This window comes from Mannheimia sp. E30BD (assembly GCF_041807785.1).
GTDB lineage: Bacteria > Pseudomonadota > Gammaproteobacteria > Enterobacterales > Pasteurellaceae > Mannheimia.
On the sequence record NZ_JBGTYX010000006.1, the window covers coordinates 1 to 113,907 of the forward strand.

Here is a 113,907-nt window from a genome sequence, read left to right on the forward strand (position 1 = left end):
TTCTAGCGGTCACTTCAGCAACAAAAAATTCAAGAAGCTTTTTCTGCAAAGATTTCTTTAATTTACAATGGGTTATCTTCATTTTTGTAGTATAGCAGTGATGCTAATCTACTACAGCCCCTAAGATTTTTTCAGGTAGGGCGGTCATATCGCCTAGATTTGGCACATCGGGGAAACGGTGAGCTAATACCGCACAGGGGAATGGCTCAATTTCAGAGAACCACAAAGGCTTCCCTAAACCGTGCCACGCTACACTTGCGGCTTCGATACCGCTACAAATTGAACCGTAGGTGAATTGCATTTTTTCTCCAAAAAATAACCGCTTGCGGAACAAGCGGTTGGGTTAATTAGCGTTGAGCTGTACAAATTTTGCCATCGCAATCATTGCCTAACTCTAAGTAGTCGGCAGCAACTGCAAAGGCGGTTAAAAAGAGTATGATTTTTGCGTATTTCATCGGCTAATCCTTGAATTTTGGGTGCAGGAAACCGCCGCTTGATGTTTTACAAGCGGTCGGGTTTTGTGAATGTTTTACCAATTAGAATTTAGCTATACGCACTGATTTTGTCGGTTTAGCAAAATGGCTTTCGAGTTCACGCATTGGTCTGGGGTTATGCCCGAAGTCTGCTTCAGCGGTTAAGCGATAAACCAATTTACCGATGTCGTGTAAGTGTCTGCCGTATTCGTAAGCGATGGAATGAGCTTTTGGAGCGTATGAACTGCCTAGAGCTTCTAATGCTGGCGTAATCTCTTTAATGAAACCAGCCATATGATTAGCCTCGAACCATAACCACGCTAAATCGACTGCTTCGTGGTTGATGATGTTGTGGTTGAAGATTTTCTCGACTGGTTTTGGTGGTGCAAGCGGTCGAATTTCGGTGTTCTTTTGTAAATTTTCCAACTGGTTAAGGAACGCTCGCAATACCACTAAATGAAACTGTGGACTGATCCACGCTGTGTAAGCTATCACGATTTCTTTGCAGGCGTATGTGCTTGGATTTTTACCGCCTCGAACCGTTTTTACAGCCAAAGTAGAAATTCCTACTTTGCTTTCCTGTTCTATTTCTGCAATAAGATCTTTGGTTTGCTGATTAGATAAGAATAAAACGGGTTTGTGTTTTGCCTCTCCGCCACTAGCTTTATGTAGATCCGTTAAAGAATATAGATTTTCAAAAGTGCGGATTGAATTTGAGAAGATTTGTAGATTTGACATTTTGTGTACCTATTAGATTTAGTAAATAATCCGAAAACCTTAGTAGGGTGATCGGGCTTCAACTACCGCTAATAGTCGGCGGAACTTATTTCCGTGAAGGTGTTGTATTAGGTTCTCTCGACCCGATCTTTGAAATCTGCATATATGCAGATTTAGGATTTTTGTAAATTTTAGGTACAAAAAAACCGCTTGCTGTCGGGTGCGGATAACCGCTATTAGTTAGTAGTGCGGTTATCTTATCGAAAGAGCGGTTGGAATGTCAATTAATTTTTCAATTCGTATGTTTTTAACACTAATTCTTTGTAGGCTTGGATAAGCGGTTCAAATGGCTGTTCATCTTCCAAATTTGTTGGAAATGCAAAATTTTCTGTTACATCTTGGAAAACAAAATTAATCAATGTATCGCTGATGTAGTAAGCAGTAATGACAAGACTTGTAAGTGTTTTAGGATAGCTGTTTTCGTTTTCTTCCAGAGCCAGGGCTAGTTTGAAGGTTATATTTGGTTCACCCTGCGCATTAAATTGAGCTTTAAGTTGGAAAAACTCGATAGGTTCATTATTCTCATCAAGTAATCTGACATATGGTTCTGTCGGCTCTTGATTGAATTGTTTGCGGTAAAGCTTTTCGAGCAAACCGAGATCGGTGGCAAGTGCAATTTGAAGTTGGCGAATTTGTTCCCGTAGTAGTGCTCTGCGTTGAGAAAGTTTATTTGTGTATTGGGAATATTGTTTACATAAATCTTGATAGGTAAGCGTTGTCATTTTGTTCTCCTGTTTGAATTTTAGGTACAAAAAAAGCCGTTGAGGAACGGCTTGGAATCAGTGTTATCTTAATCCGAAGTTTGGCGGTTGTCAATAATGCGGTTTATTTAACCACGACCGCAAACGTGGTATACTTGTTTTGCAAGCACAAGTAATAGGGCGTTATGAAACGTGTTCTTTTACTTAATAAGAGGTATTACTTATGTTTAATTCTTTTTGGCTTTGGTTTAAAGCAAATCACAATAAAATCATTACCTCTCTAAAAGGCTTTCTAGGTATTTTTTGTGTCTGTGTTTTTATCTTGGTGATAATTTCTTCCAATATGGATATTCCTGAGAATTCAATAAAAAATTGGTTATCCTTATTGAGTATTTATGCAGGTGTTATTAGCGGTTCAACTTTAATTTTATTACTCATTTCTTATCTTTCTCCTGATGAAATAAAAGGGGATCATACTGTTATTTCTGGGAAGTCTATTCTTGATAATATGGAAAAAGAGATGACAGAAGAAGAAAAATTGCAAGAATACACTGAATTTAAAACTCAGGGAACAAGGTCTCGTATTTATTCTGCTATTCAGCAACAAGAAAAGAAGTCAGTTATTAATCTAGTACTTGGTATTATTTTTAGCATAACCGGTGCATTGGCATTATTATACTTAGTCCATAATATCAGCTTTACACCTAAGGATACTTTAGACTTTATTTCTAATTTTCTACCGAGGTTATCCTTAGTATTATTAATTGAAACCTTTGCTTATTTCTTTTTGCGATTATATAAAGATAATTTAAAAGAAATTAAATATTGGCATAACGAATTAACTGCTATCTAACATCGTATTTTAGCTTTTAACCTTGCTCTAAAACGAGGAGATATAGAACTACTAAATACTATTTCTACTCACTTTGGACAATTTGATAAAAGTTCTTCACTAGATAGCAGTCAAAACTTCACGTTCTTTGCTGATTTTTTAGAAAAAATCATTAAGTCTTAAAAAAATAATTATTGACTAAATAGGTACATTAAAATGAAACAAGATATTAATGTACCTATACCCACTTCAATCATAATGTAACTCCTTCTTAATTTTCTACACTTCTTTTACCAGTCAAAAACTCCAACACCTCAACAGCCTCCTCTTTGGTCTCAAACTCCAAATCCAGCCGCCAAACAGAATTTTTATTAAGATGTGATTCGGGGTAAATACTATCGGTTAGAGGCTTCGGCAATGCTTTAACTGCGGTAGACACATTAGGGTTATAAAGTCCGCCACCTAACATTGCATAACCGGCAATGTCTTGATAATTGTCTTGATGATTTGCTCCGTTATTTAAAATTCGGGCAATTTTGAATAACATCATCTCAACGGCGATTTGCTGTTGCCAAGTAAGCTTTTCTGCGTGTGAGTCGCTGACTTTGCGTAAACCACCATAAATCTTGGCGAAACTGTTGTAGTTGCCGTGTTGTTGTTCACGTTCATCTAAAATATGTTGGGTTGTTTTCATTGTATTTTTCCTTTATAGTTCGCCTACCTTTCTGGTGATCCAAATAATTGCTTGGACATTCGGGATTCTGAATCCGTCATTACGTGGTTATATGGATTGGTTGGGGGTGGGTTTATCTCTACCAACGTTGAACCGCTCAATTTTGCGATTAATCAGCATAATGGCGTTTTGTCGGCTGTATTGTGGGTAGGTTGTGTGCTGTAATTTGCCGTCATAAAAAAACTTGGCGATAAATCGTTTATCTACCCCAACAATCTCAACACTGGCATCAATTTTTCGTGCCATATTTCCCTCCGCAGTATTGGTTGCCGTTGCTTTCCACTTGCCAAACACCTTGATTTCGTTCACATTTGTAACGTTGCATTTTTATGTGGTCGTCATAATCCATTCGCCCGACAATGCCTAATAGCAAAATTAGCAAGGCAAATGGGGCAAATTGTTTCATTTTGTTCATAGGATTGTCCTTTGGGTGAAAAAAGCCCACGTTTTACGGTGGGCAAATGGAGCAACTTGCGTCTAGTTGTGGGTATTCCGAAACACACTTGGTGAAATATGCTTTGGAATAAGTGCCTTTCTTTATACTTGTAAGGCTCAAGTCCTCTTGTGTGCGGCCACATCGAGGAGTAAAATGTTTTCTGCGACCAAAATTTAATCAAGGAGAACATTATGAAAAAATCAAGTGCAGATACCCTTGCTTTACTTTTCGCAAGAGATATTGCTCGTACACCTAGCTCATCAAATAATTCATCTGCTAATGAATTAAACCGATACTCAGCAGAAGCTATTGCTGATTTCGTTGAAGTTCTTTCAAAGAGATTTGAAGCATTGGATGAAACAGTAAATTTACCTATGGTATTTAATGCTTATAAGAGTCAATCAGACAGATAGCTTTACAAGTTAATTTCGCTAATTCGTCTGGTGGATAATCAGTATTTCTTGCCACACTTTCTAAAATAGCCTGTTTGATTCGATTTTTATCGCTACCAGACAGGCTTTCCTCTTTAAAACTCACTTCCAAATTTTTAATACTCCCCATTTGTTCATTCAAAAGGGCTAATTTGGCGATTTCAAAATTTTTGTTTTTCATAATTACCTCGTTTTTAAATTATTCCAAAACCCATTCATAATAGGCTTTGGAATAAATGCGTGTCTGCCCACGCCGTCGCCCGCCCGGCTTTCGCCATTCCGTCAGGTGCTGCTTGTATCCGTACTTACTCAAACTTGAGATAAGCGTGATTGCTTAGGACTAATACCAGTGTTGCCTTTTCAGCTCTCCACACTTTGCAAGTGTGTTGCCTAAACCTTGCCACCTCTTTTTGGCAAGTCGTTCAAATTTGTATGTCAGGGTCTAACCAACCTTGCCGAGTGATAAAGCATTACTTTACAACTGCTCGAGGTTGTTAATATCGTCCGCACAAGCACTAAATTTTTAAAGAGCATTGAGCCGTAGCTCGTTTGATGGAAGCTTATTAAGAAAACTTAAATTTTAAGCCAATATAAATTTAAGTTTATTTAATAAAAATTTTAAGACTTCTTAAAAAATCAATTGGTTACGAGTTTTCACCTGATTGTTTTTTAAACTAAAAAAATCTGATTATTGAGATTGTGATATTGCTCACAGACTAGAAAATCAGTTTTTGGGAGAATAGGGATATTGATTATGGAGGTTGTATGAAAAAACTACTGATAACTTTATGTTGTTTACCTGCTTTTTCTTTTGCCAATGAAACTGGGGAAAGTTGTTCTAAGGTTGAAGATAGTTCAAAACGCTTGGAATGTTACGATAGTGTCTTTATAAAAAAAGATGCCGGCAAAGATGAGGCTACCGTTGAAAAATCTAAGTGGGAATATGAACAAGAGAAAGATGAATTGCGTAATGCTACAACTTATCTTGCGAGAATAAGATCGACTAATACAATAGATTTTGGTTTTCCGTATGATTCATCCGGACTGAATTTAATGCTACGCAAAGATCCTAAATATGGAAATGATGTCATTTTCAGCATTCATGGACAGTTTAATGGCTGTATGATTGATAGTTGTAAAATTACGGTGAAGTTTGATGATGGTAAATTGGAAAGTTATCGAATGGTTGGAGCGGATGGCGGCAGCAATGATACGCTTTTCATCGAAAATGCAAAAGCAATGAAAACTTTTGTAGATAAGCTGAAAAAGTCGAAAAAATTAATTGTAGAGGCGAGCTTTTACAATTATGGCAAAGGACAATTTACTTTTGATACACAAGACCTAGAATGGAAACATTTTTAATTAAAAGCCACACTCAAATGTGGCTTTATATAAGGTTGTAAATCTTGTCGATACGTTGATACTTGGCTTGGAATGATCGATAGATAATCCCAACACATTTTAAATATGCTTGATCCATATTTGCAAATTGTTCAGCGTTATTCTCTGGCTTTTGCTTATTGACCTGTTCTACATCTAAAGTGCCGTATAGATATAGATCCGAAAAAGGGAGATCAATATTGGATTTTAGAATTGATCTATCATTTTTTAAAGTGTGAATAATAAAACTTGCAATACTTATTTTTGATGAAATATTAGCAACATATATATGAGAATTTGGTCGTTCTTGCCTGTTATCTAAAAAAAAATGAGATGCTTGTTCTTGCATATCTCTTAATACTGCAAGTAATTCATCAACCAACATTTTATCTTCATTGCGGAGAGCAAATATTTGAGCAATTTTGTAACTTAGCCATAGACCATAAACACTAATAACCAAAGCTATAAAGGCGATAGTATCCGTCACTGCTAACTCCTTCTTTGTAATCTATCTTGCTCTTCTTCATCTAAAAATTTCTTAATTTGAATTTCATAAAATGGAAAGCTACTAATGATACGTAGTTTATTCAGTACTTCCGATAGTGTCATATTTTCAAACCTAATCAAACCGCCAAAAGCTTCATGTAAAAAAGACGAACCAGGCGGTGCAATACCGTTGAAATCAATATGTACTTCATCCTCTGTCTCAAAAGCTGGTTTTAATTTTTGAATACGAAATCTCTTTCCATTAAATGGACCATCTTCATCTGTTCGCCCATAAGGTGTCCTTGAAAAATCATCAGCAATTTTAATCAACATTCATTCATCCTCTAAAAGAGTTAAGGTCCACACAACTAGAGTCCCGTTTATTGGAGCCAATACTTGGCTTGTTACACATCTATCGGAAGCAATTCCATCATTATATTGAAATAGATATATTAAGTTATCAGTATAGACCGTAAGTCTTTCAGTTTCAACATTCTGGCTAATTACTTGCTTAATATTTTCTGAACCTTTCCCTCGTTTTCTATTGTTATAACGGGTATATCCTTCTGTCATAGCCTCTCTCAAACACTCAGTATCAGTAAGATTCTCTTTAGAGTAACTTCCTAATATACCACAGCCCATATCATAAACTAAAAAGACAAAGGTCCTTTTACTACGTTGATACCAACTACATTGCCACCACCGACCTTTACCAATCTTATTACATAATGATTGTTTAGTAATATAAGCATGATTTTTTACATTCAGGATAGCCTCACTTACACCTTGATGTAACAAAAATTGTTGTTCAATACTTATTTCTTCTCGAAGAATCATTTCCCAATTACTTAATACCATATCATCAAAACGGTCCGAATTTCCGGATTGGTAGAAATTATTTCTGGTTGTAAGAGCTATAATATCTTCTTCACTAGAAGCCTCTAAAGCACTATGTAATCCTGTAGAGATAAAAAGAGCGTAACCATTTGGATTACTATCCTGAGTAGGGTAAATAATCTGAATGTGATTTTGCTTCTTCTTAGTGCGATTGCGACAACGCATAGAATGTATTTGAGCAAATAGAACAAGGGTTGTTTCAGCATAAGCATCTATAGTATTAGATAAATCTATAGTTATATCTACTCCCTTTAAAAAGTGAGTTTCCAAACTATTGATAAATTCAATGCTCCTTTCTCTATCTACTTTATCTGTCTCTGAAAATGTAAAAATAGTTGGGCTATATAAAGTAATGGAGGTCATTAAATTATCTCTTTCTACGATAAATACGATGCTCTAACATTGTGCCGATAATTCGGATTTCTTGTTTTAGTGTTGATAATTTATGGTAATCAGGATTAAGGGCGATCAGCTCGAAATGTTGTCTTCCGTGTTCGTCTAAGTCTTCTAACGGACGGTATTTTTTGAAAGTAGCCTCATAATCACCATTAATCGCTGCCACAAACTCACCGGCGTGAGGTTGTTCTGTTGGGTCAATAATAACAACATCACCTTCAATAAAATCAGGGTTCATTGAATCGCCTTTAATTTCTAAAGCAAAGGCATTTTCAGACACATCAAGATCAGTAAGGATATATTCATAATCCCCACAGGTTTCACGAAAATCGTCAATTCCCGTCCATTGTCCGGCTTGAATATAGCTAATTAATGGGACTTTAGTCATACCGAGGCTAGCAGGTAGAACATTAGACTCTCCATTACCACGCAAGAGCCAACTAATATCGCATTGCAATACTGTAGATAAATCCAAAATATTCTCTGAATTTGGCTTAGTCGTACTACTTTCCCATTGAGATACTGCAACGTGTGAGACCCCTTTTAACGCAGTAGCAAGATCTTTCTGTGTCAATTTTAATTCTTTTCTACGGCTTTTAATTCTATCGCCCAAGGTCTGAGTATTCATAGTATCCCCTTAAAGGTAAAAATAAAGTTGCTGTTAAGTTATCTTAACATTTATTGACTTAAGTTTCCTTTAATTATATATTTAAGAGATCTTAAATAAAATTTAAGAAAGGAATTAAGAAAATATGAAAAAAGATGATGTACTCGAACATTTCGGAACTCTAGAAAAAGTGGCGGCAACTTTAGGGATTAGTGTGTCAGCTGTTTCTCAATGGGGCGAGATTATGCCTTATTCCCTCTATTGAATAAGTCGCACAAGTTTACTTGTTAGGGTCTAACCAACCTTGCCGAACTATCAACTATTAGCTGACAGTTGCTCGAGGTTGTTAATATCGTTCGCACAAGCACCAAATTGTTAAAGAGCATTGAGCCGTAGCTCGTTTTGATGGGGTTGTTATCACAAATTGAAATCAATATTTAAACACAAAATGAAATCAAAACAGCAAAAATAAATTTCATTTTGTTATTAATTAATTGATCTTAAAGAGAAATTATTTTAGAAAGGTTGTTTGATTGATCAATTAATAAGCAGATCAAGGCTGCAAGCGGTCGTTTTTAGTAAGAATTTTGCAGATGAATTATGTTTTATTTATAAATTGTGAATTATAGTTCACATTTATATGTGAAAGTATTATAATGGGAGCAGTGGAGGAGAGATGATTCAGATTAAATCAACAACAGTTTTTAAACAGTGGCTTGATGATTTAAAAGATTTACGAGCAAGGGCAAAAATTCAAACTCGTATTAAGCGTTTGCAGCTGGGCAACTTTGGCGATGTAAAAGCTGTTGGCGAGGGAATATCAGAACTACGCATTACAGAGGGCAAAGGGTATCGGGTATATCTGAAAAATCAGAATGGCATTATTGTTATTTTATTATGTGGTGGCGATAAATCGACACAAGAGAATGATATTAAAAAGGCAAAAGCCTTAGCAAAAGAATTAGGAGTGTAATATGGTCGAATTACAAGATTTTGATATGGCGGAACATTTAAGAAGTGAAGAGGAAATCCAGTGCTACTTAAATGAAGTATTGAAAGAAGATGATGTTGATTTAATTCTTTCTGCTTTAGGCGATATAGCGAAAGCCCGTAATATGAGCCAGTTGGCGAGAGAAGTTGGGGTAAGCCGTGAGGGATTATATAAAGCCTTTTCGGGTAAGGGAAATCCTACTTTTTCAACCGTTCTTAAAGTAATGAAAGCCCTTAATCTTACTTTCGAAGTAAAGCAATCTGCACACGCATAATAAAGCCCTCTTCGGAGGGTTTTATTGTTCTTGGTTTATACAATGAAGACCGCTATCAGTGCTGCGGATATGCTGAATGATAAAGTTTTGCAAACGCCACTTTACTGTAAGTATCAATAAACGTTTGTTGATAAATACGCCCCACTCCTTTGAGGTTGCCCACATAGAAAGTATCTTGTGAGCCAAGATAGCCAGGGTGTGCCGTTTCAATTTCACCACAGGCAATCTCATCTTCTTTCTTACGCTCTAAGGCTTGTACCTGTGCTTCACTGAGTATAATACCTTGTTCTGCAACCAGTTTTTCCAGGGCGATTAATCTTTGCTTAAAATTGGCAAGATGATGACGTAACCAAATCGAACGTACACCTCCTGCTGAAACAAAGATGCCTTGTTTACGGAGTTCGTTACTCACTCTTACCTGCCCAAATACCGGGTTATCAAGAGCAAACTTCACAACAGCTTGCTCTATTGCCTCATCAACACGATTTTTTAAGTTGGGAACGCGTCTATTTTGATTCAGCAATGCATCAACACCACCTTGCTCAACCGCTTGTTGATAACGATAGAATGTATCTCGGCTCATTCCCATTACTTTGCAGGCTTGAGAAATATTACCCAGTTCTTCTGCTAAATTTAATAAACCGGTCTTGTGTTTAATGAGAGGGTTGTTAGAATAAAACATGAGAGTTTCCTTTTTGTTTAGATTGATTTTTGACACTCATATTCTAAACGGGAAACTCTCACTTTTTAGAGTGAATTGTCAGATCAAGTCTGATCTTCTACACTTAATTCAAGGGCTGAGTTCTGTATTCCACAGGGCTGAGTCCTTTTAGTTTCACTTGAATACACTCATTATTGTAGTAATGAATGTACTCGTGAATCGTTTGTTTAAGTTCGGCAAAGGTTTCAAACCGCTTACCAAAGTAACATTCCGTTTTGAGCCGCCCGAAAAAACTTTCCATCGCACTGTTATCCAAGCAATTTCCTTTTCTTGACATACTTTGTGTCATACCATTCTGCTTCAACAGCGTTTGGTACGCCTTCATTTGATACTGCCAACCTTCGTCGGAATGTAATATCGGTTTTGTGCCGTTAAGCCTTGCCATAGCTTGATTCATCATTCGAGTAATCTACTCAAAGTTCGGGTGTTCTACCAAGCCATAGTCGATAATTTCGCCATTAAATAAATCCTTAATCGGTGATAAATAAAGTTTACCTTCCGCAAATTTGAATTCAGTAATGTCTGTGCCCCATTTCTCATCGGGTTTTGTAGCATTAAAATCTTGGTGTAACCAATGCACAATCGCAGCATTTTTATCCACTTTAATCTGCAAGATAGTAAAAGAAGGTGTTGCGTTTTAAGCCGATAAGGCGTAGCAGGATTTCAAGCGGAAATTGCTCTCGTAATGTCTTTACGACATTGGCTTTTTCTGCATTTTGGCTTGGTTGAGTTCCTGCAACTTTTTTAAAATCGCATTCTCTGCTTCAAGCTCCAAAATACGGTAATGCAAGCGCTCAGGGGAGGGCATTTTGGGTATTTCGGTTTCATTGACAGACTCCGTTTTGGTTTAGGTAATAAGCCGTTTACACCTTGTTTATCAAAGGCTTGCAACCATTGGCTAATAATCCCCGAATTAGCAATCCCAAAATAAAGGCAAGCATATTCTGCAGAAAATTGCCCATTTTTAACCGCTTGTACAACAGATAATTTAAGTTAGGGGCAAGTAGATTTGCTTTTTATCTAAAACAGCTAACCTATTGATACTATTATGATTATATTGCTGAACCCAGCGTTGTAATGTTTTAGCCGTAAGCTGAAAATGCTGACGAGTAAGTGACCTATTTTTCCTATTTTGAAAATAAAATTCTATCGCTTATTGTTTGAAAGATTGGTTGTATTTAGTCATAAAAAATCTGCACCTTAATCAGTTAGTTTTTAGTCCAACTTTGGGGTGCAGATCAATTCACTAAATGGCTTTTATTTATCTTAAATTATGCTGCAAACGGATCGCGTAAAATCATTGTTTCTATACGATCTGGGCCGGTTGAGAGAATATCTACTGGTACACCAACTAACTCTTCAATACGTTTGATATAGTCTAATGCGGCTTGTGGTAACTCTTCACGTTTGGCTACACGGAAGGTGTTTTCAGACCAACCCGGCATTGTTTCATAAATTGGTTCCACACCTTCCCAGTCTTTTGCGGCAAGTGGTGCATATTCGACTACTCTGCCGTCTGGCATTTTGTATGCTGTACAGATTTTTAGCTCTTTAAACCCATCTAAAACGTCTAGTTTGGTCATACAGAAACCAGAGATTGAGTTGATTTGTACTGCACGGCGAACTGCTACGGCATCAAACCAACCACAACGACGTGGGCGACCTGTTACAGCCCCAAACTCGTTACCCTTGCGAGCAATTTCAGCACCTACTTCATCAAATAATTCTGTGGTGAATGGACCACTACCTACACGAGTACAATACGCTTTGATAATACCTAATACATAGTCTAGGTTACGAGGGCCGTAGCCAGAACCTGTTGCAACTCCACCTGCAGTGGTATTTGAGCTAGTCACGAATGGATAAGTACCGTGATCGATATCTAACATCGTGCCTTGTGCACCTTCAAATAAGATGTTATCGCCATTTTCACGAGCTTCGTGTAATAACGTGGTTACATCTGCTACCATTCCTTTGATGACATCAGCAACAGCGAATACATCATCTAAGGTTTTTTGATAATCTACCGCTTCTACTTTGTAATAATTTACTAATTGGAAGTTGTAGTAATCTAAAATATCTTTTAGTTTAGCCGCAAAATGTTCTTTGTCGAACAAATCACTTACACGCAAACCACGACGAGCTACTTTATCTTCATAAGCAGGGCCGATTCCACGACCAGTCGTGCCAATTTTATTTTTACCCAGTGCTGCTTCACGAGCGTGATCCATCGCAACGTGGTAAGGTAAAATTAATGGGCAAGCCTCAGAGATTTTTAAACGCTCACGCACATTAATACCACGCTCTTCTAATTCGCCCATTTCTTTCATTAAGGCTTCTGGCGAAAGCACTACACCATTACCGATTAAGCAAGTTACATTATCACGCAAAATACCTGATGGAATAAGGCGAAGAACGGTTTTCTCACCATTAATGATTAATGTATGACCTGCATTATGACCACCTTGATAACGCACTACATACTTCACACGATCTGTTAATAAATCAACAATTTTGCCTTTACCCTCATCGCCCCACTGAGCCCCGAGAATCGCAACACTTTTACCCATAGAAAAATCCCCTTAATCAGAATGAATACATTAACCTATTATAATATTGCAAGCGGTCAATTTGTAGGAGCGAATTGCAATTCGCCCCCATATTGCAAAATTTTTATAAAAACCAACCGCTTGTAATCATTGAAATAGGTAAAAAAATCAAAACCCGATACAAGATCGGGTTTTATAGATACAACTATTTTGTAGGAGCTTGCATAAAGCGTAAAAACTCACTATTTGGCTTCAATAACATCATATTATTTTGCCCTTCCGCAAAGCTGTCTTCATACGCTTTTAGGCTTCGAATAAAGCTATAAAATTCTGGCTCATTACTAAATGCTTCTGAATAAAGTTTTGCCGCTTGTGCATCACCCTCGCCTCGTAATGTTTGAGCTGTTTTATTCGCATTTGCCAAAATTAAAGTTACTTTTTTATCTACTTCAGCACGAATAATTTCTGCTTTCTCGTTACCTTGTGAGCGATGTTCACGAGCAACCGCATCACGCTCTGCACGCATACGTTGGTAAATTGAAGATGAAACTTCATTCGGTAAGTTGATCTGTTTTACACGCACATCAACCACTTCTATACCTAAACGCTCTGTACCATCTTCACCAGCATTTAATGCTTTTTGAGCTCCAGCCATTAACTCGCCACGAGAACCAGATACAATGTCTTTAATGGTACGAGAACCAATTTCAGAACGCAGACGGTCACTAACTTTACGGCGTAAAAGATCAGCTGCTTTTTGATAGTCGCTACCTGTTGAGGTATAGAATTGACCAAAATCACTGATTCGCCATTTTACATAGGAATCGACCAAGAGGTCTTTTTTCTCTACCGTTACAAAGCGATCTTCTTGCCCATCTAAGGTTTGAATTCGGGCATCTAGCACTTTCAAACTATCAATAAATGGCATTTTGAAGTGAATACCCGGTTGGTAAACCACGACTTTTTGATCGCTATCACGATGAACTTTGTTAAAACGTAACATAATGCCACGTTCACCTTCATTTACAATAGTTACTGCTTGTAGAACAATAAATGCCACCACAGCCAGTACAGGTAATAATAATTTACGCATTATTAAAATCTCCCTTTACGAGTTTGTTCTGCCGGCTGTTCTACCTGTTGTGGTTGAACCTGTGTTTTAGGTTGAACAATTTGCGGTGTTACAATTTGTGCTGGAACAGCAGGTTGCTCTACCTTAGTTGCTGATGGGTTATTCATTAATTTATCAAAAGGCAATACATTGAGGTTATTACCTGATGAATCCATTACGACTTTAGGTGTATTTTTCATCACTTTTTCCATCGTTTGGATATATAAACGCTCACGAGTAAGCTCTGGCGAAGCCTTGTATTGTGGTAATAATTGGCTTAAACGCTCCACTTCCCCTTTTGCATTTAACACAACTGCCTCTTTATAGGCTTCCGCTTGTTCAATCGTACGTTGAGCTTGACCACGTGCAATTGGCTCTTCCCCTCTTGCATAGGCTTCCGCTTCACGGATTAAACGTTGTTCATCTTCTTGTGCTTTAATTGCATCATCAAAGGCAGCTTTTACATCTTCAGGCGGACGAGCGTATTGGAAGTTTACATCTGTTACCAGCAAGCCCATATCATAGGTTTTAATGATTTCACGCAAGGTAGCCCACGTTCTTTCACGCACCGTTGCTCGACCTGTGGTTAGAATTTCGTCCATTGTCATATGACCGATTACATAACGTAACGCACTATCTGTCGCTTGTTTTAAACTTTCATCAGGGTTGCTCACACTAAATAGATATTTAGCAGGATCTTCCACACGATACTGAACCGTCATTTCAACTTGAACCATATTTTCGTCTTGAGTAAGCATTGAGCCGTTTGTATTTAACTCAGAAACTCGCTCTACATTTACTCGCGTTACAGCATCAATAAATGTTGGTTTCCAGTTTAAACCCGGCATCACGATATTATCAAGTTTACCTAAACGGGTAACAACACCTCGTTCTGCCTCTTGTACCGTATAAAATCCTGAACCTGCCCACACCACAGCGGCAAGCCCTAAAATAACAGGCAGAAGTTTGCCAAAGCCAGCACCGTTTGGGTTACGAGAGCCATTATTAGGAGACTTGCCACCACCTATTTTTTTCAATAGGCTGCTGAAAACTTCTTCTAAATCAGGCGGTTGTTGTTCATTTCGTTGATTATTAGTTGGTCCTTGTTGTGAACCTTGAGCAGGACCTTGCTCTTGATCTTGTTCTTGCTGTTCAGGCTTTGGTTCAGCTCTTCTCTGCCCCGGCTTCCCCCAAGGGTCTTGCTGATTACCTGATTCATTCCACGACATAAATATCTCCAAAAATAAAATCGAATCGCACTTTAAAATTTAAAACGCAAGTTAAAGATTGTACCTATTTAGTTCTCATTTGACTAGGCTTATCTGATAAAACAAGCGGTCTTTTTTTGTTATTTTCTTGCAGTTTTACCCTTTACAGGCAATATTTGAATCACAAAAAAATAGGGCGATAAATTCGCCCTATTTTTGCTTTCATTTAATTATAACGCTTGTTTAATAAATTCAGCCATTTGTGCGTGTGGAAGAGCGCCAACTTGTTGAGCAACAACCTCGCCATTTTTGAATAAAAGTAAAAAAGGAATGCTACGCACGCCAAATTGTGCAGCTACATTCGGATTTTCATCTACATTCATTTTGGCAATTTTTACTTTTCCTTCAAATTGCGGATCAACTGATAACTCATCAAGTACAGGCCCGATCATACGGCAAGGACCACACCACGGCGCCCAGAAATCTAATAATACAGGTACATCTGATTTTAAAACATCTTGTTCAAATGTTGCGTCTGTTGTGTGAATAACATTACTCATAAATTTGTCCTTAAATATCTAACTAAAATAAAAAGAAACGCTCTAACTCTGATTACGAGTTAAGACGTCCAACTTTTAATAAGATAGTGACTAATCCAGAAAATTTCAAGTAAGATTTACCGATTACATCAATCACTATTCGTTTTCTGATGTTTTATTTTCATCTTTTGGTAGAATTAAATTCAAAATTAATGCAAATAATGAACCTACGGTAATACCTGAACTAAATACTTCTTTTACAAAAGAAGGAAGTTTATCCAATAATTCAGGGCGTGTAGTCACCGCTAACCCACAACCGATTGAAATCGCAATAATGAGACCATTACGTTTTGAACGTTCTACCTTATCTAACATTTGAATACCTGCAGCAATAATCATTGCAAACATCATCAAGCCCGCACCACCTAAAACTGGAGTTGGAATAGACACAATCAAGGCTCCAAACCACGGGAAGATACCAGCTAATACCAATAAGCAGCCCATCACAGTTACAACATAGCGACTAGCCACTCCTGTTAAAGAAATCACTCCGATATTTTGGGCGAATGATGAAAATGGCGTAGTGGACATAATTGCTGCAAATGCGGAGCCTAATCCATCACATAACACGCCGCCACGTAAATGTTTACCTGTAATTTCGGTTTGTGTCGCATTTCCTAACGCTAAAAAGTTACCGCTTGATTCGACAATGGTTACTAAATAAGCGATACTCATTCCAATAATACCTGAAATCGGGAAAGCAAGACCAAAATGCAATGGCTGTGGAATAGCTATCACATCGGCTGATTTTACATTCTCAAAGTTGATCCAACCTAATGCTAACGCTACCAAATAGCCTACCATCATACCAATCACAATCGCTGCGGCAGAGAAAATCCCTTTACCCCATTGCACTAAAATCACAACCAATACTAATACGAAAGTTGCCATTGCAAGATTAGCAGGATCAGCATAATGAGCATCACCTCTTTGACCGCCTGCAAACCAGTCCACCGCTACAGGAATTAAGCTCAACCCGATCATCATTACCACAACGCCAGTTACCACAGGTGGGAAAAGTTTACGCACATAAGGCATAAAAAAGCTACCAATTATCATCACCAATGAACCCACTAATGATGCTCCCATAATGCCTGCTACACCGTGTTCACTAAAACCGATAGCAAGTGCTGCAGCTACGAAGGTGAAGCTCGTTCCCATCACACTTGGTAAACGTAAGCCGATAGGTCCAATGCCCTGACATTGAATAATAGTTACAATGCCCGAAACCAGTAACGCTGCATTAACCAACACGATAATATCCGTTGCAGGTAAATTGAGTACATTACCAATCACAAGTGGTACCGCAATAATACCGCCTAACGCTGCCAGCAAATGTTGAGCGGCAAGAAGTAGCGTTAAACCAAATGGCGGTTTGGAATCAACAGGATAAAGAATTTTTTGCATAAATACCCTAAACTAAGATCTAAGAAATAAAAATTGGGGCGAATTATACGGATTTAAAAATAAATAAGCAAACGATTACGCAAGCGTTTGCTTATTTTTTATTTCAGTTTGAATAGTGATTACAAGTGACCGTTTTTAGTAAAAAATTTCTAAAAAATGACCGTTTGTAAGTTTAACTATTTCTCAAAGTATCAAAAATCACTTCCGCTAAGGCTTTAGAGATGCCCGGTACGCTTTGAATTTCTTCGACTGTGGCGTTTTTCACACCTTGCATTCCGCCTAAATATTTCAATAAGGCTTGACGGCGTTTGGCCCCAACACCTTCTATGCTTTCTAAGCCACTTTCAGTAAAGGCTTTTTGGCGTTTTTTTCGGTGTGCATTGATAGCGTAATTATGTGCTTCGTCTCGAATATGCTGAATTAAATGTAGAGCAGGGCTATCGGGCGGTAAATTTATCTCTTTATCCCATTTGCTAATAATCAAGGTTTCTAGCCCTGCTTTTCGTTCCACCCCTTTTGCAACACCAATTAGGAGCGGTTTAGATGTATCCCACTCCACCTTCAGCCTAGCAAAAGTGTCTAACGCTCGGTTGAGCTGTCCTTTGCCTCCGTCAATAAAAATAATATCTGGAATTTTTTCCGCTGGAAGTGGTCGGTCATAACGCTTCAGAAGAGCCTGCTCCATTGCGGCATAATCATCACCAGGCGTAATACCTTCAATATTAAAACGGCGGTAATCCGATTTCAAAATGCCGTTTTCATCGAACACTACACAAGAAGCGACTGTTTGATTACCCATTGTGTGGCTGATGTCAAAACACTCCATTCTTGCAATTTTTTCGAGATTTAACACCGCTTGTAAAGCCTCGTAGCGAGTGTGAATACGTTCGTCTTGTTTTAATTGAACATTCAGAGCTGCAATTGCATTGGTTTGGGCGAGAGCGAGGTAGCGGCTCTTTTCCCCTCGCACTTTATTTAAAATAGTCACTTTATGCACTGCTTGTTCAGAGAGTACTGTTTCTAAGGCTTCTTTTTCACTCACTGTTTGATCGATAATAATCTGATTTGGAATGGTACGATGTTGATTCATCTGCAAGTAAAACTGCCCGATAAAGGTATCGCTAAGTTCGGCAAGATCGGTATGATTCGGTACTTTTGGAAAATAGCTTCGATTGCCCAATACCTTGCCTTGACGCACAAACAAAATATGCACGCAGGCAATGCCATATTGGTAAGCAATCGAAATAAAGTCCAGATCGTCCCAGCGATCAGTTGAGATCGACTGTTTTTCCATTACTTCCCGCACGAGTTGGATTTGATCTCGATAACGTGCCGCTGTTTCAAATTCCAGATTTTCAGCCGCACTTTCCATCTTACCAATCAAATATTCAACCACTTGGTGATCTTTACCTTGTAAAAACAGTCGGACTAATTTGACTTGATTATCATATTCTTCTTGCGTGCAATAACCCTCCACACAAGGAGCGAGACAACGTCCTATTTGATATTGCAAACAAGGGCGAGAGCGGTTTTTATAATAGCTGTCTTCACATTGACGGACAGGGAAAATCTTTTGCAGTAAGTAGAGTGTTTCCCTCACTGCGGTAGCATTAGGATAAGGTCCAAAATATTCGCCATTGATTTTCTTACTGCCTCGAAAGCTACCAACACGAGGGTGTTGATGTTTAGTGAGTAAAATATAAGGATAGGCTTTATCATCACGCAGAAGCACATTATATTTAGGTTGGTTTTCTTTAATATAGTTGTGTTCTAATAGCAGGGCTTCTGTTTCAGAATGGGTAAGTGTTGTCTCAATATGAGCAATATTCGACACCAATGCTTCGGTTTTACGATTGGGCAAATTTGCACGGAAATAGCTTGATAAACGCTTCTTTAAATCTTTCGCTTTGCCAACATAGATAATCTTCCCTTTGTCATCGTACATACGATAAACACCAGGTTGATGAGGTACATCAGCAAGGAAAGATTTTGAATCAAATTCGGACATTATGTGTGATGAAATTCAGAATATGCAATTGCAAACTAGTTCCCAATTGCAAAAAAATAATAAAAATAGACCGCTTACGACTTCAACAAACTACCTTTTGAAGCATTCAAATATTGCAACATCGACCAAATAGTTAAGCCTGCCGCAATATAAAGTAAAATAAAGGCTAAAATTTCTATTGTTTCACTTTGTCGCCAAATCATTCCGCCTAAAGCTAGCATTTGAGCGGTTGTTTTGACTTTCCCCCAAATGGAAACGGCAACGCTTGCTCTCTCACCAAGCTCAGCCATCCATTCACGTAATGCAGAAATAATAATCTCTCTAGCAATCATAATGCAGATTGGAATCGTCACCCACCAAGTATGGTAATGCTCCGCTACACAGACAAAAGCAACTGCAACCAGGACTTTATCGGCAACAGGGTCTAAAAATGCACCGAGTCTCGTAGTTTGATTCCATTTTCGAGCTAAATAGCCATCAAATGCATCAGTAATAGAAGCAATAAAAAAGATCAAGGTAGCAATTTCAGGGGCATATTTCGTCGGCAGATAAAATGCCACAATAAAAAGTGGAATCATTCCGACACGAAATAAGGTCAAATAAGTTGGGAAATTAAGCTTCATAACAAACTAAAGGAACAAGCAGTAGAATTGTGTTAAGTGTAACATAACTAAATTATTTTTTTTACTCCTCTGTTACAAAATCGCATTGACTTTACAATAAATTACCGCTAATTTAAGACTTGATTTATGGAAATTTATCCATACATATCAATCCGTCGGTTTTTCCGATTTAAAAACAAAAACAGAAGGAATTTTTATGGAAAATCGTTTAGCTCATAGCTACTCAACAAATGAATCACTTATTAGCATCCACAAAGTGCTACGCAATACCTATATGTTATTGGCAATGACACTGACTTTCTCAGCCGTTGTTGCTTTTGTTGCAATGCAAATGAACGCACCGGCAATGCCTTGGTGGGGATTATTAATCGGATTTTATGGCTTACTTTTCTTAACCAATGCCACTTCAAATAGCAGTGCGGGTATCTTAAGCGTATTTGCTTTAACAGGCTTCTTAGGTTATACCTTAGGTCCTATTTTAAACCGCTACATCGGTGCTGGTTTAGGCGATATTGTTGCCCTTGCATTCGGTGCAACAGCATTAGTTTTCTTCGCTTGTTCAGCTTATGTTTTAACAACTAAAAAAGATATGAGCTTTTTAAGCGGAATGATGATGGCTCTTTTCGTTGTATTATTAGTTGGTATTATTGCAAACATTTTCTTATCAATCCCAGCTTTAGCATTAGCGTTAAGTAGCTTATTTGTTATCTTCTCAAGCGGTGCAATTTTACTTGCAACCAGCAATATTATTCACGGTGGCGAAACGAATTATATTCGTGCCACTGTTGATTTATATGTTTCTATCTACAACCTATTTGTAAGTTTCTTACAAATCTTCGGTGTATTAGGCACTGATGATTAATATTAAAATCTAAGAGGAATGCCACTTTATGTGGCATTTTTATTTTATGTCTATTGAACTAAATAATATCCACTACCCAACTGACGACTCAGGCTACTTAAAAAATTTAGCTGACTGGTCTGAACAACTCGCTGAAAAAATCGCTGAAAAAGAGCAAATCACTTTAACCGCTGAACATTGGGAGATCATCTATCTAGTGCGTGATTTTTACCAAGAATATAAAACCTCTCCAGCGATTAGAATGCTAGTAAAAGCAATGGCACAAAAATTTGGCGAAGAAAAAGGCAATAGTCGTTATTTGCAACGTTTATTCCCTGATGGCCCAGCAAAACAAGCCACAAAAATTGCAGGATTACCAAAACCTGCGAAATGTTTATAAAAAATGTCGGGCATAAATGCCCGACCTACTTGCTTTTGTTTTGCCATCTCGTAATTTCTCCTTGAAATTTCCCTCATTTTTCTATAGAGTTTTCCAGTTATTTTTAAATTACATATAGGTCAAATAATGAACCAATTAGATTTAATCAAATCTTCTATCAAATCCATTCCTGATTACCCTAAAGCAGGCATTATTTTCCGTGATATTACTTCTCTTTTAGAAGTGCCTGAAGCATTCCAAGCTTCTGTTGATGCCATTGTGGCTGAATTTAAAAACAAAGGCATTACTAAAATTGTCGGCACAGAATCTCGTGGTTTTATTTTCGGCGCTCCTGTTGCCTTAGCACTTGGCGTGCCTTTTGTACTGGTTCGTAAACCTAAAAAATTACCGCGTGAAGTCATTTCACAATCTTACACACTTGAATACGGCGAAGATACACTAGAAATTCACAAAGATGCAATCAATTCTGACGACAATGTGTTAATGATCGATGACTTATTAGCAACAGGTGGCACGATTGACGCAACAGCTAAATTAATCCGCCGTTTAGGAGGCAAAGTAGAACACGCCGCATTCGTGATCTGGCTTCCTGATTTAGGTGGTAAAGAGCGTTTAGAACAAGAAGGAATAAAATCCTTCAGCTTAGTGAGTTTTGAAGGTCACTAATTACAAGCGGTTGTATTTTCTCAATTTTTTGCAACCAGTAGAGGCTAATTGCAATTAGCCTCTACAAAATGGATAAAAAACAAATATGAGTTATCAGGTTCTAGCCCGTAAATGGAGACCTCAACGCTTTTCAGAAGTGGTTGGTCAGCAGCACGTTTTATCTGCTCTTGAAAATAGTTTAAGAGAAGATAGGCTTCATCACGCCTATCTGTTTTCAGGCACTCGTGGTGTGGGTAAAACCTCCATTGCTCGCCTTTTTGCCAAAGGGCTAAACTGTGAAAATGGCATTACCGCCGAGCCTTGTGGCGAATGTGCTAACTGTAAGGCTATTGAAGAAGGACATTTTATCGATCTGATTGAGATCGATGCAGCTTCTCGCACCAAAGTAGAAGACACTAGAGAACTACTTGATAACGTACAATACAAACCCACAGTTGGACGTTTTAAGGTTTATCTGATTGACGAAGTGCATATGCTCTCTCGCCACAGTTTCAATGCGTTACTTAAAACCCTTGAAGAACCGCCTGAATACGTTAAATTCCTGTTAGCGACAACCGATCCGCAAAAACTGCCGATCACCATTCTTTCTCGCTGTATGCAATTTCATTTGCGTGCATTAGAACAATCGCAAATTGCGAAACATTTAGAGTTTATTCTTAACGCAGAAAGCATTCCCTACGAAACCATTGCTATCGAAAAACTAGCGAAAGCGGCACACGGCAGTATTCGTGATTCGCTTAGCTTAACCGATCAAGCTATCGCAATGAGTAATGCGAATATTACGCTAGACGTAGTAAGCCAAATGCTTGGGTTGATTGATGACAATCAACCACTTGAGTTAGTACAAGCAATCGCCCAAGCTGATGGCGAAAAAGCGATGGCGATGATTGAGCAAATAGCCTCTAAAGGAGTGGATTGGCAGCAACTACTAAGTGATATTGCCGAAACATTGCACAAAATTGCGATGTTGCAATTAATCAAAACGACCAATACTGAAGAAACACTTATCCATTTTCTGGCAAAACAAATGCCGCCTGAAGATGTGCAGTTTTTCTATCAACTTATCCTGAACAGCAAAAAAGAGCTGCCTTTTGCCCCTGAGCAACGTGCTGGCGTAGAAATGGCAATTCTGCGAGCTTTAGCTTTCCACCCAAAACAGGCGGAAAGAATAGCAACTGTCGTAATGCCAACTGTAGCTGCTCCGCAAACTCACAACGCTGTTGCTAATATTCAGCAGAAGCCACAAAATCAGATTTCTCAGCTAAGAGAGACTTTTGAGAGAAATCAGCAAAAATCGGCAGTAGCTTCACAAACGACACAAGCACCAGCTACAGCTCCTGTAACGCCTAAAGAAGAAAGTACAACTACCCTTTCTCCTGCAATGGCGGCTCTGGAGGCTCGTAAAAAATTACAGCAACAGCAAGCTGATTTAGCTCAAACCGAAAAAAAAAAGCCTGAGTTAAAAACTCCTCAATTTATTGCAAAAAAATCGGAAAATTCGACCGCTTCATTACAAGAGCGGTTTATCCAATTTGCAGAAAATCAGCAGCACACAACGCAACAATCCACTTCAAAAGCAGAAAAAACACCTAAAAGTGTAGATGACGAAGATTACCGTTGGACGTGGCTCAATCCTGAATTAGAAAATCAAGCAGACAGTGCCAAACCGTCCGATATCAAACAAGCTATTTTGCAGGAACGCACCCCTGAATTAGTGAAAAAAACCATTAATCTATCTTGCCAACAAGATAGATGGTGTGAGATTGCTAATTCACTTAATTTAGGTGGTTTTTCACGCCAAATTGCCTTAAATAGCTACTTAGATAAACACGCTGACAACCATCTTTTATTGGTATTAAAGCCCAATATGGCACATTTAGATAATGTGGAATCCCGTAAAAATTTAGAAATTGCATTGGCTGAAAAAGGCTATAGCCATGATTTATCCATTGGCGACAATCCAGATAAACAAACGCCGCTCGAAATTCGCCGAGCAATTTTCAAACAATTGACCGAAGCGGCAAAATCGGCTTTGCTGAATGATGAAAAATTAATGTTACTTCGCAACGCGTTCGATGCACAAATTGATGAATCCACCATTCGAGCCGTTGCACAGAGTGAGTAAATAGATGAAAGCATTAGAATTAATTGACCTTGTAAAAACCTATCCGACCGGCGTAAAAGCGGTAAAAGGAATCAACCTTGTGGTGGAACAAGGGGATTTTTACGCCCTACTCGGGCATAATGGTGCAGGGAAATCCACCACCATTGGTATTATTAGTTCCCTTGTGAATAAAACAAGCGGTAGAGTGAAAGTATTTGGCTACGATTTAGATACACAAAAAGTAGAATTAAAACACCAAATCGGTCTAGTGCCACAAGAGTTTAACTTCAATCAGTTTGAAAAAGTGATTGATGTGCTGGTGCAACAAGCCGGTTTTTACGGTATTCCACGCAAAGAAGCCCTTATCCGTGCCGAAAAGTGGCTAAAACTCCTCGATTTGTGGGAAAAACGTACTCATCTTACCCGTGAACTTTCAGGCGGAATGAAACGCCGTGTGATGATCGCCAGAGCCTTAATGCACAATCCGAAACTGCTGATTTTAGATGAACCTACCGCAGGGGTAGATATTGAACTTCGCCGCTCATTGTGGGATTTCTTGCGAGATCTGAACAATCAAGGCACAACCATTATTCTGACTACGCACTATTTAGAAGAAGCCGAAATGCTATGCCGCCATATCGGCATTATTCAAAATGGCAAGTTAATTGAAAACACCTCAATGAAAGCCTTACTGGCGAAATTAGAAAGTGAGGTATTTGTGTTAGATTTGCAAAATTCTGTTCAAAATCAACCGCTTGTTATCCAAGATTATCCGCATAAATGGATCGATGAAAACACCCTTGAAGTGAATGTGAAACGCCAACAAGGGCTAACCAATCTCTTTTCACAAATTGCGGCTCAAGGGGCAGAAGTATTAAGTATGCGAAATAAATCCAACCGCTTGGAAGAACTCTTTATTAATATGGCTCAATAAAATGAATTTTATCGGATTTTATACTTTAGCGTGCAAAGAGTGTCGTCGTATTCTAAGAATTTGGCGACAAACCCTTGTGCCACCTGTGATTACTACCACTCTCTATTTCTTGATTTTCGGCAAATTAATTGGCGGACGCATCGGCGAAATGAATGGCGTGGGCTATATGGAATTTATTGCTCCTGGTTTGATTATGATGACGGCAATTACTGCCTCTTATGTGAATACCGCATCGTCTTTCTTTCTCAGCAAATTTACCCGTGATTTTGAAGAGTTACTGATTTCTCCCCTTTCCACCCATAACATTATTTGGGGCTATGTGTTAGGCAGTATTTTACGGGCTGGCTTAGCGGCTCTCTTAGTAATGTTGGTTGCAATGGTTTTTGTGAGCTTTGATATTCACTCTGTTGCGATCATTGCTTTAACGCTATTTTTAACCATTGTCGCCTTTGCGTTAGGTGGACTAATTAATGCCGTTTTTGCAAAATCATTTGATGATGTAGGATTAATACCGACTTTTGTACTTACACCGCTCACTTATTTAGGTGGGGTGTTTTATTCTATTTCGTTACTCCCTGAATTTTGGCAAACGGTGTCAAAATTTAACCCTATCGTATATATGATTAACGGATTGAGATATGGTTTTCTTGGCATTAGCGATGTACCGCTCGTTTACACCTTTGGTGTGTTGATTTCGTTATGTATCGGGCTATATATTGTCACTTATTCGTTAATTCAACGTGGGATTGGGTTGCGTTCGTAGCTTGTAGGGGCGGGTCCTGTGCCCGCCCGTAAATTAATATTGTTTTCGGACAGGCATAGGACCTGTCCCTACGAGTCCAAATTGAATTGCTTTTTTGCTACCTCTGAGAATAACATTATGAAAGCGTTAAAAGAATTATCGATTGTAAGTCTATTCACTTTTGGTATTAATGTGGCTTATGCAGAAGATCTTACCATCTTCGCCGCTGCCTCAATGAATAATATTCTGCAAGAAATTGGGCAAGATTTTGAACAAAAATACCCTGAAGATAAAATTACATTTTCATTTGCGTCTTCCTCTGCGTTAGCAAAACAAATTGAGCAAGATGCTCCAGCAGATCTGTTTATTTCTGCCGACCAACAATGGCTAGACTACCTTGCAGAAAAACAGCCTGATAAAATCAAGCAACGAACTAATCTAGTTAAAAATGAGTTGGTTTTAATTGCTCCGAACGAGAGCCAACTCCAAGCAGAGAACATACAAGCGGTCGATTTTGCCAAAGAATTAGCAAATAGTTATTTATCTGTTGGCGATCCTGCTCACGTTCCCGCTGGAAGATACGCCCAAAAAGCCTTAACCTACTATAACCTGTGGGAAATAGTTGAGCCTAAATTAGCCCGAGCTAAAAATGTGCGAGATGCTCTTTCTTTTGTTGAGCGGGGAGAATCGCCACTAGGCATTGTGTATGCAACAGATGCAAAAGTATCTGATAAAGTCAAAGTGATTGCGAAATTCCCTGCTGAAAGTTACGATGAAATTGTTTACCCTGCTGCCGTGGTAAGTGGAAAACCATCTGCTGCCAAATTTTTAGATTTTCTACACACACCAGAAGCAAAAGCTAGATTTGAGGCTGCTGGGTTTTATCCTATAAATTAAATTTACTCTCTCCCCTTGTGGGAGAGGGCAAATTTATAACCAAATAGTTAGATTATGTTTGATTTTACCCCACAAGAACTAAATGCGATTGTTCTCAGCCTAAAAGTTGCCTCCATTGCAGTGGTGCTTGCTTTGCCGCTTGCCGTGTGGGTGGCTTGGTTGCTTTCTCGCAAACAATTTTGGGGTAAAAATTTGCTTAATGGTATTGTCCATCTTCCCTTAGTTTTACCCCCTGTGGTGATTGGTTATTTATTACTTATCTCAATGGCAAAACGAGGTGTCATCGGACAATATTTGTGGGAGTGGTTTAATTTTAGTTTTAGTTTTTCGTGGAAAGGGGCTGTACTTGCTTCGATGGTAATGGCATTTCCGCTAATGGTACGTTCTATTCGCTTGGCATTTGATTCCGTTGATCCTAAACTTGAACAAGCCGCCCGCACATTAGGGGCAAGCCCATTAAAAGTCTTTTTTACCCTAAATTTACCCCTCGCATTTTCAGGCATTATTGCAGGCAGCGTTCTCGGTTTTGCCCGTTCATTAGGCGAGTTTGGAGCAACTATTACATTTGTTTCCAATATACCAAACCAAACCCAAACTATTCCAGCCGCTCTTTTTACTTTTATTGAAACCCCAAATGGCGAAATGGCTGCCGCCCGATTATGCTTGGTAGCTATTGTAATTTCATTAATCGCCCTATTCTGTTCAGAATGGTTGGCTGAAAGGCAGAAACGCTATGCTAAAACTTAACCTTATTCAGCAACTCGGCAATCTTGATTTGAATGTCAATTTAGCAATTCCAGCTCAAGGCATTACCGCTATTTTCGGGCGTTCGGGGGCAGGTAAATCTAGCCTGATTAATTTAATTGCAGGGCTTTCTACCGCTCAATCTGGGCGGATTGAATTAAACGGACGAGTGCTGTTTGATAGCGAAAAAGGTATTAATCTACCGCCTGAAAAACGCAATATTGGCTATGTATTCCAAGAACATCGGCTTTTTCCGCATTATTCAGTAGAAAAAAATCTGAAATATGGCTACAAGCGGTCAGATTCTTCCGATTTTTTGCAAATTGTGGAACTTTTAGGCATTGTTCATTTATTGGATCGCTACCCTGCTAGTCTTTCTGGTGGAGAGAAACAACGAGTTGCGATTGGACGTGCTTTATTAAGTTCCCCCGATATTTTATTGATGGACGAACCTTTATCTGCCCTTGATTTACCACGCAAACAAGAGCTACTCGATTATTTAGATAAATTAGCCTCTCAGCTCAATATTCCAATTCTCTATGTTAGCCATAGCTTAGAAGAAATTGTTCGCCTTGCCGATCAACTCGTTTTGCTCAATAACGGCAAAGTGATGGCGTTTGATAGCGTTGCAAATGTGTGGCACAGCCCTGCTTTTGCCGATTGGCAGCCGAATAATCAACGCATTAGTTTGCTTGAGTTACCGATAAAAGAGCAGCAATCAAGCTACAATATGCTTGGATTAGGACTAAATGAGCAACGTTTGTGGATTAACCAGCTTCCTCGTCATCAAATGGGTGAAAATTTGCGTGTTACTATTGCGAGTAAAGATGTCTCCATCAGCTTGCAAAAGCCAATCCAAAGTTCAATCCGTAATGTATTGAAAGGTTATATTCAGAAGATTGAAACCCATTTAGACAGGGTTGATCTCGCTGTTCTTGTTGAAGATCAAACCATTTGGAGTACGATCAGCCTGTGGTCTTTTGAGGAGCTTTCGCCCAAAGAAGGACAAGCTGTTTATATTCAAGTCAAAAGCGTTTCTTTATAGCCTTGCAAATTTCTTGTAAAATATGACCGCTTGTTAATTCAAAAAAGAGATATTATGCCAACCGTTAGTCAATCCGCCCTTGTGCCTTATAGTGCTGAACAGATGTATCAGCTTGTAAATAATTATGAGAAATATCCTGAGTTTTTATCAGGCTGTGTGAGTGCAAAAACCTTAAGTATAGGGGAAAATGAATTAACCGCAGAGCTTCATATTCAAAAGTTGGGAATTAGCCAAACCTTTAGTACCCATAATAAAATGACTCCGCCCTATAAAATCGAAATGAATTTAGTGCAAGGCCCTTTCCGTCATTTACACGGCTTTTGGACATTCACGCCATTTGATGAGCAAAGCTGTAAAATCTCACTGGAGCTGAATTTTGAATTTTCAAGCCCGATTGTGGCATTAGTTTTCGGTAAAGTATTTAATGAACTGACGTTAAAAATGGTCAATGCTTTCAAACAACGAGCAAAAGAGGTGTATGATGTCTGAACAACTTCAAACAGAACAGGAAATGCAATTAATTAATGTAGAAGTGCTTTACGCCTATCCAGATAAATATTTCCTCAAAAAACTGCAAGTGCCGCACAACACCACGATTCAAAATATTATTTTGCTCTCTGGCGTATTAGAAAAATATACCGAAATCGACTTGCGAGAAAATAAAGTCGGTATTTTTAGCCGCCCTGCTAAGCTCAATGAAACGGTGGAAGATGGCGGCAGAATTGAGATCTACCGTCCATTAATTGCTGACCCGAAAGAAATTAGACGCAAAAGAGCCGCTGAACAGGCGGAGAAGAAATAATTTTTCTCCATTTACCTAATGTAGGGGCGAATAATTATTCGCCCTCCTATCAACAATCATTTCCATTTAGGGCGAAAGATGTTTCGCCCCTACAATTTAAATTCCCTATTCCCTTCTAACGGATTTATCCATTATGAAAATCTTTCATAAATTTTATGTAAATTTTGCGTTTGATTACTTTTTTGTAAATCCATATAGTTCAAGGTATAAAAATAGATTATGCTTGGAGAACAACTTATGGATATTCGCAATCAAATTGCTCAAAACAAAATGACACCATTTCAATGGTTTGTTGTTGGTCTTACTGTTTTACTGAACTTGCTTGATGGCTTTGATTTAATGGCTCTTGCGTTTACAGCTAAAAGCATTCGAGAAGAGTTAAATTTAGATGGGGCAACTATCGGCACATTAATGAGTGCTGGTTTATTTGGTATGGCAATCGGCTCATTATTACTTTCCCCTCTTGCAGATAAATTTGGTCGCCGTCCGTTACTTTTAATCGGCACAGGCTTAGCCACATTAGGTATGTTATTAACCTATTTTGCTTCATCTGCTTTTGAGATTGGTTTATACCGTGTCATCACAGGATTAGGCATTGCCTCCATTCTAACGGGTACAAACGTATTAGTCAGCGAGTATGCTAGCCAAAAATGGCGTGGTTTAGCTATCGCCATTTATGCTTCGGGCTTTGGTATTGGGGCAATGTTAGGTGGTATGTCAGCCGTATTATTACAAGATGTCTATGGCTGGCGAGCAGTATTTTTAGTGGGTGCAGTTTTAACAGGTTCAGTATTTACACTGCTTCTTTTTGTATTGCCTGAATCGGTGGAATTCTTAATTTCAAAAAGACCTGCAAACGCCAAAGAACGCTTGAATAAAATTGCAGTTAAACTTGGCTTAGGCACAGGTTGGGAATTGCCTGAAGTAGAAACAAAAGGCAAAAATAAAGTCGCCATTACTCGCTTATTCGAGCCTGAATATCGCCGTAATACCTTATTAATTTGGGTAGCTTTCATTGCTATTTCAGCTTCATTCTACTTTATCAGCTCGTGGACGCCAGCTCTTTTAGAAGAAGCAGGAATGCCAAAAACCCAAAGCCAAACGGTAGGTATGGCAATTTCAGTGGGTGGAACAATCGGCTCATTAATTTTCGGTTTCTTAGTTAGCCGTTGGGCAGCGAAAAATATTTTACAGCTATTCAGCATTCTTTCTGCCACTGTCGTTGTTGCCTTCGTATTCTCTGGCACTTTAGGCTTAGCTATTGCCTTAGCAATTCTGGTTGGTGGATTAATCAATGGTTGCATTACAGGCTTATACACTATCAACCCAACACTTTATGCTCCAGACTTCCGTAGTACAGGTGTTGGCACAGCCATCGGCGTAGGGCGTTTAGGCTCAATTATTTCGCCAACACTTGCCGGTGTTTTATTAGATGCAGGCTGGAAAAAGAATGAACTCTATTTAGGTGCAGCCGTAGTGTTATTAATTGCAGCTTGTACTGTGCATTTTCTTAAGCAGAAGAAATAAATTCTAACTATGCAAAAAAATAAAGCCTCAATTCAATATTGAGGCTTTATTACTTTTCACAGTATTATTATTTTAAGAGCGAAACATCACGCACCGCACCTTTATCCGCTGAAGTTGCAAAATGTCCGAATACTTTTAGTGCAAATGACACTTCACGTTTGCGATTAACAGGTTGCCACGCTTTATCGCCACGAGCTTCCATCTCTTTATGGCGTTCAGCCAATTCTTCGTCTGAAATCATTAAATTGATTGAGCGGTTTGGAATATCAATTGAAACTGTATCGCCATCGTTAATTAAGGCAATTGCACCGCCTGAAGCGGCTTCCGGTGAAGCGTGTCCGATAGATAAACCTGATGTACCGCCAGAGAAACGTCCGTCTGTTAATAACGCACATTTTTTGCCTAAGCCCATTGATTTTAAGTAGCTGGTTGGATAAAGCATTTCTTGCATACCCGGCCCACCTTTCGGTCCTTCGTAACGAATAATCACGATATGCCCTTCTTTTACTTTTCCACCTAAAATGCCTGCAACTGCATCTTCTTGGCTTTCAAACACAATGGCAGTACCTGTAAACTTCCAAATAGATTCATCAACACCCGCAGTTTTTACAATGCAGCCATCTTCCGCAATGTTACCGAATAATACCGCTAAACCGCCTTCTTTAGTTACCGCATTTTCTACGTTGCGGATACAGCCGTTTTCACGGTTATCATCAACGGTATCCCAACGGCAATCTTGTGAGAAGGCTTTGGTAGTACGAATACCTGCAGGGCCAGCACGGAAGAATTTGTGTAACTCTTCGTCTTTGTTACGGATAATGTCATATTGGTTAAGTTGCTCTTCAATCGTCAATCCTAACACAGTTTTAACGTGGCGATGAATTAAACCGGCACGGTCTAACTCGCCCAATAACCCCATAATACCACCTGCACGGTGCACATCTTCCATATGGTATTTGTTGGTGTTCGGGGCAATTTTACTTAAGCACGGCACAACACGAGAAAGACGGTCAATGTCTGCCATTTTGAAATCCACACCGGCTTCTTGTGCTGCTGCTAATAAGTGAAGCACCGTATTACTTGAACCGCCCATTGCAATATCTAAGCTCATTGCGTTTTCAAAGGCATCAAAACTTGCAATAGAACGAGGTAACACGCTTTCATCATCTTCTTGGTAATATTTACGGCAAAGTTCGACAATTTCACGCCCTGCTTTTAAGAATAATTCTTTACGATCTGCGTGTGTTGCAAGCATTGAACCATTACCCGGCAAACTTAACCCTAAGGCTTCGGTTAAGCAGTTCATTGAGTTTGCAGTAAACATACCCGAACAAGAACCGCACGTCGGACAAGCGTGTTTTTCAATGGCATCAATACGCTCATCAGAGATATTTGGATCTGCACTTTCGATCATTGCATCAACTAAATCTAAACGAATTAACTGGTCAGAAAGTTTGGTTTTCCCTGCTTCCATTGGACCACCTGAAACGAAAATAGTCGGAATATTTAAACGCATTGCCGCCATTAACATTCCCGGAGTGATTTTATCGCAGTTAGAAATACAAACCATTGCATCAGCACAGTGAGCGTTTACCATATATTCCACGCTATCGGCAATTAAATCACGGCTTGGTAATGAATAAAGCATACCGCCGTGCCCCATTGCGATACCATCGTCCACCGCAATGGTGTTAAATTCTTTTGCCACACCGCCTGCTTTTTCAATTTCAGCAGCAACTAATTGCCCCATATCTTTTAAGTGAACGTGCCCGGGAACAAATTGGGTGAATGAGTTTACCACCGCAATAATCGGTTTACCGAAGTCATTTTCTTTCATTCCAGTAGCACGCCATAAAGCTCTTGCACCCGCCATATTACGACCTTGTGTAGAGGTCGCAGAACGTAAAATAGGCATAATCTTCTCCAAATATTATGTTGTGTTTGTTAAATGGATTAATTCTACTTGAATTTTTTGGGAAGCGGTAATCTTTTTACAAGCGGTTGTTTTTCTGTAAAATTTTGCAAAAATTTAACCGCTTGTGCTTGTAAAATAAAAAAGAGTGTTAATGGTTAGATTAACACTCTTTTTTCTAGCTAAGTATCAAAGGAAATTAGAATTTCACACCGAAACCAGCAAATAATACCACTGGGTCAAGTTTCACTTTTACTTCGTGATCTAACCCTAACGCTTTAAATTTAGCCGTTGTTTTAATGCGTGTGTACCACGCTGCTGCGTTGAAGTAGATGTTATCAGTTAATTTTACATCTACCCCTAAGTTAGCCACAGGTGCAAAAGAGTGTTTTTTTACCTCTAAATTAGTAACTGCTGGGTGAACTGATTTAGCGTGGTAGAAACGAGTATAGTTAATACCTGCACCAACGTAAGGTTTTACTTTTGCAGTAGGCTCAAAGAAATAGTATTGAGCATAAAGACTTGGCGGTAACTGTTTTAAACTTACTACTCTGCCTAAGTCTAAGTTTAACGCAGGCACTTTACCGTTAATTTTGTGAGAGAACGGCGTTGCACCTAATAATTCGATACCCACATTATCCGCCAACATATAAGTTGCGGTTAAACCAAGCTGAGTGTTGTTTTTCACTTTTAAATCAACCTTAACTGGTGTAACTGTATTCGATTCTGAATTTGCTTGCACATTCACCGCACCAAAGCGGAACATTGTATCACCTGCTTGGTGTGCCATTGCTGAGCCAGCTAATAAAATCCCACCTAAAAGAATTGCTAATGCTGTTTTTTTCATTTTTATATCCTCTTAAAAATTAAATTATACCCATAAGTAGGTAAATGTAAATGAAGTGAAAGAGAAGTAAATTGATATTTATCAAACTTTTAACATTAAACTACCTATAGAGAGTTATTTTATTTATTTTTGTGATCTTTTTCACATTTTTACTTGAAAAGTGCTTGACAAACACCATTTATAGTTTCGTTAAAGATGAAGCTAAACAATATTAGCTTATTTCGATGAACTCTTAAGTATGGGAGAGAAAAGATGAATTTTGAAAAGATGACCACAAAACTGCAAGAAGCATTGGCAGAGTCCCAATCACTTGCGGTTGGCAAAGATAACCCTTATATCGAACCAGCTCATTTACTGTATGCGTTAGTGAAACAAGATGGTGGCTCTGTTGCTCCACTCTTTACGGCATTAAATATCAATGTACAAACTTTGATTAGCGAATTGCAAGCCACTTTAGACCGCTTGCCACAGGTTCAAGGTGGAAACACGCAGGTTTCACAGCAATTAGTGAGATTATTAAATCAATCTGACAAACTCGCACAGCAATTTGGCGATAGTTTTATTTCCTCTGAATTGTTTGTGTTGGCAAGCATTGAGGATAATAGCGATTTAGGAAAATTATGGAAAAAATTTGGCTTAAGCAAAGAAAAACTGACACAAGCAATTAGCCAAATTCGTGGAGGAGAAAACGTGAATAATCAAAATGCGGAAGAAACCCGTCAAGCATTGAAAAAATATACGATTGATTTAACCGAACGTGCAAAAGCGGGCAAATTAGACCCTGTTATCGGGCGTGATGAAGAAATCCGCCGTGCCGTGCAAGTGCTACAACGCCGTACCAAAAACAACCCTGTGCTAATTGGCGAACCGGGTGTGGGTAAAACTGCGATTGTGGAAGGTTTAGCCCAACGCATTGTAAACGGTGAAGTGCCTGAAGGCTTGAAAAACAAGCGTGTACTTTCTCTTGATATGGGAGCGTTAATTGCAGGGGCGAAATATCGTGGCGAATTTGAAGAGCGTTTAAAAGCGGTTTTAAACGAGCTTGCGAAAGAAGAAGGGCAAGTTATCCTCTTTATTGATGAAATTCACACAATGGTCGGGGCAGGCAAAACAGACGGCGCAATGGATGCAGGAAACTTATTAAAACCAAGCCTTGCACGAGGCGAATTGCACTGTGTTGGGGCAACTACTCTTGATGAATATCGCCAATACATTGAAAAAGATGCGGCACTTGAACGCCGTTTCCAAAAAGTATTGGTTGATGAGCCAACGGTGGAAGATACCATTGCGATTTTGCGTGGTTTGAAAGAGCGTTATGAAATCCATCATCACGTTCAAATTACCGACCCAGCCATCGTGGCAGCAGCAACGCTTTCGCACCGTTATGTATCTGACCGCCAATTACCAGATAAAGCGATTGATTTGATTGATGAAGCGGCTTCAAGTCTGCGTATGGAGATTGACTCTAAACCTGAGCCATTGGATAAATTAGAGCGCCGTATTATCCAGCTTAAATTGGAACGCCAAGCGTTACAAAAAGAGGAAGATGAAGCGAGCCGTCAGCGTTTAGCCAAATTAGACGAAGAGATGGCAGCGAAAGAGCGTGAATATTCCGAGCTGGAAGAAATCTGGAAAGCAGAAAAATCTGCATTGCTTGGCACTCAGCATATTAAAGAAGAGCTTGAAAACGCTCGCATTGCAATGGATCAAGCCCGCCGTGAAAACAACTTCGAGAAAATGTCTGAGTTGCAATATGGTGTGATTCCAAACTTAGAAAAGCAGTTACAAGCGGTCGAAAATGGCGAAAAAAATGCAGAAGCACAGCTACTTCGCACCAAAGTAACCGAAGAAGAAATTGCGGAAGTGCTTTCAAAAGCAACTGGCATTCCTGTTGCTAAGATGATGGAAGGCGAGAAAGAAAAACTTCTTCGTATGGAAGAGGTATTGCACGCTCGTGTTATCGGGCAAAATGAAGCGGTAGATGCGGTGGCAAATGCAATCCGCCGTAGCCGTGCAGGGCTTTCTGATCCGAATAAACCAATTGGCTCGTTCTTATTCTTAGGCCCAACAGGGGTAGGTAAAACAGAATTGAGCAAAACATTGGCTAACTTCTTGTTTGATGACCCTGATGCAATGGTGCGTATTGATATGTCTGAGTTTATGGAAAAACATAGCGTTTCTCGCTTAGTGGGTGCACCTCCAGGCTATGTGGGCTATGAAGAAGGGGGCTATTTAACTGAAGCGGTTCGCCGCCGTCCATATTCTGTAGTGCTACTCGATGAAGTGGAGAAAGCTCACCCTGATGTATTTAACATTTTACTGCAAGTGTTAGATGACGGTCGTTTAACCGACGGGCAAGGCAGAACCGTAGATTTCCGTAATACCGTTGTGATTATGACCTCAAACTTAGGCTCGCACCTCATTCAAGAGAATGCACATAAGGGCTATGATGTGGTGAAAGAGATGGTAATGGAAGTTGTTGGACACCACTTCCGTCCTGAGTTTATCAACCGTATTGATGAAACGGTAATATTCCACTCGTTAGGACAAGACCATATCCGCTCGATTGCGAACATTCAGCTACAACGCTTAATTACTCGCTTGGCAGAACGTGGTTATAGCCTAACCGTAACCGATGCGGCTTTAGATCATATCGGCAATGCAGGCTTTGACCCATTATTCGGTGCAAGACCACTTAAACGTGCAATTCAGCAAGAGCTTGAGAATCCACTCGCTCAACAGATTTTAAGCGGTAAATTAGTACCAAATAAACCTGTAACGGTGGATTATCAAGACGGACGAATTGTGGCAACACAATAATATTTTTACCCTCTCTACCAATAGTGCGAGCGTCTTCGTTCGTACCTTACAAGCGGTTAATTTTGCAAGAAAATTTGCAAACATATTAAATAGCACTAGCGTGGACGCTAGCGCTATCAAGAAGGCTGAGATTTGCAAAAAATTGTCAAAATATAACCGCTTGTATAGTAAAAATTTTCATACTGCCCTTCATTAATTTTCATAAGCTAATGAAGGGCTTTTTATTACTATTTTTGTTATGATTAACAACGTTTATAACCAACAATTACAAGGAGTGATTTATGAGCAAATTATTTCCAGATGCAACCATTCGTACTCAAGCCCCTTATCGCAATGATATTGTGGGAAGTTTTTTACGTACTGATGCGTTAAAACAAGCGAGAGAAGATTTCAATCAGCAAAAAATCAGCCAAGAGGAACTCAGAGAAGTAACTCGTCAAGAAGTGAAAAAGCTCGTTGAATTGCAAAAACAGCACGGTGTGAAAGCAGTTTCTGATGGTGAATTTAGCCGTACTTGGTGGCATTTAGATTTCTTAGCTGAACTTGACGGTATGGACTGGCAAGAAACAGAGGTCTTTAATGTAAATTTCACTGGGCATAAACCGAAAGGTCAAACCGTGAAAATCGTAGGTGATATTGATTTCTCTGACAATCACTCATTTATCGATGCTTACCAAATTTTAAAAGAAGCAGCAGGTGATTATCCAACTAAGTTCACTATTCCAGCACCAACAATGCTACACCTTGTTTGCTGTATTCGCGATGAAAATTACCAACCTCTTCCGCAATATCAAGATGAACAAAAACTCTACGATGATATTGCGAATGCGTATATCAAAGCAATGCACAAATTCTATGAAATGGGTTTACGCAACTTACAGCTAGATGATACAAGCTGGGGGCAACTCTGTGCAGAAAACAAACGTAAAGAGTTTGAAGAAAGAGGTATTAATTTAACTCAACTTGCTGAAAACTATGTCGCATTATTAAACCGTATTGTGGATGCAAAACCGGCGGATATGTCTATTACAATGCACATTTGTCGTGGCAACTTCCGTTCTTCTTGGTTCTCAGAAGGCGGTTATGGTCCTGTTGCTGAAACGCTATTCGGCAAATGCCGTATTGATGGTTTCTTCTTAGAATATGATACCGAACGTGCAGGCACATTCGAGCCGTTACGCCATATTAAAGATCAGCAGGTAGTTCTTGGTTTAATTACCTCGAAATTTGGCGATTTAGAAGATAAAAATGCAATCATTGAACGCATTAAAGAAGCGGCTCAAATTGTGCCGATTAACCAATTATGCTTATCGCCACAATGTGGTTTTGCTTCAACCGAAGAAGGTAACATCTTAACTGAAGCAGCACAGTGGGCAAAATTAAACTTAATTAAAGAAATTGCGGAAGAAGTTTGGGGTAAGTAATTCCCTTTTTATAAAAAAATAGCCAAGTAATCACTTGGCTATTTTCATTTACAACCAGAACCAGTAACCAATTCCGGCAATCACTAATATACAAAGCAAGTCGATTTTATAAGACTTGAGCATATCTTTTTGTCTAACCAAACCTGTTCTGTAAACAATGGCATTAGGTGGTGTTCCTACAGGCAACATAAAGGCACAAGATGCCCCAAGTCCGATTATCAGAGCAAAACCTAACGGATTAATATTCAATGCTTCTGCAATAGAAATAAATATCGGTACAAGTAGGGCTGCACTAGCAGTATTTGAAGTAAACTCCGTTAAGCAGATAATAAAGGCAGCAATAATTAAGCACACAATAAAATAATGTTTGCCTTCAATTAAAGAAATAATGCCTTCCGCCATAATTCGGCTCGCCCCTGTATGACTAAGTACGACACTTAAGTGTTAGTCCTCCACCAAAGAGAAATAGTATTCCCCCATTCTGTATTTTCTTGAATTTGTTGCCAACTTACCACTTTTGTGACACAGAGTAACAAGGAAGCAACGAGTGCGATAATACTATCAAAGTTGCCAATATTAGCTTTTAAGCCTAAAAAACTTGAGATAAGAGGATTAATTACACTACTTAGCATCCAGCAGCACGCAATGAAAATAAAAATACCCAGCGTAATAATGCGTTGTCTATTAAAGTTAATTTGTTCAAACCCAAACTCAAAATCTTGGTTAAATCTAGGCTTGAAAGTGAGATATAAAATAAAAATTACCAAGGGTAAAATAATCAACATAACCGGTAAGCCATACATCATCCAATCAGAAAATGTAAGGTGTAACTGAGAGGCAGCAATCGCATTTGGTGGGTTCCCGACTAACGTCCCCATTCCGCCGATACTTGCACTATACGCAATCCCAAGTAAGACGAAAGTATAAGTATTACGTTCCGATTCTCTGTCCATTTTACTAAGAATACCTAATGCAAGGGGTAACATCATTGCTGCAGTTGCAGTATTACTCATCCACATTGATAAATAAGCAGTCACGGCAAATAAATAGAGTACCGCAATAAATAGTTTCCCCTTTGCCAGCGCCATAATTTTATTCGCAATCATTTTATCAATTTTTTGGATATGCAATGCTGCAGCCAATGCAAAACCACCAAAGAATAAAAAAATGGTTGGATCAGCAAAGGCACTTAATGCTTCTTTTGAAGTAACTACCCCTAATGCAATTGCTAACACAGGCACAAAAAGAGCAGTAATAGTAACGTGAACTGCTTCCGTGAGCCATAAAATAGCCACGAAAGCTAAAATAGCTAATCCTTTAGTTGGCTCAGGCTCAAAAGGCAGGACCTTGAGTAAGGTAAAGAACAAAACAACATCCGCTAAAAAAATTGCTATATCTCGGCAATTTTTTTCTTTTGTTCTAAAATAAGTGCATTATTCTCCATTGAATGTCCTTAAAAACTCTAGTAATACCTAAATGGTTGTATCTTAACTAAATTAGAATGCTCTGCGATAAAAAGCGAATAAAAATATGAGTTAAGTCAAAAAGATTGAGAATAAAAAAGCGAGTATTTCTGCCCGCTTTCGAAAGTGTCATTATAATTGCAAAATTTTCTCAAAATCAGACCGCTTACAATGGAACATATTCAACATCTAAGTCTAATAAGGATTTCGCTAGGGCTTTTGTCATCGCTCTACTACTCAATGCTCCTTCTGCTTCGGCTAATACCATTCGCTCAATAGGCACATCGGCTAATCCTAAAAATAGCCGATAATTCAACGCACTTTGTAATGGTAAAAAAGTTGGATTGAACGCCGCATTTTCGGCATATTTTCCAAAAATAATACGCTCGCCCACTTGCAATGCGATTCCGCTAAAGGCTTTGCTATAAGGGGCGTAAGAGGTATTTGCGGCGACAATAGCGGCTTGTTGTAATTTATCGCCTGTAACCTCAAATTGCTGCGGCTGGTTGTCAAACAAGACTTTTTCAATGCCTAAATCTTTTGGTCCGAAACTATCTGGCAAGTAGTTATGTAATAAATTGTCTTGGCTATGTGGTAAATGGACTTTTAGATTTTCTGCTCCATTAAGTTCATTCATAAATTGACGGCAATGTCCGCAAGGGGTGTAATTAACCACTACATCAGTAATTAAGGTTTCGCCTGCAAGCCAAGCGTGAGAAATCGCACTCTGCTCAGCGTGAACCGATTGTTGCATACTTTCTCCAGAAAACTCTTGGTTCGCTCCGAAGTAGAAATCCCCTCGTTTTCCAATTGCAACCGCCCCTACATTAAAATGAGAAACGGGCGTAACTGCATAGCAAGCGGCAATTGAAATGCAAAATAGAGCTAATTCAATGCGAGAACGTTTGAATTGTCCGCACAGTTCATCAACAACCTCATAAGATAACTGCCCGTGAAAATCTTGCTTGATAAGTTGTTCAATCACGGTTTTTGTGATTTCACACTTTTTCTCCGCCATTAATTGTTCAAAACGTTCTGAAATTTCTGTACGAAACATATTACAACCTCCGGTTAATGTTTTTTATAGCTACAAATCAGTATGCCTGCCGTAATCAGTACAGCACTAATAATATGGTAAGTATGCACCACTTCATTTAATAAAGTAATGCTAAAAATAGCGGCAAATAGTGGCGTAAAGTTTGTCATTACTGTCCCTTTGGCTGAACCAACTATCGCAATGCCAAAATTCCAAAAAGCATAAGAGAGAATAGACGGCCCGATAACTAAATAACCTATACCATTCCATTGTAAAGCGGTCAAATTTGCTAAATTTTTTGCAGATTCTGTTACATACTCATAAATAAAGAAAGGCGTTAGAGTAATAACCGCTAAACCAACCAACACGGTAAGAAACACCGTATTACTTATGCCTTGAGGACGTAATCGAATTACACAGCAATAAACCGCCCAACTTACCGTAGAAGCTATTGCCCATAAATCGCCTTTATTAATTGAAAGGCTAAATAAGCGAGAAAGCTCCCCTTGCATTAAAAGCCAAGCTACGCCGAACAAGCTAATGATTGCCCCCGTTAAAATAATTGGGCTGATTTTCTCTTTGAAAGCAAGTCGATTTAAAAACAGTACCAACACGGGCGAAATGGCTAAATAGAGGCTGGCATTAAGTGCGGTTGTAGTTTTTAAGCCTTCGTATAAAGTAGCCGGAAATAAAATAACGCCAAGTAACCCTAACACCCACATCACACCTAAACGAGATTTTAATAAAGGTATCGCCCCTAGTGTTGGACGAAAAAAGATCAACGCTAAAATTAAAAATGCAGGAAGCCAGCGTAAATAAGTTAAAGTGATGGGCTGAATTGAGCCACTTAACACTTTGCCTAATACAAAATTTCCACCCCAGAAAAGGGTTGCGATAATTAAACTGAGATAGCCAAATTTCAGTGATGATGAAGTCATTGCTGACCTCGTTCCACAATCACGCCCACACTACTTGCTTGAGCTACCGCCTTTGGTTTATGTAGTTCAATGCGAATCCAAGCAAGTTGGTACTCTTTTTGTAATAATTCCGCTAGTTGATGAGCAACGGTTTCCACTAATTTGAAAGGTTGCGACTCAACAAAATGAATTACTTTTTCCGACACTTCCGCATAATTGAGGCAATATTGCACATCGTCAGTTTCAGCAGCTTTGGCGAAATCCCACTCCATATCAATATTAAATACCAAACGTTGTTTGATGGTATGCTCCCAATCGTAAGCCCCGATAGAAGCGAAAGTGGTCAGCTCTCGAATAAAAACTTTATCGCTCATTGTTTCGTCCTGTTTTATTTTGCGAATTTCTGTAAAATATAGCACAAGATAAATTTAATCAGGAAAATTTATGACTTTAATTCCCTATTTATTGATCTTGATTGCCTATTTGCTAGGCTCAATTTCAAGTGCGGTGATTTTCTGCAAACTTGCCGGCTTGCCAGACCCACGAGAAGTTGGCTCACACAACGCTGGGGCAACCAATGTGCTACGCATTGGCGGAAAAAGTGCTGCATTGGGGGTGTTGCTATTCGATATTTTAAAAGGCACATTGCCTGTTGCGATGGGAATTTATTTTGGCTTATCGCCTTCCGAATTAGGCTTTATCGCATTAGCGGTGTGTTTGGGGCATATCTTCCCTGTTTTCTTTCAATTTAAAGGTGGAAAAGGTGTTGCTACCGCATTTGGGGCAATTTCTGCATTAAGTTTTGTGGTAGCCGGCGGGGCGATTGGCACTTGGCTTTTGGTGTTTTTGATTTCGGGCTATTCGTCTTTAAGTGCCGTACTGACTGCTCTAATAGTGCCGTTTTATATTTGGTGGTTTGAGCCACAATTTACTTTCCCGGTTGCCTTAGTTTGCTGTTTATTGGTTTACCGCCATCACGACAACATTCAGCGTTTATGGCGAGGGCAAGAAGATAAAGTGTGGGATAAATTGAAGAAAAAGAAAGCATAAAAAGAAACAGGCATCATTTAATGGTGCCTGTTTTGTTTTATTCGTAGGGGCAGGTCCTGTACCTGTCCGTAAATATTCTCGGGCGGGCACAGGACCTGCCCCTACATTTATTTTGCAAATTATTACAAAAATCCAACCGCTTATTACACTGCTAAATCCGCTTCATCGCCTCGATTTTGCAACCATTGCTTGCGATCTTCCGCTCGTTTTTTACCGAGTAGCATATCCATAATTTCAAAGGTGCTAATTTCGCCTTCTTCCACATCAACGCTTTCATCAAAGGTTAATTGCACTAAACGGCGAGTGCTTGGATCCATCGTGGTTTCACGCAACTGGCTTGGGTTCATTTCGCCTAAGCCTTTAAAACGTTGTACATTCGGCTTGCCTTTTTTCTTTGCAAGGCGAGCCAAAATCGCCTCTTTTTCTGCCTCATCTAAGGCATAATGCACTTCATCTTTACCGATATCGATACGATAAAGCGGCGGCATTGCCACATAAACGTGTCCGTTTTTTACTAATTGCGGGAAATGGCGAAGGAACAAGGCACAAAGTAATGTCGCGATGTGTAAACCGTCTGAATCCGCATCGGCAAGAATACAGACCTTACCGTAACGTAACTCTTCTAAATTATCACTATCAGGATCAATACCTAATGCAATCGCAATATCGTGAACTTCTTGCGAAGCCAATACTTGGTCTGATGAAACCTCCCAAGTATTTAAAATCTTACCACGCAGAGGAAGAATAGCTTGATACTCTTTATCACGAGCCTGTTTTGCTGAACCGCCAGCAGAATCCCCTTCCACTAAAAACAGCTCAGTACGGCTTAAATCTTGAGCGGTACAATCTGCTAATTTACCTGGTAAGGCTGGTCCGCTGACTAATTTTTTACGCACCACTTTTTTCGCCGCACGCATACGACTTTGAGCAGAACTAATCGCCATTTCCGCAATCAGTTTACCCGTTTGCACGTTTTGGTTTAACCATAAACTAAAGGCATCTTTTAATGTATTATCTACATAGCTTGAGGCTTGGCGAGAAGATAAACGCTCTTTCGTCTGCCCAGCAAATTGTGGCTCTTGAATTTTGAGCGAAAGCACATAAGCACAGCGATTCCAGACATCATCAGCAGTTAATTTAATGCCTTTCGGCAATAAATTATGAATTTCGCAGAACTCTACCATCGCTTTTAATAAACCGTTACGCAAGCCATTAACGTGCGTACCACCTTGTGCGGTTGGGATTAAGTTTACATAGCTTTCCGCTACTAACTCGCCGCCTTCAGGCAACCACGTTAAAGCCCAACTTACCGCTTCCGTTTCAGCGGTTACATCACCAATAAATGGTGGATTTGGCACGGTTTCATAGCCATTTAAGGCTTCGGTTAAATAATCAGATAAACCATCTTCGTAGTACCAAGTTTCTTCGGTATTGTTGATTTTATCAATGAAGTTGATAGTTAATTTCGGGCAAAGTACCGCTTTTGCACGCAATAAGTGGCGTAAACGGCTGACTGAAAAACGTGGGCTATCAAAATATTTCGGATTTGGATAAAAACGAACAGTTGTGCCTGTCTGTTTTTTCGGGCAAGTGCCGATAACCGTTAGCTCTTCGACTTTTACACCATTAGCAAAAGCAATAGAATAAATCTCGCCTCCACGTTTAATCTGAATTTCAACACGCTCAGAGAGAGCATTTACCACTGAAATCCCTACCCCGTGCAAACCGCCCGAGAACGTATAGTTTTTATTCGAGAATTTACCGCCAGCGTGCAGTTTTGTTAAGATAAGTTCAACGCCTGAAATTTTCTCTGTTGAGTGAATATCCACAGGCATTCCTCGCCCGTTATCCACCACTTCTAATGAATTATCGGTGTGAAGAATAACATCAATTTTATCTGCATAGCCCGACAACGCCTCGTCCACACTATTATCAATTACCTCCTGCCCTAAATGGTTTGGGCGTGTGGTATCAGTGTACATTCCCGGACGAAGCTGCACAGGTTCAAGATCTTTCAGAACGGTAATTTCATCCGCCCCATAGCGTTTTTCTGACATTATTCTTTCTCTTAGGCTACAAAATAAAATAAGGCTGAATTTTAAGAAAATTTAGCCTATTTTGCAAAAATTTGTGGAAAAATGACCGCTTGTTACATTACTCATATCTCCCACTATCCGCCAATTTTTGCAGAAATTTCATCATAGGCTGCATTTTATTGGTGTCGTAAAAGCGTGTCATTTTACTGTCGTAACTACGTTTTAATCGTGCTGGAATACTTACTACAGGCAAACCGTGACTTAAAAGAAAACCATTCATCATTAATTGAGCTGTGCGTTTATTACCATCGTAAAAAAATTGATGTTTAGCACATTGTAAAAATAGCCAAAATGCTTTGGTGTGAACATCAGCCTCTAGTTGCTGAAATTCTTTCATCATTTGCTCAAAAACAGTATCTAATTCTTCTGCTTTAGGGGGGATATATTTTTCAACACCTGCAATATAAACTTGCCCCGTTCTAAAACAGCCAACAATTAATGCCTCATTTTCAGCTACAATTTGATTAAAATGGATAAAATTCGCTTTAGTTAGCGTAAAAGTACCTTGTTTAATTTGTGAACGGAGCTCTTCCCAAGCCTTTGAAACTCGTAATACTTGTTCTTGATCAGATAATTTCCTTCCGCCAACAGTAATACCATCTAAGAGAGTTTTAACCTCACTATAAGTGTAAGGATTTCCCTCTAATTTAGTCATATTGTAAACCAATTCAGAGTGCATTCTGGTGGAAGAAAATAAGGCTTTTTTTTGGTTATTTGTCATAATTTTTACCTATAGACTAAAGTCATTCTATTTTACTGCATTTTTAGCTTAATGATCCCTCAACCCATTCAAAATTGAACACTCAGGGCTGTTGTTGCCACAGCAAGTGCGGCTCCAGCTTCTGAGTAATTTAAGCATTTCGTTTAAGTCATTTATTTTTTGTTCCAGCTCTGCAATATGTTGCTCGGTAAGCTTTTTTACCTCTCTACTGGTGCGGTTTGGGTTGTCGTTTAGTTTCAATAATTCGGCAATTTGCACAAGTGAAAAGCCGACTTTTCTTGCATTACCAATAAAAAACAATCGATCTAAATCCGCTTCATTATAAAAACGATAACCCGATTGTGTGCGAGCTGGAACCGGGAGCAGTCCTGCTTTCTCATAGTCTCGAATTTGTTTGGTAGATAGCCCTGTTTTTTCGGCGGCTTGGCTAATGTTCATATTCCCTCTTGACTTTAACCTAAGGTTAAACCTTATTATATCCTCGAATAACCACTCAACATAGGAGAAAATAATGGCAATCAAATTACAATTAGACGGATTACATTGTGGTAACTGCGTGAAAAGTGTCGAAAAGGCTTTAAATGACGTTTCGGGAGTAACGCAAGCTATCGTAACCTTAGAAAATCAAACAGCGGTAGTTGAAGGCGAAGTTTTGGCTGAAGATTTAATTGCAACAGTTGAAGATATTGGTTTTGGAGCGAAATTAGCATAATGACCGAACAACAGCTTTTAATTGATGGAATGCACTGTGCTGCTTGTGTTCGCCGAGTTGAGAAAGCATTGCTTAAAGTAGAAAACGTCAGTTTTGCCTCTGTTAATCTTGCTGATCAAACCGCTTTTGTGCAAGGAAATGCTAATTCAGAAGCATTAATTGCCGCTGTTACTAAAATTGGTTTTGTGGCAGAGATATTAGAAAGCGAGGAAGAGCGTAGAGCCAAGCTGCAAGCTCAAACTAAACGTGTGCTAAGCCATAAGCGTACACAATTTATCGTGGCTCTTGTTGCAGGCTTTGCGTTGATGGTGTTTGGCTTTTATAAGGGTATGCAGATTACCGAAAACAATCGCTCGCTTTGGCTTGTTTGGTCTCTCATCACGCTTGCTACAATGTATTTTTCGGGCAGAGAATTTTTTTCGGGGGCTTATAACGCCCTTAAAAATAAATCTGCCAATATGGACGTGTTAGTCGCCATAAGCACAGGCACGGCTTGGCTTTATTCATTTTGGCTTACGCTGTTTCCACAGCCAAATGCTCACGTCTATTTTGAAGCGAGTGTGATGATTATCGGCTTTATCAATTTAGGCAAATACCTTGAACTTAAAGCCAAGCAACGCTCTTCCCTTGCATTGGAAAAACTGCTCGATCTCGCCCCGAAACAAGCGGTCATTTTTGAAGAAAATATTGCAAAAACTATTCCAGCCAAAGGCATTAAACCTGAAATGCGAGTGCAAGCCTTAACGGGTGATCGCCTAGCGGTTGATGGCATTTTAGAAAATGGCTCAATTTGGGTTGATGAATCAATGCTGACAGGCGAAGCCTTGCCGATTGAGAAAAAAATAGGCGATAAAGTCCGAGCTGGCACGCTGGTGCAAGATGGTTCAGGGGTTTATATTGCCGAGCAAGTTGGTTCTCAAACTGCTTTAGCTCGTGTGATTCATGCCGTTCGCCATGCCCAAAGTAGCAAACCACCACTTGCTCAATTTGTTGATAAAGTCGCCGCTGTATTTGTGCCTGTAGTTATTTCTATTGCATTATTTGCTGCTTTAATTTGGCTTCTTGTCGGGAAAGATTTCGCCTTTGCACTTTCCATTTTTACCACCGTGCTGATTATTGCTTGCCCTTGTGCCTTAGGGTTAGCCATTCCACTTTCAACCATTGCAGGGGTAGCTCGTGCGGCTGAATTCGGTGTATTAGTGAGAAATATTCAAGCCTTACAAGCAGGGAGTGAAATTGATACTCTAGTTTTCGATAAAACAGGCACGCTCACCACAGGGCAAATGGAGGTTACGGAAGTTATTACCTTCAATAATTTTGATAGAAATGATTTGATTACTCTTGCCAAAAGTTTAGAGCAGCACGCCTCTCACCCCATTGCGAAAGCGATTGTAAAATTTGCGGAAAATTATCCCTCTCTTGATGTCAATGAAATTCAAGTGGAGAAAGGATTGGGCATTCGAAGCAAGGTGGGAGAAGATAGAGTTAAAATCGGCAATGCCTCATTTGTAAATTTTTCGGAAAAAACAACCGCTTGTACTGCCACACTTATCTATATTGCAGTTAATGATGAAATAATTGGCAGAATTTCGGTGCAAGACCAACTTCGCCCTGAAGCGAAAGAAACAATTCAACGGTTCCAAGCTGAAGGTTATCAATGCCTAATGCTTACAGGCGATCGCCAAGAAACCGCTGATTATTTTGCCAAAGAGCTGGGCTTAAATGGCGTGATTGCTGAAGTCTTACCCGAACAAAAAGCGGAGAAAATTCGAGCGTTGCAAGCAGAAGGAAAAAAAGTGGCGATGATTGGCGATGGCATTAATGATGCCCCAGCCCTTGCTCAAGCGAATGTGGGAATTGCAATGCATAATGGATCAGATATTGCGGTGGAAACTGCCGATCTTTCTCTGATGAAAAGCGGATTAGCACCTGTAAGCCAAATTTTACCCTTCTCAAAACGAGTGCTAAAAAATATGAAACAGAGCCTGCTAGGTGCATTCATCTACAATGTGGTTGCGATTCCTGTGGCAGCAGGAATGCTTTATCCGTTTACTGGTTGGCTGCTCAACCCAGTGATTGCTGCGGTTGCGATGACATTATCTTCTATTACGGTAGTGCTGAATAGCCAAAGACTGTTGAAATAATTCAAGCGGTTGGATTTGCAAAAAAATTTACAAATTCAACCGCTTGTCTTAATTAATCCGCTAAAAACAACGGCCCTAACGCCGTTTTCGGAATACCAAAATGTTCTGGATAATGCACTTCGACTAAATACAAGCCTTCTGCTTTCGCTGTAGGCGCTGCGATTTCTCGATTGCGTTGTTCTAACACCCACTTTGCCCATTCTACAGGCTGTCTGCCTTGCCCGATTTCAAGCAAAGTGCCAACAATATTTCTTACCATATGATGCACAAACGCATTCGCTTGGATATCCACAATCACATAATTGCCTTGTCGAGAAACATTTAAATGGTGGATATTCCGCCACGGTGTGTTTGATTGGCATTTTGCCGCACGGAAAGAGGAGAAATCATTCTCGCCAAGCAAATATTGCCCAGCTTGGTGCATTTTCTGTTCATCAAGTGGGAAATGAAAATGGGTAACGCCTTTTGGCAAAATGGCTGAACGCAGTTTGCTGTTAAAAATAATATAACGATAGCGGCGAGCTGTTGCACTAAAGCGAGCATGAAAATCCTCACTCACTTCCACCGCCCATTTCACCGCAATATCCTCGGGCAAATGAGCGTTAGTGCCGAAGCACCAGCTTTGCAGAGGTCGATTAGCATTCGTTTCAAAATGTACCACTTGTCCTGTGCCGTGCACGCCAGCATCGGTTCTACCAGCACAGAACACTTCCACAGGCGAATTGGCAACAACAGAAAGGGCTTGTTCTAATTTTTGCTGTACGCTTTCAACTGATTCTTGCTTCTGCCAGCCAAAATAGCGGCTGCCGTCATACTCAATGCCTAATGCGATTTTCATTTTTAATCCTAAAAAAGAGGGCGAAAGATTTTTCGCCCTAGCAATTACTGATTTAATAAGCCTAAAAACTCTTTGCGGGTTTCTCTATCTTCTAAGAATACACCACCAAAGGCTGAGGTAACCGTATAGCTGTTGGTATCTTTTACCCCACGACATTTCACGCAAAAGTGCGTTGCTTTTACATAAACGGCAACATCATCGGTTTCTAAAATCGTTTGAAACGCCGTTAGAATTTGTTCAGTAAAACGCTCTTGCACCTGTGGTCGTTGTGCAAAAAACTGTACAACACGATTAATTTTTGAGAGCCCAATCACCCATTTTTTTGGGTAATATGCCACTGCCACTTTACCATCAATGGTTACAAAATGATGTTCACACGTTGAAGTAAGGGTAATATCATCAACTAACACCATTTCGCTAACTTTCATTCGGTTTTCAATATTGGTAATTTTCGGGAAAGTCGCATAATCTAAGCCGCTAAAAATCTCGTCCACATACATTTTAGCTAAGCGATGCGGTGTTTCTTCTAAGCTGTCATCGGTTAAATCTAAGCCGAGCAACTCCATTATGGCTTGCATATGCTGTTGAATTTTCGCACGGCGGCTGTCTTTATCTTTTTTGTGTGCGACTGTTGGCGTTTCAATGCCTTTTGCCAATAAGGCTTGGCGAACTTTTTGAGCTTCAGGCGAAAGTTGATTTTCTACACTATTTAATTCGGGCGAGATCGTTGTCATTGGTTTTCCTCTCAAATACAAGCGAAAGATTCTAACAAATTGACATCAAAAAAAATAGCTCTAAAATGGACTATTTCAGCCATCACTATTCTTTAAACTATGCGAAATATTCAGTATCTTTTTAATGCCGATCTCATTCCTGAAGAGCAGGCAGAATTTGTGCAATCTTTACTAAATTGCAAAACATTTGAAAATTCTGACCGCTTGCTAGGCTTCTCTAAAGGGAGAGGTACAACGTGGTTTTTAAATACAGTGCCAGAACTCGGCATTAATGTGGTGCTACGCCATTATTATCGAGGTGGTTTGTTTGGCAAATTCGTTAAAGATAGCTATGTTTTTACCCGTTTTGAAAACACAAGAGCCTATAAAGAATTTTTCTTGTTACAGCAAATGTTGGCGTGGGGACTACCTGTGCCTCGTCCTGTTGCGATTAAAGTAGAAAAATCGTTGTGTTGCTATCGTGCTGATATTTTGCTGGAAAAATTAGAGAATACGCAGGATTTAAGCAAGATTTTGCAAACCCAATCTTTATCAAATGAGCAATATGAACAAATCGGAGCATTAATTCGCCGTTTGCATAATCATCAAGTTCATCATTCTGATTTGAATATTCACAATATTTTATTAGACAATGACGGCACATTTTGGCTGATTGATTTTGACAAATGCGGCATTGAACAAGGCGAAAGCTGGAAACAAAGTAATTTAGATAGGCTGCTACGTTCGTTTAAAAAAGAACAAAGTCGGTTGAATATCCTGTTTAATGAGGAAAATTGGCAGGCGGTTTTGAGGGGATATTCTCGCTAAAATAACCAAATGATAGCGTAAGCGTCCACGCTTGTGCTTTTAGAGTTAAGTTAATGGCACAAGCGTGGACGCTTGCGCCATCAAATCCCAAATAAAAAGATGATTAATTACTTCACTTCACGGATCATAATTTCAGATGGAATTACACTTCCTTGCCAGTAAAGCTCAGCAGCCACTTTTTCGGCTAAGGCTAAATAGGCTTGGCTGATTTCGTGTTCTGGGGCTGCGACAACCGTCGGCACGCCGCTGTCTAAATCTTCACGCAGGCGAATATGTAGTGGCAGTTGTGCTAATACTTGCGTGCCATATTTTTGTGCGATTTTATCTGCCCCACCTGTACCGAAAATTGCCTCGTGATGTCCGCAGTTTGAGCAAATGTGCATTGACATATTTTCAATCACCCCCAACACTGGCACAGACACTTTCTCAAACATTGAAATGCCTTTAATTGCATCTAATAATGCAATATCTTGTGGTGTGGTAACCACTACTGCCCCTGTTACAGGAATTTGTTGTGAAAGGGTAAGTTGTATATCGCCTGTACCCGGTGGCATATCAATAACCAAGTAATCCAATTCATTCCACCAGGTTTCATTTAGCAGTTGGCTTAATGCACTACTTGCCATCGGCCCACGCCAAATGGTCGCATTGTCTTCGTCCATTAAATAACCAATAGAATTTGATTGCAAACCGTGAGCGGTAATTGGCGTGATATGTTTGTTATCAGGCGAGGTTGGGCGTTGGTCTTTTGCCCCAAGCATATGTGGAATAGACGGGCCGTAAATATCCGCATCTAAAATCCCGACTTTTGCCCCTTGTGCTTGTAATGCAAGCGCTAAGTTTACTGAAGTGGTTGATTTACCTACCCCACCTTTACCTGAGGTTACGGCAATAATATTTTTTACCCCATTTACTGCTGGGTGCTTGTTTGCACGTTTTAAGGTAGCAATTTGGTAATTTAATACCCATTTTACACCACTTGCAGCTGTTGCTTGCTTCAGTTTTTCTTCCGTTTCTGCTTTTAATGCAGCAAAAGCCGTGTTCCACGCAAATGGCATTGTAATTTCAATGCGTAAAATGCCACCACCTAGTTCTGCTTTTTTGAAAGCATTAAGGGCAATCAGATCTTTTTGCAATGTTGGGTGAGCAAATTGTTGTAAAATACTTTTAATTTCAACAAGTTGCTGTTCGTTTAGTTGGTTCATTGATTAATCCTTTTGTTCCGAAATACGTTTTAAATCCTTGCTATAAATTACTTCGCTATCGTTGCTTAAATCAATACCCAAAAGGGAGGAAACTATGCCCACTCGGTGTTGATACTGAAATAATGGCAATACCGCAACATCACTATAAAGCTGCTCGTTAATCTCTGTAATCAAGAGTGAGCGTTGTTCTTGGGTTAGCGTTTCTGTTTGTAATTGATTTAACTTTTCATCAACAAGCTCATTTTTATAGCCAGAGTGATTATCCGGGCTTGATGAATGAAATTTCTGCAAAAAGATAAGCGGCTCAGGGTAATCTGCACACCAGCCAGAGCGGATTAGTTGATAATCTTTCTGCTTACGTAATTGATTAGCCGTCTGCCAATCCACCACTTTCGGTGTAATATGAAATAGATCTGATTGCGATAAGGTACGATTAATCTGGTTTGCAATATCGCTATTCATCTCACTATCATCGTACAGCAAGGTAAGTTTTAAAGGCTCGTGTAAACTCACGCCTGCTTTCATTAACAGTTGCTCGACAATAATTGGCTGCCACTGTTTTTCCCTATCTTTTACTAAATTATGTGGAATAACTGACTGGCTCGGAATACCGTAATCTACCCCAATATTTGCCGAAGCCACCATCGCTCTTAATGCCTCACGAACTTCTTTCTTACCAAGCTGTTCATCGTTAAAGTTAAATTCATAATAATATGAGCATAAACGTGGAAACTTGGTGATATTCGTTTTCTGACTTAGCAGTGGGTTTTCTACAATATCAAACGGCGAATAATTTTGAATTGTGGTAATTAGATTGTACTCGACGGTTTGAAACGGCACATTTTCAGAACGTGCTTGCAGCACCAATCTTTTCTCTGCTATTTGTTTGATTTGGTAAGCCGCATTACTGATAAAGCCAACAGCATTAGGATCTTCGCCTTGATAAGTCGGTAGCAATGCAACGTGTGCCAACATTTCAGGTAGTTGACGATTTGGCTGGCTAAGGCGAATTTCTAGCGTATGATCATTTAATGCAGCAACACCCAATTCCGAAGCTGGTTTTTGGTGTTCTGCAATCGCTTTAGCATTTTCAACCCCCATATAGATGAGATATTTTGCCAATGGCGAATGATTTACAGGATCAATTAAACGTTGCCAGCTTGCCACAAAATCTTGTGCAGTAACCGCTTTACCATTCGACCAAGTGGCTTTATCGTCTAAAATAAATAACCACGATTTTTCATCTTCTGTAAACCAATTTTGTGCAATGGCCGGCACAACATCGCCCTTTGCGTTGTATGCCATTAAACCTACTAATAAATCGCGTAGCGGCGCGGCATCAGCCGATACTTTTACTTTATGCGGATCAAGCTGGAAAACCGCAGAATAAATAGCCCGCTTGAGTTTGGTGCTACTTGTCTGGCTTTCAACAGACGGTTGAGAAATCGGTTTCGGGCTATTTAATTTATCACAAGAGGTAATTAGCAAAACACAAGCGGTCATTTTTACAAATTTTTTTGCAATTTTAACCGCTTGTAATAATTTCAACATAAGCATACTCAACAATGTTATTTAACAAAAAGTGCAGGGAACAATGTTATTTAACAAAAAGTGCAGGGAACAATGTTGTTAAACCTGCCACAATAATTTCAATACCGAGAGCCATTAGAATTAACCCCATAATACGGGTAACCACATTTGATCCTGTCTTGCCTAATTTTTTCACTAACGGAGCGGAATAACGGAATAAAATATAACATATTAACGCAAAAATAATGATGGCAATGCTAAAGCCGAGGTAGTCTTCCCAAGTATGATAGCGTGTTCCCCACACAATAGTTGAGCCTATTGCTCCCGGTCCTGCCATAATTGGCATTGCAAGTGGCACAACACCGATATTTTCATATTCGGTAACATCTTCGTTTTTCTCTTCTTTATTTTGCTTGTGTTCGCCGAGCTTACCACTAATCATCGTCATTGCTATGCTGACAATCAAAATACCACCTGCCACTCTAAAAGAACTTAATGAAATACTAAAGGCATTTAAAATTAGGTTTCCAAAGTAAAGGCTGACTAATAAAATCACACCAATAGAAACAGCGGTAATAAGACTAGTTCGGTTTCGCTCCCCTTCGTATTGATGGGCTGTCATACTGAAGAAAATAGGTAAAGAACCAAATGGATTAACAATAGCAAACAACCCAATGAAGAATTGGAGGTAGATGGCGAAATTAACAACGATATCCACAGAACTTTCTCAAAAACAATATTTCTGCGTTATTATATCGGTTAATTAGGGCTGATACAAACCAAAAGCACCCACTGTGAAAACGGGTGCTTTTGCTTGATTATTTAATTAGTGTGATGAACCTGACGAAAAGTTATCTTCATTCACGTCAATAGAGGCTTTTGCTCGAAGAGCTTTCAATAACTCATTACGCAGCATTAATCGGTTAGCTTGCTCAAATTGTGGGGCAATAGCTTTAAATTGTTCAGTGTCCCCCTCTACAATTTTATCTAATGCTACAATCACAACATCACCTTTTTGGTTACGGGCAATTTGGTAAGCCGGTTTATTTTGCTCTTTCTTCATTGCAAATACGGTTTGAGCTAAGGTAGGATTTTCCACTTCTGACTGCATATAAACTAATGTTTGTGGAGCATTAAATTTCACATCGGCTGTTTTACCTTCATTTAATGCTTTTACGCTCTCTTCTGCTTTAGATAATAACGCCTTCTCCGCTTTCTCTGCTTTCACAAAGTTTTCAACCGCTGCTTTTGCTTCTTCTAACGTTTGCGGGCGTTCTGCTTCGTACTCACTAACACGCACAAATAGTGTTTGTGGAGCGGTTTCTGTGCCGATATCTAACGCATCAGAGTTTTGTTTATTTTGGCGTAACTCGCCTTCAAATAACGCTTTTAATACTTTCTCATTCTGTAATGCAGCAGGCACATTTGCACGAGTAAATTGCTCGGTTTTTTGCACCTTAACATTACCTGCTTTTGCCACTTCTTCCAGTGAAGAATTATTTTCAAACGCTCTGTTTGCCATTTCACGAGCAATAGTTGAATATTCGGTTAATACTAATTCTTGACGAATAGTTTGAGCAATATTGTCTTTCACTTGAGCCAACTCAATTGCTTGTTCCGGCTTACGTTCTAATACTTTGATAATGTGGTAGGCATTATCTACTTTAACAGGATTACTTACTTGCTCGGCTTCTAAATTGACTACTGCATCTTCAAATGCTTTCGGGAAAGTACCTGCTTTTGCCCAACCTAAATCACCGCCATTATTCGCTGATAGTGTATCTGCTGATTTTGCTTTTGCAACAGCGGCAAAATCTGCCCCACTTTTCAGCTCTTGCTCAACGGCTTGAGCTTCTGCTTCCGTTGCAACTTGAATATGTGCTAAATGAGCTTCGCCTTTAGTCACATAATCGCCTTTATTACGATCATAATAGGTTTGAATTTGCTCATCAGTAATCTCTACTTGGCTTTCGACATCTTTTGGCGAAAGGGTTACATATTCAACCGTTAATTTCTCAGGAGCTAATAACTTAGCTTTATTCGCATCATAATATGCTTGTAATTCTTCTTGTGAAGCGGTCTGATTTTCCATTTCTTTTGCAATTGAAAACTCAGCCAAACGCATTTCACGTTGCTGTAACAATAATTTAGCTAATGTTTCTTGCTGTGCCGGCACCGTAAAATCACTACTTACAATCCCTTCTTGAATTTGAGATTGCAACATACCTTCGTTTACGATTGCCGCATAAGCATCAGGGCTTAAATTATTGTGGCGTAAGGTTTGTTGATATAATTCGTTACTAAATTTGCCGTCTTGCTGGAACATTTGGCTATTTACAATTTCAGATTTGATCTGTTCCGCACTTATTCCTAATTTTAGATCTTTCGCATATTGACGTAACAATTCTTCATCAATCAAGCTATCAAGTACCGATTGATGAAATTGTTTTGCATATTCAGGGTTATCCATTAAATCCCAAAAACGGCTACCCATCTCGGTATTTAAAATATTTTGTTGGCGATTAACTGCATTATTAAAAAGCTGTTGGCTAATTTCTTCGCCATTTACTTTCGCAACAGAATGATCTGCCATCATAAAGCCTGTACCCACTCCACCAATAACAAATGAAAGTGTGATTAATGCAAAAACAATTTTAAACACCGGTCCTTTTGACCGCTCGTGCATCGATTCAATCATTTAAAAATTCCTAACAACTAAAAAATTGCCGTAGATTATACTCTTTCTAACATTAGAAATAAATTGCAAATTTTTATTGAAATTTGACCGCTTTCTCTTTAAAATCCGCAGTTCATGTCATAGCTGAGTTAGAGATCGGCTATTGATGTATTATCAACCCTTAACAAAAAGGAAATTAAAATGTCTCTAAGCGTAGAAGCAAAAGCAAAAATAGTTGCTGAATTTGGTCGTGATGCAAAAGATACAGGTTCTTCTGAAGTTCAAATTGCATTATTAACTGCACAAATCAACCACTTACAAGCACACTTTGCTGAGCATAAAAAAGATCACCACGGTCGTCGTGGTTTATTACGTATGGTTTCACGCCGTCGTAAATTATTAGACTACTTAAAACGTACTGATCTTGCTAAATATTCAGAAACTATCGCACGTTTAGGTTTACGTCGCTAATTTCAAATATTAGATATGAGAGCCGAGCTGAAAAGTTCGGCTTTTTTATAAATTTTATTCGAGGAAAAATTATGGCTTTTGCGTCATTATTTACTTTATTAGATGATATTGCTGCCGTGCTTGATGATGTGTCTATTATGACTAAAATGGCAGCGAAGAAGACCGCCGGTGTCATTGGCGATGATCTCGCCTTAAACGCCAATCAAGTAAGCGGAAAAAATGTACTTCCGGAGCGTGAGCTGCCAATTGTTTGGCAAGTAGCGAAAGGGTCATTTATTAACAAAGTGATCTTAATTCCATTGGCATTACTCTTATCATTTTTTCTGCCACAATTAATTATTCCATTATTAATGATTGGTGGAGCTTATTTGTGCTTTGAGGGGGTGGAGAAATTACTTCATCACTTCTTCCATAAAGGTGAAGACAATCCTAAAGAAGAACTGTCCGAAAAAGATAAAATCAGAGGGGCTATTCGTACCGATTTTATTTTATCCGCCGAAATTATCATCATTGCTTTAGGCGTATTACAAGAATCTTCCACATTAACTAAGATTTTATCGCTTTCTGTCATCGGTATTGGCATTACCGTATTTGTGTATGGTTTAGTGGCATTAATCGTAAAATTAGATGATATCGGTTTATGGCTGATTCAAAAGAAAAGTGCATTCTTACAAGCGGTCGGAAAAGGCTTATTATTTACAATGCCTTGGTTTATGAAAGGGCTTTCTGTTATTGGTACTATCGCAATGTTTTTAGTTGGTGGCGGTATTTTTACCCATAATTTGCCAGTGATTCATCATTTTGTTGAAACATTGAATATTAACCCAAACCTTTCATTTTTGGTTGATTTAGTGGTTGGTATCATTGTAGGTGCTATTGCTTGTGTAATTATCTTACCCCTTATAAAAGTATTTTCTAAAAAGAAAGTACACTAAAACATAAAAGCGTTGGTTTCTCAAAACCAACGCTTTATTTTTAAATTGCTTTTGCAAAATATAAATCAATTTTACTCAATTCTACCATTTTATTAACGTAATCTAACACTTTTGGCGGGAATTGAATGCCTTTCACACAGGTTAAATTTCTAAGCATTGGGAAGACGATAATATCTTCGAGAGATAATTCGCCATTCAATGCTTTTTCTGATTTAATCAGATCGGATAACTCATTAATTAATGACTGAACAGCAGCAAGGTATTTGTCCGTTTCTGCTAAATTTTGTGCAAAATCACCTATACTTTCTGTTTTTTTCTTCACAAAATAATCAATTGCACTTTGTTTTTCAAATTCAGCTAAGTCTAATTTCACGAAACGAGGGAGCAATAAATGATTGTAAACTTTTGATAATTTACTTACCCACTCTTCAATTTCAGAGCGAATGCTCTCTTCAATAATCGGATTTCCGTAATGTGTATCAACATAACGTACGATATCTAAACTTTCAGGCATTGCAGTATCATCTTCTTTCACTAAAATTGGCACAACTTTTTTGCCTACTAAGCTAACAGGCGTGGCTTCGTCATCATTTGCCACCATTATTAGCTCTACGGGTAAATCTTTTAATCCAAACACCATTCTAGCCCTTACACAATATGGGCAGTGATCGTAAACGTATAATTTCATAACAACTCCTTTGAAGTGAAAATACAAAAATAGCAGGAAAAACCTGCTATTTCTTTACATTATAACGGTTTCACATTATCTACATTTTCAGGCAATGCGAGAACTTCATCTGGTTTAGGTAGAACGTCCATATTGACTTGCTTGAGGTTCTCTTCACGAATACGGTTTGCAAGTATATGGTCATTGGTTTGCTCTGCAACGTGTAATGCCATAATGCGGTCATCAGGCTGGCATTCATCGTGGGCTAATAATAACTCAAACTGCATTTTAGCTTTTGCATATTCACTATTACGAGTGTAAATATAGCCTAAAGCTCTTGCATAATCATCGGTATATTTAACATCGGCTTTATCTGCACGTTTAGTTAATACTTTCACTAACTTGCTATCAGAAGCCACTTGCAGACGAGTTAATTGTAGGAATAATCCGTGTAATTGCTCATTTTCAAATTTTTTCAAGGTTTCTAACGCAATGTCTTCTGCAGATTGATGATCATCGCTATCAATTAAGCGTTTAATCACACCAACACGGCTATAAACAGATTTACGGCGGCGGTTTGGCTGATTTTCCCACCAAGTGAGTAAGCCTTCTTGACCTTCCTCTTGTAAGCGTTCATCTTGTAAACCATCATCAACAAACTGTTCTAATTCCGCATACTCTACAGGCGTTAAGAAATTACGTTGCCCTACTTCTGATAATAATCTATCTAACGCAATATAAGCTCTCGACTCTCTATAGATTTGAATGGCTAAGCGCAATACTTCATCATTGTGCGGAGCTAGCTCTAATAAGCTATCAATCGCTGTTCGAGCAGCAGGTAATTTACCTTGCTGTAATAAGATTTTGGTGCGAGCTAGCTCAACCGCAACATTATTTGGCCCTGCAATTTCAGTCGCTTTAATTAAGTATTTATTTGCTGCTAAATCATCACCATTTTGTTGAGCCGCTTCAGCCGCTTTAATCAGATTCAGTACAGGTTCATCGGCGTGTTTTGCATTTTTACTAAATAATTTTTCTGCTTTAGAGTAGTTACCCTCACTCATACGCATTAAGCCTTCAAGGGTTTCTTGTTGAGCTTTTTTATGCTTGCGTGTTGAGAACCAGTCATAAGCACCGCTACTCATACGACAAATTTTAGTGAAAATCCATTCAAGTAGATACACTACCGCCATCGCAACAACAAAGAACACCACAAGCATTACAATACTCATCTCGATAACTGTAGTTGCCGTTTCAATTCTGACGTAACCTTGATTACCTGAAATATAAGGCCCTGCAATTAAGCCTGCCAATAATAAAAGCATTAAAAAGAGCGTTCTAAACATAATTTAATTCTCCTTTTAGTTATTATTGTGCAGAAGGAGTAGGCTGTTCAGACACTGCTTCTGGTTTAGCCTCTTCTGTTTCTGCCGGTTTCACAGGAGCTGTCTGCTCTTGCTTCACAGGTTCTGCTTCTTCCGTTTTTACAGGTTCTGTTTGCTCCAATTCTTTCTCAGCTTGAATTTCGACTTTCTCAATCTGCTGAGGTGCTTTATTAATTTGCTGAGATAGCACTTTCAAACTTTGTAATGAATCCGGAGCATCAACATAGATTGTTTGTTCTGCTAAATCATCAACTTCTTTTAAGAAATTTTGTACATTTTCGTTTGAAGTATCGAAATAACTTCTTACCCAAGACCCCACTGTTTGCAGTGATTTTTTATAGAATTCACTTTGCTGGCGAGGAATTGCTAAAATTGCAACTTGTAAGCGTAAACGGATATTCTCACGCAAGTAAATCTCTTGGTTAGGTGCAACAAAGGCTTTTTCATCAGCAACGTTACGTTTAGATACACGAATAAAATGATCTAAGAACGAACTTGCACTTTTCTCTAGGTTTTTCTCCCAATCTGCAATTGAATCACTTACTTGACCCTCTGCAATTGCAGCTTGCGATTGTTCGCTTTCTAAAATCGGTAAATCATCTAATCGGTTAGTTAAATTCGCTACACGCTGCATTAGCGCATTTTGATCAATGTTGTTGATACTATTTAACGTATTTAAATCAGCCTTAATTGCTTCACGCACATTTGTTGCACTTGGTACTTCAGCTAAAACTTGATCAGCTTCTAACAACAGATTTTTTGCTGTATTAATATCATTATCCAATACCACTTTACGAGCAGCATTGTTTAACAAAAAATCAGCTTCTGATAATAACCAAAAGGTATTATCCGAATCTGATGTATTATTTAATTTTTGCAGTTGTAACTGTAAACCATTAATTTGCTGAGTGTAACTGCTTTGTGCGTTTTCAAGCTCTTTAATGCGGTCTAATGCTTTTTGATAATTAGTTGAAAGTTCTGCAATTTGTGCCTTTTCATTATCAAAGTTTGGCATTTCAAGAGCGATTTGATCAGGTGCTTGCTGATTTGCTTTAGCAGATAAAGCTTGAATTTGAGCTTCCACCTCATTAAATTTTTTATTCGCCATAAAATGACCAGCACCGCCCACTGCAAGTGCTACTAACAAGGCTAATAATGCTAAGCCTTTTCCGCCTGACTTCTGAACAATCACTTTTTCTTCAGTCACAACTTTTTCCTCTGTCGGGATTTTCTCTCTTAGCGGTACTTCTTTCTCAATAATTGGTTTTTCTTCAATAATAGGCTCGTTCAAAATATCTTCCTCAATCTCATTTTTTGCAAAAGATTGTGTAGAATCGACCGCTTGTTGGTTTTCTACTACAACCTCCTCGGTTGTATTTTCTACTTTTTCAGGTACTTTTCTTGACTTTGACATACTCGCCCACCTTAGTTAGATTTGTCAATTTTAAATAATAATGTATTAATCAACGTTATATTATCGGCTTTATCCGATATAAAAATTTTATCTGATTGCCACCCCATCTGCTTGGCAATTTTGCTAATACGCCAGCTTACTACCACAAGATTACACTCAAATAGCCATTCTCGGCAATTTTCAGCTGTTTGTTCATAAAGGCTTTTTAAAATTTCACTACTGGTAATTATAATAGTATCTACGCCTAAACGCTTACAAACGCTGATTTTTTCTGGAATATCCACCGTAACAGGCTCTCTACGGTAGCACTCCAAATATTGAATGCTTGCCCCACGCAACATTGCCGTTTCAGCCAACAACTCACGCCCAGAATTTGCCCGCAAAATTAAAATCGTTTTATTGGTTAAATCTTGCATATCAGGCAACGCTAACACGCCTTCACTATTTTCTGATTCTAGCGGATAAATCACCGCTTGTTCAGCTTTTTCAGTAAAATATTTCGCCGTTCGTTGTCCTACCGCAAAATATTTTAAATCCGAACGAAAGTGAAATCCTGTATCTGTTAATGTTTTCACCGCATAATCTACCGCATTTGGCGAAACTACAAAAACATAATCGCCTGATTTAAGGAGAGATAACACAGAAGGCAATAATGGCAATTCGCTCCCTGCCTCAATCGTAAATAACGGCTGATGTACGGCAAAAATTTGTCGCTCATTGAGCATATCGACTAATTCTTGGCCCCGATTATCGGGGCGTGTTACAAGTACATTCATTTTATTTGATAGGATTTTCGCTATAAACTTCCGCTAAGATTTTATCTGCACCTTGTACAAGTAGCTGTTCTGCAACTGAAATACCTAGCTGCTCGGCATCATCTTTATGCCCTTTTGCAGAGGCACGAATAATCTGAGAGCCATCTAATGCGCCCACTAACGCATTTAGGGTAATTTCATCACCATCTAAGGTCGCATAACCACCAATCGGCACTTGGCAACCACCTTGTAATCGGGCATTCATTGCACGCTCTGCTATTACACAACAAGCGGTCGAATTATGATTTAATTTTGCAACATAATTAATCACACGCTCATCATTAACTCGAGTTTCAACCCCAACCGCACCTTGACCTGCTGCTGGTAACGATTGTTCAACTGAAATATAGCTACGAATTCTCTCTTGCAATCCTAAACGAATTAACCCTGCAGAAGCTAAAATAATCGCATCGTATTCGCCGTTGTCTAATTTACTTAAACGTGTTCCCACGTTCCCGCGCAGTGATTTCACCTCTAAATGTGGATATTTTGCCATTAACTGACACTGACGGCGTAAACTTGATGTGCCGATAATTGCCCCTTCGGGTAAATCATCTAAGCTATCATATTGGTTGGAAACAAAAGCATCACGCGGATCTTCACGCTCGCAAATAACAGTCAAGCCTAACCCTTCAGGAAAGCTCATCGGTACATCTTTCATTGAATGCACGGCAATATCAGCTCTGTTTTCCAATAAAGCTAATTCTAACTCTTTAACAAATAAGCCTTTTCCGCCGATTTTTGCCAGCGGTGTATCTAAAATCACATCGCCTTTTGTTACCATCGTAACCAGTTCGACAGATAATTGAGGGAAATGTTTTTCTAACTCATCTTTTACAAAATTAGCTTGCCATAAAGCGAGTGGGCTTTGGCGAGTTGCAATGCGTAAAATATCTTTCATAAATTCTAAAACTAAAACAGCATAATAAATGATTTATCCTACCACTTTTTGGCTTAACTGCCAAAAATAATCGCTGTTTTCTGTTTGAGTTTAATCAAAAAGCCAGCTTTTTCTTCAAAATTTCTTACATTCCAATTTTTATATTTTTATAGCATATATATCACTTTTTAAAAGTTTGACACAAATCAAATTAAAGGTAAAACATTGCGAATTTTTAACGACAAAATAACTCTTTTGGGTAATAATTTCATCAGTTAAAAAAATTATCAAATTTTAAATTTATGAGGAAACACACTATGGCAAAAAGCACTCAACCATTTGATGCCCAAGCAGAAGTTAATTCACTTGTCGAAAAAGGCTTAAAAGCACTTGATGAGTTTAGAAAGCTCAATCAAGAGCAGGTCGATTTTATTGTTGCCAAAGCCTCTGTTGCTGCCCTTGATAAGCACGGTATTTTAGCAATGCACGCTTATGAAGAAACAGGACGTGGAGTCTTTGAAGACAAAGCAACTAAAAACCTATTCGCCTGTGAGTATGTTGTCAATAATATGCGACATTTAAAAACAGCGGGGATAATCAGTGAAGATGATGTAACAGGCATTACTGAAATAGCCGACCCTGTCGGTGTTGTCTGCGGTATTACCCCCACCACTAACCCAACCTCCACTACTATTTTTAAAGCCTTAATCGCCCTCAAAACTCGTAATCCAATCGTTTTTGCTTTCCACCCATCAGCTCAACAATGCTCTGCTCACGCTGCTCAAATTGTGCGTGATGCTGCCGTTGCCGCAGGTGCTCCAGAACATTGCGTACAATGGATTACTCAACCTTCAATGGAAGGCACATCTGCTTTAATGAAACATTCAGGCATTGCAACCATCTTAGCAACAGGCGGGAATGCAATGGTTGAAGCAGCTTATTCTTGCGCTAAACCAGCGTTAGGCGTAGGGGCTGGTAACGTACCAGCTTATGTGGAAAAAACCGCAAAATTAAAACAAGCGGTGTATGACATTGTAATGTCTAAATCTTTCGACAACGGTATGATCTGTGCCTCTGAACAGGCAGCCATTGTAGATAAAGAAATCTACGCTGATTTCGTGAAAGAAATGCAATCTTACGGTGTTTATTTAGTAAATAAAAAAGAAAAAGCCTTACTTGAAAAATATATCTTCGGTGTGGATAAAGCTAAAGATGAAAACTGCTCAGGTGCCAAACTCAACTCTGCGGTTGTAGGTAAACCTGCAGCGTGGATTGCCGAACAAGCAGGCTTTAACGTGCCAGAAAAAACCAATATTCTATTAGCAGAATGTGCTTTTGTCGGCGAAGGTGAACCACTTACCCGTGAAAAACTTTCTCCAGTATTAGCACTGCTCAAATCAAACTCAACAGAACACGGCTTAGAGCTTTCTGAAGCAATGGTGAACTTTCACGGTTTAGGACACAGTGCGGCTATCCATACCGAAAATAAACAACTTGCCAAAACATTTGGCGAACGTGTGAAAGCAATTCGTGTTATTTGGAATTCGCCCTCAACCTTTGGTGGTATTGGCGATGTATATAATTCCTTCCTCCCATCTCTGACATTAGGTTGTGGATCTTACGGTAAAAACTCGGTGGGCAACAACGTCAGTGCAGTAAACTTAATCAACATCAAACGTGTGGGCAGACGGAGAAATAATATGCAGTGGTTTAAAGTGCCATCAAAAATCTACTTTGAGCGTGATTCCATTCAATATTTAAAATCAATGCACGATGTACATAAAGTGATGATCGTAACAGACCGTTCAATGGTCGATCTCGGCTTTGTGGATAGAATTACTGAACAACTCCGCCAACGCCGTAATCAAGTAATGATCCAACTCTTTACTGATGTTGAACCAAACCCAAGCCTACAAACAGTACAACGTGGTACAGAATTAATGCGTAGCTTCCAACCAGATACTATTATCGCATTAGGTGGTGGTTCACCGATGGACGCTGCGAAAATTATGTGGCTCTTCTATGAACAACCTGAAGTAGATTTCCGTGATTTAGTACAAAAATTTATGGATATTCGCAAACGTGCATTCAAATTCCCACAATTAGGCAGAAAAGCGAAATTTGTTGGTATTCCAACTACTTCTGGCACAGGCTCTGAAGTAACGCCATTTGCGGTAATTACTGATGGCGATATTAAATATCCGTTAGCCGACTACTCTTTAACACCAACGATTGCGATTGTTGATCCAGCACTCGTGATGTCTGTACCATCGCACGTTGCCGCAGACACCGGCTTAGACGTTTTAACTCACGCCACAGAAGCCTACACTTCCATTTTAGCCAACGATTACACAGACGGATTAGCGTTACAAGCCATCAAATTAGTGTTTGAAAACTTAGAGAAATCCGTCAAAGAGTTTGACGAAACCGCCCGTGAAAAAATGCACAATGCTTCAACAATGGCTGGTATGGCATTTGCTAACGCATTCTTGGGTATTTGCCACTCAATGGCACATAAAATTGGTGGTAAATTCCACACTATTCACGGCAGAACCAATGCGATTTTACTACCACACGTTATTCGTTATAACGGCACACGCCCAACTAAAGTGGCAACTTGGCCGAAATATACTAATTACGTTGCGGATATTCGTTTCCAAGATATCGCAAGAATGCTTGGCTTACCAGCCGAAACACCAGAACAAGCGGTGGAATCTTACGCTAAAGCGGTTCACGATTTAGCCGTACATTGTGGTGTGAAAATGTCATTGCGTGAGCAAGGGGTTGATGAGCAAGCCTTCTTAAATGCTCGCCGTGAGCTTGCCTTACACGCATTTGAAGATCAATGCACACCAGCAAACCCACGCTTAGCAATGATTGAAGATATGGAAGAGATTATGACTAAAGCATTTTATGGAGAGAAATATATTTAAAATCAATTAGTTGCACTAACAAAGATAAAAACAAAAATAAAAATTGGCGATAAAGTGGCGATTTATATTTTGTGATTTATAAGAAATGCCTCCGCAATGGAGGCATTTTATTCTTTTTTTGTAAAATTTCCGGTGATATATCATTACGTAAAATTACCGAAAGCCTTATTCCTCAATGGTTCTATAGCATTCAATAAATTTTTAAGATCTCTATAACGTGAAAAACACTGAAAAATTCCGCAAATTTTACAGTTAAGATCACAATCACGCTATATAACTTTATCCTTTATCTGCTAAAGGTTTATCAGATCTATATAACGTGTAATTTAACTGAAAAAACGACAAAATTTTTTATAAATTCCGCAGGTGGGTGAGTGCGGTTTACGTGGCGTTTACGCGTACGTGTTGGATTTACGTGGATGAAATTTATATCCAAGTAGCTAGAGTGAATACTAAGAACATCAGCAAATTTCTCAAAAAGAAAAGCCACACGTTAATAATGTGGCTTTGAATTACTCAATGATTGGTGTTAGCTTGATTTTAGCCTTTGTAGCTAGTTGCCCATATTGGGATATTTCGGATGAATTACTAGGTCGTGGTCCTCCATTATGGTTATGTGAACTCACTGCAATTGATAAGTCAGCAACAATCTGACATAAGTCTTCAAGTATCCGAAAAATATTTTGTCCCTCACTGCCGACATAGCTAATCGGGGCGACAAGTTTATTTTTCTCATCTGATATTCTTTCCGCAATACCTTGTATTTTTTCATTTAGTTTACCAGCTACACCTATATCTTTATTGCTTGCAGTCACTTCCTCAATATTGCCCACCACGTGGGTTTTCTTATTACCACCGACCGTTTCATTATTATTTGCATCAATTTCCTTAGTTGCTTCGCCAAGCTGCTTATATTCGCTATCGGTCTCGATTTTTCTTTGGAAACTTTTTTCGTTAATGGTTTGGTCTGTTTCCTTATACATATTTCCGGCTTGGTCTGTTCTTTCAAACACTTCTGGGCGTTGCTGTCTTAGCATTTCACCCGGAGCAACTGCCGGCATTGTTTTTCCTTCTGCAGAAAATGAACGAACAAAAGGTTGGTCACTTCGTCCATTGTGGAAACCTAGCTCTACGATAGTGCCTATTTCCGGAAAGCAAAAATCACCACCTTGACTAGACGGACTAGTAATCGGCAATGGAACGGCAGAATACACAGGTACACTTGTATCATCATTTCCATTTTCGTCTAATAGTTGCACCTCTACTGCATATTTCGGGCGAAACGGATTATTTAAATCCCCGGCATTACTTGGATCGGCAATCGCAACTACTCTTCCCCTTTTAGGCAGATGATACCCACCAGCCAATTCAGGAAACTCTTTTTCAATTTGTCGGCGGTCTGCATTTTTTTGAATTGACTTGCCACTTTCGTCTAACTCTTCCCATTCTAAAAAATAGCTATCGCCATTCAACTCTACCTTTTTTATACGCTTACCATTAACCAATGCCCCCGGTCTAATAGATGCAGTAATAGGAATTGTCATTCGATTACCGCTGCGACCAAGTGTGCTATCATTATCCAATTCAAGCGGCTCATTCACCCATCTACTATCGTGCCAGTCGCCTAAAAACACACTACCATCTGCCGCTTGTTGCCAAATAAAATGCGGAATTTGAAATTGTCTGCCAATATTATGTAAAAGCTGGTAGCCGCTTCCTGTATGGGCAAACTGCGGAATAGGATTAGTTGCATAATCTTTATCAGGCACTTTAAATACAATACCGGTTTGTGCTGTCATCCAATCAGCTAAATCTTTTAGTGTGATGTGCCGATGTGAACAATTTAACGGGCGTTCAAATTTTGCAATATTTTCACGGATAAAGAGCTTTTTGAATCCGTTTTCTGCCTGTTGCTCACTTTCGACAAACCCATCAAACCATTTGAAATAATCATCAAATTCCCCTAATTCAAAAATAACACTCTTGCCCGTACAATCCTTTTCTGTTTCAACGGTAATGTAACCTCTACCGGTATTATTAAGTTCAAGAATAATTTGCTCTCGGGCTAAATCCACTTCCTGCCCGTCAATGAGGACGGTTTTTATAATTCTCATCTAAAATCCCCATTTTTCTAATTGTTTATCAAATTCGGTTCTTTTATTTTGTTCCTCCGCTACTGGGGTTTTCGGGGAAGATTTCGTTATTTTTTCTACCTTAGATTGTTCGTTATTATTCCCTTTACTTGCTATTGCCTTTTCCCCTTGCACTTTTGCTTTCGGCTTTTTCTTTTTCGCTTGTTTTGATTTTTTCTCACTGACTGAATTTACTTCTCGTAGTGTAAAATTGACCTGCCAGCCCAATACATAATCTTCACTAGCGGAAATCTCGCCACTGAAAACACCTTCACGCATATTAATTGCTTCTGCGGTTACATTCGCGATACGGTATTTCACCTGCTCGCCTTTACCTGTTATTGCTTCAGCTAACTTAAATAAATTTTGCAACCATTCTTTTTGGCGATAGGGAATTAATCCAGTTACAGTCAGTTCTTTTGCTTTTACACCTTTATCACTTTTCTTGGTAGAGCTATCTTGACCGCTCATATCTTCTTCTTGGCGAGTTACTTTTGCGGTTGCTTGAAAGTCATATAAATAAACGGCTTGTCCGTTTAAAGCCAGCTGAACAGAAGGATTGCGATGTACTGTTTTTTTATTTGATAATGTACCGCTTAATGGTGTGCTGGTAGGCTGTTTTTGTGTATAAATATCATAACTCATAGATCATTCCTTTTAAATTTGATAAGTCCTTACCAATAAACATTACACAAGCGGTAAAGATATTTCCTGCATCGGGTAAATTACGTTTTAAATTCATTGCGACCTCAGCTAATTCACCACGGTCAATAAAAGCATAAGCTTGGGCAGTTGCGGATAACAAGCGTTCTGTTTTTTGTTGATTTTCACGTTCACGCTCGGCTTTTTTCTGCTTTAAGGCATTAATCACATCATTGATATTGTTTGCTACCGATGTGGTTGCAATTGCCGCAGCATTACGTAAAACGCTTTGTAAAGTGCGGGCAGATTGAGGGGTAATATCCGCCTCTTTAGCAAATGCCGGAGAAGCCATAGCCGGCGTTTTTATCATTTTTGTTTGCTCAATAGTCGCTGATGCTTTGGCATAATCTAATGCTTGCTTAAAGGTCGGCTCTGGCAATAAAGTAGCTATATTTTCAATTTTTGCAATAAATTCATCTGAATGACTAGCCGTAATCATTAACCCAATAACATCTTGCTCGCCTTGAGGTCGATTGCTATCGTTATAATCTAAGAATTTTAATACATAGGCGTTCATTGCATTTTCAGGCGATAAATATTTGCCTGATTTTTCTTGCAAACCGTGCGACCAATTATGTACACCAATTTTTACCCCAGAGATACTAAAATTAAGGGGCGTTGCACGCCCCTGTTGATTTTCTTTTAATACATCTGTTACTGAAGGCGGTAATACAATTTTCTTTAATTTCCACACTTTCATTTGTTTTCCTTTATAAAATTTCAGTAAAACCCGATGGATATTGCTTTCTTTTTACCTCGCTTTCATAAGCAGTCTTACAATGGTTCTTGTCAAAAAACAAGCCATTGACAAATGCATACCAAAAACGCCAACGCTTTTTCGGGTTTGGTTTTGAAGCTCCGCGATAACAACGACTAGAGAAAGTTTCATCCGCTGCTCCGCCTGTGAGAGCATTGAAGAGTTGGTCGATGGCGATTAAGTTATGGTAAAAGTAACTTTTAATTTTGCTCACTTAAAAAGTCCTCATAGGTTTTCGTCCACCCCGCCGAATAGTCATATTCAAGCGGATTTTCAGCTTGCTCTAAAGCAGCCTTGTGTTGGCGTGCTACGGTGTGATTATGGTTTTCAGCTTGCAGAATAGCGGCAATTACTGCCGTTAAATGAGCTTTGCCGAAACCCTCAAAATCGGTATTATCGGCACAAGTCCAATCAACAGTCATTTCTGTGCCGATTAAATCCATTGTGGCTTTTAAGCCTAATAGTTTCTTCTGTGCTTTGTCGTCCGAATCAAACCATTTACCTAACTTCTCCACATACACGCCACCTGCCGATTTGCTATCACGCAAAGCATTAATTCGCTCTCGCACCATTGCAATTTCTTCGGCTTTTTTGACCGCTTGTAACTCGGCTGATAACACCCATTTTTTACCGTTCCATTCGTGATAAGGGCTAGGCTTCTGTTCGGTTAAAATCAGCTTGCCGGCTTGCTCCATAATCTGTTTACCCTGTGCTTGACCTTCCAGTAGAGCAATATATAATTCCTCGCTGATTTCTACCGATTGCTCCGGCACAAATCCTCCGAAATCGTCATTATAAAATCCTCCGTCTTTATAAAAAATCGCCATTATTTCCACCTCCCGATTGATAAAAATTGTATACGACATAAGCCTTGGTTTAGTGAAGTATGTTCGTAGTAATGGTAATACACTTTTGCATTATTACTGCTACTTAAAATGTTAATTCCGCAGTCGTGTGAGCCTTTATGTGAGGTGGTTATTTTACTAAATACTAAAGGTGTTTCCGTAAAAGCTACTGCCCAACTAAACTCTTTCTGTGTCCAAACATATAAATCATTCTCTTCGTACTGAAAAGTCTGAATCATCGTACCATCCGGATATTTACGCACCTCAAAGTTACCGATTTTTTGGTAACTGAAATCCTCAATTAGTGCCATTTCACCGTTTTTCTTCGGCACATAAATCACCGCCTCATTCGCACCTGTTGCATTGCGATAAATGAATGATGCAAAGTTAGATGCGTGGTCAGGGTTGGTTTCAAGTCGTAGGTATTTACCTGCTAGGTTGTATAAATTCAACCCGGACCAATCACCTGAACGAATACTCAAATCACCTCTCATTTCATCGCCTGATTTACTGACTTTATTTGATAATCCTGCAAAGATTTCATCAAACTGTACCCTTAGCGGCTTCGGCACAAGTGTCTCATCATAAGCGTGGAGCATTGGAATATGCCAACGATATTCTCTTGATGCACCGTGATAATCACTTCGGCTGATTTCTACCCGCACATCCGGCTCGCAATAAAGACGGTATTTCGCACCACCTCGCAGATAAACATACTCTTTACTTTCTTGAGGAAGTTGTCCTAAATTCAGCAAAGGCGATTGATTGCAATGAATGTATTCAAAGTGTTTGATGAGCCTTAACCCACTGGTATGCCACATCCCCCAAGAAGAAGGCATTACCTCCCATTCACATCGCACGCCAAAGCCTCCTACGTGCAATCCCCAACTTGGACGGCTTTCCTCATAGAGTGCGTGATAGAGAGCGAAGCGATAGAGCTTTCTTGCCGAAGGCATTTGCATTAAAACGGGATACCATCGGTTTTGGTCAAGGCTTGTCAAGTCAAGGTTATGTTCAACCAACGCATCTTCTTTGTTTAAACCGTCAATACGTTTCCAAGGTTGCCAATGGTTGTCTATTTTACCTCGCACATACTTTTGATTTGCGTGGTAGGTAGTATATTCCTGCTGCACACCGTAAGCCGATGGCGTAACCAATAATGTGCCTGCTTCTTGAATAGGGTAATTTCGGTCAAGCGTTGCACCTGCACTTGCTCTTTGTCCGTACAGACCGGGCTTTGTAATGTGATTTAAATCTGCGTCCAGAACATCTGCCACATCAAAATCCCAAAAGCCATAATGATTAACGCTACTAGGACGACCTCTCACGTCTACCCAATCTGCACCGTCTAACCGTTTCCACGGCTTCGAATAATCCTCACCGTAACCCCCTTTCGCCCAAACTTGAGAACCTGCGTGCGAGATATAAAGTAATGCTTTACCGCCGGCTGTAGACATCGAAACGCCGGCTCCCCACTTGTATGCTGTAGGAGGCAAATCAAGTAAATTTCCGTCAGTTGTGCTAAAAACGGTATTTTCCTGCATTAATGCGGCAGCATTTCCGGCATAGCCAACTGACTTATTGACTTTATAAGCCACGCTGTCTAAATTATCGACAGCAGTTTTAGCCTCAACGCCTTTGTCATAGGCTGTTTTAGCCGCGAAACTCGTCGCTACCGTATCCGCACTGTTGCTATCAACTGCATTCGACTTTTTGCTGTTGGGGATGTAGTTGTTTAGATTGCGTGTAATGGCATCAATTAAGCCTTTGAGGATTTTAATCGCCTTTGGCGTAGCTGCCATATCTTCAGCGTCGGAATCTAAGCCGGAAAAAAGTTGGGTTATGCCTTTTTTGAGCAAGGAAGCTAACGGTAATTTATGGGTATGCCCTGTTTTATCTGCTCTATTTTCCGTTGTATCATCCAAATCTTTAGGGTTAATGCCTAATAACGGTGATAATAACCGACGGTCTGTAATGTTGCCGTTTTGGTCAATATCTGCCAATATTTGTACATAGTGTTGATTACCTGCAGTATCAATATAATCACTTTTAGCCGTTTTTAAGAATTTCACCTCGGTTTGATATGCACCGGTTACGGTGCAATGATGTACTACATCAACATATACCGAACAAGGCAATGCCAAAGTAATATTCTCATCTGCAGTAATATTGGCTCGTACACCTTCTATATAAGCTGTACCTGCAGTAATTGTAAAATTATTACCGGATTTACGCTTAAGTAAGAAACCTTCATCAAAAAAGATTGCTCGCCCATATAAATCACGGTTAGTTAAGCGAATTTTTTCATCTAATCCTTTTAGACGTAGCGTAAAATCAATTTGCCACGTTTCGGCAGGAATCGTAATATTTGTATGTTGCGGAGCATTGGAAAACTCAAGTAAAATTGAACGTGTCAAACTATTGCCTTGAATGCCATTTTTATCTCTCAATTTTTTTACTGTATCGGTATAGACTGCAACGCCTAATAAACCGCTTGATTTATTACATAGACCGATAAAGTTAAAATCAAAATCGCCAATATCAGAACCGATAGTCACTGAATACACCACCGCATTTTGATTTACAACACCGGTTTGTGATATAGCCTGTCTATGCACAATATGCGATGCACTAGGGATAGCCAGATGATGCTGTAGGTTATCGGCGGTTAAATTTGGGATATTGGCAAAAATAAACTCATCAAATACAACGGTTTGACCGTTAACAATTTGCTGTGAGATATATTGCTCAAGTTGAGGGGTTGCTAATGTTGTCATTGTTCTTCCTATTATTATTTTTATTGGAATTAACGGGTTAAATAGCCAATGTTACTGCGTGTGTTTGGTAATCGTGGTTAAATTCACCGTGGTAAATATGCACTTTATGATTAATCAATACTTCAAAGGTGTATCGGCGACAGGTTCGTCCATATTGCCGGATAATCAAATTGAGTAAATCCGGATTTTTTGCCAATTGGGAATCGTTTAAGCGAATTTTGATTACATCCCAATTTTCATCATCAAATCGTTCTTCTAATTCAACATAACCGATGCCTAACCGTTCAAATATACGAATAAAACCGGCTTTACTACCAGCCTCTTTCGCATTGATAAAAGCATATTTCACCCGTTTTCTAAATAACTCCAGCGGCTCATTTGCAAATCTCGTGACATCACGTTGATAAGCAATTAAATTTAAAATTTCCTCACTACATTTTTCTTCATCTTGGGTTATGAATGTAGCCAAAAACAGATTCAGCGTTTTTTGCCACCATTTTTCAAAAAGCGAAGCGATTTTGCTTAGCTCCCCTTTATCCATCCAGAACGGGAGTTTTATTTTTATCATTTATACCTCACTCACGGTTAATTGTCGGATACGTGGTATATCTAGATCGCTTATCACATCATTTTGCCCCCAAATAATTGATCTAATACTCGGGATTTGCTTATGTATTTCTTCACCTAATCTTGACCACGAAAAGCGGCTAAACGGGTAGGTTTTGTGTACGTCAAAATTATTATTCTCACGCCACGCACAACGAATCATTTGTTCAACCTGTTTTAGTATGAGTTGCTTTTGTGTATCTTGAATACCTTGATTTGGCTCAAAATAGATTTTACAAGTCAGATTGTGATGGGTTTCTGGCATTGCAAAACAAACTAAATCGTCGCCGTGTCCGTGATGGCCAAGATTGGTAATGTAATTATTCACTGTATCAATAAAGGGCTGACTAATAATACCAGTATCTAATAACAAATACGCATTTGCTGAACCTGGGCCACGTGGTGCATTATGTTTAAAGTAAATACGGTCAACAGACAAACCAGCCACACTAGCAATCATACTTTTATATACACTATCAATATGATGTTGCCCAACACTATTGAATTGTACTTTATAACGCTGTCTTAGTTCTTCATCGCTTTCTTTGTTTGCTCCAGGAGTAGTCAGCCAATCATTTTTATTCACTACATTTGCAATACCTTGCACTGATTCTGGCAATATGCGGTAATATCCACCAGCCAAATTATAATTACTGCCTGCTAGCTCTGCTTCAACTGGCACTAAAGCCGAAACTATACCTTGTGGAATAAAAGTATCTTCTGTTACGAGCACTCTAAAAATGGTGTCATTGATCCGTTCTGTTTGAATAATTGTACCTTTTTTAATCGTAATAGGCGTAACTGCTGATTGTTTAGTAAATTCAATCACACCTTGTGCTTTAGTTGCCTGTTTAAAATCTAACCCAACCGACCAAGCGTGAATTTGTAGCCATTTCCCGCTTGCGGTTTTGACAAAGAGGTTAGGTAACACACCATAAATCAACATATCGGTTAGCCATTTAACCGGCGTAACTGCAATAGCGGTAATTAATCGCCAAAATGGTGACATTTTACTGGTATTAGTGATTAAGCCTTGCTCTTCGGTTAATGTTTCAAAATGCTGCTTAATTTCGCTTTCTTCAGTAGGCAATCCCTGCTCAATTAATAATGTTTTAAATACTTCACTCATTACCTAACCCTTTAATACGCAATTTCCAATGCATCAATCGGACCAAAATCCACAGTATCGGCATTCAGCATTAATCGCCCTAATGCTTGCTCTGTGATATGAATAGTTCCCGGCACCAGCCGTTCATCTTCTTCTACCAGCAATACCATCTGTAAGAAAATATCACTACGTAAAACCGGGGAGCGTTCAGCAATGAGCGAGGTGACTAAACCGCTTTCTAATAAAGCGTGTTTAATATCTTGTGCGATTGATATTCGATTATTACAAACTACAGGGATATGACCTGAATCTAGGGTCAAATCTTCATCTGTAATTAATAAATCAAGGTAAAGTTTCTCGCTCATTATGACCTTAAATTATTCGTATCTTGTTGCTTTTGCATTATTGCTTCTGCAACTTTATCCGGATCAGCTGCTTGCTGAATTACAAAACTATTGTGGTATGTTGTGTTGGATTTGCTGGAATTAGTTACATAAGAGGATGCAACCCCCTTATTCACTATTCCGCCGTTTGGTTGAGCATTTGCCGGAATTTGTGCAACACTATTGCCGGCAGATGATGTTTGGATAGACTGTACAGCTTGAGTCGTTGCCATTACCGCACTTACCGTGTTTTTAGCCACGTTTATTTTGCTCAACTGACTATCATTGACTGTAATCGGGATTTCCAGCCCTAAACCCAATGTGCTTGAAATCTTATTCCAAATACCTAAAATAGCATTAACTGTACTGTTCCAAACATTTTTAATCGCATTTACCACAACATCCCACGCATCACTAACAACATTAAATGCTGTACATAGCAACATCCACCAGTCGCCATTCTTCCAAGCTGTAACTAAATTATCCCAATGCTTAAGAATAACCTCCGCTACACCGCTAAATACCTCAGCTACAAAGTTAAACCCAATTGCAATAGCTTCAATACAAAAGATTACCAACTCTAAAGCACCACCTAATAGCACGCCGATAATTTCACCTACTTGTGCAAATGCTTCTGTGGCATTGGCTGCTTCTGTAGATACACCTGTTATTCCAGCAAAAGTATTAATAATCTTACTAATAGCATTTTTGACTAAATCAAAGGCACGGTATAATGGGCTTAAATATTCGCCAACTGAACCAAAACCACGTTTAATACCTGCGAATAGATCGGCAAAATTAGCTCGGTAACGATAAATAAAAATACCGACGCCGGCTAATAATGCGATAAAAATAGCCATCGGGCTAAAAATAGCACTAAAACCGGCAAGCAAGACTTTAAACAAACCTGCTGCCATTACTTTAAGGGTAACTAACGGACCTGCTGCAAAGGCTAATCGCAACATAGCTGCAATTTTGCCAAACGCCCCAAATAACGCCCCCAATGGAGCCGTTAAAGAGCTGAATAAGGCAAGTAATTTACCAAACACGCCACCTATTGCTACTGAAAACATTTTCATTAAGACAAAAGGGCGAGTAAAGATAAAGGATAATGCTGTTGCTGCTTTAGCTATAATTGCCAGCGGATAAGCAAAGGCTGCAAATAATGCCGCACCTATTGCTTTAAAAGGCAACAATAATGCCAACACTCCGACTTTTAATAAACCAAACAAACCTGATAACAAGGTAATGCTTGCTGCTAATGCCCCAAAACCAGTAACACCGATAGCAATATAACCAATTAACCGTGCTACGTATTTATTCACTGTTAACCACTCGCTAACAGTAGCACCAAAATCGGCAATTTGATGAATAATCGGGTTTAGCCGTTCAAGCACGGCAGTACCAATTGCAATTTTGACATTCTCGATCACCTTTGCCAGTCGTTGCCACGGGTCTGTAACCATTTTTGCAATTTTGGCTACATCATCTAAATTTTTAATATCGCCTATTTCGGCAATATTGTCCTTGAGTTGGTCTATTTTGGGTAACAGATAACTGATTACGCTTACCGCCTCATCGGTACCAAAGGCTTTTCTTAACTGGTTTGACTCTGCCTCATCAATGACATCACCATATTTTTGCTTAATTTGATCTAAGATTTCAGTAATCGGTCTCATACGTTTATGAGCGTCAAGGAAGTTTAACCCTAATGCATTTTTTCCAAATTGAGCACTGCCGATTCCTTTTAAGAAAGCCGCATATTTGGTACCCGATTGCCCACCGGGCATTACGCTTTGCAAATTACCTAACACAGCAAATTGTTCTGCAAGTGCCACGCCTTTAGATTGACCGGTTGCCATTAAATTAGTAAAGGCATCAGAAAGTGATTTGCCGGAGGACTTAAACATATTCGCCGTTAAAGTCGCCTGCCCTGCCATCATTTCAATCCAATCTGCTTTGCCCATTTTGTCGGCTTCTTGTTGGAAAATACCATACATAGTAGAAAGGTATGACCCCATTTCAGCCACATCAGAACCGGTTGCTTTGGCAAGCAAATTTGAACCTTTACTGAAACCGATTAATTCATCCTCGGTTAGCCCATCAATTGCCCGTGCAATTTCATTGGTAGAATCGACCACATCAGCGGCTGCAATCCCATAAGCAGCCGAAAACTCCAATGCAAAGGATTTTACTTTTTTTAGCCCCAAATCAGACACGCCGGCAGCAGCGACATTTGCCATCGCATTATTGAATTCGATAGCCGGTTCAAGGGCAGATTTTACTGCTATTCCGGCACCAATCAATCCGGCTACACCAAACCCGATTTGCTCCATAGAAGCACGACCACGCTCACCTAACCTATCAAAATCTTTCATCACCCCTTTTAGCGGTGATGAAATTTGGTCGGTTAAAGTAATAATGTAATTTAAGACATTTTGTGCCATATTGTTATTCAGCGTTAAAGGCTTGGGCTATTCCATTGGTAGTCGCATTTGTGAGCGATTCAAAATAATTTTTATGTAACCATAACGCTCTGGCGAGGTTATGGTCACTATTGTCGGCAAAGGGTAGATAATGCATTCTTAAGGTTATCATTTTCGATAAGCCGTTTTGTTCAATGTTTTCTACCCTTTCGGCTATTTTTTTAGCTTGATTTCCACCGCCGGGGCAAAGGCTTCATTAACTGCTTTTAAGATGTTTAGCACCACTTCGCTATACGGTAATAATTCGGAAAATTGCTCACGTTGCGATGGTTCAATAATGGCAAGTAAATAATCTTTTGCCGGTGTTAACTTATTATCTTCGCCAAAGTCGGTTACAAACGAATCGTATGCCGATAAATCACGACGGAAGGTAAATTCAACATCGCCAAGGGTTACGGTTGCTTCCTGCTTGGTTAAGCCTAATTTTGCTAAAATTGATGTTGCTACATTTGTGTCTTTCATTTTGTTTTCCTTTAAGATTAAGTGAGAGTATTAGCCAAGATTTTGCAAAAAATCAGCAAAATTTGACCGCTTGTTATTTATGCTTAGTGTTTTCTTCAATGCGGTTTAATCGGTCTTTCAAGTCTGAAATCATTTCACGAATTTCAATCCGCATTTGTTTTAAATCGTCTTTTTGCACATAGCTTTTTGCAATATTGTTTTCCAGCTTCGCAATTTTTTCGGTGCTTTCGGTTTCCAGTTTTGCGATTTTCTCGCTATTTTCAGTAATGGATTTACTAAACGAAAAAGCAACCGGAATTAATACGCCTGAAATAGCGATGCTAATTAGTTGGGTAAGCTCTAGCATTTGATTTCCCTTGCACAAGCATTGCTTGCTTTTCCGCACTACCACGACTTGAACCCAACCAATAAGCAAAGGCTTGGGTAAAGGCAGTTGTTACTGAGCCGATTAAAAGATAAACTACTTCTTGATTAGCTTCCGGCACTTGGAAATTCATTAAGCCAAAAATCGTGCCGGCAATCGTTAAAAATAGAATTAACGTCAGCAAAGGTGGCATAAAATGTCCCTTGTGCGTACTTCTGGCTTGCTGTAAATCAGCCAGCCTTGCCTTTTCCATTTCTGCATCAATATTTAATTGCTGTAGGCGACTTTGCTCAAAAAACTCTGCGTGTTTCAACTGCATTTCCTGCAGTTTTAATGCCGCTTGCGGGTCTGTTTTTAAGGCTTTTACTATTGCTTCAGGGTTGTTATCCGTCCCCAATGCTTCAGCAATTAAACTCCCTACGCTAAATGCAATGCCAACAGGTCCGGTTAATAAGGGTGCTATGCCTGCAGCAACTTTACCCACGGATTTAGAGACTTCTTTCCAATTCATAACCCCCCCTATACCTTTGCATCTAATAAAAAATGCAAACGCTCTTTTTTACGGCGATTTAATAAGCCCGGGTACTCTTTGCCGCCGGAAAACTTCCAGCGTAAAAACTGATCTGCCACTTTATAGATAGACTCTTGGTCATCTTGTCTCATCGTATATAAATACTTGGCTAAGGTAGATTTAGCCAAAGCACGTAAACCAATATTAAACGCAAGACTGACTAAGGCATCAAATTGACATTGTGTAACCTGCACGCCTAATTCATTCAGTAAGACATTTACCCCCTCTTCAAAATGTTTGATGTCCGCCTTTAAAAATTCATCAGCTTGAGCTTGGGTAATTGTCATCCCCATTTTTACACCGAAAGTATGACCATAGCCGATAGTGGCTACTCCTTTTACATCGCGATATGCGGTTAATTTGCACCCCTCAAAAGATTTGATTAAATCCAATCCTGTGCTAGATAAACTTAACGCTGTCACTTTTTTCATTGTTATTCCTTCTTATTGTTGTTTTTATTGGAACGATAAACGCCCCTGTTGCCTCTGTCGGGCTGTTTTTTCTTCGGGGCAAAAAGGTTATCCGATTAAATCACGGGTATCTTCTCTGCTTAAGTAAGGCACACCGTCAATTTTTACGAAATCCGGACTTGTTACAAAATACTTCACTTTCTTTGTCGTTTTTGAACCACCTTTGGGGTCAATATTGATGAGGTCTGTTACAACCAACTTACAATCAAAGGCTTCTACTTTAGTGCGAACACCTCCACGACTTGCAAAGAAGGTTAAATCGACAAGGGGAATATCACGATATGAGCCGGCAGCCGTTGCGGCTAAACTAATTTTTTTAAAGTTTTTTTCATCCAGCTCAATTTCACCCTCTGCACTCACATCACCAGAGACATAGCCGTCGGGAATGCCCCTTGTTTGGGCTACTGCGGTATTATCCGTAATGCTTAAATTGACACTTTCTGCATGCACCGGAATTAAGCCCAAGTAAAAATCAAAGCTCATTCCGCTGATTCGTTCTCTACTCATCACCACCTCCTAAGGTCGTTAAGTCTAAGAAAATACTCACTGTAATAGATTTAGGGCATTCCAATGGACGAACTTTAACGTAGATAGTAACTGCGTTTTTATTGGTCCACACAATATCAACATCACCGTCTTTAGGTGGATAGCATTCGCCGGGGAAATCTACATTGCCGATAGCGGCAGATTTTGACATCTCACGTAATACCGCAGTGAAGAAGGTTTTATGAGCTTCAATGCTGCCTAAACTTGCGTTTAGAGAACGGTCGCCAATTTTTGAGATGGCTTGTAAGCGAATTCGTCTTGCTGCCTTATCCACAACACGCACATTTTCAATGACTTGGTAATCTCCCCCTTCTACATCCAAGGTTCGACCATCCGCCCAATAATAACCTTCATAGTCCGGATACCACATTACTGTTGAATAACGTGCTAAATCTAAGGCTTTTAGGGTAGCAATATCTAATTCTGCACCGTCTTTATCTTTCGGTTTTTCAGCGTTTAAGCCCACTACCGCACCGGTTTTTACACGACAGGGACTATCGGCAACTGTAACGGCTCGGTTGGCTAATCGTCCTGCTAAAGCCCCCGTATCTGTACCAAATAAATTAGGCACTAACATAACGTGATCTGCAGCAATAGTTTTTGTTAATGTCGTGAGTTTTTGTACATATTGCCCCCACGTTTCTCCACCGTCACTTTCATTATTGATACTTGCAATACTTTGAATAAAGAATGTTCGTCTGCCTAATACTGCTAATAATTCGCTATGGCACTCTTGTAGCTTATTAACTGCTGCTTTATCAATGCCAAAGGTATTGGTATTGATACAATATTCAAAACTTGCAACATTATTGGCATTTTTAACCGCTTGTACGAAGTCGTAGCCTTCTTCAGCTGTTTGGTAAACATAGGCAAACCAATTTTGACCGGCATTTAACATTGCTGTTTTGACCTGTTTTTTTAGTTCGGTTTCAGCTGAACCGAATAACTGATTTAAATCAGTATCTGCAGTAACCGCAGTGAGCTGATTTAGATTTTTTGAACCAACACCCACAAATAATGCCGTGCGTTCGATTTCTTTTGTCGTGCCGCTAAGCTGATTGAGTGCGTTAATTTGAACACCTGGGAAAGCCATTTATGTTTCCTTCTTGTTATCTGTTGGCTTAACTGCCTATTTAAATTTAATGCCGTATTCATTCAGCACTCGCTCAATGCAAACCAGCATTATTTTTCCGTTTCGTTGCTCGTTAGTATCTAAAAATGGACGTTCTGGCATTCTCATTTTGATACCTCTTGCTTTAATGGTATGGCCCGATTCTTTTTTGATTTTTTCTTTTAATTTACGAATGGTAATACCTGCTTTACCACGACTCGGTAATCGCTTTTTTATTTCATTTACCGTAGCCAGTTTCTCTTTACCTGTCTTGGTTTTAATGGTGTAACCTAACGCAATAAGGCGAGTAATCTGTTCTTTTGTGATTTGATGTTTGTTCTCACCTTCATTTTTCTGCCTTAGGTACTGTTTCTCTTGTTTAGTTAGCTTTCGGTTTTGAGTGATTAAATCTTCTAAACCGTACTGGTGAATAGCCGATATTTCGCCCGTACGCCGATATTTGTAATACAACATCCCTGTTTTAGGATTGTCGATTTTGGTATTTAAGTAACTAGCCCGATGCCGTAACATTTTGCCGGTACCCACTTTTCGCTTTTGCCATTTTCGCCCGTCCGGTGTTTGTTGATTACGCACATTTTTAAGTGCATTATTTTTAATTGCTTGGGCTGTTCGTTTAATGATTAAATGAGTTACTTTCGGCGGTAATGTAAGTAAACTTAAATCTTGTTTCAGTGCCTGTAAATTTTTTAAAGGAGCTTGAATATTAATCATCTACCACATTAACCACTTCTGAAACCTGTTCAGCTACCGCAATATCTATTTGTGCTAAGCGATATTTTTTATTACCAAACTCAAGATTGCCGTTTACGTCTTCTATGGCTTCGATGGGTTCATAAAACTCAATATCGAAAGCGATAATTGCGGTAGCATCATCTAAAATCTCAATTTCCATTTTAGGATTACTCAACTCTAAATCGCTTCGATTTAGGTCATTTTCGAGTAGCCAAATCTGAATCCACGCCATTAAATCAGCAGTGGATATTTCCCGGTAAGGAAATTCATCAAAATAAAAGACGGCAGAATAAGGAAAGTGAAATAATTCAATACCTTTTTCAGTTACATTACGACCATTATTAACTATTTCGCCTTGTGTAATATTGGAGGTTAATTTTGCTTGATACGCTAAAGGTAATTTAGTTAATAAAAAATCAGTAAGTTGCTGATAAAGCAGTTTTTTCATTTCTTATCCTTAAATAATCCATACCGAACCACGTCTTTTATTTTTCAACGTGCGAATAGCGTGCACCGATTCGGTTAATAGCTGTTTTTGCTCTTCTACAATATCTCGCTTTTCGTGCAAATCACGTGCCGACATTGTGGCGAATTCGGGCAGTAAATCGTGTTTGGCTCGGGCAAAAAGGGCTTTTTTATATAATGCTTGAGCTGCTGTTTCGCCATTAATCACTGTGCCTTTTATTTCACTTGCATAATGAATGCCACCTGTTCGGTACTGTGAAACTAACTCTGCCAAATCTATTTCAAGACTTTGCATTGCTCCAATTAAAGCGGTTTTAATCAATTCAAGCGGTATTTGCAGCGGAATTGCCCGTTGCTTTTGAAATTCGGAGATGGAGATATTCCCCCAAAAGCCATCACTGACGATTACTTCTTCACTGTATTCTGTTTTTCTTCCGTTTAGCATTTTATGTTTATGCCAATGTTGCTTGTTTGGCTAAGACTTCGTCCAAAGAAAGCGGCGGAGCAAGCAATAACTCCAATACTCGCTCAATATTAATTGGCAATTTTGGGTTAATGATGCCCGCCTTTGGTGGTGTCTTATGTAATTCGAGATTTACACCTAATTGATGCAATCTTTTTAATCGCATTTCACAACGTTCAATCAATGACATCACTTGCACCTTATGATTAAGAGTGTAAGCGTGTTTTAATAGGTCAAGTGCCAGCATTAGTCTTTCCGGATCATCAAATTTAGCGGCGTGGGCTTTGCCATCGCTTAAAATTAAAAGTTGAGCAGCCAATTTAAACCATTTAGCACTAATAATTTCCATTAATTGCCACTCTGTCGCCACGTTTTGAAATATTTGATTAAAAAACGGTTGAACGCTGTTTCCCGTGCGGATTTTATGTTCCGTCCAGTCAAATATTTGGTCGGCAACGAAGGCTGGGATTGTTCGCTTAACGTGTTGAGGGAGTTTCTGTCCATCAGCAATCGCTTTAAGTGCAAGATTAATGCCCTGCGTAAGATCGCCCACATCAAACAAATAAATAACACAGTAACCAACAACATTATTTTGGTACTTTACTCCTTTATTAAAATAGTCTTCTGCATAAGGTAGCCATTTAGGCAAAAAGATATCTCTTTTGTATTCTGCTCGTAACTCAAGGGACGGTAGAGAGCGGATTTTATTAATTTCATTTTGTAGTGAAATTTCTAAAATAGTTTGAGTATGATCACCCACCGGCAAGCATCCATCAGTCGTGCCACGTACTGTTTGTTCCTCAACCAGTTTATTTTCAGCTTTCATTCTGTTTTGCTGCTCTACCAATCCCATAAAATTAACCTTTATTCGTCTTCACCGAATTCAACGTTATCTGCTTTGATTGCCGTCATTAAGCCGTAATCTTCTACAACATAACCTTCATTACGGTAATAGCTGTTTACATAACCTTTTTTATCTTCATCATTGCGTAAAGAACGTCTTACGCTTGTTTTTTGGTAGTAAATACTGAGGTTTTCCAAAGTCGTTACTACCGCACCTTTTGCCGGGAAGTTTGGTGGCGTTAAACCTTCCATACCACCAAATGACCCCAGTAAGGTTTTTGAACCTAATGCAGCTCGCTCTGTCGGTTTTAATCCGTGTTGCTTGCTGATAATTTTAGATTCTTTAGCAGCCAATTCACGCCCTACCAAGAACACCAAATCATTACGGTTTTGATGACGGGGGTCTAAACCTTGACGTAAATCTAAGGCTAATTCATCTAAGCAAGAAAATTCGGCGTCTGCACCGTAGATTTTGATTTTTTCTTGACCGCTTGAGCCTTTGCCTTTATAAACATTCGCTGGGCGTTTTGTTTCAAGTAATTTCAGCCAACCAATATTGACATCTTTTAACTCTTTATCTGATGTAGTCGGAGAGACTCTTTCACCAAACCAGCCGATTTGGCACATATCTAACGCTGTTTGTTGGTTTACAAATTGAGCAATGCCAGCCATTAAACGGTCCACACCTAAGCCTGCTAAATTGTCGAAATATTCCCACGGTATTAATACTCCTGTGTCGGTTTCGTGTAATTCGTAAGTGTTTTCAGAGGCTTCAATACTTGCCAAATGGCGCCCATTTTGTTTACGTCCTGTAATAGCTTTTTCGGTTGCTCCGAAAATCTTACGACCTTTTACATTCACTACACCGATAACGTTAATTTTGCTTAAAAAGTCCGATTGTTGCTGGATATTACCTGCTAACTCTGCCGCTTCAGTTGGGTTTACATTAAAGGATTGCCCTAAACGTAATACATTTGGGTCAATCCCATAGCGAGCTGCAACAAGGTCTAAAAATTCGTTAAACATACTATCCCCTTAAAAAATTGGTGCATCTTTAGCATTAAATTGTGTTGCAGCACCATTTGGCACGGCAGTCGCTACGGTTTGCGTTGCTTGATTGAATTTTTCACTTAATTCATCAAATTGAGCTTTTAATGCATTAAATTGTTCTGCGGATACAGTTTCTTCTTTGCTCTCTGCTTTTTCCGTTTCTTTTGCCTGCTCAGGTTGTTTTTGAGCAGCAAAAGCAGCAGCAATACCGGCTTGGATTGCCGCTTGTAACTCTTCTTTTGTCATTTGAAAAAATGCCTCGTTAGTATGAGGGTTGCCAAGATTGGCAGAAAAAGTCGGCTCGACCTTTTCGCTTGCTTTGTCTTTTTCGCTAAATAATTTTGCAAAAAATTTGAATAATCCGACCGCTTGTTGTTCTTCATCTTCCAATAATTGAAAGCTAAAGGATTCAACATTGCCAAAAGTCGTGCCTGCCGGAATGCCTCGCACAGCAAAATTTAATTCTGTCGTGCCTCGGCTGGCGGGGCTGTCGGTGACGGCTAAACCGCCTAAATAAGGCTTACCTGAATTGTTGAAATTCGGGTAAATTTCAATACTGGTGAATAATTTTTGCCCTTCTTGATTTAAGGTTAGCAGGTTGGCATTTGGGCTGATTTTGGCAAAGAGCTTGACTTCGTTGTCATTTACCTGCTCGGCTTTCACTTCCAGAACTTTGCCGTAGTTTTGCCAGCGGTAATGCTCGGGCCAAATTAACGCTGTGTATTCATTCGTGTTGTAATTGGCTGCCATATCTAACAAATCTTGCGGTGAAATTTCCCGACCATCCACGGTAGGTCCGCTTGTTGCAATGCAAATCCAATTTGTTGAAAGTGTGGTTTTTGTCATTTTTTCGCCTTAAATTGCTTTCGAAATAAATTCGCAAAGGGAATTTTTACGGATTTTCAACCGATTTTCACGCACCACAATTCGGATATATTCGGTTATAAAGGTTAAATTGCCCAATATCCGAAAATATCCGATTTTCGCTACAAGGTTTCAGCCGGTTTATTCGGCAAAATAGCACCATTTAGGAGCGATAAAAGGAATGAAAACTACCGAAAGATTAAAAAAGCGAAAATCACATTATCCTGAAGAAGTCATTTTTGAGGCTCGTTTTCTTTATCTGAAAAAGTACAGCCCACAAGAAATTGCTAAGGAGTTAAATTTAAATTCTGCCCGTCCTGTTTATTATTGGGCGGAAAAATATAACTGGCGTAACTTATTAAGTGAGCGTGGGATTGAAGAGTTAATTGCTCTTAGAATTGTGTCTCTGATTGAACGTGAAGGAAAAACAGAACAGGAAATTAAGGAGCTTGACACCTTAATTGAACGGGATATTCAGTACAAAGCCCAACGTGCTAAAGAAAGTAAGCAAGCGGTTAAAAATAGTGAGTTTTTTGCAAATAATGAAGAAAACGTAGCACCGACTAAAAAAGAACGAAAAAAAGCAGTCAAAAACGACATTTCTCATATTACCGATGAAATGTTTGAGCCGTTTTTAGAAACGTTATTTAAATATCAGCTGCATTTAAGAGCAAACATTGAAAAAGCAGTCCGCATACTACTGAAAAGCCGACAAATCGGAGCAACCTATTATTTTGCCTTTGAAGCGTTAGAAAATGCGATTAAAACCGGTGATAACCAAATTTTCTTGTCTGCATCTAAAAAGCAATCGGAAATTTTTAAAACCTATATTGTTAAAATGGCTCGTCAATTCTTTGATGTTGAGCTAAAAGGCAACCCGATCATTTTAAGTAATGGGGCTGAATTACACTTTTTATCCACGAATAAAAGCACGGCTCAAGGCTATCACGGGCACGTCTATGGTGATGAATTTGCTTGGTTGCGTAACTTTAAAGAGTTTTACACCGTATCCAGTGCAATGGCTACGCATAAGAAATGGCGAGAAACCTATTTCAGCACACCATCATCAAAATTTCACGAATCTTACGCGTTTTGGTCCGGTGATATGTGGAAAGATGATAGCAAAAGCCGTAAAGATATTATCTTTCCTAGCTTTGATGAATATCGAGATGGTGGGCGAGATTGCCCCGATGGTGCTTGGCGTTATGTAGTTACCATTGAAGATGCCTTAAAAGGTGGAGCTGGCGAGCTTTTCGACATTGAAGCATTAAAACAAAAATACAGCACGCACGCTTTTAACCAGCTTTTTATGTGCGTTTGGGTTGATGATGCCGATTCTATTTTCACTATAGCCAATTTACTCAAATGTTCTGTTGATATTGGGAAATGGAGTGATTTTGATATTAATGCAGCCCGCCCATTTGGTCATCGTGAAGTATGGGGAGGTTATGACCCTGCAGAAAGTTTTGATGGGGCAAGTTTTGTTATTATTGCTCCGCCTATGGTTCACGGAGATAAATATCGTGTGCTGGTTCGTTATCAGTGGTTTGGTTTGTCTTATGAATGGCAAGAAGGGCAAATCAAGGAATTAATGCAGAAATATAATTTTTCCTACATCGGCATTGATGCCAATGGCGTAGGCTATGGGGTTTATTCAAATCTGAAAAAATCAGCACGGCGAATTATTGAATCTGTCGCTTATACTCCTGAAGCCAAAACTGAAATGGTACTGAAAGTCCATAATTTAGTTGAAAATCATATGATTGAATGGAATGAGGAAGAAAGCGATATTCCGGCTGCGTTTTTAATGGTTAAACAGGTTACCACGAAAAATAGCGGCAAAATTACCTATATTGCAGAACGTAATTCAAAATCACAACACGCCGATGTGTTTTGGGCAATCGCCAATGCGATAAATCGTAAACAATTAGACGATAAGCCGAAACGCCGTAGCCGTTTAGTGATTAATTAAAGGAAAGACTATGACCAGAAAACAACACACCACAGCAGCAAAAAACAAGCATTTCTCCTTTTTACCGTTGCAAGATGCAACTACAACTGTCGCCCCTGCTCTTGATTATATCGGATTAAGTTTTAATGACACTTTCAACTGCTACGAAACACCGGTAAACCGTTTTGCATTGGCAAAACTCCCATATCAAAACGCCCAACATTGCGGTATTTTGCAAAGTCGGGCAAATATGATTTCAGCCGGCTATGAAAAAGGTATTTTAAGCCGCATGGATATGCGGGCATTATGTCAAAACTTAATCCAATTTGGCGATGTTGGGATTTTAAAACTGCGAAATCGCTTTGGTAAAGTGATTGGTTTGCACGTGCTTTCATCGCTTTACCTACGCAAGAAAAAGGAGGGTGGCTTCCGCTATTTAGTCCGCAAATCATTGTTAGATATTCAATGTAATGAAATGATTGATTATGCGGAGCACGATATTATTTTTATTAAACTCTATGACCCACTACAACAAATTTACGGCACCCCTGACTATTTAGGCGGATTACAATCTGCCTTGTTAAATAGTGATGCAACTATTTTTAGACGTCGTTACTATTCTAACGGTGCTCATATGGGCTTTATTCTTTACACTACCGATCCTGATATGGACGAAGAAATGGAAAATGAGCTGGCGAATAAAATTGCCAATTCACAAGGGGTAGGTAATTTTAAATCCGTGTATTTAAACATTCCCGGCGGCGACCCTGAAGGGGTAAAAGTTATCCCGATTGGTGATACAGGCAAAAAGGATGAATTTGGCACAATTAAGCAGATTTCCGCACAAGATATTTTAACTGCACACCGTTTTCCACCCGGGTTAGGCGGTATTATTCCAAGCAATAGCGGTGGATTGGGCGATCCGTTGAAATATCGTGAGGCTTATCAATTAGACGAAGTTTTCCCAATGCAAGAATTAATATCCGACGCCATTAACTCCGACGCCGAAATTAGTGGCGATTTAGAAATCATATTTAAACCTAAAACCATTGATAATACTTAACTTGAGAAGATTATTTTTAAAATTATAAAGTGGCGATAAGATGACAATTTATGTTATATTATTGCCACTTTTTTGGGGGGTTAATTGATGGCAAGACAAATTAAAAAACGTTGTAAATGCGGTTGTACTGCAAGAATTACTAAATCCATTGAAGTAATGAATGGATTTAGCCAGCATTATATAAAATGCACCAACCCACATTGTGAACGCATTTGGGTTGAAAGTTCGGAGTTTTCGCACGAAGTAAGAAAATCAAAATTGGATAAAGAAAGCGGATTGACTGATTTTGTTAAGAGTTTACCGCTAGAAATGATAAAAAGTTTAAGACTGGCTTGCGATATGGAGCTGGCAAAGTAAACAAAAGCCGATAAACGAAAATTTATCGGCTTTTATTTAAAAAAACACAACAATTTTGTTGCATTTAAACAAAATTGTTGTATAATATCCTCACTGTATGAAAAAGGAGGTACCCCTATGAAATACAGTGAATTCCTAAGGTATTTAATTTCTTTAGGTTGCGAGATTGAAAACCATAAGCGTGGAAGTCATCGCAAAGTAACCCTGAACGGTAAACAATCCGTTTTTCCTTACCACGGTAGCAAGGAAATGGGGACATTCTTAGAGAATAAAATAAAAAAAGACTTAGGTATAAAATAAAAGTTGCCCTACGGGGCAACTTTTCCACTAAAGGAGCTTTATTATGCTACGTTATCCCGTTGAAATTATCCAAGACACCAATAACACTTATCTAGTTACTTTTCCTGATATTCCGGAAGCGGCAAGCGTGGGCGAAGATATTGAAAGTGCTTTAATTGAGGCAGAAGAAGGACTAGAAACCGCATTAGAATTTTATTTTGATGATAAACGCACAATTCCGTTACCAAGCAAACCTAAAGGAGGGCAACATACTGTTCCGCTGTCTTTACTTCGTTCTCTAAAAGTGCTTTTACTCAATGAAATGTTAGCTCAAGACATTCGAAAAGCAGAAATGGCACGCCGTTTAGATGTGCATATGCCGCAAATTGACCGTTTATTAGATTTTCGCTATCCAACCAAAATTGACTTTATCGAAAAAGCCTTCAAAAAATTAGGTCGAGAAGTGAATTTATCTTTAGTATAAAACAAAAGCCGATAAACGAAAATTTATCGGCTTTTTTGTATTTATTACTTGAATGATTCGGTTAACCGAATTATAATAACCCCACTTTCAAGGAGATAGCTTGAAAGTGAGCGTAAGGCTTAAACCTTACAAATGAAGAAGGATAATCTAATGTTGAAGTACATTATCCTGGTTATCATCTTATTACTCTGGTCTATGCCAGCTTACTAATTTGATAACTTACTAGGGAGTGACCGCTCCCTAGTTCTTCAAATTATGGAGAATAAAAATGAAATTGTCAACCAATCAATTAAAAGCACTAAGTGATGAAAGAAGATGTGTAAAAGTCAAAGGCTTTAAACTCCCGATTAGCTTTATCACTGAACTAGAACAGTTATCCGCTCAATACAACATTCCACAAAATCAACTCATTATGCAAGCGGTTGAATTATTCAAACAATCAAAAGGGGCGTAATGCCCCTTTCTGTTACTTTATATATGTAATTCAGAACGGTATATCATCAAAACTTTGAGAATCTTGCTGGTTAGTTTGTTGTGCCTCTTGTCGCTCCTCATCTGTCATTACCTCGCCATCTTGTGGCTTTGGTGCGTTGTTAGTTGGGACGGTTCTTTCGCCTTTTGTGCCTAACATCTGAAGACTGCTTGCGATAATTTCGGTGGTATAACGTTCTACGCCGTTGTTGTCCGTCCATTTTCGGGTTTGCAGTTTGCCTTCTATATAGACTTTATCCCCCTTGCGTAGCCAATCGCTCGCAATTTTCGCCAGTCTTCGCCATAGCACCACATTGTGCCATTCGGTTTTCTCTACCTTTTCGCCAGTACGTTGGTCTTGCCAGCTTTCGCTTGTGGCAATATAGATACGTGCAACTAATTTCTCAATATCTTGTTCATTGTTTAGTTTTGGGTCTGCACCAAGATTGCCGACTAAAATCACTTTGTTTACACCTGCCATAGCTCCCCCTTATGCTCGGTTGTTTTTCATTGCATTAAGCCATTCTTGAGCGTCTTCGGCTGTGGCATAATAACCGCCACGGGCTAAAATTGCCTCTTGCTCATTGTCTAGCATTTCGTTACTTCTCCACTTAGGATTGATAAATTATGCCAAATTCTATATAGAACATTCCTTCACGAGGTTCTTTAAGTGGTGCCGGTAATTCCAGCGTTATGCGTGGCTGTTTTGATTCTTCCCACATTCCGATAATATCCTCATCATAATCAAAGCCATAAAAATACTTCCCTTCAATACTCCAACTACACTCACAATCATACTTATTATTTTTAACCACAAATCCAAATAGTCTGCTATAAGATTCGTAACTACTCAACTGATCAGCTATGTCATATCTTACATAGGCTTTACTACCATCTCTTAATTTTACCGGTTCCCCAGCCAATGCTTTTTCTAAATCAAACTCTTTCATTTTTTATACCTCAATTTAAATAAATTTGCTGATTATCGACTATTTGCTCAATCAACCGCCCACGGTTATAGGTGAGATAAATCGTTTTTTGCGAATTTCCCCAAATTTTTAACCGCTTGCCGTTTAGTAAATCGTCTATTTGATGTTCAGTAACCCGTCCTCGTATTGTAATCAGTTCATTTCTTAGGCAATTTCGAGCCTCTTCACTAATCTGATTATTTTTTGACCCCGTACAGTTACTGACACAAGTCCAAGGGGGAGCAAGCTCCCCTAATAGAGTAATAGCCTCCTCGTTAAACCCTAACTTCTCGTAGTATTTACGTTTGGCTTCTGCTCGTTCCGTTTCGGTTGCATTTTCAAGTTTTCTTTGTAATTGTTGCTCCTCCCAATCTTTAGGCTTAAGGCAAATGCTCCACTCTTTCGGGCGAGTGTTAATTTGTACACCGTTAGCTGTGTTTATGATGCCATTCACTTTTAAGGACGGCTCTTGGTAAAGGGTATATAACGCCTCGCCGCTTTCGCTTTGGCGTTCGGTATAAGTAATGCGTGCAACTAAACCGGCACGTTTAACCAACGCACCGCCCAACGCTTGGGTAAAACCTTTCCAATCGCCGTCGTTGGCAAATTGGCGTAATAGCTCTAAGGTTTCATCGGCTTGCTCGATATTCCCCAAGCGGCGTAATTCACGCCATAAGGTAATCGGCGTATTGCCTAATTGTTGGAATTTACGAATCCCCCAAACCCGTGACCACGCGTCTGAACGTCTGGCATTTTCTTTCGCCGATAAATTGGCTTCGTCTGAAAATTCGCCGTCCATACCGTAGCCATCAGTATTTTTTGCTACATACTTAATTAAATAACCGGTTGCCGTACCCTTCTCTTTTTCAATACGTTTGAAGTTGCAGCGGTATTTTTTCGCACCGGCTTCTGTGCCGTCCTCTGCAAGGGCGTAACTCAAAATAACACGGCGTAATTTGTCTATATCTTCCGGACGGGTAAATAAGATTAAATGCCAGTGTGGGGTTGCATCGGCGTGAGGCTCTGCCACTCTAAAGCCATAACTCATTACGCCTTCACGATTTAATTTGGCACGAATTTTCGCCCAGATATTAACAAGATAAGCCTGTGTTTCCGCAGGGCTTGCCCCGTTCCATTTCGGGTTCACGTTATTGGTTTTTGAAAGCATTGCGTGATATTTTGATGGGGCGGTAAGGGTAATAAACCAGCCTTCATGCCCCTCTTCATCGGCGTGTTGCTCATACCCATTCATTCGGGTAAGCAATTCAAGGCGTTTGATTTTCGGATTAGAAGCCGATTTTAACCAAGTATCAAACAAAGATAGCTGCTCTTCAGGCTCGGCGATATTGACAATAATCATCGCACGCAAATAATCAATGGTTGCTTTTTGTTGCTCCTCAAATTCTTTCAAGCAAACATTTGAGCAGTAAGGCGAAAGGATATTCACCATACCGCAAGCAATGGCTAAATGCTCTTTCATTTGCTTGGCGATACGGTGTAATTTTCTGAACCACCACTTTTCACATACCATTTTTAAAAAGCCGGTGGTGAGTTCTTCTTGGGTCAATTTGCCTTTTTTAGCTTTCTTTTGGTAAGGGGCATCTATTTTTAAGGTATTCACCTCTTTCATCATTGCCCGATAGCACTCCAGCAACACACTATAAGCGGTGTCGCTATCTACCGCTTTATGTTTGTTTTGCTCTAGGTTATCTTCTTGCAGTTGGCGAAGACGATAAGCAATCACTAACGCAATGCTTTTAAGCTGCTCTTCAGTTTGGTAAGCAAGCGGGCGGATGCCGTGCTGTTTGAGGTATTTTGAACTGTTCTCTAAGCGGCAAAGGTGCATAGGAAACTCAATCCCTTTTGCTTGTGCATTTTTTTGAATTTTTTTGACCGCTTGTTGTGTGTCGATACCTGCACTGAAATAGCTTTCATCGCCCAACTCGGCAAGAAAATCTAAATCTTGATGGGATTGCTTGAGAAAATCGAATACATCGCAATACTGATTAATAACGGCTTCAACGCGTGGCATTTTGCGAGTCATTTCCGCTTTGAACCAATCAGCAGTTTCAACTTGGCTAAGTTTTTGTTTTGCTAGTTTTTCGTGGTATTTTCTGCCGAAATAATCGGCTAAGGCACGGGGCAAACGCTCAAAATAAGATTGGCGTAACGGTTCGTGAATAGGGTCTAGCGAGAATAATTCTTGCTGAACCATTGAAGTGTAAGGCTGTTTGAACGCCTGATATAAACGATCAGAATGAGACTCTAATACACAAGCAGAAGCACCGGCAACCGGTGGGAGTGAAACACCCATTGCTAACGCTTCAGCGGCAGATAGAATCTCATTTTGATAGTTCATTAATGAAAGTTCCGGTATAGGTTAAACAGAATGCTTGCTCAAGCAAGCGGAGGTTTTCTAGGTCTTTTGGACTAAGGGGCTGTTTGATATTGCCACCCCAGCCAAATTCATTTTTCAGTAGCCATAGCAACATTACATCGCTTTCAATATGGCTAACGATTATTTGCCGGTTGGCAAACAGTACATACCGCCGTTTTAATTCATATCGCTCAATCCGGTAAGTTTTACCGCTCGGGGCTTGCCAGTTTGGGTGAATATGGGTGTAGGCGGATTTAGTGATGTTGCTCATATTCCCTCTTTTTTTTCATCTGCTGCACAAGTTTATTGATTGCCTTTGATAATTCTGCGGTTTCAAATACCAATATTTCTTTGATTACCTCTCCAACCGAATTATGGATTCGCCTATATAAACAGTAGGTATTGCGTTGTTTGGTAATGCAGAACTTCTTATTGCCAATCATTTGCTAAGCACTCCTTCTGATAACGTGCCGAAAACACTTGATAACGGCGATAAGCATAGCGATTACCGGTTTTACACCACAGTTTGTGAAAGAACTCACACAATTCACGGTTACGGCTCATATTTTCCCCACTAATTTGCTATGTGCTTGTAGTTGCTGTAAGGCTTTATCTTTTGCATTCCGCTGCTGGCGTGCGATAAAATCTTTTCTTTGCCGCTCTGCCAGCTTAAAAATGCTTACCGCTCCGTTTTCTAAGGTAATTAAACCTTTCTCTTTGTAGTATTTCACCCGTTGTCGGGCTTTGGCTAACCCCTCACGGATTATGGGGTGAAGTAGCTCGTCATCTTTTGCCATAACTTACTCCTAGTAAGGCTGGGAAAATGCTATTTGCCAATATTTCGCTAAGTTAATCAGCGGTTTTTCTTTGCCCTTTTTCGGCATAATCGGGATTTTGCCTTGTTGTACTTGGTCTTTTACCCACTCTTCCGACATTCCCACCATTTCGGCAAACTTGGCATAGGTCACAACCGGCACCGTTGCCCCGATTTGAATCACTAGCGGTTGCTCCATTTCAGCCTCCATAATTCAATAATGAGGAGAGTAAGGAGGTTATAAACACTCCTGCCCCTATCCACACCATTATTTCCAGTATCACTTGTAAAAAATGCTTCATATTGACCTACTGAATTTTTGTATAATCTGATTTCCACTTAACTTAAAAAGGAAATCGTTATGTCTAAAAATGATAATGCACTTGAAATACTTGCTCGCCTTTCTGACAAGGCATTACAATCACGGTTAAAGCAGATTGAAAAAGAACTTAATGCTCTTCGGCTTGAGACGGAGTGCCAACATTGCCTTCTTCAAGTGCTAACTCACAGTCTGCCGAAATCTGATGAAGTACGTTCTGCTCTTGCTGGCAACGTTGGAAAAATGCACCGGCATCTAAGCGAGCACGACCCCGACCTTGCTGACGCATTTGGTAATGCCGCTGGTAAATTTCTTGCGTTAAATTAAACTGTGCTTCTAATTGGTTAATAGCTTGCTCAACCTCCTCAATGCCTTTTTCTTTCACCGCATTGAGGATTTCACGGTAAAGTTTGATTTGTTCTTTCATTTCTCCAACTCCTCACAAATTCCCCTTAACATTTAATCCATTTTCCAGCCTCTTGCCTCGACTGCCTCTTTAATCAAGCGTGTGGCAATGTAAGCAAACGAACGGTCTTCGGCTTCTGCCATTGCTTTTACTTTGTCGGCAAGCTCACCTTTTAGGCGTACTGCGATTTGAATTTCGGTTGGTTTTTCTGCTTGGTTTTCCATTTTGTTTTTCCCTCTTTTGTGGTATTGTTTAACTTGCTTCACTTGCTTTTATTTGCTTCGTGTTGCTTCTGTATGGTTGTGATTTTAGTTGTATTTAAATGAACTGTAAATCATTATTTTACATTTTATATTTTATTTGGTGATTTTATGAACAACCTTGACATCATTGACAGAATGAAAACTCTTGCAAACGTAAGAGAAGATCAGGAATTAGCTAAAATCTTCGGAATTGGCAAAACTGCTGTGGCGAATTGGAAAAGGGGAACAGCTATTTCTCTAGCGTATGTGGCTGACTTTGCAGAAAAATATAACTGCGACTTGAACTGGCTCATAACAGGCGAAAGCAAAGAGAAAAAACTCGATACATCAGAACGTATGCTTTTAACCGCCTTTGCTGATTTGGACGATTCGCAGAAAATGCAAGCGGTGTTATTTTTGGGGAATCTTGCAAGTGGTAACCCAACCGCCCCAAACGGGGGTGTGGCAATGTAAGCAAACGAACGGTCTTCGGCTTCTGCCATTGCTTTTACTTTGTCGGCAAGCTCACCTTTTAGGCGTACTGCGATTTGAATTTCGGTTGGTTTTCCCGCTTGGTTTTCCATTTTGTTTTTCCTCGTTTTGTGATATTGTGCTAAGTGCTTCACGTTGCTTTTGATTGCTTCGTTTTGCTTCTTTATATTGAGCATAATAATCTTCATTTTTAAGAATGTAAACTTAATTTTTAATCCTAGAGGTTTGTATGTCTATTTTTTCGACAATAGAGGTTTTGCAACGCTTGCGAAAAGTTGCAGATGTAACAACAAATAAAGAACTTTCTGTCGTGTTAGGGATTAATGAAAAAACGCTGTCAGGCTGGAGCAATAGGAACAGTATGCCTATAGAAACCATCTTAGAGGCTGCTAAAAAATACAAATGCGATCTAAATTGGTTGCTACTTGGAGAAAGTAAAGAACAGAAATTGGACACGTCCGAACGTATGCTTTTAACCGCCTTTGCGGATTTGGACGATTCGCAGAAAATGCAAGCGGTGTTATTTTTGGGGAATCTTGCAAGTGGTAACCCGACCGCCCAAAACGGGGGTGTGAGTCAATCAGTCTCTCATAGCAAGGTTGAAAATATTGCCGGTGGCAATGTTCAACAAGGGGCAAGAATCTATTTTGAGGATGATGAGTAATGCCTGAAACATTTATCATTGATAGCCAAGAGGCTTTTGAGCAGTATGTACATCAAATTTTAGTAGATTGTGATTTAGAAAAGCCTCATTTTACCTTTCCTCCTGCTGAATTTAAAAACTGGCCTATTATCCATTTTAATGTGAAAGGCGGTGAAAAATATCAATCAACTGTTACAACTTATCTTATTGATGGATTAAAAGAATTTACCGATGAGATATTTCGTGCCATTTGTGTTGTAAAATATGGCAAGCCCGATTTGCGTTATCTAAAAGAAAGAGATAGATCGCAATTCGATGTAGTAATCAAAATTGCAGAAGGTTCGTCTGATGGCGAAGGTACTGCAGAAAATATTGCGAATAGCTTTTTTACACAGATGAATAGTACATTAAGTAGTATGAATGGTTGGAAACAACTTGCGGCATTTGTTACCTATATCGGCGTATTAGGTGGCACCGTGAGCTTTCTTGGGCACCAATACTTTCAGACTCAAAATGAAGAAACAAAAGCCCAAGTTGCTATTGCAGAAAAACTGTCTGCTGCACAAGTAGAAATTGCCAATACACTTTCTAATAACACAAAAGAAATGATGGCTAATCAAGCAGAAGCATTTGTCGAAATGAACCGTCAGCAAAATGAAACGCTGCAGACTTTACTTTCTGCTCACGATGGTCGCACCGTATTTAGTGATGAGTTGGAAAAACGAGGAGAATTGGCTTCTGAAAACTTTATGCGACAAATCGCTAAAGACCCAAGCGTAACAGAAGCCAAGGTGCAGCATACCAGTGCGAAAGGTGAAGCACTTGAACAATATAAGCAGCGTGCCACAACTGAAAAATCAGTCGATAATAAAGCGGATGATTTCTATATTAAAGGGGTTGAGCGTGTAGGTACATTAGGAGATACCTTAAGTATTACTGCTGAACGCACCGATGGTATTCTTTTTAATTTAAAAGTGAAGGTCGATAAACTGCAGACTTATGAGAAAAATATTCTGACAAATGAATTAGTTATTGCAGAAAACCAAAGACAAACTATTCGTTTATCCTATAAAGAGACCCTGCGAGGCGGCAAAAAATCAGGAGCAGGTGAATTAATTTCTGTAGCTTATAAAGAGATAAGATAACCTTAAAATGTCAGAGATTAAACAAAATGTTGAAAATAGCCATATAGCAAATATGGCTGGGCGAGATATTCATATTACGCATATTCATCAAAACACGGTTAGTGTACCTCGTAATAAAATGATTGCCGAAATTTTGCAATGCCGTCAGCGTTCTTCTCATTTTGAATATTTAATTAATACGCACGCCGCAAAATGTTATAGCACACGTTATTTTAAAGAAATGCCCGATACAGAATTGCAAGAGATGTATGAATTTGTTTGTCATCTGAAAAGCATTTTTGCAGACTCTCAACGCCCTCGTTTTGTGAGCTGGGTGTTTTCCTTATTTAAATTTAAAAGGAAGAGGTAGAGTGGAATTTATGCAAAGGAATATCAGGGGTAATGAATGTTAACTTGGGATAATATAAAACAATTTTTAAGTAATCCAACGCTTATTAAAGAGAAAACATATTTAGAATGTAAAGCAGCAGCAAATAGTTTGCCTAAAGATTTTTGGAAGTCATTTAGTGCTTTTTCTAATACTCAAGGCGGCTTTATTTTACTCGTTGAATGAGGGATGGATTAATCATTCTATTTTATCGGAGAAATTAGAGAAAGATCATCATAGTAGAGATATTACGCTTGCTTTACCTGTTTTAGAGAAAAAAGGCTTGTTGCTAAGTAAGGGGGAGAAAAAGGAAAAATTTTATATTTTACCTTGGGTCAAAGATGTTGATTTGCAAGCGATATATGGTAAACGCCAAGATATAATGCTTGGTAGCCAGCTACATTTCGATATGGAAGATTTACTCGAAAATGATAACTTACAAGCTAACTTACAAGCTAATAAAATTACAGTCTATAGATTTGATTTAGATGAGTATGGACGAACAATTAAAGATGGAAGAAAAATTATTACTGATCTACAAAATTTGCAACCTGAGTTTTTATCTTCTCTAAAAGCACTTATTCCAAGAGAGTTTTATGATAAGAAAAAGAAAAATAAGTATAAAGTAAGGGAATTTGTTTTTGCGTTATGCAATCAGCAATTTGTGACAAAAAAATACTTGCAGAGCTTTTAGGGATGACTGAATCAAGTTTGAGATTACATTTAAAAGAGTTTGTAGAACAGGGAATGTTAGAGTTAGCCTTTCCACAGCAACCGACTCATAAAGATCAATCATATCGTTTAATTTCTAAAGAAAATAACTAATTATGGCAGTTCGTAAAGATGAAAGCCGTGGTAAGTGGCTTGCTGAAGCATATATTAACGGAAAGCGTATTCGCAAATGGTTTTCAGCTAAAGCAGAGGCTACTCGCTTTTATAATCAGCTTAAGATAGAGAATAGCCCTCTTGCTCAATCTGTAGTGGTGAGACGTGAACAACCTCAAAGGCTCTCTGAACTTTGTCAATTATGGTACGAATTACACGGCAAATCACTTTCCGGCGGTGCGGCAAGATACGATAAATTAAAATGGATGTGTAAAGTGTTTGGCGACCCTTACGCCCGGGATTTTACCGCCTCCGATTTTGCAGAATATCGGGCAAAACGGTTAAGCGGCGAAATCGTGAATGATTTAAGCGGTATTGTGCCGAAAGAGACTTATATAAACCGTGAGCAAGCTATTTTAAGGTCTGTTTTTGCTGAACTTGAGCGTTTGGGGAAATGGAGTGGGGGTAATCCTTTAGCTAAAATTCGTGCCTTTAAAGTTAAAGAACAAAATTTGGCTTTTTTGCGGTCTGATGAAATCGACCGTTTGTTAGATGTTTGTGATAAATCAAGAAATAAGTATTTGGGAATTATTGTGCGAATTTGCTTGGCAACCGGTGCAAGATGGGGCGAAGCTCAAGATTTAACATCATCTCAATTAATACCGTATAAAATTACCTATGCTGGCACGAAAAACGGTAAGAATAGAACTATTCCTATATCTCCAGAGTTGTATGATTTAATCCCCAAAACCAGCGGTAAAGTTTTTGCTGGTACTTATTATAAGGCTTGCCATCGTGCTTTTAAATTAGCACTTAAAAAAGCAGATATTACCCTGCCTATGGGACAAGCTACCCACGTTTTACGCCATACTTTCGCCAGCCATTTTATGATGAACGGCGGTAATATTTTAGTATTGCGTGATATTTTGGGGCATTCCGACATAAAAATGACTATGCGTTATGCTCATTTTGCTCCTGCACACTTAGAACAAGCCATCACGTTAAATCCTCTCGTAAATCGCTAATTTGTGGCGATAAAGTGGCGATTTATTTACTTCATTTCCCCTTATTTTACCCTGTTTCCCAATTTAAAAGCATTGGTATTACTGTAACCTTATGATTTTAAAGGGATTGTTAAGGTTTGGAAGAAATTATGACGAAAGCCTACTACGGCAAGGAAAAATAATCTTTCATTATGATAAAAATGACCGCTTTACAAGCGGTCATTTTTTTGAATTTTTTGCAAAAATAACAAACAAAAAGTGCAAAAATAATTAAAAATCTAACCGCTTGTAAACTATCGCCAGCCACCGCCAAGTGCTTTATACAAACTAATTAAATTTAACGCTTGAGAAAGCTGAGATTGAACCAGTTGCTGTTGATAATTCAGCACCGATGTTCTTGCTCTAATCGCCACATCTAAGGTTTTTTCGCCATATTTAAACAGACTTTGAGCATCGTTTGCCTGCTTTTGAGCCTGTTTTACCGCATTTTGCAATAACTGGCTTTGCTTACTTAAACTAGCTTGATGTTGATAAGCAGAATCTACCTCGCCAAGTGCTTTTAAGAGGCTATTGTCGTACTCAATCATCGCAGCCTGTAGGCGAGCATCTGAAGCATCAATATTGGCTTGAATTCTGCCATTAGTAAAAATTGGCAGCTTCACGCCAACACTGACTAAGTTCGCTAGAGCCGAAATCGGCGAGAGGTCATTATTGATTTTAATGTAGCCACCTTGCCCTAAGAACTGGATATCAAAACGTGGATAGAGATCTGCTTTCACACTGGCTAACTTAGCCGCCATAGTCTCTACCTGACGGGCGTTTGCTCTGATATCAGGGCGGCGTTCAATCACTGTGCTTGGCATTTGTCCGCTTGGACTATCTGGAATTTTCGCTAACGGATTACCACTTTTCATAATGCGAAAACCTTGCGGCACAGAACCAATCAATACCGCAATATTGCGGGTAAGAGCATCAGCCTGTGATTGTAACGTTGATTGTTGAGCCTGCAATGCCGTGATTTGAACTTTAATTTCACTGATTTCATAGGCAGTTGCCTGCCCTGCATTAAAGCGCCCTTGAATGTAGCGTTGTAACTCATTTAAAATGGCAACATTTTTACGCAGAATTTCTTGCTGCTGATCAATGGCATAAATTCGCAAATAATTTTCTGCAATGCCGCTGGAAACTAAAAGCTGAGCACCATAAACCTGTTCTTGGCGAGCTAATGCCCCTGCTCTTACGGCATCAGCATCGCTACGTTTTTTGCCAAAAAAATCAGGCTCCCAAGAAGCGGAAATACCGCCTTGTACCGCTGCTACATCAGAGCGTTTTGGATCAAACAGCCCCGTATCCATATCCATCATACCAGCTCCCACAGAGCCACTTGCTCCAATGTTAATGCCTTTATCGGCTTCGGTATATTGGTTATTGGCTTGGGCTTCTGCTAAGCGAGCTTGGGCAAGTTTTATATCAAGGCTGTTCGCTAATCCTTGTTCAATCAAGGTGGTTAATTGCGGATCGTTCCAGTTTTTCCACCATTGTTGGATTTCACTTGCTCCTTTGTCGGCTTGGGTTTTATCAAACTCAAGTGGTACTTCAACGGACGATTGGGTATCGACGGTAATACTATTACAAGCGGTCAGAAAAGCGGTAAAAATTGCAATTGTTGATAATTTATAAAGGTTCATTATTTATCCTTGTTTAGAGAGCATAGATTTAAACTGCATTAAGGCGATGCCTAGAAAAACCGCCCCAATTAATGTCATTTTCACTAAGTGCAACCACACCAAATCCAGGCCTGCGTTGCGGAATAATACATCTTGAGCGTAGCTCCCTAGAATTGTGGTAGGCGAAAATTGGGTTAATTGCTGTGCCAGTTGTGGCATATTTTCAAGTGGGGAATTTGCCCCTGAAAGCATATACATCACTAAGTAAATGGGAATGCAGAGCAAGCCAAATTGTGGCATTGTGGGGGCAAATACCGCCAATAAAATGCCGAGTGAAGCAATCGAAAACAGAAAAATGGCTACGCCTAAAATGAAAATCGCAATTTGCTGATTACTTATTGGTGCACCAAGAAAACCCGACACAATAAATTTTAGTGAGAATAAAGTAACAATTAACAGTATTAGGCTATTAGCAAGAATTTTGGATACCGCAATTTCACTTGAGCGAACAGGCATTACTAATAAATGTTCTATTGTGCCACGTTCTCTTTCTCGAATAACTGCTGAGCCTGAGAGCAACAAGGTTAATAAGGTAAGATTACCCACAATCTGCCCTGCTCCCATAAACCACGCACTATCATAATTGGGGTTATATAGCACGTTGATTGCGGTATTGAACGGAATAGGTAACTCTGTAGAGCCAACAAAACGCTGAATTTCTTGGTTAAAAATTTGGCTGATGTAATGAGCCCCTATATTTGCTTGCGTCATTGCTGTTGCATCAACTAACAACTGCACTTTTGGCTCTTTGCCAGCTAAGGTATCTCGTTGATAATTAGGCGGAATTTCAACAATAAAGGTATATTGCCCTACGTCCATTGCTCGATCGACCGCTTGACGCTCAATATCTTCCACCGTTTTAAAATAAGGGGGAATTAACGCATCTTTCAAACGGTAAGATAATGCTGAATGATCGTAGTTAATAATCCCCACCGAGCCATTTTTAACATCGGTCATTCCTTGTTTCGCAATAGTGATAATGGCAAAGGAAAACATATAGATAATTAGCAGAACCAACACCTTATCACTAAATAAACTTTTCAACTCTTTCAATGCGAGGAAACCAACATTTTTAAACCAACGGTTCATTTATTTCTCCTGTTTTTTCAACGCAAAAGTTGCTAATGCAAGGTAAACGGCGTAAATCGCCGCCAATGCCAAATAAGGTTGGAGGAAATCGGCAAAGCCAAGCCCTTTAGTAAAACCACCTAAGCTGATTTGCTGAAACCAAGCTCCCGGGAAGATCTTTGAAACCAGCTGCACATTTTCATCTAAGCGAGAAACAGGATACATCATTCCCGAAAAGTTAATAGTCGGCACAATAGAAATAATCGCGGCGGCAAAAATTGCCGCTACTTGCGATTTTACAAAACTAGAAACCAATAAACCAAAGCCTGTTGAAGCACAAATTGCCAATAACACACCTAAGAACATTGCGGTTATCGAGCCTTTAATCGGCACGCCAAACACAAAAATAGCCGCCAGCACCATAATCAAATAGCTGATAAATGAAAGAGCGATATAAGGAAGCTGTTTGCCCAACAAGAACTGAAATTGCGAAGCAGGTGAGCCGTAGAGGTTCATAATCGTTCCCATCTCTTTTTCTCTTACTACGCTAAGTGCGGTCATCATCGGTGGCACAAGCATCATTGCAAGCATAATAATGCCCGGTGTCATCGCAAACACGCTTTTAAAATCTTGGTTATAGATCATTCGAGGCTCTGTTACAGAAGGTATATTCGCACTAATGCCATTTTCTCTTAACATTTGCTGCATATATTGCCCAATAACACCCTGTGCAGAGCCTTGCAAATTCTCTGCAGTACTTGGAAATGCTCCATCAATAAATATTCCTACCTCAGGCATTCGTTGAGCTAATAGATCTCGCCCAAAATCAGAGGGAATTTCTAACACTAATTTTGCTTTACCCGTTTGTAGGCTAAGGTTTATATCATCTATCGAATAAATATTATCTTGGCGAATAAAATAAGGCGAGCCAGCAAAGGCTTCAATCAATTTACGGCTTTCCGAGCTGTTATCGTTATCAAGCACGGTAAAATTTAGGGGTCTAATATCAAAAGAAATGCTCGACCCCATCGCCAACAGCATTATCAGAGGCCCAAGCAATGCAAATAATAAGCGTATATTGTCTCTTAATAGTTCTTTTCCTTCACGCACGGCAAAAGTCCAGATAACATTTAACCCATTTGCAAAAAATTGCGGATTTTTGACCGCTTGTAACGAGCTATTTTCTTGCTCTTCATTATCAACCGTTTCTTTCGAGGCGGCTACTTCATCATTTTGTTCTTCTAAATAGATAATGAAGGCTTCTTCGAGTGTTCTCGCCTTTTTGCCTAATCTTAATTCTTCAGGCGTCCCCACTCCCAGCACTTTTCCTCTGTGCATAAAAGAAATACGATCGCAACGAGCCGCTTCATTCATAAAGTGGGTAGTAACGAAAATGGTAATGCGATCTTCTCTGGAAAGTTTGATTAAATATTCCCAAAACATATCCCGAGCTGCAGGATCAACCCCAGAAGTCGGCTCATCTAAGATCAACACTTCAGGTTTATGCAAACAGGCTGCTGCAAGTTGTAAGCGTTGGCGAATACCAAGCGGCAAGGATAACGGTTTTTCGTTTGCTAAATCAGCAAGATCGAATTGGTGCATTACATTATTAACGTAATGCGACCATTCGCTACGGGGAATTTGATACAATTTGGCGTGCAATTCAAGGTTTTCACGCACAGTTAGCTCTTCATAAAGTGAAAATGCCTGCGACATATATCCCACCCGTTTTCGGGTGTCGATATTGCTCGCATCAATCGGCTGACCAAGCAGTAATGCTGAGCCTTCAGTTGGCTCAAGCAAGCCAGTTAGCATTTTCATTGTGGTGGATTTTCCGCAGCCATTAGAGCCTAAAAAGCCAAAAATTTCGCCTTTAGGAATCACGAAACTCACATTATCTACCGAAACAAAATCGCCGAATTTTTTGGTTAATCCTTCTGCCACAATAACAGGTGGATCATCTTTTAATGGCTCAAAAGGCGGGATAATCAAGCCATCTACTGCCCCTCGTTTTTCAGGTGGTAATAATTTGATATAGGCTTGTTCTAAATTTTGACTGTTTGTTTCAGTAATAACCGCTTGGGTGGGCTTATCAACAATTAACTTGCCATCGTCCATTGCCATTACATATTCAAAACCTTCTGCTTCGTCAATATAGGCAGTGGCGATGATAACCGTCATATCTGGTGTTTCAGCACGCAATTCTTCAACTAATTCCCAAAATTGACGGCGTGAAAGTGGATCAACCCCTGTTGTTGGCTCGTCTAAAATCAGTAATTCGGGGCTATGCACCAACGCACAGCAAAGACTGAGCTTTTGCTTCATTCCGCCTGAGAGTTTACCTGCGGCTCTATCGGCAAAGGGCAAAAGCCCCGTTGCTTTTAACAGGCGATGAATGCGTGCTTTTCGCTGGCTTGGCGATAACCCGAACATTCGAGCGTGAAAATCAATATTTTCATAAATGGAAAGTGTAAGGTAGAGGTTTTTCCCTAACCCTTGCGGCATAAAAGCTACTTTATGGGTTAAGATCTCTCGGTCTTTTGCTTTCGATACATCTAAACCAAACACCGAAATTTCTCCCTGCTGGAGAATTTTAACCCCAGCAATCAGCGACAGTAGCGTAGATTTACCCACACCATCAGGACCAATCAGCCCAACTGTTCTGCCTTTCGGAATTTCAAGCGAAACATTATCAACCGCCACCGTGTTTTTATAAGTATGGCGAAGATTGCTAATTTTAACCGCAAGTTCAGTCATCATTTATCGGCTCTCTGGCAATTTTGCAGATAATGTTTCAGGCCAATCGACGCTGTGGTCATATTTCACATAGCCCATTGCGGTCATTCCACCCTTGAAAAAGCCAGCATATTGTTGGGCGATGTCTTCTGGAATTTGGAGCTTCACTTTAAACATTAATTTTGTGCGTTCTTCCAATGTTTCCACCGATTTTGGCGTAAATTGGGCTTCACTCGCTACATAGCCGATATGTGCTGGGAAAACATAGTCTGTACCATCAATTTTAATGCGAGCTTCTTCGCCTATTTTGACATTATTTGATTGATGGGCAGGTAAAAATACATTTAAGTAAACATCTTTGGTATCCAGTAAACTGATAACTTTTGCCCCCATACCAACCACATTACCCACATCAACAATGCGGTACTCTACCCTACCTGCAATTGGCGATTTAATCAGCATATCATCATTTTGTGAAGTGGCTTGATTGGCTGCTGCCTCTGCTTGACTAACATTTGCCTCTGCTTGAGAAATAACCGCTTGTGCTTGATTAACTGCCGCTTGAGCTTCCGCTCTCGCTGCTTTTGCGGTTTCTACTGCGGCTAAGGCAGCTTTATGAGCGGCTTGGCGACGCTCTAATTCACTTGCAGAAACTAAATTATCACGGCGTAATTTTCGTGCATTATCTACTTCTAATTTAGCAACAGAAGCTTGCTGTTGCTGGGCTGCCATTTCTGCCGAAGCACGTGCAACCGCTTCTTCTGCCCGTAATTTTTGAGCTTTTGCACTTTCTACTTGGGCTTTCGCTGCGGAAATTTGAGCTTCAGCAGAAGTTACCTGACTTTGCGATTGGGTTGAAGAAAAACGTACAAGCGGTTGATTTTTCTCAACATTTTGCCCTTCTTTAACTAAAATTTCTTCTACTTTCCCTGCATAAAGGGTTGCCACATCTAAGCGTTCTAATTCTAAACGCCCGTTCACAGCCACAACACTAGACAATTCCGTACGCTCATTCTGTATTTGATGCCACAAATAAGCCCCACCTGCAGCAAACACAATCAAAGTGGTAATGAGTAATTTCTTCATCTTTTATCCTTAAAATCTATCAACTGGTCTAAACTGTCATAAATGGCATTCTATAACCCAATCATTCTGATGACAACATAAACAATCTCTAAACGTCAGTCATTTCTTACTTTATCTAAAAATCAATAAGGCATAATTTTTACAAAAAGTTATAAGTTATACGATTTAATTATAGCTATAATTCAAAAAGCCAGTAAACTGCTCGTATTTATTTTTGTTCTTACCTTTCAATTAGGAAAACTTATGTCAATCACGATATTAGACGGCGGAATGAGCCGTGAATTAATGCGTCGTAATGCTCCGTTCCACCAGCCCGAATGGTCTGCTGCTGCGTTGTATGAAGGCCCACATTTTGTACAAGCTGTACACGAAGATTTTATTGCTCACGGAGCGGAAGTAATTACCACTGATAGCTACGCCGTTGTACCTTTTCACATTGGCGAGAAACGTTTTGCCGCTGATGGTAAAACTTTGGCTGATTTAGCAGGTCGCCTTGCTAAGCAAGCGGTCAAAAATTCGGGAAATTTTGCAACTCAAATTGCAGGTTCTCTCCCGCCAATGTTTGGTTCTTACCGAGCGGATCTGATTCAAATGGAACGTTTTGCAGAAATTGCTCAACCGTTAATTGATGGGCTTTCGCCTTATGTCGATATTTGGTTATGCGAAACCCAAAGTGCGATTATTGAGCCTGTTTCAATCAAAGCCTTATTGCCGAAAGATAATCGACCATTATGGGTTTCGTTCACCCTCATTGATGATGAGCCAACCACAGAGCCTAAATTACGCTCAGGCGAAACAGTAAAACAAGCCGTTGAAGAAATGGTTGAACTAGGCGTACAAGCGATTTTATTTAACTGCTGCCAACCTGAAGTAATTGGTGAAGCCTTAGATGTTACACAAAAAATCTTAGCTGAACGCAATGCAACGCATATCCGCACAGGGGCTTATGCTAATGCCTTTGCTCCACAGCCTAAAGATGCAACCGCAAACGATGGCTTAGACGAAGTTCGCAAAGATTTAGATCCAAACGCCTATTTAGCGTGGGCAAAAAAATGGACTGAACAAGGTGCAACAATTATCGGTGGCTGCTGCGGCATCGGCGTAGAATATATCGAAATGCTGGCAAAAAATTTAAAGTAAGGAATAGCAATGTCAAATAAAAAAATCGGATTAATTTCCCTTACTGCGCTTGTATTAAGCTCAATGATTGGCTCGGGCATTTTCAGCTTACCGCAAAATATGGCGGAAGTTGCGGGTGCAGAAGCCATTACCATTGGTTGGTTAATTACGGGTGTTGGTATCATCTTTTTAGGTTTATCGTTTTTCTTTATTTCTCGTCTTCGTCCTGATTTAGACGGCGGTATTTACACCTACGCACGAGAAGGTTTCGGCGAGTTAATGGGCTTTATGTCTGCTTGGGGCTATTGGTTATGTGCCACCATCGGTATTGTGGGCTATCTTACCGTCGCTTTTGAAGGTTTAGGCGTATTTACCGATAGCGAAAATACTGTGATTTTCGGGCAAGGCAATACTCTTGCTGCGTTCATCGGTTCATCAATTATTGTGTGGCTAGTGCACGCTTTAATTGCTGGCGGAATTAAAGAGGCGGCTTTCGTAAACCTGATTGCGACCTTTGTAAAAGTTGCTCCGCTTATTCTCTTTATCGGGCTAGGCGTTTGGTATTTTGATGTCGATTTATTCAATTCAGATGTGAAAGCCACTGCCTTGAATAACAGCGTAAGCGATCAAGTAAAAAGCACAATGCTGATTACCTTATGGGTATTTACTGGGGTGGAAGGAGCTTCTGTACTTTCTGCACACGCAAAAAAACGTTCTGATGTTGGCTTAGCAACGGTGTTAGGGATAATTATTGCCCTCGCACTTTATGTAGCAATTACGATTCTTTCTCTCGGTATTTTACCTCGTGAAACCATTGCGAATATGGCAAACCCATCAATGGGTCCATTACTTGATGCCATGATGGGGCCAACAGGTAAAGTAATTATTACCGCCTGTTTGATTGTTTCCGTGCTTGCTTCTTATATTAGCTGGACAATGTACTCCGCTGAAGTGCCTTATCGTGGTTCAAAAAACGGGGCATTCCCGAAAATTTTAGATAAATTGAACGAAAACGGGACACCAATTAACTCTCTTTGGTTTACCGGCTTTGTGGTGCAACTCTGCCTTGTGTTAGTTTTTGTGTTTGAGCAGAGCTATAACACTCTATTGTTGATTTCGACCTCAATGATTTTAATCCCTTACTTCTTAATCGGGGCTTATTTATTCAAGTTATCAATCCAAACTAATGCCGCTTGGTACATTAAACTCACAGGGTTTATGGCTGCAATTTATGGTTTATGGATTGTCTATGCCGCAGGGTTAGAATATTTACTGCTCTCGGTTGTGCTTTATGTGCCGGGTATCTTGCTATATCTCTACTCTAACTATAAATTCAACGGCAGATTAACGCTTTCAAACGCAGAAAAGGTGATTTTAATTATCTTACTCGTGATTTTTGGCTACGCTGTGATTGAATTACCAACACTATTAGCAGAAGGTTAAATGTGAAAAGACCGCTTTTACAAGCGGTCATTTTTTCGGATTTTTTGCAAAAACTTCGTTATAATTGCTAATTCTCACAACAACTAAAACAAGGAGGAAATATGCAAACCTACCAAAATAAAGCACTTTGCCGTGTACGCACCATCACATTATTTCTTAGTTTAACCAAAGATAAATCTCAATGGCAGCAAGCATTAAATTCAGCCAAAGCAGAATTTAACCTTCTCGTTCCTGCCATTCAAAAACAAGGCTATACCATTCAATCTATCCGCATTGTAACCAACAGTTTTGGGGAATATTTGGATTTAACCGATATTCAAACTGCTAAGCAAGATTTAGCCTACTTAAAGCATCTATTAAATCAATTAAGTGATAGCGGTTTACGTATTCGCTTTGCGATTGGCGAGGCAAAAACAGCTCAAGAATTAGCATTATTGCCTGAGCTTATTTTGAATTATGGCGATTTGTCTAATGCTTGTGTCAATGTTGAACTCGATGAATTTGGCATTTTAGATAATGATAAAATTTTACACTCTGCTCAAATTGTGAAACAAATTGCGGACATTACGCCGAGAGGTGAAGGCAACTTTAATTTTACCGTTAATTTTAATTGTAAGCCGTTTATTCCTTATTTTCCTGCCAGCTATCATTCAAGCGAGTTGCCAAATAGTTTCGTTATTGGATTGGAAACGCCTGATTTATTAGTCTCGGTGTTAAAAGAGCTGAATAAAACCCAACATAATGATTTCTATCACCAATGCTATGAGGTGATGTCAGAGGCTCTTCAATATCACGTTGATGAAGTATTAGCAGCAGTAAAATCTGTACAAAGCTCACTAAAATTTGAATTTGCAGGGATTGACAGCTCCGCTGCTCCGTCAAAAAACTGTGCCTCAATGACGGAAGTATATGAACTAATGGGCGTGCCTTTCTTCGGTGCAGCAGGCACGGTGGAAGCCTCCTCTTTATTAACGAAAGTGTTTAAATCTATCAAAAATGTACCGCTTGTAGGCTTTTCTGGCTTAATGCTTGCGGTTACAGAAGATTTAGGGCTTGCCGAAGGCACGCAAAAAGGGCAATTTGATATTAGAGCATTGCTCACATACAGTGCCGTATGTGGAATTGGCTTAGACACCGTTCCTATTCCGAGCGATGCTACTGTTGAACAAATTGCCTCATTAATGCGAGATACGGGAACAATGGCATTTAGGCTCAATAAACCGCTCACAGTGCGTTTATTCCCAATTCCGAATAAAAAAGCAGGAGATATTACCGAATTTGAAAGCGATGATTTATGTAACTGTAAAATTTTAGCCGTACCTTAACAGCCAAAAAGGCTGATGAACATAATTCATCAGCCTTTCGCTTTACTTCACTTTTAACTTTTTCCCCACCGTAATCTGATAGTTTTTCAAATTATTCAGCTCACTAATTTTTTGTGGGGTTGTACCGTAAGCTCTCGCAATGGAGTAAACCGTTTCGTCTTGTTGAACAATGTGGTAGCCATTATTTGAGATTTTAATCTCTTTTTTGGAAGAGGATTTTTCTTTTAGATTTTCTTTCTTTTTATCCGGCTTATTATCAGATTTGGTATTTTGCTCTTTCTTCTGTTCTCTTTGAGCCTCTCCCTTCACTTTTTTAGAATTAGTTTTAGAAGACTTCTCTTCTGCTTTAGCCTTTTCTTTCTGTTCTGATTTTTTACTTACATTTGATGAAGTTGAAAGCCCATTTTTAGCTCGATACGCCACTAATCCTTGATAAATCGCTCTGGCAACTTGTTTGCGATAATTCGTACTTGCTAATTTTGCTTCTTCGGTTGAGTTAGATAAAAACCCCGTTTCAACTAAGACAGACGGAATATCAGGCGAACGCAATACACTTAAACTTGCGTGTTGCGGGGTCGATTTTGCTAACGACATAATATTAGACATCTTCCCTAAAATGCTCTTCCCTAACTCATAACCTGTACGCTGAGAATGTGAAAACTGTAAATCCAACACTGTTTGGTTTAAGTAACGCTCTTTATTGCTGGCAAGTACGGCTCCTGCTCCACCAAGCAATTCCGATTGTTTTTCGTGATCTTCAAGCCATTTCCCCATTTCATCGCTGGCACGGCTGTTTGAAAGCACCCAAACAGAAGCCCCTTTTAAGGAATCCCCTCTGGGCGAAGAATCTGCGTGAATAGAAACTAAGAGATCCGCACGATGCTTACGGGCAATTTCCGTACGCTGTGGTAGTTGAATAAAATAGTCGCCTGAGCGTGTCATTACCGCTTTAAAGTTTGGGTCAGCATCTAATAAGGCTTTTAGCTCTTTGGAGATAGCAAGTGTTACATTTTTTTCTAAAATGCCTAAGTTTTTGCCAATAGCTCCGGGATCTTTCCCACCGTGTCCAGCATCAATAGCCACAATGGTTTTAGCAAAACTCGAAAAACTTAATACACTTAATGCACTAAAAACAATATATTGGATAACCTTCTTCATCACCTTCCCTACAAGCGGTCTATTTTTGATTAAAATTTACTAAAATATCTGTTGCGAACTGATTTTGTGGCACAACCGTAATTTGTCGCCCTTCATTCATATAATCGATTTGAATGATAAAATCAGCCTCTGGAATCATTCCCTCGCCTTTGCTTGCCCATTCAAGCAAACATAATGTTTGTGGTTTGAAATAATCACGAATGCCCATAAATTCTAGTTCTTCTGGATCAGCTAAGCGATATAAGTCAAAATGGTAAATATTAAAAGGGGCGAGATGGTACTCTTCCACTAACGTATAAGTGGGGCTTTTCACATTGCCTTGATGCCCAAACGCTCTCACAATAGCACGAGTTAAGGTGGTTTTACCTGCCCCTAACTCGCCATTGAGATAAATAACCAGAGAGTGCTTACTCTCTTGCAACAAATAGTTTTTAAGTTCTAACGCGAATGATTGACCAAATTCTAGTAATTTAGTTTCATCTTCGCAGTAAAAAGAGAGAGAATTTGTCATTATTTTTCGTCTAAATTAATAAAATGTTCCCGATAAAATTTTAATTCGTTGATGGATTCACGAATATCGTCCAACGCTAAATGGGTGTTCCCTTTACTGAATTTATCCAAAATCTCAGGCTTCCAGCGGCGAGCCAGCTCTTTTAAGGTACTCACATCTAAATGGCGATAGTGGAAATAATCCGCTAAATCAGGCATATATTTATAAAGGAAACGCTTATCCTGTGCAATACTGTTTCCACAAATGGGCGAACTTCCTTTTGGTACCCAACACTTTAAGAAATCAAGGGTTTGCAATTCTGCTGCACGCTCAGTCAGTTTACTCGCTTTTACACGCTCAATTAAGCCATTCGCAGTATGCGTTTTCACACACCAATCACTCATTTTGCCTAATAGCTCATCAGATTGATGAACCGCCAAAACAGGACCTTCCGCTAAAATATTCAGATCTTTATCCGTTACGATTGTTGCAATTTCAATAATACGCTCTTTTTCCGGATCTAACCCTGTCATTTCAAGATCGATCCAAATTAAATTTTGTGCATCTTGCCTCATTTTATTTCCTACTTTTAATTCAATTATTTTGCAAATTTTAGGGCATTTTTAACCGCTTGTGGTACAAATTGGCTAATATCGCCATTGTGTCGATAAATCTCTCTTACCATTGTAGAAGAAAGATAACGCCACTCTATCGAAGGCGGTAAGAAAATCGTTTCTAAATCGCCTGATAATTTGTAATTTAGTTGAGCCAGTTGAATTTCGTAGTCAATATCATCCGCTCCACGAATACCACGAATTAAGGCTTTTGCATTTTGTTCTTTCGCAAAATCGGCAAGTAAACAGCTAAAGCCAATCACCTCAATATTATCAAGCCCAAGACAGCTTTGTTTGACTAATTCAACACGCTCTTCCAACTCAAAAAGTGGTTGCTTACTTGGATTTTTCGCCACCGCCACAATCACTTTTCCAAAAAGATTTGAAGCCTTGCGAATAATATCTAAATGCCCATTGGTAATAGGGTCAAAAGTTCCTGCATAAATAACGTTATAGCTCATTTTATTTCTCTAAATAAGGAGCAAGTAAATCTAAATGCCGTTTTAATGCCCCTTGGTTTTCTTGTAATACACCAAACCCTGAAGCCGCTATTTCTTGCCCGATTTGGGGCTGCGTTAATAATACTTGAATACTGTCGGCTAAGGCTTCAGTAGAACTTTCAACCTCAATTACACCTCTAACTTCCCTCAATTTTTCAAATATTTTCGGAAAATTATAGGTAAACAACCCTGAAATAACCGGTATGTTAAAAGCTATTGGCTCAAGCGGATTATGTCCGCCGTGCTTAACTAAGCTCCCCCCAACGAATGCGATATCAGACAGCCCATAGAGTAACATCATTTCGCCCATTGTATCGCCTAGCAATACTTTTGTTTCTTGATTTAATGGCTCACCTTCCGAACGTTTTACATACTCCAAACCTGATTTTTTAACTAAAAGCTCAACTAACGTGAAGCGTTCAGGGTGTCTCGGCACTAAGATCAATACTAAATCAGGGTACTTGTTCAACAAAATTTGATGGGCTTCTAAAATCAGTTTCTCTTCACCTTCGTGTGTACTGCCCGCAATCCAAATCGGTCTTGACTGTAAATTCAGAGCTGATTTTGTTTCTTGCACGGTTTGATGTAGCTCCGGCGTAATTTCCAAGTCAAATTTAAGATTGCCGGTATTCACCATTTTGGCAGGGTTATAGCCTAATGCCAAATAGCGATCTTTACTCACTTCATCTTGTGCCATAATCAGTGAAATTTGATTGAGCATATCCTTCATACTACCTTTAATCCAACCATATCGTTTGGCGGAACGAGGCGAAAGTCTGGCATTCGCAATCACAAACGGAATATTTCTCCTATTTACTTTACGGATTAAATTTGGCCAAAGCTCGGTTTCGATCACAACCATTAATTTAGGATCAACAAAATTCAGAAAACGCTCTATCGCATCGGGTAAATCATAAGGTAAATAAAAATGTGAAACCGACTCACCAAAAGCAGCCATTACTCGATCTGAACCTGTTGGTGTAACGGTGGTAACAATTAGTGGCAAACTCGGATATAGTTTTCCAATCTCTTTAATCAGTGGTGTTGCCGCAATCACTTCGCCTACAGAGGCGGCGTGAATCACTACCCCTTTAGCATTTGGTTTTTCGGCTTCGTCATAAACACCATAACGCTCCCATAAACGCTTGCGATAAGCGGGTTGTTTACGCCCTTTGTACCACATTAGAAAAAGCACAACGGGTTGTAATAAATAACTTAAACAGATATAGAGTAAACGGAGCATTTATTTTCCTTACAAGCGGTCTTTTTTCTCATTTTTTTGCAATTATCCCTCATTATACCTAAAAATAAACCACGAAATAGTTTAGATTTCGTGGTTTACATTCTTTTAACCTAATTAGGCCTGGTGTGGATTGCGAGTATTCGCATTCACTAGGTTACGCATTAAAAGAGCGAAATCCAACTCAACGTCTTGTGGTACCTCTAAGAAGACAAAATGTCCATCACCAAGTGCCGCATCGACACTTTCATTTTTGCGGTTCAGCATACGCTCAATTTTAAATACGATGTTACCTTTTGGTGTCATCATTTCAACTGAATCACCCACTAAGAATTTGTTCTTAACAGCGACTTCCGCCATACCTTCAGCGTTACGCTTACCCGTAAATTCGCCCACAAATTGTTGGCGTTCTGAAATTGAATAGCCGTATTCATAGTTTTGGTATTCATCGTGGGTATGACGGCGTAAGAAGCCTTCGGTATAGCCACGATGCGCAAGGCTTTCTAGCGTATCCATCAAACTCTCATCAAACGGTTTACCTGCCGCGGCATCATCAATCGCTTTACGATAAACTTGGGCGGTTCTCGCACAGTAATAGAACGATTTTGTACGTCCTTCAATTTTAAGGGAATGTACGCCCATTTGAGTTAAACGTTCAACG

Annotated in this window: 122 protein-coding genes and 5 pseudogenes (1 of these 127 only partly in view); 44 read left to right on the plus strand and 83 right to left on the minus strand. The window is 39.4% G+C overall.

The features are described from left to right. The 4 genes and pseudogenes from ACERCG_RS05255 to ACERCG_RS05270 all read right to left on the minus strand — a co-directional run. Positions 1–82, minus strand: a pseudogene (locus ACERCG_RS05255) (IS1595 family transposase); the annotation flags it as partial. 39 nt (positions 83–121) lie between these two features. After that, positions 122–301 (minus strand): annotated as a pseudogene (locus ACERCG_RS05260) (DNA cytosine methyltransferase); the annotation flags it as partial. A gap of 235 nt (positions 302–536) precedes the next feature. Then, positions 537–1,211 carry a P22AR C-terminal domain-containing protein gene (locus tag ACERCG_RS05265; RefSeq protein ID WP_373611008.1) on the minus strand — a complete coding sequence of 225 codons (675 nt, stop codon included), beginning with the start codon at positions 1,209–1,211 and terminating at the stop codon, positions 537–539. Between the two features lie 263 nt (positions 1,212–1,474). Continuing rightward, positions 1,475–1,972, minus strand: a complete 498-nt coding sequence (locus ACERCG_RS05270; protein ID WP_373611009.1) for a hypothetical protein — start codon at positions 1,970–1,972, stop codon at positions 1,475–1,477. Positions 1,973–2,174: 202 nt separating this feature from the next. On the opposite strand from ACERCG_RS05270, the gene ACERCG_RS05275 reads away from it, so the two are divergent. Then, positions 2,175–2,804 (plus strand): hypothetical protein, encoded by a 630-nt coding sequence (locus ACERCG_RS05275; protein ID WP_373611010.1) that lies wholly within the window; start codon positions 2,175–2,177, stop codon positions 2,802–2,804. Between the two features lie 250 nt (positions 2,805–3,054). On the opposite strand, the gene ACERCG_RS05280 is transcribed toward ACERCG_RS05275, so the two are convergent. The 3 genes from ACERCG_RS05280 to ACERCG_RS05290 form a co-directional block, all read right to left on the minus strand. Continuing rightward, positions 3,055–3,477 carry a DUF6378 domain-containing protein gene (locus tag ACERCG_RS05280; RefSeq protein WP_373611011.1) on the minus strand — a complete coding sequence of 141 codons (423 nt, stop codon included), beginning with the start codon at positions 3,475–3,477 and terminating at the stop codon, positions 3,055–3,057. Between the two features lie 87 nt (positions 3,478–3,564). Further along, the gene (locus tag ACERCG_RS05285; RefSeq protein WP_373611012.1) at positions 3,565–3,762 is read right to left on the minus strand and encodes a hypothetical protein; all 198 of its coding nucleotides are present in this window, start codon (positions 3,760–3,762) and stop codon (positions 3,565–3,567) included. Beyond that, positions 3,746–3,931 (minus strand): hypothetical protein, encoded by a 186-nt coding sequence (locus ACERCG_RS05290; RefSeq protein ID WP_373611013.1) that lies wholly within the window; start codon positions 3,929–3,931, stop codon positions 3,746–3,748. The genes ACERCG_RS05285 and ACERCG_RS05290 overlap by 17 nt, the downstream gene beginning before the upstream one ends. A gap of 212 nt (positions 3,932–4,143) precedes the next feature. On the opposite strand from ACERCG_RS05290, the gene ACERCG_RS05295 reads away from it, so the two are divergent. Beyond that, positions 4,144–4,365: a hypothetical protein gene (locus ACERCG_RS05295; protein WP_318007587.1), complete on the plus strand. Its 222-nt coding sequence runs from the start codon at positions 4,144–4,146 to the stop codon at positions 4,363–4,365. Here ACERCG_RS05295 and ACERCG_RS05300 read toward each other — a convergent pair. Further along, on the minus strand, positions 4,334–4,564 hold the full coding sequence (locus ACERCG_RS05300) for a hypothetical protein (RefSeq protein ID WP_373611014.1): 231 nt from the start codon (positions 4,562–4,564) through the stop codon (positions 4,334–4,336). The two genes, ACERCG_RS05295 and ACERCG_RS05300, sit on opposite strands and share 32 nt — an antisense overlap. Positions 4,565–5,148: 584 nt before the next feature. Here ACERCG_RS05300 and ACERCG_RS05305 point away from each other — a divergent pair. Continuing rightward, a complete protein-coding gene (locus ACERCG_RS05305; RefSeq protein WP_373611015.1) occupies positions 5,149–5,745 on the plus strand; it encodes a hypothetical protein in 597 nt (198 codons plus the stop codon). 25 nt (positions 5,746–5,770) lie between these two features. Here ACERCG_RS05305 and ACERCG_RS05310 read toward each other — a convergent pair whose 3' ends face one another. Genes ACERCG_RS05310 through ACERCG_RS05325 form a run of 4 tightly spaced genes read right to left on the minus strand, consistent with a single transcriptional unit; the run spans position 5,771 to position 8,170 of the window. Next, a complete protein-coding gene (locus tag ACERCG_RS05310; RefSeq protein WP_373611016.1) occupies positions 5,771–6,250 on the minus strand; it encodes a hypothetical protein in 480 nt (159 codons plus the stop codon). A 2-nt stretch (positions 6,251–6,252) separates the two neighbouring features. Next, complete coding sequence (locus tag ACERCG_RS05315) at positions 6,253–6,582, minus strand: STAS-like domain-containing protein (protein ID WP_373611017.1); 330 nt, start codon at positions 6,580–6,582, stop codon at positions 6,253–6,255. Further along, positions 6,583–7,509 (minus strand): hypothetical protein, encoded by a 927-nt coding sequence (locus tag ACERCG_RS05320; RefSeq protein WP_373611018.1) that lies wholly within the window; start codon positions 7,507–7,509, stop codon positions 6,583–6,585. It lies immediately after the preceding gene. Positions 7,510–7,513: 4 nt separating this feature from the next. Then, positions 7,514–8,170: a LexA family protein gene (locus ACERCG_RS05325; RefSeq protein WP_373611019.1), complete on the minus strand. Its 657-nt coding sequence runs from the start codon at positions 8,168–8,170 to the stop codon at positions 7,514–7,516. Between the two features lie 124 nt (positions 8,171–8,294). Between ACERCG_RS05325 and ACERCG_RS05330 the strand changes: the two genes are divergently transcribed. The 3 genes from ACERCG_RS05330 (at position 8,295) to ACERCG_RS05340 (ending at position 9,414) form a co-directional block, all read left to right on the plus strand. Next, on the plus strand, positions 8,295–8,414 hold the full coding sequence (locus ACERCG_RS05330; protein WP_373611020.1) for a Cro/CI family transcriptional regulator: 120 nt from the start codon (positions 8,295–8,297) through the stop codon (positions 8,412–8,414). 411 nt (positions 8,415–8,825) lie between these two features. Continuing rightward, positions 8,826–9,122, plus strand: coding sequence for a type II toxin-antitoxin system RelE/ParE family toxin (locus tag ACERCG_RS05335; RefSeq protein WP_373611021.1), 297 nt, complete (start codon positions 8,826–8,828; stop codon positions 9,120–9,122). 1 nt (position 9,123) lies between these two features. Continuing rightward, entirely contained in the window at positions 9,124–9,414 is a 291-nt protein-coding gene (locus ACERCG_RS05340) for an addiction module antidote protein (RefSeq protein ID WP_373611022.1), read from the plus strand. A gap of 64 nt (positions 9,415–9,478) precedes the next feature. On the opposite strand, the pseudogene ACERCG_RS05345 reads toward ACERCG_RS05340, so the two are convergent. The 9 genes and pseudogenes from ACERCG_RS05345 to pgsA all read right to left on the minus strand — a co-directional run. Then, positions 9,479–10,096 (minus strand): annotated as a pseudogene (locus tag ACERCG_RS05345) (helix-turn-helix domain-containing protein); the annotation flags it as partial. 103 nt (positions 10,097–10,199) lie between these two features. Continuing rightward, positions 10,200–11,285: pseudogene (locus ACERCG_RS05350) on the minus strand (IS3 family transposase). Between the two features lie 121 nt (positions 11,286–11,406). After that, a complete protein-coding gene (gene purA / locus ACERCG_RS05355; RefSeq protein ID WP_373611023.1) occupies positions 11,407–12,705 on the minus strand; it encodes an adenylosuccinate synthase in 1,299 nt (432 codons plus the stop codon). A gap of 184 nt (positions 12,706–12,889) precedes the next feature. Then, a complete protein-coding gene (gene hflC, locus ACERCG_RS05360; RefSeq protein ID WP_373611024.1) occupies positions 12,890–13,777 on the minus strand; it encodes a protease modulator HflC in 888 nt (295 codons plus the stop codon). Positions 13,778–13,779: 2 nt separating this feature from the next. Next, entirely contained in the window at positions 13,780–15,024 is a 1,245-nt protein-coding gene (gene hflK, locus ACERCG_RS05365; RefSeq protein ID WP_373611025.1) for an FtsH protease activity modulator HflK, read from the minus strand. A gap of 209 nt (positions 15,025–15,233) precedes the next feature. After that, positions 15,234–15,563: a thioredoxin gene (trxA, locus tag ACERCG_RS05370; protein ID WP_025247495.1), complete on the minus strand. Its 330-nt coding sequence runs from the start codon at positions 15,561–15,563 to the stop codon at positions 15,234–15,236. A gap of 135 nt (positions 15,564–15,698) precedes the next feature. Further along, positions 15,699–17,009 (minus strand): nucleobase:cation symporter-2 family protein, encoded by a 1,311-nt coding sequence (locus tag ACERCG_RS05375; RefSeq protein ID WP_373611026.1) that lies wholly within the window; start codon positions 17,007–17,009, stop codon positions 15,699–15,701. 172 nt (positions 17,010–17,181) lie between these two features. Further along, positions 17,182–19,017, minus strand: a complete 1,836-nt coding sequence (gene uvrC, locus ACERCG_RS05380) for an excinuclease ABC subunit UvrC (protein ID WP_373611027.1) — start codon at positions 19,015–19,017, stop codon at positions 17,182–17,184. A gap of 74 nt (positions 19,018–19,091) precedes the next feature. After that, positions 19,092–19,640: a CDP-diacylglycerol--glycerol-3-phosphate 3-phosphatidyltransferase gene (gene pgsA, locus ACERCG_RS05385; protein ID WP_373611028.1), complete on the minus strand. Its 549-nt coding sequence runs from the start codon at positions 19,638–19,640 to the stop codon at positions 19,092–19,094. A 196-nt stretch (positions 19,641–19,836) separates the two neighbouring features. Here pgsA and ACERCG_RS05390 point away from each other — a divergent pair, with 196 nt between their 5' ends. The 12 genes from ACERCG_RS05390 to ACERCG_RS05445 all read left to right on the plus strand — a co-directional run bounded on the left by ACERCG_RS05390 (position 19,837) and on the right by ACERCG_RS05445 (position 30,342). Continuing rightward, positions 19,837–20,502 (plus strand): Bax inhibitor-1 family protein, encoded by a 666-nt coding sequence (locus tag ACERCG_RS05390; RefSeq protein WP_373611029.1) that lies wholly within the window; start codon positions 19,837–19,839, stop codon positions 20,500–20,502. A 28-nt stretch (positions 20,503–20,530) separates the two neighbouring features. Next, entirely contained in the window at positions 20,531–20,881 is a 351-nt protein-coding gene (locus ACERCG_RS05395) for a TusE/DsrC/DsvC family sulfur relay protein (protein WP_373611030.1), read from the plus strand. Positions 20,882–21,007: 126 nt separating this feature from the next. Continuing rightward, on the plus strand, positions 21,008–21,547 hold the full coding sequence (gene apt, locus ACERCG_RS05400) for an adenine phosphoribosyltransferase (RefSeq protein WP_373611031.1): 540 nt from the start codon (positions 21,008–21,010) through the stop codon (positions 21,545–21,547). An 85-nt stretch (positions 21,548–21,632) separates the two neighbouring features. Beyond that, the gene (gene dnaX, locus ACERCG_RS05405; RefSeq protein WP_373611032.1) at positions 21,633–23,672 is read left to right on the plus strand and encodes a DNA polymerase III subunit gamma/tau; all 2,040 of its coding nucleotides are present in this window, start codon (positions 21,633–21,635) and stop codon (positions 23,670–23,672) included. Positions 23,673–23,676: 4 nt separating this feature from the next. Next, positions 23,677–24,585: an ABC transporter ATP-binding protein gene (locus ACERCG_RS05410; protein WP_373611033.1), complete on the plus strand. Its 909-nt coding sequence runs from the start codon at positions 23,677–23,679 to the stop codon at positions 24,583–24,585. A 1-nt stretch (position 24,586) separates the two neighbouring features. Further along, positions 24,587–25,348 (plus strand): ABC transporter permease, encoded by a 762-nt coding sequence (locus ACERCG_RS05415; RefSeq protein ID WP_373611034.1) that lies wholly within the window; start codon positions 24,587–24,589, stop codon positions 25,346–25,348. Between the two features lie 117 nt (positions 25,349–25,465). Next, the gene (gene modA, locus ACERCG_RS05420) at positions 25,466–26,224 is read left to right on the plus strand and encodes a molybdate ABC transporter substrate-binding protein (RefSeq protein WP_373611035.1); all 759 of its coding nucleotides are present in this window, start codon (positions 25,466–25,468) and stop codon (positions 26,222–26,224) included. Between the two features lie 54 nt (positions 26,225–26,278). Further along, the gene (gene modB, locus ACERCG_RS05425) at positions 26,279–26,971 is read left to right on the plus strand and encodes a molybdate ABC transporter permease subunit (protein ID WP_373611036.1); all 693 of its coding nucleotides are present in this window, start codon (positions 26,279–26,281) and stop codon (positions 26,969–26,971) included. Next, complete coding sequence (modC, locus tag ACERCG_RS05430; protein ID WP_373611037.1) at positions 26,958–28,013, plus strand: molybdenum ABC transporter ATP-binding protein ModC; 1,056 nt, start codon at positions 26,958–26,960, stop codon at positions 28,011–28,013. The genes modB and modC overlap by 14 nt, the downstream gene beginning before the upstream one ends. Positions 28,014–28,067: 54 nt before the next feature. After that, positions 28,068–28,502: a type II toxin-antitoxin system RatA family toxin gene (locus ACERCG_RS05435; protein WP_373611038.1), complete on the plus strand. Its 435-nt coding sequence runs from the start codon at positions 28,068–28,070 to the stop codon at positions 28,500–28,502. Beyond that, positions 28,492–28,815: an RnfH family protein gene (locus ACERCG_RS05440; RefSeq protein WP_373611039.1), complete on the plus strand. Its 324-nt coding sequence runs from the start codon at positions 28,492–28,494 to the stop codon at positions 28,813–28,815. The genes ACERCG_RS05435 and ACERCG_RS05440 overlap by 11 nt, the downstream gene beginning before the upstream one ends. Positions 28,816–29,052: 237 nt before the next feature. Continuing rightward, positions 29,053–30,342, plus strand: a complete 1,290-nt coding sequence (locus tag ACERCG_RS05445) for an MFS transporter (protein WP_373611041.1) — start codon at positions 29,053–29,055, stop codon at positions 30,340–30,342. Between the two features lie 67 nt (positions 30,343–30,409). Here ACERCG_RS05445 and ilvD read toward each other — a convergent pair whose 3' ends face one another. Together ilvD and ACERCG_RS05455 are read right to left on the minus strand one after the other, a co-directional pair. Continuing rightward, the gene (gene ilvD / locus ACERCG_RS05450) at positions 30,410–32,257 is read right to left on the minus strand and encodes a dihydroxy-acid dehydratase (RefSeq protein ID WP_373611042.1); all 1,848 of its coding nucleotides are present in this window, start codon (positions 32,255–32,257) and stop codon (positions 30,410–30,412) included. 196 nt (positions 32,258–32,453) lie between these two features. Continuing rightward, a complete protein-coding gene (locus tag ACERCG_RS05455; protein ID WP_373611043.1) occupies positions 32,454–33,101 on the minus strand; it encodes an OmpW family protein in 648 nt (215 codons plus the stop codon). Between the two features lie 252 nt (positions 33,102–33,353). On the opposite strand from ACERCG_RS05455, the gene clpB reads away from it, so the two are divergent. Together clpB and ACERCG_RS05465 are read left to right on the plus strand one after the other, a co-directional pair. Continuing rightward, positions 33,354–35,921 (plus strand): ATP-dependent chaperone ClpB, encoded by a 2,568-nt coding sequence (gene clpB / locus ACERCG_RS05460; RefSeq protein ID WP_373611044.1) that lies wholly within the window; start codon positions 33,354–33,356, stop codon positions 35,919–35,921. Between the two features lie 281 nt (positions 35,922–36,202). After that, on the plus strand, positions 36,203–37,345 hold the full coding sequence (locus ACERCG_RS05465) for a 5-methyltetrahydropteroyltriglutamate--homocysteine S-methyltransferase (RefSeq protein WP_373611045.1): 1,143 nt from the start codon (positions 36,203–36,205) through the stop codon (positions 37,343–37,345). A gap of 48 nt (positions 37,346–37,393) precedes the next feature. Here the strand turns inward: ACERCG_RS05465 and ACERCG_RS05470 are convergent. The 4 genes and pseudogenes from ACERCG_RS05470 to folB form a co-directional block, all read right to left on the minus strand. Next, positions 37,394–38,739 (minus strand): annotated as a pseudogene (locus ACERCG_RS05470) (DASS family sodium-coupled anion symporter). 235 nt (positions 38,740–38,974) lie between these two features. After that, complete coding sequence (cdd, locus tag ACERCG_RS05475) at positions 38,975–39,865, minus strand: cytidine deaminase (protein WP_373611046.1); 891 nt, start codon at positions 39,863–39,865, stop codon at positions 38,975–38,977. A 14-nt stretch (positions 39,866–39,879) separates the two neighbouring features. Beyond that, the gene (locus tag ACERCG_RS05480) at positions 39,880–40,782 is read right to left on the minus strand and encodes a DMT family transporter (protein WP_373611047.1); all 903 of its coding nucleotides are present in this window, start codon (positions 40,780–40,782) and stop codon (positions 39,880–39,882) included. Then, a complete protein-coding gene (gene folB, locus ACERCG_RS05485; RefSeq protein ID WP_373611048.1) occupies positions 40,779–41,135 on the minus strand; it encodes a dihydroneopterin aldolase in 357 nt (118 codons plus the stop codon). Before folB ends, ACERCG_RS05480 begins: the two co-directional genes overlap by 4 nt. 70 nt (positions 41,136–41,205) lie before the next feature. Between folB and plsY the strand changes: the two genes are divergently transcribed. After that, positions 41,206–41,811, plus strand: a complete 606-nt coding sequence (plsY, locus tag ACERCG_RS05490) for a glycerol-3-phosphate 1-O-acyltransferase PlsY (RefSeq protein ID WP_373611049.1) — start codon at positions 41,206–41,208, stop codon at positions 41,809–41,811. 143 nt (positions 41,812–41,954) lie between these two features. Here the strand turns inward: plsY and parE are convergent, their stop codons facing one another. From parE to ACERCG_RS05505, 3 genes are all read right to left on the minus strand, one after another. Then, positions 41,955–43,868: a DNA topoisomerase IV subunit B gene (gene parE, locus ACERCG_RS05495; protein ID WP_373611050.1), complete on the minus strand. Its 1,914-nt coding sequence runs from the start codon at positions 43,866–43,868 to the stop codon at positions 41,955–41,957. 97 nt (positions 43,869–43,965) lie between these two features. Beyond that, positions 43,966–44,628 (minus strand): Fic family protein, encoded by a 663-nt coding sequence (locus tag ACERCG_RS05500; protein ID WP_373611051.1) that lies wholly within the window; start codon positions 44,626–44,628, stop codon positions 43,966–43,968. Between the two features lie 48 nt (positions 44,629–44,676). After that, on the minus strand, positions 44,677–45,066 hold the full coding sequence (locus tag ACERCG_RS05505; RefSeq protein ID WP_373611052.1) for a Cu(I)-responsive transcriptional regulator: 390 nt from the start codon (positions 45,064–45,066) through the stop codon (positions 44,677–44,679). 73 nt (positions 45,067–45,139) lie between these two features. Between ACERCG_RS05505 and ACERCG_RS05510 the strand changes: the two genes are divergently transcribed. Together ACERCG_RS05510 and ACERCG_RS05515 are read left to right on the plus strand one after the other, a co-directional pair. After that, positions 45,140–45,340, plus strand: coding sequence for a heavy-metal-associated domain-containing protein (locus ACERCG_RS05510; RefSeq protein ID WP_006251942.1), 201 nt, complete (start codon positions 45,140–45,142; stop codon positions 45,338–45,340). Then, complete coding sequence (locus tag ACERCG_RS05515) at positions 45,340–47,484, plus strand: heavy metal translocating P-type ATPase (protein WP_373611053.1); 2,145 nt, start codon at positions 45,340–45,342, stop codon at positions 47,482–47,484. The genes ACERCG_RS05510 and ACERCG_RS05515 overlap by 1 nt, the downstream gene beginning before the upstream one ends. Before the next feature lie 52 nt (positions 47,485–47,536). On the opposite strand, the gene truA is transcribed toward ACERCG_RS05515, so the two are convergent. Then, positions 47,537–48,322: a tRNA pseudouridine(38-40) synthase TruA gene (truA, locus tag ACERCG_RS05520; protein ID WP_373611054.1), complete on the minus strand. Its 786-nt coding sequence runs from the start codon at positions 48,320–48,322 to the stop codon at positions 47,537–47,539. A gap of 44 nt (positions 48,323–48,366) precedes the next feature. Beyond that, complete coding sequence (gene folE / locus ACERCG_RS05525; RefSeq protein ID WP_373611055.1) at positions 48,367–49,056, minus strand: GTP cyclohydrolase I FolE; 690 nt, start codon at positions 49,054–49,056, stop codon at positions 48,367–48,369. 99 nt (positions 49,057–49,155) lie between these two features. Between folE and ACERCG_RS05530 the strand changes: the two genes are divergently transcribed. Then, a complete protein-coding gene (locus tag ACERCG_RS05530) occupies positions 49,156–49,863 on the plus strand; it encodes a 3-deoxy-D-manno-octulosonic acid kinase (protein WP_159629428.1) in 708 nt (235 codons plus the stop codon). A 107-nt stretch (positions 49,864–49,970) separates the two neighbouring features. On the opposite strand, the gene apbC is transcribed toward ACERCG_RS05530, so the two are convergent. The 4 genes from apbC to ACERCG_RS05550 form a co-directional block, all read right to left on the minus strand. After that, positions 49,971–51,068 (minus strand): iron-sulfur cluster carrier protein ApbC, encoded by a 1,098-nt coding sequence (gene apbC / locus ACERCG_RS05535; protein ID WP_159629427.1) that lies wholly within the window; start codon positions 51,066–51,068, stop codon positions 49,971–49,973. A 3-nt stretch (positions 51,069–51,071) separates the two neighbouring features. Next, complete coding sequence (locus ACERCG_RS05540; protein ID WP_373611056.1) at positions 51,072–52,619, minus strand: peptide ABC transporter substrate-binding protein; 1,548 nt, start codon at positions 52,617–52,619, stop codon at positions 51,072–51,074. A gap of 46 nt (positions 52,620–52,665) precedes the next feature. Next, positions 52,666–53,316 carry a YchE family NAAT transporter gene (locus tag ACERCG_RS05545; protein ID WP_373611057.1) on the minus strand — a complete coding sequence of 217 codons (651 nt, stop codon included), beginning with the start codon at positions 53,314–53,316 and terminating at the stop codon, positions 52,666–52,668. 108 nt (positions 53,317–53,424) lie between these two features. Next, positions 53,425–55,296, minus strand: coding sequence for a SurA N-terminal domain-containing protein (locus tag ACERCG_RS05550; RefSeq protein WP_373611058.1), 1,872 nt, complete (start codon positions 55,294–55,296; stop codon positions 53,425–53,427). Between the two features lie 180 nt (positions 55,297–55,476). On the opposite strand from ACERCG_RS05550, the gene rpsO reads away from it, so the two are divergent. Both rpsO and ACERCG_RS05560 read left to right on the plus strand, forming a co-directional pair. Then, positions 55,477–55,746, plus strand: a complete 270-nt coding sequence (gene rpsO, locus ACERCG_RS05555) for a 30S ribosomal protein S15 (RefSeq protein ID WP_005597777.1) — start codon at positions 55,477–55,479, stop codon at positions 55,744–55,746. 71 nt (positions 55,747–55,817) lie between these two features. Continuing rightward, on the plus strand, positions 55,818–56,681 hold the full coding sequence (locus tag ACERCG_RS05560) for a DUF808 domain-containing protein (protein ID WP_373611059.1): 864 nt from the start codon (positions 55,818–55,820) through the stop codon (positions 56,679–56,681). A 40-nt stretch (positions 56,682–56,721) separates the two neighbouring features. On the opposite strand, the gene grxB is transcribed toward ACERCG_RS05560, so the two are convergent. From grxB to hemC, 5 genes are read right to left on the minus strand one after another with little or no spacing between them, the layout of a single operon-like run. Beyond that, entirely contained in the window at positions 56,722–57,369 is a 648-nt protein-coding gene (gene grxB / locus ACERCG_RS05565; RefSeq protein WP_373611060.1) for a glutaredoxin 2, read from the minus strand. A gap of 59 nt (positions 57,370–57,428) precedes the next feature. Then, the gene (locus ACERCG_RS05570) at positions 57,429–58,694 is read right to left on the minus strand and encodes a heme biosynthesis protein HemY (RefSeq protein WP_373611061.1); all 1,266 of its coding nucleotides are present in this window, start codon (positions 58,692–58,694) and stop codon (positions 57,429–57,431) included. 22 nt (positions 58,695–58,716) lie between these two features. After that, positions 58,717–60,147 (minus strand): uroporphyrinogen-III C-methyltransferase, encoded by a 1,431-nt coding sequence (locus tag ACERCG_RS05575; RefSeq protein WP_373611062.1) that lies wholly within the window; start codon positions 60,145–60,147, stop codon positions 58,717–58,719. Positions 60,148–60,158: 11 nt separating this feature from the next. Continuing rightward, complete coding sequence (locus ACERCG_RS05580; protein ID WP_373611063.1) at positions 60,159–60,923, minus strand: uroporphyrinogen-III synthase; 765 nt, start codon at positions 60,921–60,923, stop codon at positions 60,159–60,161. Between the two features lies 1 nt (position 60,924). Next, positions 60,925–61,863: a hydroxymethylbilane synthase gene (gene hemC, locus ACERCG_RS05585; protein WP_373611064.1), complete on the minus strand. Its 939-nt coding sequence runs from the start codon at positions 61,861–61,863 to the stop codon at positions 60,925–60,927. 296 nt (positions 61,864–62,159) lie between these two features. Between hemC and adhE the strand changes: the two genes are divergently transcribed. Continuing rightward, positions 62,160–64,775 (plus strand): bifunctional acetaldehyde-CoA/alcohol dehydrogenase, encoded by a 2,616-nt coding sequence (gene adhE / locus ACERCG_RS05590; protein ID WP_373611065.1) that lies wholly within the window; start codon positions 62,160–62,162, stop codon positions 64,773–64,775. Positions 64,776–65,287: 512 nt separating this feature from the next. Here the strand turns inward: adhE and ACERCG_RS05595 are convergent. From ACERCG_RS05595 to ACERCG_RS05705, 23 genes are all read right to left on the minus strand, one after another. Further along, the gene (locus tag ACERCG_RS05595) at positions 65,288–66,889 is read right to left on the minus strand and encodes a hypothetical protein (protein WP_373611066.1); all 1,602 of its coding nucleotides are present in this window, start codon (positions 66,887–66,889) and stop codon (positions 65,288–65,290) included. Beyond that, entirely contained in the window at positions 66,890–67,552 is a 663-nt protein-coding gene (locus ACERCG_RS05600; protein ID WP_373611067.1) for a hypothetical protein, read from the minus strand. Then, entirely contained in the window at positions 67,542–68,309 is a 768-nt protein-coding gene (locus tag ACERCG_RS05605; protein ID WP_373611068.1) for a hypothetical protein, read from the minus strand. The genes ACERCG_RS05600 and ACERCG_RS05605 overlap by 11 nt, the downstream gene beginning before the upstream one ends. A 10-nt stretch (positions 68,310–68,319) precedes the next feature. Continuing rightward, a complete protein-coding gene (locus ACERCG_RS05610) occupies positions 68,320–68,580 on the minus strand; it encodes a hypothetical protein (RefSeq protein WP_373611069.1) in 261 nt (86 codons plus the stop codon). Next, positions 68,567–69,193: a DUF4376 domain-containing protein gene (locus tag ACERCG_RS05615; protein ID WP_373611070.1), complete on the minus strand. Its 627-nt coding sequence runs from the start codon at positions 69,191–69,193 to the stop codon at positions 68,567–68,569. Before ACERCG_RS05615 ends, ACERCG_RS05610 begins: the two co-directional genes overlap by 14 nt. Further along, positions 69,193–71,988 (minus strand): phage tail protein, encoded by a 2,796-nt coding sequence (locus tag ACERCG_RS05620; RefSeq protein WP_373611071.1) that lies wholly within the window; start codon positions 71,986–71,988, stop codon positions 69,193–69,195. The genes ACERCG_RS05615 and ACERCG_RS05620 overlap by 1 nt, the downstream gene beginning before the upstream one ends. Positions 71,989–72,025: 37 nt before the next feature. After that, positions 72,026–72,553: a phage tail protein gene (locus tag ACERCG_RS05625; protein ID WP_373611136.1), complete on the minus strand. Its 528-nt coding sequence runs from the start codon at positions 72,551–72,553 to the stop codon at positions 72,026–72,028. 3 nt (positions 72,554–72,556) lie between these two features. Further along, positions 72,557–73,723: a baseplate J/gp47 family protein gene (locus ACERCG_RS05630; RefSeq protein ID WP_373611072.1), complete on the minus strand. Its 1,167-nt coding sequence runs from the start codon at positions 73,721–73,723 to the stop codon at positions 72,557–72,559. Between the two features lie 11 nt (positions 73,724–73,734). Beyond that, positions 73,735–74,067, minus strand: coding sequence for a DUF2590 family protein (locus tag ACERCG_RS05635; protein ID WP_373611073.1), 333 nt, complete (start codon positions 74,065–74,067; stop codon positions 73,735–73,737). Continuing rightward, positions 74,067–76,532, minus strand: coding sequence for a phage tail tape measure protein (locus ACERCG_RS05640; protein WP_373611074.1), 2,466 nt, complete (start codon positions 76,530–76,532; stop codon positions 74,067–74,069). The genes ACERCG_RS05635 and ACERCG_RS05640 overlap by 1 nt, the downstream gene beginning before the upstream one ends. A 4-nt stretch (positions 76,533–76,536) precedes the next feature. Next, positions 76,537–76,683, minus strand: coding sequence for a hypothetical protein (locus ACERCG_RS05645; protein ID WP_373611075.1), 147 nt, complete (start codon positions 76,681–76,683; stop codon positions 76,537–76,539). 41 nt (positions 76,684–76,724) lie between these two features. Continuing rightward, positions 76,725–77,033: a putative phage tail assembly chaperone gene (locus ACERCG_RS05650; protein ID WP_373611076.1), complete on the minus strand. Its 309-nt coding sequence runs from the start codon at positions 77,031–77,033 to the stop codon at positions 76,725–76,727. Between the two features lie 73 nt (positions 77,034–77,106). Next, positions 77,107–77,379 carry a hypothetical protein gene (locus ACERCG_RS05655; protein ID WP_373611077.1) on the minus strand — a complete coding sequence of 91 codons (273 nt, stop codon included), beginning with the start codon at positions 77,377–77,379 and terminating at the stop codon, positions 77,107–77,109. After that, a complete protein-coding gene (locus ACERCG_RS05660) occupies positions 77,354–77,908 on the minus strand; it encodes a hypothetical protein (protein ID WP_373611078.1) in 555 nt (184 codons plus the stop codon). The genes ACERCG_RS05655 and ACERCG_RS05660 overlap by 26 nt, the downstream gene beginning before the upstream one ends. Before the next feature lie 8 nt (positions 77,909–77,916). Continuing rightward, positions 77,917–78,399, minus strand: a complete 483-nt coding sequence (locus tag ACERCG_RS05665; RefSeq protein ID WP_373611079.1) for a lysozyme — start codon at positions 78,397–78,399, stop codon at positions 77,917–77,919. 87 nt (positions 78,400–78,486) lie between these two features. After that, positions 78,487–78,945, minus strand: coding sequence for a phage protein (locus ACERCG_RS05670; protein WP_373611080.1), 459 nt, complete (start codon positions 78,943–78,945; stop codon positions 78,487–78,489). Further along, on the minus strand, positions 78,938–80,077 hold the full coding sequence (locus ACERCG_RS05675; RefSeq protein WP_373611081.1) for a DUF2586 domain-containing protein: 1,140 nt from the start codon (positions 80,075–80,077) through the stop codon (positions 78,938–78,940). Before ACERCG_RS05675 ends, ACERCG_RS05670 begins: the two co-directional genes overlap by 8 nt. Before the next feature lie 36 nt (positions 80,078–80,113). Further along, the gene (locus ACERCG_RS05680) at positions 80,114–80,827 is read right to left on the minus strand and encodes a phage virion morphogenesis protein (protein WP_373611082.1); all 714 of its coding nucleotides are present in this window, start codon (positions 80,825–80,827) and stop codon (positions 80,114–80,116) included. Then, positions 80,820–81,296, minus strand: a complete 477-nt coding sequence (locus tag ACERCG_RS05685; RefSeq protein ID WP_373611084.1) for a phage tail protein — start codon at positions 81,294–81,296, stop codon at positions 80,820–80,822. The genes ACERCG_RS05680 and ACERCG_RS05685 overlap by 8 nt, the downstream gene beginning before the upstream one ends. Before the next feature lie 9 nt (positions 81,297–81,305). After that, positions 81,306–81,758: a head completion/stabilization protein gene (locus ACERCG_RS05690; RefSeq protein ID WP_373611085.1), complete on the minus strand. Its 453-nt coding sequence runs from the start codon at positions 81,756–81,758 to the stop codon at positions 81,306–81,308. A 7-nt stretch (positions 81,759–81,765) separates the two neighbouring features. Then, positions 81,766–82,629: a phage terminase small subunit gene (gene gpM / locus ACERCG_RS05695; protein WP_373611086.1), complete on the minus strand. Its 864-nt coding sequence runs from the start codon at positions 82,627–82,629 to the stop codon at positions 81,766–81,768. Positions 82,630–82,640: 11 nt separating this feature from the next. Continuing rightward, positions 82,641–83,645 carry a phage major capsid protein, P2 family gene (locus ACERCG_RS05700; protein WP_373611087.1) on the minus strand — a complete coding sequence of 335 codons (1,005 nt, stop codon included), beginning with the start codon at positions 83,643–83,645 and terminating at the stop codon, positions 82,641–82,643. Positions 83,646–83,654: 9 nt separating this feature from the next. Then, positions 83,655–84,515, minus strand: a complete 861-nt coding sequence (locus ACERCG_RS05705; RefSeq protein ID WP_373611088.1) for a GPO family capsid scaffolding protein — start codon at positions 84,513–84,515, stop codon at positions 83,655–83,657. A gap of 199 nt (positions 84,516–84,714) precedes the next feature. Between ACERCG_RS05705 and ACERCG_RS05710 the strand changes: the two genes are divergently transcribed. From ACERCG_RS05710 to ACERCG_RS05735, 6 genes are all read left to right on the plus strand, one after another. Continuing rightward, the gene (locus ACERCG_RS05710; RefSeq protein ID WP_373611089.1) at positions 84,715–86,505 is read left to right on the plus strand and encodes a terminase large subunit domain-containing protein; all 1,791 of its coding nucleotides are present in this window, start codon (positions 84,715–84,717) and stop codon (positions 86,503–86,505) included. A 10-nt stretch (positions 86,506–86,515) separates the two neighbouring features. Further along, positions 86,516–87,547, plus strand: coding sequence for a phage portal protein (locus ACERCG_RS05715; RefSeq protein ID WP_373611090.1), 1,032 nt, complete (start codon positions 86,516–86,518; stop codon positions 87,545–87,547). 87 nt (positions 87,548–87,634) lie between these two features. Beyond that, positions 87,635–87,904, plus strand: a complete 270-nt coding sequence (locus ACERCG_RS05720; RefSeq protein WP_373611091.1) for a hypothetical protein — start codon at positions 87,635–87,637, stop codon at positions 87,902–87,904. Positions 87,905–88,021: 117 nt separating this feature from the next. Next, complete coding sequence (locus ACERCG_RS05725) at positions 88,022–88,204, plus strand: type II toxin-antitoxin system HicA family toxin (RefSeq protein WP_373611092.1); 183 nt, start codon at positions 88,022–88,024, stop codon at positions 88,202–88,204. Between the two features lie 43 nt (positions 88,205–88,247). Next, the gene (locus ACERCG_RS05730) at positions 88,248–88,667 is read left to right on the plus strand and encodes a type II toxin-antitoxin system HicB family antitoxin (protein ID WP_373611093.1); all 420 of its coding nucleotides are present in this window, start codon (positions 88,248–88,250) and stop codon (positions 88,665–88,667) included. A 268-nt stretch (positions 88,668–88,935) separates the two neighbouring features. Continuing rightward, on the plus strand, positions 88,936–89,121 hold the full coding sequence (locus ACERCG_RS05735) for a ribbon-helix-helix protein, CopG family (protein ID WP_373611094.1): 186 nt from the start codon (positions 88,936–88,938) through the stop codon (positions 89,119–89,121). 30 nt (positions 89,122–89,151) lie between these two features. Here ACERCG_RS05735 and ssb read toward each other — a convergent pair whose 3' ends face one another. The 9 genes from ssb to ACERCG_RS05780 form a co-directional block, all read right to left on the minus strand. Continuing rightward, entirely contained in the window at positions 89,152–89,619 is a 468-nt protein-coding gene (gene ssb, locus ACERCG_RS05740) for a single-stranded DNA-binding protein (RefSeq protein ID WP_373611095.1), read from the minus strand. Between the two features lie 130 nt (positions 89,620–89,749). Further along, positions 89,750–90,088, minus strand: coding sequence for a hypothetical protein (locus ACERCG_RS05745; RefSeq protein ID WP_373611096.1), 339 nt, complete (start codon positions 90,086–90,088; stop codon positions 89,750–89,752). Between the two features lie 10 nt (positions 90,089–90,098). Further along, positions 90,099–92,465, minus strand: a complete 2,367-nt coding sequence (locus ACERCG_RS05750; protein WP_373611097.1) for a replication endonuclease — start codon at positions 92,463–92,465, stop codon at positions 90,099–90,101. Next, the gene (locus ACERCG_RS05755; protein WP_373611098.1) at positions 92,449–92,754 is read right to left on the minus strand and encodes a hypothetical protein; all 306 of its coding nucleotides are present in this window, start codon (positions 92,752–92,754) and stop codon (positions 92,449–92,451) included. Before ACERCG_RS05755 ends, ACERCG_RS05750 begins: the two co-directional genes overlap by 17 nt. A 158-nt stretch (positions 92,755–92,912) precedes the next feature. Then, positions 92,913–93,047, minus strand: coding sequence for a hypothetical protein (locus tag ACERCG_RS05760; protein ID WP_257792905.1), 135 nt, complete (start codon positions 93,045–93,047; stop codon positions 92,913–92,915). Continuing rightward, a complete protein-coding gene (locus ACERCG_RS05765) occupies positions 93,044–93,280 on the minus strand; it encodes a hypothetical protein (RefSeq protein ID WP_373611099.1) in 237 nt (78 codons plus the stop codon). Before ACERCG_RS05765 ends, ACERCG_RS05760 begins: the two co-directional genes overlap by 4 nt. 9 nt (positions 93,281–93,289) lie before the next feature. Then, complete coding sequence (locus tag ACERCG_RS05770; protein WP_373611100.1) at positions 93,290–93,496, minus strand: hypothetical protein; 207 nt, start codon at positions 93,494–93,496, stop codon at positions 93,290–93,292. Positions 93,497–93,746: 250 nt separating this feature from the next. Beyond that, on the minus strand, positions 93,747–94,043 hold the full coding sequence (locus ACERCG_RS05775; protein WP_373611101.1) for a hypothetical protein: 297 nt from the start codon (positions 94,041–94,043) through the stop codon (positions 93,747–93,749). 32 nt (positions 94,044–94,075) lie between these two features. Then, on the minus strand, positions 94,076–94,246 hold the full coding sequence (locus tag ACERCG_RS05780) for a hypothetical protein (protein ID WP_373611102.1): 171 nt from the start codon (positions 94,244–94,246) through the stop codon (positions 94,076–94,078). Positions 94,247–94,393: 147 nt separating this feature from the next. Here ACERCG_RS05780 and ACERCG_RS05785 point away from each other — a divergent pair, with 147 nt between their 5' ends. The 8 genes from ACERCG_RS05785 (at position 94,394) to ACERCG_RS05820 (ending at position 98,761) form a co-directional block, all read left to right on the plus strand. Then, on the plus strand, positions 94,394–94,738 hold the full coding sequence (locus tag ACERCG_RS05785) for a helix-turn-helix domain-containing protein (protein WP_373611103.1): 345 nt from the start codon (positions 94,394–94,396) through the stop codon (positions 94,736–94,738). Between the two features lie 247 nt (positions 94,739–94,985). Beyond that, positions 94,986–95,420 carry a helix-turn-helix domain-containing protein gene (locus tag ACERCG_RS05790; RefSeq protein ID WP_373611104.1) on the plus strand — a complete coding sequence of 145 codons (435 nt, stop codon included), beginning with the start codon at positions 94,986–94,988 and terminating at the stop codon, positions 95,418–95,420. Continuing rightward, positions 95,420–96,544, plus strand: a complete 1,125-nt coding sequence (locus ACERCG_RS05795; protein ID WP_373611105.1) for a hypothetical protein — start codon at positions 95,420–95,422, stop codon at positions 96,542–96,544. Before ACERCG_RS05790 ends, ACERCG_RS05795 begins: the two co-directional genes overlap by 1 nt. A gap of 7 nt (positions 96,545–96,551) precedes the next feature. After that, on the plus strand, positions 96,552–96,893 hold the full coding sequence (locus tag ACERCG_RS05800; RefSeq protein ID WP_373611106.1) for a hypothetical protein: 342 nt from the start codon (positions 96,552–96,554) through the stop codon (positions 96,891–96,893). A gap of 36 nt (positions 96,894–96,929) precedes the next feature. Continuing rightward, on the plus strand, positions 96,930–97,097 hold the full coding sequence (locus ACERCG_RS05805) for a helix-turn-helix domain-containing protein (RefSeq protein WP_373611107.1): 168 nt from the start codon (positions 96,930–96,932) through the stop codon (positions 97,095–97,097). Continuing rightward, entirely contained in the window at positions 97,090–97,605 is a 516-nt protein-coding gene (locus ACERCG_RS05810) for a hypothetical protein (RefSeq protein WP_373611108.1), read from the plus strand. Before ACERCG_RS05805 ends, ACERCG_RS05810 begins: the two co-directional genes overlap by 8 nt. 2 nt (positions 97,606–97,607) lie before the next feature. After that, complete coding sequence (locus ACERCG_RS05815) at positions 97,608–97,736, plus strand: hypothetical protein (protein WP_373611109.1); 129 nt, start codon at positions 97,608–97,610, stop codon at positions 97,734–97,736. Positions 97,737–97,738: 2 nt separating this feature from the next. Then, the gene (locus ACERCG_RS05820) at positions 97,739–98,761 is read left to right on the plus strand and encodes a tyrosine-type recombinase/integrase (RefSeq protein ID WP_373611110.1); all 1,023 of its coding nucleotides are present in this window, start codon (positions 97,739–97,741) and stop codon (positions 98,759–98,761) included. Between the two features lie 272 nt (positions 98,762–99,033). Here the strand turns inward: ACERCG_RS05820 and ACERCG_RS05825 are convergent, their stop codons facing one another. Genes ACERCG_RS05825 through ACERCG_RS05840 form a run of 4 tightly spaced genes read right to left on the minus strand, consistent with a single transcriptional unit; the run spans position 99,034 to position 105,357 of the window. Next, the gene (locus ACERCG_RS05825) at positions 99,034–100,428 is read right to left on the minus strand and encodes an efflux transporter outer membrane subunit (protein WP_373611111.1); all 1,395 of its coding nucleotides are present in this window, start codon (positions 100,426–100,428) and stop codon (positions 99,034–99,036) included. A 3-nt stretch (positions 100,429–100,431) separates the two neighbouring features. Beyond that, a complete protein-coding gene (locus ACERCG_RS05830; RefSeq protein ID WP_373611112.1) occupies positions 100,432–101,556 on the minus strand; it encodes an ABC transporter permease in 1,125 nt (374 codons plus the stop codon). Then, complete coding sequence (rbbA, locus tag ACERCG_RS05835; RefSeq protein ID WP_373611137.1) at positions 101,557–104,292, minus strand: ribosome-associated ATPase/putative transporter RbbA; 2,736 nt, start codon at positions 104,290–104,292, stop codon at positions 101,557–101,559. It lies immediately after the preceding gene. Positions 104,293–104,295: 3 nt separating this feature from the next. Continuing rightward, the gene (locus ACERCG_RS05840) at positions 104,296–105,357 is read right to left on the minus strand and encodes an HlyD family secretion protein (RefSeq protein WP_373611113.1); all 1,062 of its coding nucleotides are present in this window, start codon (positions 105,355–105,357) and stop codon (positions 104,296–104,298) included. A gap of 243 nt (positions 105,358–105,600) precedes the next feature. Here ACERCG_RS05840 and ACERCG_RS05845 point away from each other — a divergent pair, with 243 nt between their 5' ends. The 3 genes from ACERCG_RS05845 (at position 105,601) to ACERCG_RS05855 (ending at position 109,244) form a co-directional block, all read left to right on the plus strand. After that, positions 105,601–106,497 carry a homocysteine S-methyltransferase family protein gene (locus ACERCG_RS05845; protein ID WP_373611114.1) on the plus strand — a complete coding sequence of 299 codons (897 nt, stop codon included), beginning with the start codon at positions 105,601–105,603 and terminating at the stop codon, positions 106,495–106,497. Between the two features lie 9 nt (positions 106,498–106,506). Beyond that, the gene (locus ACERCG_RS05850) at positions 106,507–107,919 is read left to right on the plus strand and encodes a basic amino acid/polyamine antiporter (RefSeq protein WP_373611115.1); all 1,413 of its coding nucleotides are present in this window, start codon (positions 106,507–106,509) and stop codon (positions 107,917–107,919) included. Positions 107,920–108,020: 101 nt separating this feature from the next. Then, positions 108,021–109,244 carry a DUF711 family protein gene (locus ACERCG_RS05855; RefSeq protein WP_373611116.1) on the plus strand — a complete coding sequence of 408 codons (1,224 nt, stop codon included), beginning with the start codon at positions 108,021–108,023 and terminating at the stop codon, positions 109,242–109,244. 42 nt (positions 109,245–109,286) lie between these two features. Here ACERCG_RS05855 and ACERCG_RS05860 read toward each other — a convergent pair whose 3' ends face one another. From ACERCG_RS05860 to yegQ, 6 genes are all read right to left on the minus strand, one after another. Further along, a complete protein-coding gene (locus ACERCG_RS05860; protein ID WP_373611117.1) occupies positions 109,287–110,402 on the minus strand; it encodes an N-acetylmuramoyl-L-alanine amidase in 1,116 nt (371 codons plus the stop codon). 19 nt (positions 110,403–110,421) lie between these two features. Beyond that, complete coding sequence (gene tsaE, locus ACERCG_RS05865) at positions 110,422–110,913, minus strand: tRNA (adenosine(37)-N6)-threonylcarbamoyltransferase complex ATPase subunit type 1 TsaE (protein WP_373611118.1); 492 nt, start codon at positions 110,911–110,913, stop codon at positions 110,422–110,424. Beyond that, positions 110,913–111,467: an oligoribonuclease gene (gene orn, locus ACERCG_RS05870; RefSeq protein WP_373611119.1), complete on the minus strand. Its 555-nt coding sequence runs from the start codon at positions 111,465–111,467 to the stop codon at positions 110,913–110,915. Before orn ends, tsaE begins: the two co-directional genes overlap by 1 nt. Before the next feature lie 23 nt (positions 111,468–111,490). Then, positions 111,491–111,967 carry a pantetheine-phosphate adenylyltransferase gene (coaD, locus tag ACERCG_RS05875; protein ID WP_373611120.1) on the minus strand — a complete coding sequence of 159 codons (477 nt, stop codon included), beginning with the start codon at positions 111,965–111,967 and terminating at the stop codon, positions 111,491–111,493. Position 111,968: 1 nt separating this feature from the next. After that, complete coding sequence (gene waaA, locus ACERCG_RS05880) at positions 111,969–113,249, minus strand: lipid IV(A) 3-deoxy-D-manno-octulosonic acid transferase (RefSeq protein WP_373611121.1); 1,281 nt, start codon at positions 113,247–113,249, stop codon at positions 111,969–111,971. 114 nt (positions 113,250–113,363) lie between these two features. Next, positions 113,364–113,907, minus strand: the final stretch of a protein-coding gene (gene yegQ / locus ACERCG_RS05885; RefSeq protein WP_373611122.1) for a tRNA 5-hydroxyuridine modification protein YegQ. It continues 836 nt past the right edge of the window; 544 of the gene's 1,380 nt are visible here — the last part of the coding sequence; its start codon lies beyond the right edge, outside the window; it ends in the stop codon at positions 113,364–113,366.

Bases quoted from the DNA above. Each gene is read 5' to 3' on its own strand.
- ACERCG_RS05265 (WP_373611008.1), bottom strand. From the start codon at position 1,211: ATGTCAAATCTACAAATCTTCTCAAATTCAATCCGCACTTTTGAAAAT.
- ACERCG_RS05270 (WP_373611009.1), bottom strand. From the start codon at position 1,972: ATGACAACGCTTACCTATCAAGATTTATGTAAACAATATTCCCAATAC.
- ACERCG_RS05275 (WP_373611010.1), top strand. From the start codon at position 2,175: ATGTTTAATTCTTTTTGGCTTTGGTTTAAAGCAAATCACAATAAAATC.
- ACERCG_RS05280 (WP_373611011.1), bottom strand. From the start codon at position 3,477: ATGAAAACAACCCAACATATTTTAGATGAACGTGAACAACAACACGGC.
- ACERCG_RS05285 (WP_373611012.1), bottom strand. From the start codon at position 3,762: ATGGCACGAAAAATTGATGCCAGTGTTGAGATTGTTGGGGTAGATAAA.
- ACERCG_RS05290 (WP_373611013.1), bottom strand. From the start codon at position 3,931: ATGAACAAAATGAAACAATTTGCCCCATTTGCCTTGCTAATTTTGCTA.
- ACERCG_RS05295 (WP_318007587.1), top strand. From the start codon at position 4,144: ATGAAAAAATCAAGTGCAGATACCCTTGCTTTACTTTTCGCAAGAGAT.
- ACERCG_RS05300 (WP_373611014.1), bottom strand. From the start codon at position 4,564: ATGAAAAACAAAAATTTTGAAATCGCCAAATTAGCCCTTTTGAATGAA.
- ACERCG_RS05305 (WP_373611015.1), top strand. From the start codon at position 5,149: ATGAAAAAACTACTGATAACTTTATGTTGTTTACCTGCTTTTTCTTTT.
- ACERCG_RS05315 (WP_373611017.1), bottom strand. From the start codon at position 6,582: ATGTTGATTAAAATTGCTGATGATTTTTCAAGGACACCTTATGGGCGA.
- ACERCG_RS05320 (WP_373611018.1), bottom strand. From the start codon at position 7,509: ATGACCTCCATTACTTTATATAGCCCAACTATTTTTACATTTTCAGAG.
- ACERCG_RS05325 (WP_373611019.1), bottom strand. From the start codon at position 8,170: ATGAATACTCAGACCTTGGGCGATAGAATTAAAAGCCGTAGAAAAGAA.
- ACERCG_RS05330 (WP_373611020.1), top strand. From the start codon at position 8,295: ATGAAAAAAGATGATGTACTCGAACATTTCGGAACTCTAGAAAAAGTG.
- ACERCG_RS05335 (WP_373611021.1), top strand. From the start codon at position 8,826: ATGATTCAGATTAAATCAACAACAGTTTTTAAACAGTGGCTTGATGAT.
- ACERCG_RS05340 (WP_373611022.1), top strand. From the start codon at position 9,124: ATGGTCGAATTACAAGATTTTGATATGGCGGAACATTTAAGAAGTGAA.
- purA (WP_373611023.1), bottom strand. From the start codon at position 12,705: ATGGGTAAAAGTGTTGCGATTCTCGGGGCTCAGTGGGGCGATGAGGGT.
- hflC (WP_373611024.1), bottom strand. From the start codon at position 13,777: ATGCGTAAATTATTATTACCTGTACTGGCTGTGGTGGCATTTATTGTT.
- hflK (WP_373611025.1), bottom strand. From the start codon at position 15,024: ATGTCGTGGAATGAATCAGGTAATCAGCAAGACCCTTGGGGGAAGCCG.
- trxA (WP_025247495.1), bottom strand. From the start codon at position 15,563: ATGAGTAATGTTATTCACACAACAGACGCAACATTTGAACAAGATGTT.
- ACERCG_RS05375 (WP_373611026.1), bottom strand. From the start codon at position 17,009: ATGCAAAAAATTCTTTATCCTGTTGATTCCAAACCGCCATTTGGTTTA.
- uvrC (WP_373611027.1), bottom strand. From the start codon at position 19,017: ATGTCCGAATTTGATTCAAAATCTTTCCTTGCTGATGTACCTCATCAA.
- pgsA (WP_373611028.1), bottom strand. From the start codon at position 19,640: ATGAAGCTTAATTTCCCAACTTATTTGACCTTATTTCGTGTCGGAATG.
- ACERCG_RS05390 (WP_373611029.1), top strand. From the start codon at position 19,837: ATGGAAAATCGTTTAGCTCATAGCTACTCAACAAATGAATCACTTATT.
- ACERCG_RS05395 (WP_373611030.1), top strand. From the start codon at position 20,531: ATGTGGCATTTTTATTTTATGTCTATTGAACTAAATAATATCCACTAC.
- apt (WP_373611031.1), top strand. From the start codon at position 21,008: ATGAACCAATTAGATTTAATCAAATCTTCTATCAAATCCATTCCTGAT.
- dnaX (WP_373611032.1), top strand. From the start codon at position 21,633: ATGAGTTATCAGGTTCTAGCCCGTAAATGGAGACCTCAACGCTTTTCA.
- ACERCG_RS05410 (WP_373611033.1), top strand. From the start codon at position 23,677: ATGAAAGCATTAGAATTAATTGACCTTGTAAAAACCTATCCGACCGGC.
- ACERCG_RS05415 (WP_373611034.1), top strand. From the start codon at position 24,587: ATGAATTTTATCGGATTTTATACTTTAGCGTGCAAAGAGTGTCGTCGT.
- modA (WP_373611035.1), top strand. From the start codon at position 25,466: ATGAAAGCGTTAAAAGAATTATCGATTGTAAGTCTATTCACTTTTGGT.
- modB (WP_373611036.1), top strand. From the start codon at position 26,279: ATGTTTGATTTTACCCCACAAGAACTAAATGCGATTGTTCTCAGCCTA.
- modC (WP_373611037.1), top strand. From the start codon at position 26,958: ATGCTAAAACTTAACCTTATTCAGCAACTCGGCAATCTTGATTTGAAT.
- ACERCG_RS05435 (WP_373611038.1), top strand. From the start codon at position 28,068: ATGCCAACCGTTAGTCAATCCGCCCTTGTGCCTTATAGTGCTGAACAG.
- ACERCG_RS05440 (WP_373611039.1), top strand. From the start codon at position 28,492: ATGATGTCTGAACAACTTCAAACAGAACAGGAAATGCAATTAATTAAT.
- ACERCG_RS05445 (WP_373611041.1), top strand. From the start codon at position 29,053: ATGGATATTCGCAATCAAATTGCTCAAAACAAAATGACACCATTTCAA.
- ilvD (WP_373611042.1), bottom strand. From the start codon at position 32,257: ATGCCTATTTTACGTTCTGCGACCTCTACACAAGGTCGTAATATGGCG.
- ACERCG_RS05455 (WP_373611043.1), bottom strand. From the start codon at position 33,101: ATGAAAAAAACAGCATTAGCAATTCTTTTAGGTGGGATTTTATTAGCT.
- clpB (WP_373611044.1), top strand. From the start codon at position 33,354: ATGAATTTTGAAAAGATGACCACAAAACTGCAAGAAGCATTGGCAGAG.
- ACERCG_RS05465 (WP_373611045.1), top strand. From the start codon at position 36,203: ATGAGCAAATTATTTCCAGATGCAACCATTCGTACTCAAGCCCCTTAT.
- cdd (WP_373611046.1), bottom strand. From the start codon at position 39,865: ATGTTTCGTACAGAAATTTCAGAACGTTTTGAACAATTAATGGCGGAG.
- ACERCG_RS05480 (WP_373611047.1), bottom strand. From the start codon at position 40,782: ATGACTTCATCATCACTGAAATTTGGCTATCTCAGTTTAATTATCGCA.
- folB (WP_373611048.1), bottom strand. From the start codon at position 41,135: ATGAGCGATAAAGTTTTTATTCGAGAGCTGACCACTTTCGCTTCTATC.
- plsY (WP_373611049.1), top strand. From the start codon at position 41,206: ATGACTTTAATTCCCTATTTATTGATCTTGATTGCCTATTTGCTAGGC.
- parE (WP_373611050.1), bottom strand. From the start codon at position 43,868: ATGTCAGAAAAACGCTATGGGGCGGATGAAATTACCGTTCTGAAAGAT.
- ACERCG_RS05500 (WP_373611051.1), bottom strand. From the start codon at position 44,628: ATGACAAATAACCAAAAAAAAGCCTTATTTTCTTCCACCAGAATGCAC.
- ACERCG_RS05505 (WP_373611052.1), bottom strand. From the start codon at position 45,066: ATGAACATTAGCCAAGCCGCCGAAAAAACAGGGCTATCTACCAAACAA.
- ACERCG_RS05510 (WP_006251942.1), top strand. From the start codon at position 45,140: ATGGCAATCAAATTACAATTAGACGGATTACATTGTGGTAACTGCGTG.
- ACERCG_RS05515 (WP_373611053.1), top strand. From the start codon at position 45,340: ATGACCGAACAACAGCTTTTAATTGATGGAATGCACTGTGCTGCTTGT.
- truA (WP_373611054.1), bottom strand. From the start codon at position 48,322: ATGAAAATCGCATTAGGCATTGAGTATGACGGCAGCCGCTATTTTGGC.
- folE (WP_373611055.1), bottom strand. From the start codon at position 49,056: ATGACAACGATCTCGCCCGAATTAAATAGTGTAGAAAATCAACTTTCG.
- ACERCG_RS05530 (WP_159629428.1), top strand. From the start codon at position 49,156: ATGCGAAATATTCAGTATCTTTTTAATGCCGATCTCATTCCTGAAGAG.
- apbC (WP_159629427.1), bottom strand. From the start codon at position 51,068: ATGAACCAACTAAACGAACAGCAACTTGTTGAAATTAAAAGTATTTTA.
- ACERCG_RS05540 (WP_373611056.1), bottom strand. From the start codon at position 52,619: ATGTTGAAATTATTACAAGCGGTTAAAATTGCAAAAAAATTTGTAAAA.
- ACERCG_RS05550 (WP_373611058.1), bottom strand. From the start codon at position 55,296: ATGATTGAATCGATGCACGAGCGGTCAAAAGGACCGGTGTTTAAAATT.
- rpsO (WP_005597777.1), top strand. From the start codon at position 55,477: ATGTCTCTAAGCGTAGAAGCAAAAGCAAAAATAGTTGCTGAATTTGGT.
- ACERCG_RS05560 (WP_373611059.1), top strand. From the start codon at position 55,818: ATGGCTTTTGCGTCATTATTTACTTTATTAGATGATATTGCTGCCGTG.
- grxB (WP_373611060.1), bottom strand. From the start codon at position 57,369: ATGAAATTATACGTTTACGATCACTGCCCATATTGTGTAAGGGCTAGA.
- ACERCG_RS05570 (WP_373611061.1), bottom strand. From the start codon at position 58,694: ATGTTTAGAACGCTCTTTTTAATGCTTTTATTATTGGCAGGCTTAATT.
- ACERCG_RS05575 (WP_373611062.1), bottom strand. From the start codon at position 60,147: ATGTCAAAGTCAAGAAAAGTACCTGAAAAAGTAGAAAATACAACCGAG.
- ACERCG_RS05580 (WP_373611063.1), bottom strand. From the start codon at position 60,923: ATGAATGTACTTGTAACACGCCCCGATAATCGGGGCCAAGAATTAGTC.
- hemC (WP_373611064.1), bottom strand. From the start codon at position 61,863: ATGAAAGATATTTTACGCATTGCAACTCGCCAAAGCCCACTCGCTTTA.
- adhE (WP_373611065.1), top strand. From the start codon at position 62,160: ATGGCAAAAAGCACTCAACCATTTGATGCCCAAGCAGAAGTTAATTCA.
- ACERCG_RS05595 (WP_373611066.1), bottom strand. From the start codon at position 66,889: ATGAGAATTATAAAAACCGTCCTCATTGACGGGCAGGAAGTGGATTTA.
- ACERCG_RS05600 (WP_373611067.1), bottom strand. From the start codon at position 67,552: ATGAGTTATGATATTTATACACAAAAACAGCCTACCAGCACACCATTA.
- ACERCG_RS05605 (WP_373611068.1), bottom strand. From the start codon at position 68,309: ATGAAAGTGTGGAAATTAAAGAAAATTGTATTACCGCCTTCAGTAACA.
- ACERCG_RS05615 (WP_373611070.1), bottom strand. From the start codon at position 69,193: ATGGCGATTTTTTATAAAGACGGAGGATTTTATAATGACGATTTCGGA.
- ACERCG_RS05620 (WP_373611071.1), bottom strand. From the start codon at position 71,988: ATGACAACATTAGCAACCCCTCAACTTGAGCAATATATCTCACAGCAA.
- ACERCG_RS05630 (WP_373611072.1), bottom strand. From the start codon at position 73,723: ATGAGTGAAGTATTTAAAACATTATTAATTGAGCAGGGATTGCCTACT.
- ACERCG_RS05635 (WP_373611073.1), bottom strand. From the start codon at position 74,067: ATGAGCGAGAAACTTTACCTTGATTTATTAATTACAGATGAAGATTTG.
- ACERCG_RS05640 (WP_373611074.1), bottom strand. From the start codon at position 76,532: ATGGCACAAAATGTCTTAAATTACATTATTACTTTAACCGACCAAATT.
- ACERCG_RS05645 (WP_373611075.1), bottom strand. From the start codon at position 76,683: ATGATAACCTTAAGAATGCATTATCTACCCTTTGCCGACAATAGTGAC.
- ACERCG_RS05650 (WP_373611076.1), bottom strand. From the start codon at position 77,033: ATGAAAGACACAAATGTAGCAACATCAATTTTAGCAAAATTAGGCTTA.
- ACERCG_RS05655 (WP_373611077.1), bottom strand. From the start codon at position 77,379: ATGCTAGAGCTTACCCAACTAATTAGCATCGCTATTTCAGGCGTATTA.
- ACERCG_RS05660 (WP_373611078.1), bottom strand. From the start codon at position 77,908: ATGAATTGGAAAGAAGTCTCTAAATCCGTGGGTAAAGTTGCTGCAGGC.
- ACERCG_RS05665 (WP_373611079.1), bottom strand. From the start codon at position 78,399: ATGAAAAAAGTGACAGCGTTAAGTTTATCTAGCACAGGATTGGATTTA.
- ACERCG_RS05670 (WP_373611080.1), bottom strand. From the start codon at position 78,945: ATGAGTAGAGAACGAATCAGCGGAATGAGCTTTGATTTTTACTTGGGC.
- ACERCG_RS05675 (WP_373611081.1), bottom strand. From the start codon at position 80,077: ATGGCTTTCCCAGGTGTTCAAATTAACGCACTCAATCAGCTTAGCGGC.
- ACERCG_RS05680 (WP_373611082.1), bottom strand. From the start codon at position 80,827: ATGATTAATATTCAAGCTCCTTTAAAAAATTTACAGGCACTGAAACAA.
- ACERCG_RS05685 (WP_373611084.1), bottom strand. From the start codon at position 81,296: ATGAAAAAACTGCTTTATCAGCAACTTACTGATTTTTTATTAACTAAA.
- ACERCG_RS05690 (WP_373611085.1), bottom strand. From the start codon at position 81,758: ATGCTAAACGGAAGAAAAACAGAATACAGTGAAGAAGTAATCGTCAGT.
- gpM (WP_373611086.1), bottom strand. From the start codon at position 82,629: ATGGGATTGGTAGAGCAGCAAAACAGAATGAAAGCTGAAAATAAACTG.
- ACERCG_RS05700 (WP_373611087.1), bottom strand. From the start codon at position 83,645: ATGTTTAACGAATTTTTAGACCTTGTTGCAGCTCGCTATGGGATTGAC.
- ACERCG_RS05705 (WP_373611088.1), bottom strand. From the start codon at position 84,515: ATGACAAAAACCACACTTTCAACAAATTGGATTTGCATTGCAACAAGC.
- ACERCG_RS05710 (WP_373611089.1), top strand. From the start codon at position 84,715: ATGAAAACTACCGAAAGATTAAAAAAGCGAAAATCACATTATCCTGAA.
- ACERCG_RS05715 (WP_373611090.1), top strand. From the start codon at position 86,516: ATGACCAGAAAACAACACACCACAGCAGCAAAAAACAAGCATTTCTCC.
- ACERCG_RS05720 (WP_373611091.1), top strand. From the start codon at position 87,635: ATGGCAAGACAAATTAAAAAACGTTGTAAATGCGGTTGTACTGCAAGA.
- ACERCG_RS05725 (WP_373611092.1), top strand. From the start codon at position 88,022: ATGAAATACAGTGAATTCCTAAGGTATTTAATTTCTTTAGGTTGCGAG.
- ACERCG_RS05730 (WP_373611093.1), top strand. From the start codon at position 88,248: ATGCTACGTTATCCCGTTGAAATTATCCAAGACACCAATAACACTTAT.
- ACERCG_RS05735 (WP_373611094.1), top strand. From the start codon at position 88,936: ATGAAATTGTCAACCAATCAATTAAAAGCACTAAGTGATGAAAGAAGA.
- ssb (WP_373611095.1), bottom strand. From the start codon at position 89,619: ATGGCAGGTGTAAACAAAGTGATTTTAGTCGGCAATCTTGGTGCAGAC.
- ACERCG_RS05745 (WP_373611096.1), bottom strand. From the start codon at position 90,088: ATGAAAGAGTTTGATTTAGAAAAAGCATTGGCTGGGGAACCGGTAAAA.
- ACERCG_RS05750 (WP_373611097.1), bottom strand. From the start codon at position 92,465: ATGAACTATCAAAATGAGATTCTATCTGCCGCTGAAGCGTTAGCAATG.
- ACERCG_RS05755 (WP_373611098.1), bottom strand. From the start codon at position 92,754: ATGAGCAACATCACTAAATCCGCCTACACCCATATTCACCCAAACTGG.
- ACERCG_RS05760 (WP_257792905.1), bottom strand. From the start codon at position 93,047: ATGAGCCGTAACCGTGAATTGTGTGAGTTCTTTCACAAACTGTGGTGT.
- ACERCG_RS05765 (WP_373611099.1), bottom strand. From the start codon at position 93,280: ATGGCAAAAGATGACGAGCTACTTCACCCCATAATCCGTGAGGGGTTA.
- ACERCG_RS05770 (WP_373611100.1), bottom strand. From the start codon at position 93,496: ATGGAGCAACCGCTAGTGATTCAAATCGGGGCAACGGTGCCGGTTGTG.
- ACERCG_RS05775 (WP_373611101.1), bottom strand. From the start codon at position 94,043: ATGAAAGAACAAATCAAACTTTACCGTGAAATCCTCAATGCGGTGAAA.
- ACERCG_RS05780 (WP_373611102.1), bottom strand. From the start codon at position 94,246: ATGGAAAACCAAGCAGAAAAACCAACCGAAATTCAAATCGCAGTACGC.
- ACERCG_RS05785 (WP_373611103.1), top strand. From the start codon at position 94,394: ATGAACAACCTTGACATCATTGACAGAATGAAAACTCTTGCAAACGTA.
- ACERCG_RS05790 (WP_373611104.1), top strand. From the start codon at position 94,986: ATGTCTATTTTTTCGACAATAGAGGTTTTGCAACGCTTGCGAAAAGTT.
- ACERCG_RS05795 (WP_373611105.1), top strand. From the start codon at position 95,420: ATGCCTGAAACATTTATCATTGATAGCCAAGAGGCTTTTGAGCAGTAT.
- ACERCG_RS05800 (WP_373611106.1), top strand. From the start codon at position 96,552: ATGTCAGAGATTAAACAAAATGTTGAAAATAGCCATATAGCAAATATG.
- ACERCG_RS05805 (WP_373611107.1), top strand. From the start codon at position 96,930: ATGTTAACTTGGGATAATATAAAACAATTTTTAAGTAATCCAACGCTT.
- ACERCG_RS05815 (WP_373611109.1), top strand. From the start codon at position 97,608: ATGACTGAATCAAGTTTGAGATTACATTTAAAAGAGTTTGTAGAACAG.
- ACERCG_RS05820 (WP_373611110.1), top strand. From the start codon at position 97,739: ATGGCAGTTCGTAAAGATGAAAGCCGTGGTAAGTGGCTTGCTGAAGCA.
- ACERCG_RS05825 (WP_373611111.1), bottom strand. From the start codon at position 100,428: ATGAACCTTTATAAATTATCAACAATTGCAATTTTTACCGCTTTTCTG.
- ACERCG_RS05830 (WP_373611112.1), bottom strand. From the start codon at position 101,556: ATGAACCGTTGGTTTAAAAATGTTGGTTTCCTCGCATTGAAAGAGTTG.
- rbbA (WP_373611137.1), bottom strand. From the start codon at position 104,292: ATGACTGAACTTGCGGTTAAAATTAGCAATCTTCGCCATACTTATAAA.
- ACERCG_RS05840 (WP_373611113.1), bottom strand. From the start codon at position 105,357: ATGAAGAAATTACTCATTACCACTTTGATTGTGTTTGCTGCAGGTGGG.
- ACERCG_RS05845 (WP_373611114.1), top strand. From the start codon at position 105,601: ATGTCAATCACGATATTAGACGGCGGAATGAGCCGTGAATTAATGCGT.
- ACERCG_RS05850 (WP_373611115.1), top strand. From the start codon at position 106,507: ATGTCAAATAAAAAAATCGGATTAATTTCCCTTACTGCGCTTGTATTA.
- ACERCG_RS05855 (WP_373611116.1), top strand. From the start codon at position 108,021: ATGCAAACCTACCAAAATAAAGCACTTTGCCGTGTACGCACCATCACA.
- ACERCG_RS05860 (WP_373611117.1), bottom strand. From the start codon at position 110,402: ATGAAGAAGGTTATCCAATATATTGTTTTTAGTGCATTAAGTGTATTA.
- tsaE (WP_373611118.1), bottom strand. From the start codon at position 110,913: ATGACAAATTCTCTCTCTTTTTACTGCGAAGATGAAACTAAATTACTA.
- orn (WP_373611119.1), bottom strand. From the start codon at position 111,467: ATGAGGCAAGATGCACAAAATTTAATTTGGATCGATCTTGAAATGACA.
- coaD (WP_373611120.1), bottom strand. From the start codon at position 111,967: ATGAGCTATAACGTTATTTATGCAGGAACTTTTGACCCTATTACCAAT.
- waaA (WP_373611121.1), bottom strand. From the start codon at position 113,249: ATGCTCCGTTTACTCTATATCTGTTTAAGTTATTTATTACAACCCGTT.